The sequence below is a fragment of the Streptodolium elevatio genome (genome assembly GCF_040649515.1).
GTDB classification, from domain to species: Bacteria; Actinomycetota; Actinomycetes; order Streptomycetales; family Streptomycetaceae; genus Yinghuangia; species Yinghuangia elevatio.
Genome location: NZ_JBEZFP010000005.1, coordinates 1 through 115,343, shown reverse-complemented (window position 1 = coordinate 115,343; position 115,343 = coordinate 1). Strand labels below are relative to the sequence as shown.

Below are 115,343 nucleotides of genomic sequence, written 5' to 3'. Positions count from 1 at the left end.
GGGAAACTGGCGCGCGGTCCGACATGCCCGCCGCACTCCAGGCCCTCGAACACGAAACGCCGGGCGCCCGCGCGCAGGAACTGGTCCAAGAGCCCCGGTGAGGGGACGTGCAGGTACGTGTGAATGCCCGCGGCCTCCAACGGCGCCGCCTGGTCGGGCCGTCCGCCGGCGATCAGCGCGAACGGCGGCCGCACCGCGGCCACTGCCGCGAGCTGTTCGTCGCGCAGCTCCGCGGGGGCGAAACCGAGCAGGCCGACGCCCCAGCGGCGCCCGTCCAGGCGCTCGGCGGTCTCCTCCAGGAGCGCCCGGGTGGCGGCGCCGTCCATCAGCGCGAGGGCGAGGAACGGCAGTCCGCCGCCCGCGGAGACCTCGTCGGCGAACGCGGCCCGGTCGCTCACCCGTGTCATCGGGCCTTGCACGACGGGCAGGTCGCCGTCCGAGCCGGGCAGCAGCGGTCGGTGCCGCACGGCGGCGGCGAGGGCGGCGGTGACGGCCGACCGGACGGCCCTAACGGCCCGTCCGGTCGTGCCGTACCGCTCGGCGAAACGTCGGGCCAGCGCTCCGTCCTGTCCCACGGGGAGCAGCTGCCGATCGAGGCCGCGCGCCCCGAACGCCGACCCGACGCCGCCGAACGCCGCCGCCGCGTCCGCAAGCTGACGCAGCGGCAGATCCGGCCGGGTGTACACCCGGTGTCCCTCCAGGACGACGGTCTCCCCGCCGTCCATCGACCGCAGTGCCGCGGCCACCGGGTCCGGCAGGCACGGTGCGGATTCCGCGAGCAGGGCAAGTTGCGTGTCGAGCACGACCCCGGTCGCGCCGCCCGCGATCGCGGCGGCTGCGGTGTGCGTGCCGATGCCGCCCTTCGCCCAGACCGGGAGCCGCAGTTCGGGGTCCGCCAGCAGGTGCTGGAGCAGCACGAAGGTGGTCAGGTCGCCGACCCGGCCGCCTGCCTCGTGGCCGACCGCGACGACGCCGTACGCGCCCTCGGCCGCCGCGGTGCGGGCCTCCGCGGGCGAGGTGACCTCGACGAGGACCCGTCGGTCCGGCCCGGCGTCGGCGACCCGCCACGGGGCTCCGTGGGCGAGGACCACCACGTCGGTGGGATCGGGGAGTTCCGTCGGTGCCACCGGGCAGCCGACGGGCACCCGCACCCCGAACGACCGGTCCGGGCGGCGGACCACCTCGGCGAGCGCGGACAGCGCCGCGGCGCGGTCCCGCCCGAGGTCGACGACGCCGAGCGCGCCGGCCCGGTGGGCGGCGACGGCGAGCGGTCCGTTCGGCTCCTCGAACGGTCCGATCGCGAGGACGAGGTCGCGACGCAGAGTCTCCGACGCCATGGGTGCGGCTCCTTCCCGGGCGTGCACGGCAGCCGTGCGCCGGCATTCGCGAATAGCTCGCGGGCCGGCCACGGCTCATGAGGAAATACGGCGCTCAAGCAAACACCTGGCACACTGAAAAATCACGGCGCGAGCGGTGGTGCGGCATTCCTGTGCGGTACGCCGATTAACCGGAATCGCTTTCGTCGGATCGGCTCGAAGTATCGTGCGGGTGCCGTCCGGGGCTGTCAAGGGTGTCCGCCCGGCCGGTCCGCACGGCGCGCCGCGAGCCGTGACCGCCCGGACTCCCGCCGCACCGGTCGGACCGGATACCCGAGTTCTACCAGGGCGTTCGTACTAGAACACGTTCTGACCAGGGCAAACGCAAGGGTGACCATACGCTGGCGTATGTCGCAAACTTACCGCGGGTACGCCCGCGCGCGGCAGCGGCCCGCGGACCGTCGCGAACCGCCCGGTGATCTATGCATTCCAGGCATGGTTCGTTGCCCAAAATGCTGGGCGCATATCGTCTGCCGACGATTACCCGGGGTCCGCCGCGGGCCACCGTACGGAACCGGGTGACCGGCCCGCAAATATTCGACGAATTCCCGGAAACCTGTTTGTCGCAGGGGTCGACGCGTTAATGTGCGACACGTGACTCTTCAGCAGTTGCGCTACCTCATAGCGGTCGCGGACCACGGCACCATGACGGCGGCGGCCGAAGCCCTCTATGTCGCGCAGTCGGCGCTGTCCCGCGCCCTCAAGGCGCTGGAACACGAGCTCGGCGGGGAACTGCTGGTCCGCGAGGGCCGCAGCGTGGGGCTCACCGCGGAAGGCAAGCGCGTGGTGCGGCTCGCCCGCACCGTCCTCGACACCGTCGGCGCGATCGAGGACGTCGGCCGCGCCGCCGAGGCCGCCCGGGTCAGCGGCCTGCGCATCGCCACCACGCACACCCTCGCCGTCGACCTGACCGGCCGCATCGTCCCGGCGTTCGAGGTGGAGACACCCGGGGTGCCGGTGGACGTCGTACGCTGCCTCAGCCGCGAGGACGTCTTCGAGTCGGTCCGCAGCGGCCTGACCGCGCTCGGGCTGGTCGACGCCCCGGTACCGCAGGACCTGCGCTCGCACCGGCTCGCCGAGCACGAAGTCGTCCTGGTCTCGCCGCCGTCCGAGGACCTGCCCGACCCGATGCCGTGGGCGATGCTCAACGGCCTCCGCATGGCCATGCCGACGCGCGGCAGCGGGCGGCGCTCCGAGATGGAGGCCATGTTCGCGACACTGTGGGTCCGCCCGGTGGCGGTCGTCGAGACCGACGACCGGGTGCACTGGATCGCCTCGGTGCTCAACGGCGAGGGCTCGATGCTCTGGTACCGCGACATCGCCCTCGGGGTGTTCGGCGAGTCGGCGGTCATCCGCTCGTTCGACCCGCCCCTGCTGCGGGCGGTGGCGCTGGTGCACACGCCCGAGGCGACGGGCCGGCAGGCGCGCTCGTTCCTGGAGTTCGCGCAGCGCGGGGGAGTGCGCGAATCCGGCGACATCTGAGCGCACCACGGGCACGGCAAAACGCGTACGGCAAAACGCGTACGGCACCACGCGTACGGCACCCCGCGTACAGCACCACGAGCACGGCACCACGAGCACGACAGTCACGGCCCACACAGAAGACGCCCGGGCGGGAGGCGAAGCAGCCTCCCACCCGGGCGTCTGCGCGCGAACTACTACCGGAACCAGCGCCGCGGGTGCCGGGCGAACAGGAAGCCGCCGACGCCGAGCAGCATCGCCACGACGCCGCCCGCGGACGTCCAGACCCACCGGCCCGTCGTCCCCGACAGCCACGCGTCGTCGCCGTCGTCGAACCCGGCCAGCGTCACCTTGCGCGTCTCGGCGACCTGGCCCGGCTGCAGCGGTCGGCCCGCCTGCGTGACCGGTACGAGCGGCGCCTTCAGCGCGTCGTCCTGCCCCGCGTCCGGACCCGAGTCCCCGCCGCCCTTGGCGGTCAGCTCGAGCTTGACCCCTATCTTGCGGCCGACGTCCTTCTCGTTGAACTCGAGCGCGGAGACCCGCACGTAGTAGGTGCCGGGCAGCGGGTCAGCCGACCACGCCTCGGCCCACGGGCGGATGGTGCGCGGCCCGCAGTCGATCCGCAGCTCGGTGTCGGACGGCAGCGCCGACAACTGCGGACGGCCCGTCGCGCACGGCTGGTGCCTCCTTATGCCGTCGAACACGTCGACGCGCCACGTGGTCGGGGCGCTCAGGCCGTTCGGGAGCGTCAGCGTCACCTTGGCACTGACGTCCTGTTCCGCGAGCGCGGGGAACGACCAGTACATGTACTCGCCCACCGCGCCCGACGTCGTGGTCGACGTCTCGGCCTCCATCTTCCCGGCCGTCAGGAACGACGTGCCGGGCAGCACGTTGGTGGCCGACGTGCTGTTGCCCGGCTTCGAGCCGGAGCCGCCCGAACCGCCGGGCGTGGGGCTGTCGGTCGCGGCCACCGCGGGGCCGCCGACGAGTGCGAACGCCGCCGCGAGGGACGCGAGTCCCAGGGCGCGGGTGCGGCGGGGCGTACCCGGGCGAGTACGCCCGTCCGCCGAAGTGGGGTTGCCGGTCGGGGTACGCATCACACAGCCCTCCGCATGCCCGCGAAGAGGCGGACGATCCAGCCGAACAGAAGCCCGGCCACCAGGCCGACGCCGGCCAGCACACCGAGGAAGATCCAGCCGCGGCCCAGGCCGTGGGTGTCGGCCGCCTGCGCGTCCGAGGCCCGCACCAGGTCGACGAGCAACTCGACCGGCATGCCCGGACTCTGCGCGGCACCGGGGCCGCCGTGGAAGGCCGTGCTGACCATCAGGCAGGTGATCCTCGCGTCCTTCGGCTCCGGCTGGTCGTCGCCCTTCTGCGGCAACGAATAGCGCAGGCCCGCCGATTGCCCGTCCATGCGCCCGCTGCCTGCGTCCGTGTGGCGCGCGAGGTCGCGGCCGTCCTCGGACACCGCCGTGATGGTGACGTCGTAGTCCCGGGCGACGTTGCGGTCGATGCCGACCGTAGCCGACGCGCGCAGCTCCTGGCCCGGCAACTGCGGGACCTTGTACCAGAGATGCTGCTCGAACTCCTCGCGGTCGTTGTAGACGCCCGGGCCCAGCAGCGGCGCGTCCGCGCACCCGTTCGGACTGCCGTGCACGGCCGTGGGGATGGTGACCTCTTCGGCCTTCTCCACCGCCCGGTCGACCAACTGCGTCACACGCTCGGACAGTTCCTGGGCGTTGTTCGCGGAGGTGTACGTCCCGCCGGTCGCGTTGGCGATGCAGGTGAGCTGCTTGCGGGTCTTGTCGTCCGGCACCAGGCCGAGCGTGTCGATCACCAGGTTGAGCCCCTGTGCGGCCAACTGCCGCGCCACCTCGCACGGGTCGGGCGGCGCGCACGAGTCCTCGCCGTCCGTGATCAGGATGATGCGGCGGCTGCCCTGCTCCTTGCCCAGGTCCTCGGCGGCCTTGTTGAGGGCGAGCCCGATCGGTGTCCAGCCGGTGGTCGGACGCTGCGCCGCGACCGCGGTCTTCATCGCGGCCTTGTCCGGCTTGCCCACCGGCGCGAGTTGCGCGGTCTCCTGGCAGCCGGCGGCCTTGTTGTTGCCGGGGTTCCCCTGCCCCAGCACCCGCAGGCCGACCAGCGCCTCGTCCGGCAGCGCGTCCAGGATCTCGTTGAACGCCTTCTTCGCGGCCGCGATCCTGGTCTCGCCGCCCGCGTCGTTCTGGTTCATCGACCCGCTCAGGTCCAGCACCAGGTCCACCTTGGGCGGCGGCGCGGTACCGGGTCCGTTGTCGGGGTCGGCGGCGGCGGGGGTGGCCCCGCCCAGGGCGGCGGCCACGAGCAGGGCCCCCAACCCCGCCGCGATCCTTCGTTTCTTCGATGTCATCACGGGGGAGGATCCTACGGATGATCAGGACCCCGCCGCTGAGCGGGAGAACGCCTTCTGCGCAAGGCATTTCAGGGGGATTTCAGGAGGAAAGCGGACGTGCCGCCGCATCGTGAAGCGAGAACTCCGGCGCCCGGCCCGGGGTCGCTGACGTGGCGCTACTTCGCGCAATGGCCACTGGGCGCGCTGCTCGCGCTGTGGGCCGGATCCATGCAGAACATGCACCCGGGCCTCGGCGCGGGTGTCGAACAGCACTCGGACTTCTTCAACGAGCGCTGGCAGCGCCTGTTCCGCTCGCTCTACCCCATCTACGGAGTCGTGTACGACGGCGACCGCGCCGCCGCCACGGCCCGGGAAGTGCGCGACTACCACGCCGGGATCATGGGCGTGGACGCGCGGGGGCGGCCGTACCACGCGCTGGACCCGGACACCTACTTCTGGGCGCACGCGACGTTCTTCGAGGGCATGATCGTGGCGCAGGGCCTGTTCGGCGACCGGCTGACCGACGCCGAGAAGGAGCAGTTGTACCGCGAAAGCACCGGCTGGTACGCGCTGTACGGCGTCGGCATGCGCCCCGTGCCGCCGGACTACGCCGCGTTCCGCGCGTACTGGGACCGCATGTGCACCGAGGTTCTGGAGGACACCCCCGCGGCCCGGCAGGTGCTGGACGTCGAGGGCCTGGCCAAGCCGCCGGCGGCCGGACTGCCGGACGCAGTATGGCGCGTCGTGCGGCGCCCGATCGGCAGGGCGAACGTGTGGCTGACCGTCGGGATGTACCACCCGGCCGTGCGCGAACGCCTGGGCTACCGCTGGACGGCACGCGATGAGAGGCGCTTCCGCAGGGTGTGCGCGGCGGTGCGCCGGGTGTGGGCGCTCGTTCCGGAGAGCCGCCGCTACCACCCGCGGGCGCGTGCCGCGCTTTCCGGCAGGCCCCCGGTGCCGGCCCCGGCACGCTTCGCCAAGCGGCGGCGCTGACTCGCCCGGGGACACCGCGGCCCGGCCGACCCGGTCGGGACACGTGCGGGCGGGCGGTGCCGTCAGGCGGTCGCGGAGCCGGTGACCATCGGTGCGAGGAACCGCCGGGCGAACTCCCGGGCCTGTGCCTCGTCGTCGACCGGCACGATGCTCTGCGGAGTGAGCAGGAACGACACCGTCAGGCGGACGAAGATCTCCGCCACCTGCACGCCCTCGTCGGCGTCGACCGCGGTGGCGTCCCGCGCGCGCCCGAACGACGCCGCCAGGTAGTCGCGGATGACGCCCAGGATCGGGCCGCCGCGCGTCGTCAGGAACGGCAGCGCGGTCTCCGGCTCCAACTGGATCAGCCGCCCGATCAACGCCGTGCGCGCGTCCCGGAGCGCGACCACGAAGCCCGCGACGATGCGCTCCTCCATCGTCGGCAGCGCCGACACCTCCGCGTCGAATGCGGCGAGGAAGCGCCGGCATTCGCGCACCAGCACCGCTTCGACGAGGGTGTTCTTGCTGTCGAAGCGCCGGTAGACGGTGACCCGGCCGACCCGGGCGCGCCGCGCGACGTCCTCGACGGTGGAGCGCCGCAGGCCGAACGTGGCGAACTGGTCGCGTGCCGCGTCGAGGATGCGCTCGGTCGTCGGATCCGGTGAGTCGCCCGCCGCGAGCGCGTCGGCGAGTACGGCGGTGCGCGAGGTGTTCATCGGATCCCGATGGTACTGCGCCCCTCCGCCCGGCCTCACCCGCGTGGTTCGGGGAGCAGCGCGCAGATCCTCGGGACCAGGATCGCGGGCGCCCGCCGGGCGGGGGCGGGGATGAGGCCGGTGGTCGTGCGGATCCGCCGGGCGAACCGCGCCACCGCGGCGTGTTCCTCCGGCGTCAGGTGCAGGTCGCAGCGCTTGCGCAGGGGCTCGGGGAGGGTGGCCACCGTGGTCAGGTAGGTGATGCGCGCGGTCGGCCCGGTCATCCGCCGCCAGCGTTCGTCCGGGAGGCGGCGCAGTGCCTTCGGCTTGGCCGGGTGGCGGAGGTTGGCCAGGAACTCGCGCAGTGCCCTGGTGTTCTCCAGGGTGTTGTCCACCATGTCGGCGTAGTAGACGAGGAATTCCGGCCACGTCGAGGGCATGTCCTGGGCGCGGACGCCGAGAAGGCGGCCGATGCGGATGCTGTCCGCGTAGTAGGCGTCCAGTTCGGTGCGCCTCATCGGACGGCCGAACATGGCGTGCGCGTCGGCGACCGCCTTGACGAGGGTCAGGTGCACCCAGGCGTACGCCTTCGGGTCCAACGCGTGGTACTTCCGCCCGTGTTCGTCGGTGCCCCGGAAGCGGCGGTGCAGCGTGCGGAGGCGTTCGGCCTCGACGGCGGCGCGGACCGGGCCGCCGTACACGACAGTGGTGATGGAGCGGTACGTGCGGTTGAAGCGGCCGTACGGGTCGCTCTGGTAGTCGGAGTGGTCGACGACCCCGGCGCCGACGACCGGATGCGCGATCTGCATCGCCAACACGTGGGGCGTGAGCCCGAGGCCGCGTACGTCGCCGAAGCGCCGCCACATCTCGGACCCGCGGCCGGCGGCGGCTTCCCGCATGGCCACCAACTCCCTTGGTAGGCGCGCGTCCTGACGGACCTTCGCGTGCACGCTTTCATCGTCGGCGGAGCGATGACACAAGTCAACGACAAATGTATCTTTGTACGGCCGACGGCGAGCAGGGGGCGATCATGACGCGCACGATCACCGGCGAACAACAGGCATTCGTCGACGCCATACGGGACTTCGTCCGACGCGAGTGCGGATCCCGCGAACGCAGGCTCGAACTGACCGACGGGGGAGCGCGCACCCACAGCGACGCGCTGTACCGCAAGATGGCCGGGCTCGGATGGCTCGGGGTCGGGCTGCCGGAGGAACTCGGCGGCGCCGGCGGGGGCATGGTCGACGCCTGCCTGTTCCTGGAGGAGACGGCGTACGGCATGGCGCCGATCGGCGGCCACGGGCCCTCCCGCATCACGGCCGGCGTCTACCAGCGGTTCGGCAGCGAGGCGCAGCGCGAGGCGGTGCTCAAACGCTACTGCGACGGAGCCGTGCTCTCGATCTCGATGTCCGAACCCGGCGCGGGCTCCGACGTGGGCGCAGTGACCTGCCGCGCCGAACGCACCGCCGACGGGTGGCGAATCAACGGGCAGAAGACCTGGTGCTCCAACGCGCACTTCGCGGACTCGATCCTCTTGATCGCCCGGACCGCGAGCGGCGGCGACAAGCACGAGGGCCTGACGATGTTTCACGTCCCGGCGGGCGTACCGGGCTTGGCGATCCACGGCATCGAGACCATGGGCGGCAGCGAGGTCAACGACCTGTTCTTCACCGACGTCGAACTCCCGGCGGACGCCGTTGTCGGCCAGGTCGACCACGCATGGCGCCAGCTCATGGGCGGCCTCAACACCGAACGCCTCATCCTGGCCGCGATGATGCTCGGCACCGCGCGGCGCGCCTTCGACGACACGCTCGGGTACGTACGCCAGCGCGAGCAGTTCGGCCGTCCCATCGGCAGCTTCCAGGCCCTTGCCCATCGCATCGCCGACCTGGCCACCGAACTGGAGTGCTGTGAGCTGCTCGTGTACTCCGTCGCCGCGAAGGTCGACGGCGACCCCGCACGACTGCTCCCGCGCGAGGCGTCCATGGTCAAGCTCAAGGTGACCGAGACGGCCAAGCGCGTCGCCCTGGAGGGCATGCAGATGATGGGCGGCTACGGCTACGCGACCGAGTACGACATGGAGCGGCACGTCCGGGCGACGGTCGTGTCCACCATCTACGGCGGCACGAGCGAGATCCAGCGGGAGATCATCGCGAAGACGTACGGCCTCTGACCGGGAGGGGGGTGCGGGACGGCCCCGCTCCCGAGACCGCCCCGCTCGCAGGGCCGCCCCGTCCCGAGACATCGCTCGTTCGCGAGACCGCCCCGCGCTTGAGACCGCGGGCTGCGTCGGCCGCGCTTTTTCGGCGAAGCTCGCGCTAAGTGGACATCCGCATGCGCGTGTGCCGCTGCCGCGCAGCGCGCGGGTTGCAGAATCGGTCCCGGGCCACCACCCCGGACCGTCCACATCACTCACCCGCTGCGAGGCGCCCGCATGACCGACGACGTCTACTACTGGCAGTCCGCTCGACGGCTGTGGCACCAGCTCGAACCGGTCTTCGCGCCGTTCTTCTACGCTCCCGAGGTGTTCGAGGAGGCGGCCGCGCTGGGGTACGCCACCGAGACCCGCTGGCCGGCGTACTTCCCGTTCCGTGCCGCCCCCCTCGGTGCCGCAGGCCCCCGCCTGGTCACCGCGGCCTTCTACAGCTTCAGCCCCGCGATGGTGGCCGAGCACGTCGAGCCGGCATGGCGGATCGCCGAGCCCGCGCAGGTTCTGGCGGCCCGGCTGCGCGGCGTCGACCGGATGTACCGGACGCTGATGGCCGACCAGTTGGGCACCCCCGGGCTGGCGGAGGCCGCCGCACTGGTACGCCGCGCCGCGGAGTCCGCCGACACGGTCGGCCGTCCCCTCGCCGCCGCGACCGCCGACCTGCCCTGGCCCGACGAGCCGCACCTCGTCCTGTGGCAGGCCATCTCGCTGCTGCGCGAGCACCGGGGCGACGGCCACATCGCCGCCCTCGTCGACAACGACCTGGACGGCTGCGAGGCGCTGGTGTCCTTCGCGGCGATCGGCGCCGCGCCGGTCGAGACGTTCGAAAGCCGCCAGTGGAGTCCCGAGGAGTGGCAGGCCGCGGCCGAGCGGCTGCGGGCGCGGGGACTCGTGGACGCCGACGGCTCGGCCACCGACACGGGCCGGGACCTGCGCGACCGGATCGAGCGCCGCACCGACGAACTCGCCTCCGCGCCTTGGCGGGTCCTGACCCCGGCCGACATCGACCGGCTCGTCGAGCTCAACGTCCCGTTTCTGACCGCCGCGATCCTCTCGGGCCTGCTGCCCGGCACCAACACCCTGGGCATCGCCAACGTGAAGGCGCCGGTCTGGTAGCGGATCGGGCCCGGAGGTGCCGCCCGTCCATTCCCTGACTAGAGTCAGAGAATGGACGGCGAGCAGATCGAGCAGGTGAGGCGGTTCAACCGCACGGTCACCGAGCGCGTGGGCGTATTGCACGACGAATACCTGGGCCGCGGCCGGCCGATCGGCGAGGCCCGGCTGCTGTGGGAGGTCGGCGAGGACGGACAGGACGTACGCAGGCTGCGCGAACGACTCGGCCTCGACTCGGGCTACGTCAGCCGCCTGCTGCGCTCACTGGAGGCGGACGGCCTCGTGACGGTGGCGCCGCAGCCGCAGGACCGGCGCGTACGCACCGTCCGCCTCACCGACGCCGGCCGGGCCGAGCGCGCCGCGCTGGACGACCGCAGCGACGCGCTCGCCGGCTCGCTGCTCCAGCCGCTCAACCCCGCCCAGCGCGCCCGGCTGGTCGCCGCAATGGCCGAGGTCGACCGGCTGCTGACCGCCGCGACCGTGACGCTGGACGACGTCGACCCGGACCACCCGGACGCCCGCTACTGCCTCGGCCGGTACTTCGCCGAACTGGCAGAGCGCTTCGACAGCGGCTTCGACCCGGGGCGGAGCCTGCTCCCCGACGCCGGCGAACTCCGCCCGCCCAAAGGCACCTTCGTGATTGCCCGGCTGCGCGGGGAGGCGGTCGGCTGCGCCGGACTCAAACTGCCCGCGGACGCCCCGGCCGAGATCAAGCGCATGTGGGTCGCCCCGCAGGCACGAGGCCTGGGCGTCGGCCGCAGGTTCCTCGCCGAGTTGGAGACGCGCGCCGCCCGCGAGGGCCGCGACGTACTGCGCCTGGACACCAACAAGACGCTCACCGCCGCGATCGGCCTCTACCGGTCGTTCGGCTTCGCGGAAGTCCCGGCCTTCAACGACGAGCCGTACGCGCACCACTGGTTCGAGAAGACCGTCACGCCACTGCCCCCGTCGACCGCGTGAAGGGCCCACCCCCCGCCCGCTCCAGTACGAGCAAGTCGCAGTCCTCCCCGACTGGTTGCGCGCCCTCGTCGTCAGCCAGATCCGCGTCGAGAGCCGCGAACCCGGCCCGCGTCTCCTCGGCGGTCATGTGCTCGAACGTCGAGTACGGCCGCAGGCGGAGGCGTTCGGCGTACGCCGCGAGGTTCGGCGCGACGCACTGCCGCAGCCGCTCCAGCACCACGCGCCGCAGCCCCGCCGCACCGAACTCCGCCGTCACGTCGCCGAGCGCCGGGAACACCTCCTGCTCGATCGCCCGCGCCCCGGGAAACCAGCCGTGCCAAGGCAGTTCGGGCATACGGTCGCGGAACGCGCCGCGCAGCAGCACGCGGCCACCGGGCCGCAGCACCCGGGCGATCTCCGCCACCGCCGCCACCCGGTCCACCACGTGGTGCCACACCAGATAGAGCAGCACCAGATCGCACGACGCGTCCGGCAGCGGAAGCCCCTCGGCGCTTCCGGCGAGGTACGTGACATCGGGGTGCGTCGCGTCCGCCTCCGCCGCCGCGCGCATCCGATCGTGCGGTTCGACGCCGAACACCGGGCCGCCGAAGCGCTCCGCGAGCACCGGGGAGAAGCGGCCGGTGCCCGAACCGAGGTCGAGGACCGCGAGCGGCCGGGCGGGTGGGGCGTGCCGCGCGAACGCGTCGGCCCACATCGCCACGGTGTCGGTCAGCAGCGCCCTGCCCGCCGCATAGACCGCGTACTGCCGTTGGTCGAAATTCACACGTGGACGCACAAGTGTCCCCTCCACCGACAACCTCGCCGAGTCCACCGACTCCACCGACTCCACCGACTCCACCGACTCCACCGACTCTGCCTACCCGACCGACTCCACCTACCCGTCCGACTCCCGACTCCGGCGCGTGCACCGAGTTCCGCGGGCGCACCGAAGTCCGGCCGACGGCGCCTTGACCTGGAGCGCACTCCAGGTTTTAGCGTCACGTGGATGCACAAGACACAGCAACGGCGGCTCGGCTCGGGATTCGGGCCGCGCAGCACCGCAGACGACGTACTGGACGGAATCGACCTCGCCGGGACGACCGCACTCGTGACAGGCGGCTACTCGGGCCTGGGACTGGCGACGACGCGAGCACTGGTACGCGCCGGGGCCGACGTCATCGTGCCGGCGCGCCGGCCGGAGCAGGCCGCGGAGGCGTTGCGTGACCTGCCGCAGGTGCGCGTGGCCACACTCGAACTGTCCGACCTCGTCTCGGTGCGGGCATTCGCCGAGGACGTGCTCGACACCGGCGTCCGACTGGGCATCGTGGTCTGCGGCGCGGGGGTGATGGCGTGCCCGGAGACCCGGGTCGGCCCCGGCTGGGAGGCCCACTTCGCGGTCAACCACCTCGGGCACTACGCCCTCGTGAACCGCCTGCGCCCGGCGCTGTCGCCGGAGCGCGCGCGGGTGGTCGCGGTCGCGTCGTCCGGGCACTTCCTGTCGGACATCCGCTGGCACGACCCGCACTTCCGCGACGAGCCGTACGACCCATGGCTCGCGTACGCGCAGTCGAAGACCGCCAACGCCCTCTTCGCCCTGCACCTCGACACCCTGGGCGCGGCCGCCGGGATCCACGCGCACGCGGTTCATCCAGGCAGCATCCTCACGCCGCTGCAACGCCACGTCCCACGGGGGGAGCAGGTGGCCCAGGGCTGGATCACCGCCGACGGGACCACGCCGGCCGGCTTCAAGTCGCCGGAGCAGGGCGCCGCGACCGCACTCTGGGCCGCGACGTCGCCGTTGCTGGACGGCTACGGCGGCGCGTACTGCCAGGACTGCGATGTCGCCGAGCCCGCGGAGACCGAGGACATGTTGGTCGGGGGCGTGAAGCCGTGGGCGGTGGACCGCGACGCCGCCGCGCGGCTGTGGACGCTGTCGGCCGAGCTCACGGGCGTGGACTCGTTCGGCTGATCTCCGGGGCCGACAGGGCCGTGTCGCGGCGGTCGGCGCACGTCGGACGCCTAGCGTGCCCCGCATGGGTGTCGACCGACGGAGTCCGATCAACCGGCGGAGTCTGATCAAGGGTGTCGCGGCGGCGGCCGCCGGAGTTGTCGCGTCCGGGTGCGGAGCGGGTGACGACACGGCCCGGGGCGGGAAGGCCCCGGGCGACCCTCTCTCGGCGTCGGGTGCGCCGGAACCCGGGCGCTCGGCGGCGGCCCCGCACCCCGGTGCCGCGTCGGTCCCACCGGGCTCGGCGCCGCCCGCTGCGGGCGCCCTGCCCGCCCCGGTCGCGCTGCCCGCCGAAGTCGCCCGGGCCGGCACCGGGCGGCCGGAGGTGGCGCTCACGTTCCACGGGCAGGGCGAGCCGGCCGGGGTGGAACGCCTGCTCGCGGTCGTCGAACGGGCCCGGGTCGGGGTCACCGTGCTCGCGGTGGGCACGTGGCTCGGCGAGTACCCGGCGATGGCCGGCCGGGTCCTCGCGGGCGGGCACGAGCTGGGCAACCACAGTGAGAACCACCTCGACATGCTGTCGATGGACGCCGAGACCGCGTACCGCGAGATTGCCGCCTGCGCCGCCCGGCTGACCGCCCTGACCGGCTCGCACGGGCGCTGGTTCCGGCCATCGCAGACGCAGTACGCCAACGCCGTCGTGAAGGCGCAGGCCGCCCGCGCCGGGTATCCCACGTGTCTCGCGTACAGCCTCGACTCGCGCGACCACACCGAGCCGGGCTCGGCGGCCGTGGTGCGCAACGTGCTCGACAAGGTGGCCCCGGGCGATGTGGTCAGCCTGCATTTCGGGCACGACGGCACGACCGCCGCACTGCCCGCGATCCTGGACGGACTGCGCGTACGGGGCCTGCGTCCCGTCACAGCGAGCGCGTTGTTCGCCCCCGCGGCGGCCTGAGGCGCGTCACTCCCGTCACTCCCACGGCTGCGTCCCTCCCGTCGCTGCGTCGATCGCACGCCTGCGTCACTCCCACGGCTGCGCAACGCGCGCGCCCAGCGGAACCGGGCCGTTCACTGTAGGTAGTCGTCCGTGAGCCGAGTTGAAGGGACGCATGCCCTCGGCAGGGGGCTGCCGGACTTAGGGCCATTTCGTCACCCTGTCCGTCAAGAGGCACTTTGACAGGAGGATTGAGCGTCAAAGCAACTTGAAACCGAAGAATCTTCGGCTTTATAATTCCTTAACGAGAACTATCGTCCTGCCTACGAGGGGTGTCATGGTCACAGCAACAACCGTCCGGCCCGCCCCGACGGGATCCGCGGCGACACACTCCGCATGGCCGCGTCTGAAGGCGGCGGTCGCCGAACTGCGCCCGATGCAGTCCGCCGACGGCTCGATCGACGGATCCGCGCAGGACCTGGGCCGCGCCCGCGACCTGACGGCGGAGATCACCGGCGCCGTCGCCGAGCTGTCCGCGCTGCTGCCGCACGACGCCGCGTACCTCGACGCGGTCGTGCGCGACTTCGGGCGCTGGGCCGACGGCGGCTTCGCGGTGCCCGACTTCCTCGACGCGCTGCTCGCCTTCCGGCCGGAGCTGGACCGGCACGACGGCCTGGAGCACCTCGTCGTGTTCCCCATGTACACGCAGAACGGCAACCCCGACCGCAACATCGAGGCCGTCCTCGTCCGCGTCGTGTGGCCGGAATGGCTCGCCGAGCTGGAGTCCGCGCAGTACGACAACCCGATGTTCGTGCCGATCGCGTTCGTCGACTTCACCGACGGCTACGACACCGACTCGGCGGTGCTGTTCCCCGAGACCGTCGCCATGCGCGAGGTGCCGCGCTTCACGTGGGGCGGGATCTTCTGCGACCGCGAGGCCGCCCGCTTCCGCCGCGTGACCCGCGCCGCCGCCGACAGCCTCGGTGTCGACCTGCCCGAGGACGCCGCCGAGCTGGTCGCCGACCAGGGGCTCGCGCAGGACGCGTTCGTGCTGTGGGACCTCATCCACGACCGCACGCACAGCCGCGGTCACCTGCCGTTCGACCCCTTCATGATCAAGCAGCGCATGCCGTTCTGGATGTACGCGCTGGAGGAACTGCGCTGCGACCTCACCGCCTTCCGCGAGGCGGTCGCGCTGGAGCGCCACGGCGTCACCGCGGCCCGCCACGTGCAGTACGCGGTGCTGTTCGACCGCCTGTTCCGCTTCCCCGTCACAGGCGGGCGCGTACGCAACTACGACGGCCTCGGCGGGCAACTGCTGTTCGCCTACCTGCACCGCGCCGGCGTCGTCGAATGGCACGACGGCAAGCTGACCATCGACTGGGACGAGGTCACCGCCGCCGTGATCGCCCTCGGCGACGAGGTGGACGAGCTGTACCGGCGCGGCGTGGACCGCTCGCGCGTCGCGCACTGGATGGCCGCGTACGAGCTGGTGACGGCGTACGTGCCGGCGCACCCGGGATCCACCTGGGCCAAGGGGCCCGACGCGCTGCCGCTCGACGGCCCGCCCAAACACCTGGTGGATGCCGTCCTGCCGGACGAGTTCCCGCTCAGCATGTTCTACGAGGGCCTGCGCCGCAGGCTCGCCGACGTCATCGCATCCACTCGGGGCATTGTGGGAGGTACCGACCGATGACCCCCGACGGATTCCGACTGCTGCCCGAGGGCTCCGTCATCGCGGTGGCCGGCGCCGGCGGACCGGCCGGGCAGGCGGTCGTACGCCGGCTCGCGCGGGCCGGCGCGATCGTCGAGGCTGCCGACGCCGCCCAGGACCGCCTGGACGAGACCGTCGCCCTCGCACCGCGCGGCCGCGCGCACGGCACGATCGTCGACCTGACCGACGGCGCCGCGACGCGCGCCTGGGCCGACGAGATCGAGGACCGCCACGGTCGCGTCGACGGCCTGGTGCACCTCGTGGGCGGTTGGCGCGGCGGCAAGGAGTTCGGCGACAACACGATCGAGGACTGGGAGTTCCTGCACAAGCTCCTTGTCCGCACCGTGCAGAACACCTCGCTGGCGTTCCACGACGCCCTCGCGCGCGCACCGCACGGCCGGTTCGTGCTGGTCTCCGCGACCGCCGCCGCCAAGCCCACGGCAGGCAACGCGGGGTACGCCGCCGCGAAGTCCGCCGCCGAGACCTGGACCCTTGCGATGGCCGACTCGTTCCGTAGGCTGCGCAGGGACCGGGCCGCCGAACGGCCCGGGAGCGACAGGGCGACGACAGGCGGGGCGACGGGCGGGGCATCGGGCGGGGCGACGACGGGTGGTGCCGCGGAGGCTGTCGGCGCGGACGTCAGCGGCGCAGGGGCCGGGCGCGTGGCAGTCGGTGCCGAGCCCTTCGACGGCGCCGAGCCCATGGACGGCCCGGCTGCGGCGATCCTGGTCGTGAAGGCCCTCGTGTGGCCCCTGTTGCGGGCCGAACGCCCCGACGCGAAGTTCCCCGGCTACACCGACGTGGCCGACCTTGCCGAAGAAATCGCCGCCCTGTGGGACCGGCCCACCGACGACGTGAACGGACAGCGCTTGTGCCTGACGCAGTAACCCCCGGTCGCCCCGACTCCGACTCCGACCCCGGCGACATGGTCGAGACGGTCGAGAACCAGGCCGTCTCCGGCTCGGCCCGGAACGCGGCCGGGCTCGGGCCCACCGACGCAGAGCGCCGCCACGACCCCGCCGCGCGCGGCTTCGCGAGCGACAACTACGCGGGCGTGCACCCGGAGATCCTCGCCGCCGTCGCCCTCGCCAACGGCGGCCACCAGGTCGCGTACGGCGAGGACGCGTACACCGCCCACCTCCAGGAGGTCTTCCGGGCGCACTTCGGGCCGTCCGCCCAGGCGTACCCGGTCTTCAACGGCACCGGGGCCAACGTTGTCGCGCTGCAGGCGGTCACCACCCGCTGGGAGTCGGTGATCTGCGCCGAGAGCGCGCACATCCACGTCGACGAGTGCGGCGCTCCGGAGAAGCTCGCCGGCCTCAAGCTCCTGACGGTGCCCACCGAGGACGGCCGCCTGACGCCCGAGCTGATCGACCGTCAGGCGTGGGGCTGGGGCGACCAGCACCGGGCGCAGCCGCGCGTGGTGTCCATCGCCGAGAGCACCGAACTGGGCACCGTCTACTCGCCCGAGGAGATCGCGGAGATCTGCCGCCACGCGCACGACCAGGGCATGCTCGTGCACCTCGACGGCGCGCGGCTGGCCAACGCGGCGGCGTCGCTGGGCGTGCCGCTGCGCGCGCTGAGCACCGACGCGGGCGTGGACATCATGTCGTTCGGCGGGACGAAGAACGGCCTGATGTTCGGCGAGGCCGTCGTCGTGCTCAACCCCGACGCGGTCCGCGGCCTCGACTACCTGCGCAAGCTCTCGATGCAGCTCGCGTCGAAGATGCGGTTCGTCTCCGTGCAGTTCGAGGCGCTGCTCGCGGGCGACCTGTGGCTGCGCAACGCCTCGCACGCCAACGCGATGGCCGCGCGCCTCGCCGACGCGGTCCGCGACATCCCGGGCGTGGCGCTCACCCGCCCGGTGCGCTCGAACGCGGTCTTCGCCGTGCTCCCCGCCGAGGCCACCGAGCGCCTGCAGAAGCGCTTCCGCTTCTACACGTGGGACGAGTCCACCGGCGAGGTGCGCTGGATGACCGCGTTCGACACCACCGAGGCCGACATCGACACCTTCGCCGCAGCCGTACGCGAAGAACTGACCGAGTAGCCCGAGCGGGGGAGCGGGGAAGGGACGAACGCGCTACGGCCGAGCGGGAACCAGGGAGCAGGGAAGCGTTCCCGGGGGCGGGAGCCGGTTCGCGGCCGCTCAACATGCGGTCCGAGCGCGTCGGCGAGGGTCGTTGCCGAGCGGCGCGGCCCACCGGCCGCGCCGCTCGCCGGGCCCAGCTCACCACCCACCTGCGCCCACTAAGTAGAGCAAGTCGTGACCTGTCGTGTGGCTGTGCGGTGTGGCTCCTTGTTCCGCCAACGATCGGCGGAACTCGATCGTCACGGGCTCACCCTTGCGGGGCCGGCAGACCGCGGCCCGGTCGAACATGCGCTCGGCCGGGCCGCGGGTGCCGCCTGTCGCACCCTGCCCGCCTCACACCGCCCGCCGCCTCACGTACACGTCGGCGTCGCCCGGCCGCCTCGCCCGGCCCGGCCGCGTCGCCCGGCCGCCTCGCCCGGCCCGGCCGCGTCGCCCGGCCGCGTCGCCCGGCCCGGCCGCGTCGCCCGGCCGCCACGCCCGGCCGCCCGCTCCTCGCCGCCTTATCCCGTCAGTGTCAGTTCGATCCCCAGGGTTCCGGACCGACCGCGCCGCAGGACGCTCGCCTGCACGGTCAGCCAGCCGGTCACGCCGTACTTCTTCTTGATCAGGGCGCGCACCTTGTCGCTCGCCTCCAAGTCGTCCAGAACGCGCCCGGTCCCGGCAATCCCGGGGCCCAGGGGCGCGCCCTTGAACGTGCACTCGGCCAGCTCGACACGCGGGTCCCGGCGCAGCCGTCGCACTTTGGCCGTGGCCCCGGCTGTCCAGACCACCAGGGTCCCCTCGTCCCGTGCCACCCATACGGGTGTGGGCACGGGGCTGCCATCCTTGCGGTAGGTCGTCAGGAGCAGATACTTCGCCGCACCGAGCCGCGCCAACTCGCGCTCGGTCTCCGCAGGGTCGAAAGCCATGGCCGAACCATACGCCGTACGCTCGGTTCATGGACCCTTCGGTGATCTACAAACTGCTGTCCACCCCGGAGTGGGAAAGTGCCGAAGCCGCTGGGGTGTTCGCCGGATCCGACGTCGACCGCCGCGACGGGTACATCCACTTCTCGACGGCCGCCCAGGTCGGCGAGACGGCGCGCCGCCACTTCGCGGGACGCACCGGGCTCACCCTGCTTGCCGTCGACACGAACCGCCTCGGCGACGCGCTGCGCTGGGAACCCTCGCGCGGCGGTGACCTGTTCCCGCACTTGTACGGCGACCTCCCCGCCGACGCCGTCACCAGGGTGGCCGAACTCCCCGACCTGGTGCCGGCGGACGACGCCGAAGCCGCGGACCGCGAGAGCCCCGGCGACGCGGTGGCCCGGGCCGTGGCCGAAGCGCTCTCCCGCCTCTGACGCGCCGTCACCCCTTCTCCGCCTGCCGTCCTTCGCCCGCTTGGCGCCCCCGCGGCGTCCGGCGTTAGGCCGCCCGAGTGTGTCGGCGACGTACGCCGTTTCGGGAGCGCCACTCCGTGGCAGGCCAATGGCCATGAAGCCGGCTACCAGCAACAGCAGCAGAGGGGCTTGACCGTGCCCCGGGGCGACGTCGACTCGCTTGTCACCGAGGCGATGACGCATGTGGGCACGCGGTGTCCGCGCGTCGAGCCGCATCCCGAGGGCGGGACCGTGGCGGACGAGACGCGCGCGTGGGCACAGCGCATGGGCCTGCACGCCTTGGGTGAAGGCGGCGAGGTGGACCGTACGCACCCCGCCGTCCCCGTCGCGGAGGTGATGCGCGACGCGCCCATCGGAGTGCTGCGCGTCGGAGCGCTGTTCGCGACCTGGCTCGCGGTACTCGCCGACCGCGCGGAGACCGTCGGCTGGGACGCGGACTACTGCGCGTCCCTGGTGTCCGTGCTGAAGGACGGCTACACGACCGGGGCAGACGCGCTGCACCTCGCTCTCACCGACATCTACGAGCGCATCGTGGCGGCCGACGGTGCCGGGCTGCTGCCCGAACTCGCCGACGCGCTGGCCCGGCACACCGTGGCAGCCTGCCGTGAGCAGCAGTGGCTGGCCGCCGACACGTCGCCGGGCCTTGCCGAGTTCCTGGACAACCGCGTCGACCGGACCGCCGTCCCGATGCTCACCGTGCTGCACCGCCTCGACCCCGCCCTCGGCGGTCCCGGCGGCCCGATCGCGGAAGGCGTACCGCCGCTCGACGAACTGGCCGGCCTGCTGGTCGGCGTCGACGAGGACCTCGCCGGCTACCCGCGTGCCATCGAGACCGGTGCGCGCCTCTCTCTCGTACCGGTCCTCATGCGCGAGTACGGCCACTCCGTACCCACCGCGTTCCAGAGCGCGACCGTCCTGTTCGGTGCCTGGCGCACCCAACTCGACCACGGCGTACGCGAGTTGCACCGGATTCTCGGCGTGGCCCCGGCCACCCTGCGGCAGGCGGAGGCGGCGGCCGAGTGGGTCGGCGCGCTGCACCGCCGCAACGCCGCCCGCCACGACGCCCTGGCCGCGTCACATATCACGGCACGAACCGTGCCAGTCGGCTGAAGCCAGTACCGCCCCAGGCCCCGCCCCGACAAACCGTCCGCAACCGCACAACCAAGCCCCTTGCCGGAAGCGTCATACGCAGTACGCAGGCGTATGTCCTTCTTTGGGGGCCTTCATGGACGCAAAGCCCGCCGATATATCCGCCGCACGAGCCGTAAGACCTGTAAGAGCCGTCTGGCCCGTAAGGGCCGTAAGACCTGTAAGAGCCGTCCTCACCGTCCTGCTCGCCGCGCTCCTCGCCATACCCCTTGTCGTCCTCAGGGGCGGCGGCACCGCGTCGGCGGCGCCCGCGCTGCCGGTCGGCTTCCAACTGCGCGACATGCCCACCGGGCAATCCGAGCTGCTGACCGACTTCGCGTGGACGCCGGACGGCGGCTACTTCACGACCGGCAAGAACGGCCGGGTCGCCTGGGTGTCCTCGGCGGGCGCCGCCCGCACCGTCGCCCAACTGCCGGTCACCACCGAGCAGGACCTCGGTCTCGTCGGGCTCGCGGTCGCCCACGACTACAACACCTCGCGCACGATCTACACCTCGCGCGTCGTCACCGTCGACGGGGTCTGGCATCTGCGTCTGGAGTCATGGACAGTGACTGGGACTGGGACTGGGACCGGGACCGGGGCCGGGTCCGGAACCGGCGAGCCGAGCGGGCTCACCAACCCGCGCGTCCTCATCGACCTTGTGGCCAACGCGCACACCCACACCATCACCACGATCATCGCCGCCCCCGACGGCACGCTGTGGGTCTCCATCGGCGACAGCGCCGACTACCGCTTCGTCGACCCGCTCGCCTTCCGCGCGCAGGATCTCTCCGGCGGCTACGGCAAGTTGATCCACATGTACCCGGACGGGCGCGGCGTGCCCGACAACCCGTTCTACGACGCGGCGAACCCCACGTCGTGGCGCAGCCGGATCCACGCGTACGGCTTCCGCAGCCCCTTCCGCTTCAGCCTCGATCCCGCCACCGGAGCCCCGGTCCTCGGCGACGTCGGCTTCTTCACCTGGGAGGAGGTCAACCTGATCCGGCCCGGTTCCAATTACGGCTGGCCCTGCCGCGAGGGCAACGCACCTTCGCCCGGGTACGCCGACCTCGACGCCTGCCGCGGCGTGGGCGGCGCCAAGCCGCTGTGGACGTACGTGCACGGCCCGCAGGGCACCGCCGTCACCGGCGGGGTCGTCTACACCGGGAGCTCCTATCCCGCGGCCTACCGGGGCGCGTACTTCTTCGGCGACTACAGCTCCAACCGCCTATACACGCTCAAGTACGACGCCGCCGGCAACCTCACCCGGCCCCCCGAGGCCGGCGGCTTCGGCACCGGCATCGGCGCCCCGGTCAAGTTCGGCACCGCGGTCAACGGCGACATCGTCTACGCCGACATCGTCGGTGCCAAGCTGCGCCGGCTCGTCTACGCCCCGGGCAACCGAGCCCCTACCGCCCAGGCCACCACGACCACCGACGCCGCCACCCGCACGGTGACCTTCGACGGCGGCGGCTCGACCGACCTCGACGGCGATCCGCTCACGTACACCTGGGAGTTCGGCGACGGCACCGGTGCGACGGGGCTCCGGGTGAGCCACACGTACGCGGCTCCGGGCACCAGCCCGCTCACCGCGCGGCTGACCGTGCGCGACCCCTCGGGCGCCGCGAACACCGTGGAGGTCACCGTCGTTCCGGCGAACAACGCGCCGGTGCTGACGCTCACCACACCGCCGCCGGGCACGGTGTTCAAGGTCGGCGACCCGGTGCACCTGACCGCGAGCGCGACCGACGCCGAGAGCGGTCCGCTCGCGATCCGCTGGACCTCGACGATCCTGCACTGCAGCGGCCCGTACTGCCACGACCACGTGGGCACGTCGTTCGACGGGCCCGCATACGCGGTGCCGTTCACCGACCACGGCGACAACACGAGTCTGGTCGTCACCGCGTCCGCGACGGACGGCGACGGCGTGGTGGCCAGTACGACCTACACGGCCAAGCCCAAACTCCGCACCCTCACGATCGCGGGCACCACCCCCGCCGCGGTGACGGTCAACGCCATGGCCGTGCGGAGCGTGCCGCTGACGGTCGGGGCGCGGGTCACGGTGATAGCCCCCGAGGTCGCGGTCGACGGGGTAGCCACCTTCGCGTCGTGGGCGGACGGCGGGTCCAGGTCACGCGAGCTCGTCATGCCCGACGGCGACGTCACGCTGACCACGAACTACCTGACCCCGATCGACCGGCGGTACGCGACGGACGCCGCCTTCCGCACGCTGCTCGGCGCGCCGACGGGGCCGGAGACGGGCGACGCGGCGCTGCGCCACCGGGACTTCGCGGGCGGACGTGCGTACTGGACGCCCGCGACGGGGGTGCACGAGGTGCACGGCATGATCCTCGGCAACTACCTCGCGGGCGGCGGCGCCCCGGTGTTCGGCGCACCACTCACCGACGAGACGCGTACCCCGGACGGGGTCGGGCGCTTCAACCACTTTGCGAACGGCGCGTCGTCGTACTGGACGCCCGGCACCGGGGCGCATCTCGTCTATGGCGCGATCCGCAGCAAGTGGGCGGCGCTCGGCTGGGAGCGCGGGCCGAACGGCTACCCGACCACCGACGAGGCCACGACGCGCAGCGGAGCGGGCCGCTACAACAACTTCCAGAACGGCGCCGTCTACTGGAAGAGCTCGACCGGCGCACGCAGCGTGTACGGCGCGATCTTCACGAAGTACGGCCAGTTCGGCTGGGACGGCGGCATCCTCGGCTTCCCGACCACCGACGAGACGCCCACGGCGGACGGCCGCGGCCGCGCCAACACGTTCGAGGGCGGCGCCGTCTTGTGGTCGCCCGCGACCGGCGCGCACGAGGTGCACGGCCTGATCCGGACCCGGTGGACCGCACGCGGCGCCGAGCGTTCCTATCTCGGCTACCCGACGAGCGACGAGTACGCGGTGCCGGGCGGCCGCAGGTCGGACTTCCAGTTCGGGTACATCGTGTGGACGGCGGCGACCGGGGCGGTGGTGGACCGCCGGTACTGACAACCGCCGCGGCACTCCGGCATCAGGCACCTGACACCTGGCCCCGGCCGGGCGCGTGGCGGCAGCCGAGTGCGCCGTACGCCGCGAGCCTCCCCGCTCGCGACGTACGGCGTCGGCAATCAGCGTCGGCGCAACGACGAACGGCGCACCTGGCGAACCGCGCAAACGGCAAACGCCAAACGCCAAACGCCAAACGCCAAACGGCAAACGGCGCGGCGGCGGACGGCGCTCTGCCCCGACGGCTCAGACGGTCGTGACGACGAGTTCGCCGCTGTCGTCGAAGACCAGGTTGCATGCCTGGTCCAGCCCCAGGACCTGCATGAAGCGGCCCATCGCGAGGTACTTGCCGGCCACCAGGGTCAGGTCCGCGACCCCCGACGCGCCCAGCTGCTCGACCAGGCGTTCGATCAGGTCGTCGGCGATGCGCGCGGAGTCGGTCGCGAAGCGCTCGGCGTACTCGAGGACGAGCTTCTCCTGCGCCGAGAACAGGTCACTGGCGGCGTAGTCGCCGACCGCGGCGAGCTCCTCCTCGGTCACGCCCCAGTCCTTGTTCCGCCAGTTCAGGCACACCACGCACTCGTTGATCAGCGCGATGCGCATGCGCACCAACTCGTGCAGCCGCCGGTCCAGGGGGCTCTTGGCGACCGCCTGCTCGTACGCCCACACCACCTCGGCGAAATGCGGCGCCAGCGTGAGCGCCCGCACCACCTCGGGCGTGTCGCCGTCCGGGATCTCGATCCGTGCCATGCCGCCTCCTCGATTGGCCCCTGCTTCGCGACGGTAAGTGACGGCTCGTCAGGTTGCAAGGACGGCCCTGGGCCGGTCCGGCGGCGGCCGGACCGGCCCAGGGCGTCGAGCGCGCCCGGTGCTACACCGTCCTCGGTGGTGGCAGCCGGTCGAGGAACACTTCGAAGGCCGTCGGATGGATCTTCGTCACCCCGTTGTACGGGAAGTCCATTTCCTTGATCACCACCAGCGACACCACGATCAGCCCGCTCAGCATCAGCACCATGAGGCCGTGCGAGAAGGTGTTCGACAGCCCGAACAGGAACGTGAAGCCGATGGTCAGGGCCGCCCCCGCGATCAGCGCGATCCACAGCAGCGTGGGCACGTCCTCGTCGACCTGGTTGAGCCGCTCGCGCCGTGCGGAGGCCATGTCCTCCAGGTGGTTGACGGCGCGCTCGTACAGGATCTCCTCGCGGGGACCGCCCGGCGTGTACGACATGACGCTCTCGCGCAGGCCGTAGACCAGCTGGGTGGCCTCGGGGCTGCTCTTGTGCTCGGTCATCATCGGCCATTCCTTGTGCATGACCGTTTTTGCATAATCGAGCGTCTGCTTTTCCAGCTCCGCACCGAGTGGCAGCGGGAGTTCCCGCGCGACCCAGTACAGCCCCGCGAGCTCGTCGGCCTCCTTGAAGGTGGTCTCGCGCGCCGTCGCGTGGTTCTCCCACACCGCGATCACCACGAAGGCCAGGAGGACGGCGTACAGGACGCCGACCGCCGCGAAGATGAACCCCGCGACGTCGTTGTGCTGCTCGCGCAGCGGGTGCGGGACGAACCGCTGCACCACGTAGATGCAGCCGGCGACGCCGACCAGCGTCCCGAGGATGATGAAGAATCCGGACCAACTCATGACGGCCCCTTAGTGTGCGTGTCCCCTTGCGGGGGTTCGTGGGGTCGGAAGGGTCAGGGTCGTGCGGGGGTACGGCCGTGCGCGCGGCACGGCCGTACCCCGTCCGTGGCCCCGCGGGATCAGTCGCGCGGGCGGGCGATCTCGACGTTCTCCAGGACGCCGAGCGCGTCCGGCACCAGTACGGCCGCCGAGTAGTAGGCGCTCACCAGGTAGGAGATGACCGCCTTTTCGTTGATCCCCATGAACCGCACCGACAGTCCGGGCTCGAACTCGTCGGGCAGGCCCGTCTGGTGGAGTCCGACGACGCCCTGGTTGTCCTCGCCGAGACGCATCGCGATGATGCTCGACGTGTGGCCGTCCTGGATGGGGATCTTGTTGCACGGCAGGACGGGCACGCCGCGCCAGGCGGGCACGCTGCTCCCCTGCAACTGCACGGTGTCCGGGTAGAGCCCGAGCCGGTTGCACTCGCGCCCGAACGCCGCGATGGTGCGCGGGTGCGCCAGGAACAGCGACGTGTCGCGGCGGCGCGCGAGCAGCTCGTCCAGGTCGTCCGGGGTGGGCGGACCGTGGTGCGTGTGGATGCGCTGCTCGTGGTCCGCGTTGTGCAGCAGGCCGAACTCGGGGTTGTTGACCAGCTCGTGCTCCTGACGTTCGCGCAACGCCTCGATGGTGAGCTTCAACTGGTGCTCGATCTGGTTCATCGGCTGGTTGTAGAGGTCCGCGACGCGGCTGTGCACCCGCAACACCGTCTGGGCGACGCTCAGTTCGTACTCGCGCGGGGACAGCTCGTAGTCCACGAACGTGCCGGGCAGGTCGATCTCGCCCTCGTGGCCGGCCGCCAGCTCGATCGCCGCCTCGCCGTGCCTGTTCGTCGACTGCTGCGCGCTGGCCAGGAACTGCGCGATCTGCACCAGCAGTTCGGGGGACTGGTCGACCAGCGCCTGGAACGCCTGCCGGGGCAGCGTCATCAGCGTGCCCGACGTCGACGCGGTCGCGTTGTACGGCCAGCGCGCGTCCTCTTCGACCAGCGCCTCGTCGCCGAAGTGGTCGCCCCCCGCGAGCACGCCGACCACGGTCTGGTCCCCGTACTTGCCGTCCCCCAACTTGTTGATCTTGCCGTGTGCGACCAGGTGCACCTGGTCCATCGGCTGCCCCGCCTCGGTGATGACCTCGCCCGCCGCGAACTCGCGCTGCTGGAAGCGCGCCGCGATGGCGGCCAGGACCTCGTCGTCCTCGAAGCCGCGCAGCAGCGGGAGTTCGCACAGCGTGGGGGGTACCACCTGCACCGTGTCGGCGGTCTGCGCGAAGCTCACGCGCCCCTTGCCCACCGAGTACGACAGCCGCCGGTTGACCCGGTAGGTGCCGCCCGCGACGTTCACCCACGGCAGCATCCGCAGCAGCCACCGCGAACTGATGCCCTGCATCTGCGGGGCGGACTTGGTGGTCGTGGCGAGGTTGCGTGCCGCGGCCGTTCCGAGGCTCTGTCGCGGGTCTCCGCCGTTCGCCTCGATGTCGTAATCCGCGTCGACCGTCATCAGACATGACCTCCCCTGGAACCGCCCGAGAACCCGGAACTCGGGCTTGCGCCAACCATCCTGGGCGGTGGGAAAGATGGTGATCAATAACACGAAAGTGTGTGGTTGAAAGCGGCAGAACGTGACAATGTCGCGCGGCCGATACACGAACGGGCTATCTTGCGGCGATCTCGTTCCCGGCCGCCCGGTCGTCACCCACCCTGAGACCATGCTTGTGAAGTACGTCCGTCCGGCACCGCGCGCCATGCTCGGCGCGGTGCCCCTCGCGGCCTGTGCCTTGGCCGCCGTCGCCCACCCAGCCGCCGCGTTGCCCGCCCCGTCCGCACCGCCTTTCCAGTCGCTTGCCCAACCACCGTCCGCGGTCCGGGTTCTGACAACTCATCAACCTGGTGATCAGCCCGGCCACCGGTCCAAGCCGCGCGCCGGCGCCTTGCCGCTGCTGCCCTGCGATCCGGTCTCCGCCGTCGTACGCGCCCTCGCCGCGGTGCCGCTGCTCGGCCGCACGCATTGCTCGTGCCCGTGCCCGAACCCGGCGGGGCGCCCGGCCGCACCCCCGCCGGCACCGTCCGCCGCACCCACCCCGGCGGTTCCCCCGCCCGCGAAGCCGCCCGCCCCCGGCAAGCCGTCGCCCGGCATCACGGTCATCCAGCACAACAACGACCCCGGCGGAGGCGTGGTCAACCAGGACAACAATGTCGGCGTCGACTTCAACCCGCCTCCGCCACCGCCTCCGCCGCCACCTCCGCCGCCCCCGCCTCCTCCCGCGCCCAAGCCGACACCTCCGCCCCCGCCGCCGGCCCCCAGGCCCACACCGCCTCCGCCGCCCGCACCGCCGCCCTCGCCTCCGCCCGCCCCACGTACGGTCGTTCCGGTCGCGGTGGACCGGGTGGTCCCGCCGCCCGCGCCCCGGCCCCCCGCGCCGGAGCCGGTGGTCGTTCCGCCCGCACCGCCGGCTCCGCCCGCCGCGGCGCCCTTCCCGACCAGGCGGCCCGCCGCGGCCGCCGAGCCGGAGGAGGAAAGCGGCGTCTGGGACCTCGCGACCTGGCTCGGATTCGCGCTCCTGCTCGCCATCGTTCCCGCGGCGCTCGCCGCCGTCAGCCGAGGCGGCGGCGAAGGCCGCGGCGGAACCGGGAGGCCGTCGTCATGACGCTCACCATCGTGGTCTGGACACTGTGCACCGTCCTGGGCGCCGGCCTCGCGGTCGGCGCCGCCGTGTGGCTCGGCCGCAGCGCGCGCAGCGTGGAAGGCTCGTTCACCCCGCAGGCGCTCACCTTCGCGGGCGGCGTCGTCCTCTCGTCGTTCGTCCTCGTCACCGGCTTCCTCATCGTCGGCGCCTGGCAACTCCAGTCCGTGGCAAGGTCGCACGCGCACGAGGAGGCACGCGTACTCGCCAAGGCGTACGCGCGGGCCGGCGAACTCGCCCCGCAGGACCGCGACGCGATCCGCGACCGCATCACCGTCTACACGCGCTCCGTGGTCGACGACGAGTGGCCCGACCTCGCCAAGCACCGCGCATCGCCGACGTCGTGGGAGCAACTCGACGCCGTGCAGAGCGCGTTGGCCGCGGTCCCGGCGGACCGGCGCGAGGCGGCGTACGACGCGACCTCCGCAGCGCTCGACGAGGTCTACGTCAAGCGGTACGCGCGGCTCGCCGACCTCGACTCGGTCTCGCCGCCCATCCTGTTCGGCGTGATGGTCGCGGCCGGCCTGCTCGTGCTGGTCTATCCGCCGCTGGTCGGCATGACGGCCAACCTTCGCAACATCGCCGTCCTCGGACTCGCGGGCGCCGTCGTCGGATTCGGCATTTTGCTGGTCTTCCAACTCCGCGACCCGTTCACCGCACCCCTGAACGTCGGACCCTCGGCCTTTCAGGCCGCTCTGGACCGCTATGCACAACTGAAGTGACGCCCGGCCGGGGCGAACCGCATGCCCGGAGTGCCGCCCCGGCCCTCATCCGCAGCACCTGCCCTCATCCGCAGCACCCGCCCTCATCCGCGGCACCCGCACTCACCGCAGCACCCGCCCTCACACACCGCCGACGTGCAGCAAGGTGCCCGTCACATAGGTGACCGCCATGGCGACGCCGCCGCCCGCGACGTTCCGCAGCACGGACGCGCGCGGCGGCGATCCGCCCATCCGCGCGCTCGCCCACCCGCACAACGTCAGCGCGATGAGCACCGACACCACGGTCACCGGCACCCGCAGGCCGTCCGGCGGCAGCAGGATCGCCAGCAGTGGCAGCAGCGCCCCGACCGCGAACGACCCGAAGCTCGCGAAGGCCGCCTGCCACGGATCGGTCAGCTCGTCGGGGTCGAGCCGCAGCTCGGTCTCGGCGTGCGCCGCCAGCGCGTCGTGGGCGGTCAGCTCCACCGCGACCTGGCGCGCCAGCTCGGCCGACAGGCCCTTGGCCCGGTACGCCGCCACCAGTTCGGCCAACTCCGCCTCGGGTTCCTCGCGCAACTCGCGCTTCTCCCGCTCGATCGCGGCCCGTTCGGCGTCCCGCTGCGTGCTGACCGACACGTACTCGCCGGCCGCCATCGACAGCGCACCCGCCAGCAGTCCGGCCACACCGGCCGTGAGGATCGCCGCGCGGGAGCCCGCCGCGCCCGCGACGCCCAGCACGATGCCCGCCGTGGACACCACGCCGTCGTTCGCCCCGAGCACGGCCGCGCGCAGCCAGTTGAGGCGCGTCGCGAGGCCCGCGTGGTGATCGGGTGGAAGCTGTTCCTCCATAAGGATTACGCCCGCAACGTGCGGAGCCCGGCCCTCGGCTCGGCTCCCAGCCCCGTCAGGCCGCCGTCGGCCACCCGCCACCTCCCGATATGCGCCCGCGCCCGCGGGCGGGGCGTCCCTGCCGTCACCCCACTTGAGCACGGATATCCAGGGGCGACCACCGGACCGGACTGCCATGATGGCGATCTTGTGCGGCGCCCCGGTGCGGCGCCGGCCCCGGCCGCACGAGTGCCCGGGGACGGCCCGAGGCGCGGGCACGTACCGGGACATAGGGACGGACAGCAGCGGGGAGGACCGGGCGATGACCTTCGCCGGAGCGCGCGACACGGGTGCCCACCACGGCCAGGTGATCGTGCTGACGGGGCCGCCGGGAGCGGGCAAGAGCACGGTCGCGAGGCTGCTGGCCGACGCGTACGAGCCGAGCGTCCACCTGCACACCGACGACTTCTGGCACTACATCAGGCGGGGCGCGATCGCCGCGTACCGCCCGGAGGCGCACCGGCAGAACGAGGTCGTCGTCGGCGTGCTCGCGCGGGCCGCCTTCGGCTACGCGCAGGGCGGCTACACCGTCGTGGTGGACGGCATCGTGGGGCCGTGGTTCCTCGGCAGCTACCACGAGGCGCGCGACGGTACCGGCATCCCCATGCAGTACGTCGTGCTGCGCCCGGACCAGGACACCACCGTGCGCCGCGCCACCGCCCGGACCGGCGAGGGCGCCCTGACCGCTCCCGAACCGGTCCGCTCCTTGCACCGGCAGTTCTCCGGGCTCGCCGAGTTGGAGGCGCACGTCGTGGACTCGACGGGCTGGACCGCCGAGGAGACCGCGACGCGCGTGCTCGCGGGCCTCAGGGCCGGCGCGTACGCGCTGCCGGGCACCTGAGGACCCGGCCGGGACCGCCGAACGCGCCGGGAACTCCGGGCCCTACTCCCACATCTGGGCGTTGATGTGGTCGAGCGCGACCAGGTAGAGGTCGTCGTACATCAACTTGGCGTTCGCGTCGATGGCCCCGCCGCTGCTGAGCGCGACCTCGATCACGATCATGTAGTGGCCGGAGGTCGTGGTGCCCACCCAGGTGGGGGACTGCTCGGAGAACTTCACGCCGGACCCCGAGGGAGGCGTGATGAACGAGACGTACGCGCCGTTGCTCTGACCCGCCGACAGCCGGTTCTGGATGGACTTCGCCGAGGCCTTGTCGGTGAACGAGATGACCGACAACTGCCCGACGTACTTCTTGTTCGGGGTGGTCCACAAGGACCGCAGAATGCCGATGCAGTCGTCGGAGAACAGCGACCGCATGGCGGACTCGGCGGCGGTGCAGTTGCGTTCGTCCTGGGCGAGCTGCACGTACGGCCGCTTCTGGATCGAGAAGTCGCCGACGTCGGGGAACCATTCCTGCGTGGTGAACGGGTCGGTGTCGCCCTCCGCGGTGTCCCAGCCGCCGGACTTCGTCGTCTCCGGAACACCGGTCGTGGGCGTGCCGCCGGTCGGGGCCGCGGGGCCGGTCGGCCGGGCGGTGAACGAGGGCATCGACGGGAAGTCCGTGGGCAGGCCGCTCGGCATCCGCCCGGTGGGCGCGTCGCCGGGAGCGGCGACGGGTGCGGTGCCGCCGTCGTTCCCGCCGCTCATCGAGGTCACCCCGCCGACCAACGCGAGTGCCACTACCGCCGTTGCGGCCGTCACGATCCAGGGTGAGCGGGTGCCCTGCCCAGGAGTGGGGGCGTACTGCTGGGGGCCGTAGGGGTCCTGAGTCGGAAACATGCGCAGAACCGTATTGCCAAGCCTCCGCGGGGCGCGAGCCAACCCCCATTTGTGGGTCAGTCGTTTGGTTCAGCGAGTGATCAGAAGGCCCTGTTCAGCAGCGGGATTCGCGCTGCGGCAAGGCTGATGGCGAAGGACGCGGCGAGGGTCGCGCCGAGCAGCAGCCCGAGACCCGGCAGGGTGGTCGCCCCGTCGGGCATGCCGAACCAGCGCTGCATGCCGTACAGCACCGCCAGATGGCAGCCGAACACCCCCAGCACCCGGTCGCTCGCCGCCCGGCCGACTCGGCCGCCGCGGTCCAGCGTGCCGCGTGCCAGGAGGAAAACCAGCGCGGCCGCCAGCGCCGCCACCGAGCCGAGTGTGTTGGGCGGCAGTGCCACCGCGAAGTCGAGTGGCAGGTCGGCCGCTTGGGTGTGCTGCCAGACCAACTCGGCGAGCGCCAGGAGCAGCACGAGAGCGGCGGCCACCCGCTGACGGGCTGTCAGCACGACGTCGCGCAGGACGTACCCGAGCATGAAGTAGCCGACGTACGGCAGGAAGTACGTCGGCGCGGTCAGCCGCAGCGCCGGCGCGCCGAGCTGCCGCACGTTGATGTACGCGTTGGTGATCTGCACGCCGAGGCCGAACGCGAGGGCGATCCCGGTGACCAGGTAGCGGTCGCGCGCCGACGCGTGCGCGAGAAAGACGCGCAGCACCGGGACGAGCAGGTACAGCCCGAGGATCAGCCAGAAGAAGTACAGGGCGGTGTACGTCCTGGCGAGCAGCATGTCGCCGACGACCTTCTCGACCGCCGGCCGGTAGTCCTTCACCCACATCTTGAAGCCGATGTAGAAGGCGTGCCAGAACACCAGCGGCACCGCGATGCGTGCGAGGCGGCGGCGATAGAACCCGACCGCGTCCTCGCCCTCGCGGGCCGGGCCGAGCAGCAGCGCCCCGCTGATCATCACGAACACCGGGACGGCCCATGTCGATCCGACGTTGACGATCGCCGCGGTCCACCACACGGCGCTGCCGCGCAGGCCCTCGTCGGTCATCGTCATGCCGGTGGTGTGGATGGCGACCACGGCGACGATGGCGATGACGCGCAGCCAGGACAGGTGCGCGTACGACGGCCGCCCGGCGGTGCCACCGGACCCCTGCGCGCCGCCCGGGGGAGCCGCGGCCTTCGCCAGGGGCTCACCCGCGTCACCCCCGTCCGGCCGCGGTTCGGGTACGCCTGTGGCCGGGTTTCTGCCGGTGCCTGTGCTCGCGGGAATGCTCGCCGGAGCGCCGGCGGAGGTGCTCGTGACGGCGCGCGCCGGGGCGGCGGTGTCGCCGTCGTCGGCGGTGGCGGCGCGACGCGGGAGGCGGGGCACGGACGGGCTCCGATCGGGACGGGAGGTCGGAGGGAGCGTACCGGGCCCGTGAGCCGTCAGTCCCCGGGCGTCGTCTCCGACCCGAACGCTTCGTCGAGAAACGCCCGCCACGCCTGGTCCACCCGCCGCTCGGTGGCCCGCGCCGCGGCCGCGGCGCCCTCGCCGGGGACGTCGGCCACCAGGTCGAGCAGGAGCCCGCGCATCACGGCGAGCGCCAGGGTCGCCGGTATGCGGTGGCCTTCCAGCAGACGTTCCAGCGGGGGCAGCCAGTCGTCCAGGGACGCGACCGCGAAGCCGGTCCACGGGCCGGTGGCGGCCTGGGGGCCGCAGCCGCGGACGTACCCCTCGAAGAACAGGCGCAGCACGGTGCGGTGGCCCGGATCGGTGACCCACCGCCACAGGAGTTCGAGGACCGCGCGCGGGCCGTCGGCCTCGGCGGTGGCCCGCTCGACCAGGTCCAACTGCTCCTTGCGGCCATCGGCGAGCACGTCGCGGATCAGGCCCTCCTTCGACCCGAAGAGATAGAGCAGCACCCGCGGACTCGACCCGATGGCGGCGGCGAGCGGGCGCAGCGACAGGTCGCTGAGGTTGTTCTCCGCCACGTACGCGCGGGTCGCGGCGAGGAGTTCCCGCTGCCGCGGAGAGGGTTCCGTATCCAAGGCCATGGGTCTATCCTCCACTGAAACGAGTGTTTCAGTGGAGGATAGACCCATGGCCAACGCCCCGGCGAGCATCCGTGACGGCACCAGGCCCGGCGACCTGGGCGCGGTCGCGGCACTGCACGGCGTGATCTACGCGCACGAGTACGGCATGGACACCACGATGGAGGCGTACGTCGCCTCGGGCCTTGCCGACCTCTGGCTCGCCTGGGACCGCGACGGCACCTACGACGCCGGCCGCCTGTGGGTCGCCGAACTCGACGGCGAGGTCGTCGGCGCCACCGGCCTGACGCGCGGCGACGAGGCCCCCGGCTGGTGCCAACTGCGCTGGGTGGTCCTCGACCCGCGGGCGCGCGGCCGGGGCCTGGGCCGCGCACTCTTCGAAGCCGCCATGGACGAGGCCCGCGCCCGCCGCGCCACCGGCGTCTACCTGTGGACCGTCGCCGGCCTCGAAGCCGCCCACCAGCTCTACAAGTCCGCCGGCTTCCGCCTCACCCACTCCGAACCCGCCCACAAGTGGGGAGTCGACGCCATCGAACAACGCATGGAACTCACGCTGTAGCCGTGGCGCGCCACGCACCGTCCGCGGGGGGCGCCGACCGTCAGCGGACGGTGAAGTCGTCCAGGTTGGGGCGCTTGGTCCATTCCCAGTAGTCGACGAGGCGCCAGGGGCTGACGGTGTGGATGTCGCCGCTCTGGTTCTTGAACCAGGAGTGCTTGATGGTCTCGTGGGACCACACCAGCTTCTTGATCTCGGTCTGGTGGCGGGCGTGGTAGGCCTCGGTGACCTCGGCGCGCGGCTCCAGTGTGCGGTGGCCGTTGCGGACCAACTCGTCGATGCAGCCCGCGATGTACCGCATCTGGCACTCGGAGTGGAAGATCAGGCTGCCGCCGTGGGCGAGGTTGGTCCCAGGGCCGTACATGCAGTAGAAGTTCGGGAAGTTCGGCACCGCTATGCCGAGGTAGGCGTTGGGTTCGTCGCCCCACTGGTCGGCGAGGACGGCTCCGTCGCGGCCGACGATGTGCATGGGGTAGAGGTAGCGGTTGGCCTGGAAGCCGGTCGCGTAGACGATGACGTCGGCCTCGTGGCGCTCGCCGGAGACGGTGACGACGGCGTCCTTCTCGATGCGGGCGATGCCCTCGCGGACCAGGTCCACGTTGTCGCGCTTGAGGGCGCGCAGCCAACTGCCGTTGTCCTGGAGGGTCCTCTTGCCGGTGGCCGGGTAGTCGGGGAGCACCTTCGCCAGCAGGGCCGCGTCGTCACCGACCTGGCTGGTGATCCAGTCGGTGAAGATCTGCCGGGTGAAGTCGTTGCGTTCGCTGACGGACCGGTCCTGGTGCGGCCATTCGGGGTCGATGCGGGCGCTCATCAGGGCGCCGTCGCTGCCCGGCCAGAAGATCAGGAAGCGGTACCAGCGGCCGTAGAAGGGGAGGTGGCGCATGGCCCAGCGGACCCCGGGGCCGACCTTCTCGTGGTAGTTCGGGTTGGGGAACATCCACTGCGCGGTGCGCTGGAAGACGGTCAGGTGCGCGACGTCCGGGGCGATGGTCGGGGCGATCTGGAAGCCGCTCGCACCCGCGCCGATCATGGCGACGCGTTTGCCGCGGTAGTCGACCGAGTGGTCCCACTGCGCGGAGTGGAACGCGGGACCCTCGAAGTCCTCGATGCCGGGGATCTCGGGGAGCCTGGGGCGGTTGAGCAGGCCCACCGCCGAGATGACCGCGCGGGCGGTCAGGACCTCGGTGGCGCCCTCGGGCGTGCGTACCGTGACCCGCCAGGTGGCGGACGGCTCGTCCCAGACCGCGCCCTCGACCTCGGTGTCGAAGCGGATGTGCGACTCGATCGCGTGACGCTTCATCACGTCCTGGAAGTACCGCTGGAGTTCGGGCTGCTGTGAGAAGAACTCGGTCCAGTGGTCGCTGGGTTCGAACGAGTAGCAGTAGAAGTGGTTGCCGACGTCCACCCGGCAGCCGGGGTACGAGTTCTCCCACCACGTGCCGCCCACACCGGGGTTCTTCTCGACGATCGTGAACGGGATCCCGGCCTCCTTGAGTCGGATCCCGGCCAGCAGGCCCGACTGTCCGCAGCCGATCACCACGACGGGGAACGCCTCGCGCGCGTCCGCGTCCGCGTGCACCTCGACGCGGCGTGCGTCGACGCCGTCGAGCTCCATCTCCTCCAGCAGCATCGGGACGTACTCTTCCGGTACGTCCTCGCACGCCACCCAGCTCATCATCTCCCGGATCAGCTCCGGTCCCGGCGGCGGCGGCAGGACGCAACCGCCGTCGCGGTACGCCTTGATCGCCTCCAGCGCCATCCGCCGCGCCTCGGCCTTCTCCTCCTCGGGCAGGAACCCCTGCACCTCGTTCAGCACCAGCATGCGCGGCCGGATCGGTCCGCGGATGTACGACGGGTCGCCCGTCATGTGCACGAGGGACAGGAGGAGCGTCGGGATGCTGACGTCCTCCAGGGCGGCCGCGATCGCCGCGTCGTCGTCGGTGATCGGCAGGCCGGCATGCGGGTTCGTGGCACTCATGGACGAGCGGCTCCGTAAATCGCGACGACGATTGATGAGCGCACATTAGAACCGGAAGGCGACGGCTTCAACACATCGAGCTGTGCAGTTGCCGCGGAGCGGCGCGGTGGCGGCGACGTCGGGGCGCCGTCGCGCCGCGCCCCTCGGGTCAGGGCGCGGCGGGGCGCCCGGGTGCCGTGTCGTTGTGGGCCGCGGCGCCCGGCCCGGCGTCGAGGCCGTGCAGGAAGAAGGAGAGGCATCGCCGCCAGGCGTCCGGTGCCGTGTCGGCCGACTCGCGGATCACCTGGGACATCGCCCAGATCATGACGACCAGGTCGTCGACCTCGAAGTCGGCCCGCAGCCGGCCGCTGCGCCGGGCGCGCTCGATGATCCGGGTGGCGTCCTCCAGGCCGCGCGGGCAGCTCTCGTGGACGTCGCCGACCTGGCGGAACTGCCGGGCCACGGCGTCGTTGAGCGCGCGGTCGGCGGCCTGGAGCGCGAAGAGCCCGTCGAGGTAGGCGACGAACCCGGTCCAGGGGTCGGGGTCGGCGAGCGCCGCCGCGGTGATCCGCTCCAGGGGCTCCAGGTGCCCGGGCAGGATCGCGACCAGGAACGCCTGGCGCGTGGGGAAGTGGTTGTACAGCGTGCCGATGCTGACGCCGGCGCGGCGGGCGACTTCCTCCAGGGGGGCGTCGAGGCCGCGCTCGGCGAAGACCTGGGTGCCCGCGGCGAGCAATTTGTCGCGATTGCGGGCGGCGTCGGCGCGCAGCGGCCTGGTTCTGGCGGGCATGGGCCCATCCTACGAAATTGAGGGACGCCTCAAGTTCCTGCTAGCGTCGCGGACAAGAAGTTGAGGGCTTCCTCAACTTAGCCTCCGCACGCCTGAATCGAGGGTGTCCGCCCATGTCCGCTTCCGGTTCCCCGTCCGCCGCCACTTCCGCTTCCGCCGCTGCTCCCGCTCCCGCTTCCGCCCCGACGCCCGAAGCCGCGTCCGCCGCCACCTCGCACTCGGCGCGCAGGACCGCCGTCGTGATCGGGGTCGGTCCCGGGCTCGGCATGTCCGTCGCACACCGCTTCGCCCGCGAGGGCTACGCGGTGGCCCTCGTCTCGCGCACCGCCACCAGGCACGCCGCCTATCTCGCCGCGCTGGCCGGGACAGGCGCGGAGGCCGCCGCCTACACCGCCGACGTACGCGACCGCGACAAACTCCTCGCCGTGCTCGACGCTGTCACCGAACGCTTCGGGACCATCGACACCGTCTACTACGGCCCGGCCTCCACCGACCCCGAGGGATTCCCGAAGCCGATCACCGAGGCCGACTCGGCGAGCGTCCGGGCGGCCATGAGCTGGATGTACCCGGCAGTGGACGTGGTCGCCAAAGTGCTCCCCGGCATGCTGGAACGCGGCGAAGGATGCCTGCTGTTCGCGACCGGCCTCAGCGCGGTGACACCCATGCCCGCACTCGGCAACCTCGCGGTGCTGTCCGCCGCCCTGCACAACTACGCGCTGACCCTCAACGCCGCGCTCGCCGACAAGGGTGTGTACGCCGGCAGCCTGGTCATCGGCGGCCTCATCGAACGCGGCGACATCCACGCGATGATCGCGTCCGGCCCGCAGGACTTCGGCGACGTCGGAAACTCCACCCTTGATCCCGACGAAATCGCAGACGTGGCATGGCAGTTGCGGACCGACCGCAGCAGCGCGGCGGCCACCTTCAGCGCCTTCGGGTGACCCGCGGGCCGCGGCGGACGGCCCGAGCCCGCGTCACCAGGGCGAGGGGGCGTAGTCCTTGAGGAAGCAGGCGTACAGGTCCTCGCCCTGTTCGCCGCGGACGATGGGGTCGTAGACGCGGGCGGCACCGTCGACCAGGTCCAGCGGGGCGTGGAAGCCCTCGTCGGCGAGGCGCATCTTGGTGGGGTGCGGGCGCTCGTCGGTGATCCACCCGGTGTCGACGGCGGTCATCAGGATGCCGTCGGCCAGCATCTCCTGCGCGCTGGTGCGCGTGAGCATGTTGAGCGCGGCCTTGGCCATGTTGGTGTGCGGGTGCCCCGGACCCTTGTAGCCGCGGCTGAACTGGCCTTCCATCGCCGAGACGTTCACGACGTACTTGCGGCGCGCCGGGGCCGCGGCCATCGCCGGACGCAGCCGGCTCACCAGGATGAACGGCGCCGTCACGTTGCAGAGCTGCACTTCGAGCAACTCGATCGGGTCGACCTCGTGGACGCGCTGCACCCAGCTGTTGGACGCGTCCAGGTCCGGGATCAGGCCGCCCGCGTCGATCGCGGTGCCCGCCTCGATGCGCGCGGGGGTCGCCGAGCCGCTGGTGAGCGCGAGCGCCGTCAGCGCGTGCGGGTCCAGGTCGTTCGTCGGCGCCACCGCGGACGTCGCCGGCGCCGCGCCGACCGGGAGCGCGGACGGCAGGGCCACGTGCCCCGAGCCCGCGATGTGGCCGAAGGTGATCGACTCGGGCAGCTCGCCGGCCGGGAGCGGGCCCTCCTCGGCGGAGATGAGCGCGGCGTACGCCTGCGGAGTCCGGCGTACGGTCTGCGCCGCGTTGTTGACCAGGATGTCGAGCGGGCCGGCCGCCGCGACCGAGTCGGCCAGCGCGATCACCTGCGCCGGATCGCGCAGGTCGATGCCGACGATGCGCAGCCGGTGGATCCACTCGTCGCTGTCCGGCATCGCCTTGAAGCGGCGGATCGCGTCGTTGGGGAAGCGCGTCGTGATCGTCGTGTGCGCGCCGTCCCGCAGCAGGCGCAGCGCGATGTACATGCCGATCTTCGCGCGCCCGCCGGTCAGCAGCGCGCGGCGGCCGGTCAGGTCGGCGCGCGCGTCGCGGCGCTCGCGGTTGAGCTTGGCGCACGGCGGACAGAGCTGGTGGTAGAACGCGTCGACCTCGACGTACTTCTGCTTGCAGATGTAGCAGCCGCGCGCCCGCTGGAGTATCCCGGCGAGTTCGCCGACCGTCGACGAGCTGATCGGGATGCCCTGCGTCTCGTCGTCGATGCGGTCCGGGGAGCCGGTCGCGGTGGCCGCGATGACCGCGTGGTCGGCGGCCTGGACACGGGCCTTGCGGTCCGCGCGGCGGCGCTCCTTGACGCGCTTGAAGATGTGCGCGGTGGCCTCGCGGATGCGTACCGCGTCCGGGTGCTCGGTCGGCAGCCCGTCCAGTTCGGCCAGGACGGTAAGGCAGACGGCCAGGCGCTCGGGGTCGATGCCCGGCGCCTCGTCGTTACTCGTTGTCATGCCCTCTGCCGTCTCCGTGCTCGATCCCGCGACGCCCAACCGCTGAACTCTACGTACGCCCCCCGGCCCCCGCCAAATAGTGGAACGTCGGGGGCTCGTGCATGAGGAAGTCGCGGTGCGAGATGTTCCAGGCGTACGCCCCGGCCATCGCGAACACGAGCCGGTCGCCCGCACGCACCGCACCCGTCACCGGGACGCGCGCGGCGAGCACGTCCTTGGGCGTGCACAACTGCCCGACGACGGTCACCGGCTCGCCGGAGGTGCTCGGGCGCGGCCACGCGTACGGCCACGAATCGCGCGCCAGCACCGCGAACGGCTGCGCATGCCCGCGCGCGACGGGAGTGCGCAGATGGTGTGTGCCGCCTCGGACGACCGCGAAGGCCTGCCCCCGGCTGTGCTTGACGTCGAGCACGTCGGTCACGTACCAGCCGTGGTACGCGGCGACCGCCCGCCCCGGCTCGACGCGCAGCACCGGCCCGCCCGGCCGCACCAGGCCGCCCAACGCCTTGCCGTACGCCGCCCAGTCGAAGCGCGCCTCGGGGGTCGCGTAGTCGACGGCCATCCCACCGCCGACGTTCAACTCCCGCAGGTCGACGCCGTTGCGGGCGGCCCACGCGTCCGCCCAGGCGAGCAGCCTCGCCGCCACCTCCCCCAGATCGTCCGGGCCCAGACCGCTGGCGAGGTGCGCGTGCAGTCCGCGCAGGCGTACGCGCGGCTCGTCGGCGAGCAGCTTCGCGCAGCGGTCCAGCACCTCCGGGTCCATGCCGAACGGCGTCGCAAGCCCGCCCATCGTCAGCGCGGCCGGCCCGGTCCCCGGCAGCTCGATCGGCGGGTTGGCGCGCAGGAGGACGTCGACCGTCCGACCCGTGGCGCGCGCGAGGGCGGCCACCCGGTGTGTCTCCTGCTCGCTCTCGACGTGCAGGCGGTGGACCTTGGAGCCGACCGCCTCGGCCAGCTCCGACGGCGTCTTGCCCGGTCCGCCGAACGCGATCGGCTTCCCGGGGACGGCCTCGCGCACGTGCGCGAACTCGCCGCCCGACGCGACCTCGAATCCGTGCACGTGGGCCGCCACCGCGCGGAGAACCTCGGCATCGGGGTTGGCCTTGGCCGCGTAATACAGCTCGACGCCCGGCGGCAGCGCGGCTGCGACGGCCGCCACGTGCTCGCGGAGTCCGAACAAGTCGTGGACGTACGCCGGGAGCCGGTCGTCCGGCAGCGCGCCCGCGTACGACCGAACGGCGTCAGGGAGGCGAACCGGAACCGGGGCGACTTCCGTTCGATCGTGCCCGGTTCCGTTCCCGGCGTGGTCTACTGCGCCCGTTTTCCCCGTGGCTGCGGTCACGTCTCCCACGGCTGCGCCTCCTCGGCTCCGGCGTCGTGCGCGCCGTCCAGGAACGCCGCGCCCAGCGGGCTCGGCAGCGCCACGTAGCCCGCGTCGCGGTCCGCCGCGCGCTGCCAGCGCGTCATCAAGTTCGCCTTGGCCGGCAGCGGAACCCCGGCGAGCAGCGCGCGCAGCGGCGGCGGACACCCGAACTCCCGGGCGTGGTCGCGCAGTACGCGCCGTACCTCCCCCCACAGCCGCGCCTCGGCGGCCGGGCACAGGTCGGCCAGCGCCGCCACCATCTCGCCGATGTGGTTGACGAGCAGGCAGTAGGCCACCCGGTTCCAGCCGCGTTCGGCGTCGTACGTCATCGCCGCCGCGACCCGCGCCGGCAGCGCGTCCAGGGCCGGGTCGTGCCGGTCGGCGAGCAGCTTCGTGCCCTCCAGATCGCGGAACACCGTGCGTACCGGGCGGCCCTGGCCGTCCACGCAGACCAGCACGTTCTGCAAGTGCGGCTCCAGGACGACGCCTTCCCCGAAGAACATGGTGAGCACCGGCGGCACCAGCAGCGCGAGGTACGCCTGCCACCACGCCGCGACCCGGTCGGCCGTGGGATCGGGGATGAGCCGCGAGACGTGCGCGTCGGACAGCGCGTACTCGTCGGCGATCGCCGCGGCCAGCAGCGGGGTTCCCGGCCCGGCGGCCGCCGTCACGCCGTCCCGCACGATCACGCCCAGCCCTTCGAGCAGAGCCGTGTCCGGCAGATCGACACTGCGGTACGCCGGTTCCGGCAGCACCGCGAACCCCGGGTGCCGCTCGGCGGTCCGCCGCACGGGATCCGCGAGGATCCGGGTCAGGGCGACCGCCCCCGCGAGTTCGTACGCGGCGTTCTTGCGCACGCAGTTGGTGATCCGCAGGTCGAGGCTGAACTTGAGGAAGCAGCCGTCGCCCGCAAGGGTCCGCACCGAAGCCGTCGGGGCGAACTCCGGTCCACCGAAGCCGAGATCCACCATCCGTCCGTCGGCCAGCGCGCCGCGCAGGGCGGCGTGCCCGTCCAGCAGTCCGAACTGCCAGGGGTGTACCGGGAGCAGGCGGTAGCCCTCGGGCGCGGGCGCCAACTCGTCCACAGGCGCGAGCGCGTCGGGGCGGGCCGTGTCCTCGACCACGAGGTCCCGGCGGACCCCGAGCAACCGCAGCGGGAACGACCGGGCGGTCTCGGGTCCGTAGCGCGTACGGTCCCGGCCGACGCCCCCATGGGCCTTGGGTGCGGGGTGGAAGCGGTGTCCAAAGGCCAGGGCCTGTTCGGAGGCGAGATAGGCGTTTGCCGCCGGTGCCCGGCCGGCCCGCCCGTCGAGGATCGCGGCGATGGTGTCACGGCTGGACCGGACCTGGCCCACGAACTCGCCGTTGACGGTTCCTCCGCGTAACTCCAGTTCCGAGGCCACCAGTTCGGCCAACGCCGACCAGTCCAGCTCGCGCCAGCCGCGTGGACCGTGCCGGTACGCGGGGCCGTGGAAGCGGTGCGCGCCGGTGAGCGAGGTGCGGCGCACCCGGATGCGCAGCAGGGCGTCCGCGCGGGGGAGGCGGACCAGCAGGTGGCCGTCGGTGACGGCGGCTTGGTGCTCGGGTCCGGAGACTTCACGGAGAAGGCAGTTCAGCAGCGTGTGGGTGGTCGCCAGATCGGCTGTCGGGACTTCCGGTGGCCGGCTGTCCGGCGCGGGGCCCGGAGGGGTCGACGGGCCTGCGGCGGTTGCGGCATCGGGCATGTAACTCCTTCGCGGAACAGCGGAGCGGAGGTCGGCGACCGCGTACCCCGGCCCCGACACGACCTCGTCGCTCACCGCGCGTCCGTCCGGGGGACACGCCGCACAACCGGCACCGTGACTGCTTGGGGTACAAGGTAGTTGGGTCCGGTCCACGCGTAGTGCTTGTTGATGTCGGACGCCCCGGAGCGCGCCTTGTCGAGCAGCGTACCCGCCGTGACCATGAGCTTGACCGGCATCGACCGCCCCGCGAACAACCGTTCGTGCAGCAGCGCGAGGTCCGGCGAGTCCGGGTGCCGGGCGGCCGCCGCCTCAAGTCGCCTGCGCAGCAAGGCCATCAGCGCGGGCAGCGGGGCGCGTCCGGTCGCGGCGAGCGCGATCAGGGGCGCCGCCGCGCACAGGTGCAGGGTGATCGTGGTGAACAGATCGGCCAGCGGCCCGCCGTCGGCGACGGGGATCCGCGGGTCGTGGAACGGCACGGCCTCGGCCGCGGCGCCCAGCCGGGACCGCACCCGGCCGGGCAGCAAGCGCGGACTGTCGTTGTCCTTGAGCAGCAGGCGCAGCCGGGTGCGGCCGCCGGCGTCGCGGTCGAGCACGAGCGACGTGTTCTGCTGATGGGCTTCCAGCGCGATGCCGTAGCGCAGCCACAGCGTGACGTTCCAGTCGAGGAGCAGGCGCAGGTACCCGTCGTACAGCGCGACCGGGTCGCCGTCGAAGTACTCGTCCGCCAGCGACTCCACGACGGTGCGCCCGCCCGGGCCGGTGGCCGCCAGCGCCGCGACCGCCACCACGCGCGCGGCGTCGAGCCCGGGCGGGTGGCGGCGTACGAGGAACCCCGTCAACTCGTGACCGGCGTGGCCGTAGGTGCGTTCGTCGGCGACCACGACCCGGTGCCGGAACCGCGGTTCGGCGTCCAGGACGAGGCCGAGCAGATGGCTGCCGGCCGCCCCGTCGGCGAGCGAACCCGGCGTGATCGTGCGCCGGTTCCGCAGCCCGAGCGTGCTGGTGGCGAGCGGGAGCTTGAGGTGCTCGTCGGCGTGGTCGAGCGGGACCACGGACCGCATGGACAGCGTCGGGGCGGCCGGCAGGTGGCGTACCGCGGCGTGCCGAACGCCGGGCACCGCGGCCTCCACCGCGCCCGGATCCGTCAACGGGTGCACCGGGAAGGCCGCGTGCGACGCGTCGTACCGCTCGGGGAGGCCCAGGCCGGACGGTGTCGGCCACCACCCCGGGAGTACGCCGCGCACGGTTGCCGCGGAGAGCGGCACGGCGGCCCAGCGCAGTGCGAAGGTCGGCAGGAACTCGGGCGCATGCCCCCGGAGTTGGTCCTCGGTCAGGCCGACCCTGCTGCGTGCGGTCGGATACGCGGGGTGGTCGTGGTAGGCCGCGACCGTGTCGTAGACGAGGCTCCCGGCGATCCCGCGGGCGGGCCGCCCCGCCAGGCGGGCGAAGACGGCGTCGCGGTGGCGGTCGTGGACGCGTACGGTCGCCAGCGCGGCGCGGCACTCGTCGGCGAAGTCGGCGAATCCCTCGGCGTCGTCGGCGAATTCGGGGCCGGTCCCGGCGGCGAGGAAGCCGAGGAGTGCCTCAAGCCCGGTGAGTCGGCGTCCGTCCTCGATCAGGGCGGGTCCGCGGGCGGTGAGGTCGCAGAGGAACGATGCCCGGCGTACCGGGAGTTCCGCGGTCCGCGGGCCGGAGCGCACGGTCAGCCAGGCGCCGTCCGCGCGGTGGTCGAGGGTGCCCCCGGTGCGTAGGCCGTGGATGTCCTCGCGCAGGCACGCATCGAGAACGCGTAAGCAGAGCTCGTCTTCGGGCCGTTGTGCCGGCACGCTCACGGACGGATCTCCCAGGACCGCGCGGCGACGAACCGGGCGACGGCCGCGTCGGTCCGCTCCTGGTCCGGGCCCACCGCCCGCAGCACACCCAGATAGTCGCGGTTGGTCCCGGTGAGCGGGGCCGTGGTGCCGACCGCGCGAAGCGGCCGGTAGGCCAACCGCACACCGTTGTCGGCCAGATCCGCGGCGGCGGGGGCGGCGACCAGCGTGCCGCCGGACCGGGCGCAGATGTATTCGACGCGGGCCCGGCGACCGGCCGGCCCGTCCGCCGGCCTGTCCACCATCCCGACCGACATGCCGCCCGACATGCCGCCCACCGTGCCGCCCACCGTGCCGTCCGCCGACGCGTCCGCCGACGCAGGGGCTGACGCGTCCGCCGAACCGGGAATCGGCCGTACCGGGTCACCCAGCAGCTCCGATGCCGCCGGCAGGGCCTCGCCCAGGTGCACGCGCAGCACGTGCTCGAAGATGGGCACACCCAGCAGATCGCGCAGCAGCAGATCGCACTGGTCGCCGATGATGCGGTAGTTGACCTCGATGATCCGGGCCCGCCCGTCCGCGACCACGTACTCGGTGTGGCACGCGCCGAAGCCCACGCCGAGGGCGTCCAGCGCGCGTTCGACCTGGCCGACGGCCCCGGGGTCGGGCTCGGCGTCGAAGACCATGCTTTCCTCGACGAACGTCGGCGGGGCCGACACCCGGGTGCGGAACCCGCCGAGCACGTGTCTGACCCGGCCGTCCCCCAGCGTCTCCAGGGTGCGCAGGTCCCCGCGCAGGAACTCCTCGACGACGAGCGCGATTCCCGGCGTGTGCTCGCGGATCCCGCGGCAGCGGGCCAACAGTTCGCGTTCGTTGCCGACCAGGTAGACGTCCTCGCTCGCGACCCCCTCGCGAGGCTTGACCACGCACGGGTACGGCACGTCGACGGCGGCCAGGGCGCCGGGGTCCAAGTCGCCCGGGAGTTCGGCGGTCCACACGGAGTCGACGCCGGTCTCAGCGAGATGACGCCGCATCAGTGCCTTGTTCTTGGCCCGCAGCGTGGCACGCCAGTCCTTGCCCGGCAGTCCGAACCAGTCGGCGGCCAGTGCGGTCTGGGGTTGGAGGTGGTCGCTGTTGCCGAACACCGCGTCGGGGGAGGGGCCGTGCGACATGGCGGCGATCAGCGCCCGGAAGTCGCGTACGTCGCACTCGACGAGGCGGGCGGGGGCGGCGTCCGAACCGGCGTACGCCGCCTTGTGCGGATCCGCCCGGTCGGTGAACACCGTGACGTCGAAGCCGAGTTCGGCGGCGGCGGGGAGGAAGCCCTCGGTGACGGAATCGGTGGGGTTGAGGGCCACCAGGTGCAGTTGCAAACGTCCCTCCAGGTATGCGGGTGCGTACCTCCGCCCGGGTGGCGGCGGGGGCCGTGGGTGGACGGTCCACGGCCCCCGCCTCGTGCCGGGCGGGTACGCGCGGCAGGTTCCGGGTGGTGCGCCCGCTCCGGTCGCGGGCGCAGGCTACTTCGCGGCGTCGACCCCGAAGTTCTTGGCCAGGTCGTCCAGGATGACGTGTGCGCCCTGGAGCGACACAGAGGTCATCCACTTCTCGTCGGCCACCTCGTACACATGCTGGTCGGCGACCGCCTTGAGGCGCTGCCACAGCGGGTTGGCGAGGAACCTGGCCTTGCGCTCCTCACCGCCGGAGAACGAGGTCACGAAGATGTAGTCCGCGTCCGCGAGGCCGATCTGCTCCTCGCTGATCTCGATGTTGAACTTCTCCGGGTCGCGCTGGTTCTCCGGCCGTGCGATGCCCATGTCGGCGAGCACGATGCCGCTGAACGTCTTGGGCAGGTAGATGCGCGTCGGGCCGTCGACGAAGCGGACCACCGACACCGTGGGGTTGCCGGCCTTCGCGTTGATCGCGTCGCCGATCTTCTTGGCGCGGGCCTCGTACGCGGTCAGCTTCTCGGTCGCCTTCTGCTCCTCGCCGAGGGCCTGGGCGACCAGCTTGATGTTGTCCTTCCACGTCGGCCCGGTGGTCTTGACGAACACGGTCGGGGCGATCTTGGCCAACTGGTCGTACAGCGGGTCGTGCCGTACGGTCGCCGAGATGATCAGGTCCGGCTTGAGGGCCACGATCTGCTCGAGGTTGGGGTTGTCGAGCGGCCCGACGTCCTTGGTGTCCTTCACGGACTCGCCGAGGTAGTCGGGGAAGCCCTTCTGGTCGCGGTAGGACCCGATGCCGCCGACGAGCGGTCGGTCCAGTGCCGCGACCGCCTCGACCAGGCTGTTGTCGAGCGCGACGATGCGCTTCGGCTTGTCCTTGATCTCGGTGGTGCCCTTGTCGTGCGTGATCGTGCGGGGGAATCCGGCCGAGGCACCCGTCGACGCGGCGTCGTCCTTCGTGTCGTCGCCGCAGGCGGCGAGGCCGACCGTGAGTGCGGCGGCCATGGCTGCCGCCGCGACTCTGGAACGCCAGCGGCGGGGGGCGGTACGCATGGGGGATCTCCATGGGGCAGGAAGCGGTACACCGACCGGAGCATCAGGTAAGGGCTACCTAACATCTCCTTGTGGGAAGAAGGTAAGCCTTGCCCGAATACCGACACCAAGGGGGGGTGTACGTCGGTATAAGGCATGCCTTACCTTCCTAGCCGTGCCCGCAATGCTCAAGGCCGGAGCCGCACCGCCGACTCCCGCCGACCCCCAGCCCCCGCCCCGCCGCAGCCCACGCCGCAATTCGGCGGTGGTGGCGGGGCTGTTCGGCGTGCTGGTCGTCGCGGCGTTCGCGTCCCTCGCGATCGGCACCAAGAACGTCCCTCTCTCGGACGTGTTCGCGGCGCTCGGGGGCAGCCGCGACGGAGACGCCGTCGTCGTCCTGGACCTGCGCATGCCGCGCACGGTGCTCGGCCTCCTCGTCGGCCTGTCCCTCGGCGTCGCGGGCGCGGTCGCGCAGGAGATCACCCGGAACCCGCTGGGCGACCCGGGGCTCATCGGCATCAGCGCGGGTGGCGCGTTCGGCGTGGCGGGCGCGATCGGGCTGTTCGGCTGGACCGCGTCGTACCAGTACATCTGGTTCGCGTTCCTGATGGGCGCGGTGGCGGGCGGGCTCGCGTACATCGTCGGCGGCACCGGCTACGGCGGCGCCACCCCGGCCAAACTGGCCCTCGCGGGCGCCGCGGTGACCGCACTCCTGGAGGCCTTCACCAACGCGCTGGTCCTTCTCGACGTCAACACCCTCGACCAGTACCGCAGTTGGGCGGTCGGCTCGCTCGCCGGACGGGACAGCGACCTGGGCTGGCAGATCGCCCCGTTCATCGCCGTCGGCCTCGGCATCGCCCTCTTCCTGGCCGGCCGCCTCAACGCCCTGGCACTCGGCGACGACCTCGCCAGCAGCCTGGGTACGCCGGTACGCCGCACCCGGGCGCTCGGCGCCCTCGCGGTGATCCTGCTCACCGGCGCCGCGGTTGCCGCCGCCGGACCGATCACCTTCGTGGGCCTGGTCATCCCGCACATCGTCCGCACCCTCATCGGGCCGGACGCCCGCTGGCTGATCCCCTGCTCGGGACTCGCCGGCGGGATCCTGATGCTGACCGCCGACGTCATCGGCCGCCTGGTCGCCCGCCCGGCCGAACTCGAGGTCGGTGTCGTCACCGCGTTCATCGGCGCGCCCTTCCTGGTCGCCCTCATCAAGAGCGGACGCCTGAAGGAGCGCACCAAGTGAAGCTCTCCGTGGGCCCGTTCGGGATCATGCTCCGGCCGCGCGTGCTGGCCGCCAACGGCGGCCTCGTGCTGGTCGGCTTCGCGATGATGGTCCTGTCGCTGTGCCTGGGCACGTACAGCAACCTGTCCGTCGACCAGGTCCTCGGCGCGCTGTTCGGCTACGGCTCCGGCGACAGCAACCTGGTGGTACGCGAACTCCGGCTGCCGCGCGCCCTCACCGCCGTCCTCGTCGGGGTCGCCTTCGGCCTGGCCGGCGCGGTCTTCCAGGCGGTCACCCGCAACCCGCTCGCGAGTCCCGACCTGATCGGCATCTCCGCGGGCGCGGGCACCGGGGCCATCACCGCCATCCTCTTCGGCGGCGTCACGGCGGCCGGGGCCGGGTCGTACGGCGGTGTCCCGTTCGGCGCACTGTGCGGCGCACTCGCCGCCGCGACCGCGATCTACCTGTTCGCCTACCGCGGCGGCGCGATCACCGGCTACCGCTTCGTCCTGGTCGGCCTCGCCATGCAGGGCGCGCTCATCGCCCTCAACCGGTGGATGCTCGCCAAGGCCGACATCGACCAGGCGTCACGCGTGATGGTGTGGCTCACCGGCAGCCTCAACGGCCGCGACTACACGCACGTGAAGTGGGTCGGGCTGGGGCTGTTGGTCTTGGTGCCGCCGGTCCTGGCACTCGGGCGGGCGTACCAGCTCCTCCAGTTCGACGACGACACCGCCCGCGGACTCGGCATCGGCATCGGCCGGGCCCGCATCGTGCTGCTGGTCCTCGCGACCTGCCTCGCGGCGATGGCGTGCGCGTCCGCCGGACTCATCGGCTTCGTCGCGCTCGGGGCGCCGCAGGTGGCCCGGCGACTGACCGGACGCGCGGAAATCCCGCTCGTGGCGAGCGCGCTCACCGGCGCGGTGCTCATCGTCGCCGCCGACCTGCTCGGCCGCACGCTGTTCTCGCCGACCGAACTCCCGGTCGGCATCGTGACCGGCGTGGTCGGCGCCCCGTACCTGATGTGGCTGCTCGCCCGGACTAACCGGGTGGGGAAGGGAGGCTGACATGGCGTCAGAGACCGCAACCGAGCAAGCCGGGAGCGACCGCGTCGGGACGGGCGGTGTCGGAGTGGGTGTCGGGTCCGACAGTGCCGCGACGGATCACGTGGCTGCAAAGGCCGATCGGGCGGTTGCGCGGCCGCTCTCGCTCTCCGCCCACGAACTGACCCTCGCGTACGGCTCCCGCACCGTCTCCGCCGGCCTCGACCTGGAGATCCCGGCCGGGAAGGTCACCGCCCTGGTCGGCCCCAACGCGTGCGGCAAGTCCACGGCCTTGCGGGCGCTCGCCCGACTGCTCAAGCCGCAGGCCGGCGCCGTACACCTGGACGGCGCCGACGTCTCCACCCTCTCCGCACGCGAATTCGCCCTCAAGCTGGGGCTGTTGCCGCAGACGCCCACGGCCCCGGACGGCATCACCGTGCGTGACCTCGCCGCGCGCGGCCGTACCCCGCACCAGCGTTGGTGGCGCCAGTGGTCGCGCGACGACGACGCCGTGGTGGACGCCGCACTCGAAGCCACCGGCACGGCCGCGCTCGCCGACCGCAGGATCGAGGAACTGTCGGGCGGCCAGCGGCAACGCGTGTGGATCGCCATGGCCCTGGCCCAGAACGCGCCGGTATTGCTGCTCGACGAGCCGACCACGTACCTCGACCTCGCCTACCAGGTAGACGTCCTGGAACTGGTCGCCGACCTCGGCCGCACCGACGCACGCACGGTCGTCATGGTCCTCCACGAGCTCAACCACGCCTGCCGGTACGCCGACCACCTGATCGCCATGCGCGACGGCGCCGTCGTCGCCGCGGGCCCGCCCGCCGAGGTCGTCACCGCCGAACTCGTCGAGGAGGTCTTCCGCCTCAAGTCCAAGGTCATCGAATGCCCGGTGGCAGGAGTCCCCTTGGTCGTCCCCCTGGGCGGCCGCCGCCCCGCCACCGCTTGACCGCCTGACCGCTTGACCGCCGCGCGATCACCCGACCGAAGCCCGCCCGCCTGACAACCCGACCGCGGGCAGGCCGCCCGCCCGCCGCCTGACCACCCGACCGAGGCCCGGCCGCCTGACCGCTCGACCGAGGCCCGCCTGCCTCCCGACCGGCGGCGCGCACCGGACAATCCGGCGGCGTCCCCCCGGGGCGTGTGGGACAGTGCGCGTCATGACGGATCAGTGGACCGGGTCGGCGTACGACCTGCACAGCGATGCCCAGCACACCTGGGGCACCGAGGTGCTCGCACGTCTGGAACTGCCCCCGAACGCAACCGTGCTGGACGCCGGATGCGGCAGCGGACGCGTGACCGGGGAGCTGCTGCGCACGTTCCCCTCGGCCTCCGTGGTCGCCGCCGACGTCTCGCGGAGCATGCTGGACCAGGCCCGCGACCGACTCGCCCCGCACGCGGACCGCCTCGTCCTGCGACAGGTGGACCTCGAGGACCAACTGCCCTTCGAGGACAACACCTTCGACGCGGTGTTCTCCACCGGGGCCCTGCACTGGGTGCGCGACCACGGCTCCCTGTTCGCCGACTTCGCCCGGGTGCTGCGTCCGGGCGGGCACTTGGTCGTGCAGTGCGGCGGTCACGGGAGCCTGGCCCGGGTCCGCGCCGTCTTGGCCGAGTTGGGCGTCGACACCGCCGGGCGCAACCACTACGCCACCGCAGAGCAGACGACCGCGCGACTGGCCGGTGCCGGGTTCGCCGGCGGCCGCGCCTGGCTCGCAAACGCCCCCGTGTCCTTCACAGCCACCGCCGACCTGGAGGACTTCCTCGCCCATGCGGCCCTGCAGCCCTACCTGACCGACCTGCCCGAACCCGAGCGCCGCGCGGTCGTCCGCGCCGTCGCCGCGCGCCTGGAACCCCCGGTGCTCGACTTCGTGCGCCTGAACATGACCGCGACGATCCCGGCGTCGGCGCCGACCGGCTGAGAGTCCCCTCGCCGGGGGACCAGGTCGCCGGATCGCCGGGGAGCCGTGCGCCTCAGGCGCGGATTGCGGCGTCGAGTTGGCGGATGAGTTCCCCGACGCGTCCGCCTCCGGGCGGCGCGGCGGGCAGGCGGCGGAGCACCGCGACGACCTCCGGCGGGGCGTGGACGCGGGCCCAGTCCAAGGTCCCGCCCGCCAGCCGCAGGCCGGGCTCGGCCGTCTCCTCCGCCCGCGCCGCGTGCGCCGCGGCGCCCAGGATGTGCTTCACCTGATGAGCGCTCGCCTTGGGGTGCAGGTACGCGGCCGCCGCGGCATGGCTCGCCGACCGTGCCGCGTCGACCACGGCCGGTGCGGTTGCCTCCTGCGCGGCCTTGTACGCGGCCCACGACTTCTGCCGGAGTTCGGCCGTACGCCGACCGCCCCCGGCGAAGTCCCGTGCCGCGGCGACGGATTCGCGGGGCCTTGGATCGCCGGGGACGCCATGTTCGAAGACGGGCAGCACCCGGTCCGCGCAGTCGGCGGCGTAACCCGCGATCACCCGCAGTTCGTCTTCGCTCAGCTCGATGCTGTCCGCTCCCGTTGGCACCGGACCATCCTGCCTCAGCCCGGGGCGGGAGACCGCGGTCACGAAGTCACGCCTTGCCGAAGCAATCGGTGATCTCACTGACGCTGTGCCGGTCGTGCAGCGTCCTGATTGCGAGCACGTCGAGCGAAAGGACCAACACAGCCGCCACACAGGCCATCAGGGCGAGCCCCCACAGGAGCTCATCGGCGACGGAAACCCCGGATCGCACGGCCACGACGCACGCCGCCGCGAACAGCACCACCGCCAAGGCCCCGCCCGCCAGAGCCCCGTACGACAGCAGCCACTCCCGAGCGGGTACGCGTTCGTACGGGCATCGGGCAGCCGCGACACGGTCGAACTCGAAGAACGCCGCCATTCCGCCCGCCGCGCAGGCCACCGAACACCATGCCGTCCACCGCCACAGGCGCACGTCCCCACCCCGTCTCCGCGTCGCCACCGCCGTTGCGGTGTCTCGCGTCGACGCGGGCCCCCCGGATCCGGTTCCGTCACCCGCGCACTCCGGGCGGTGTGCGGGCCTCGGGACGCCGGGAGGCCGCGCCCCGAAGTGCGCTGTCCGTTCGGGGCCGGTCAGCTCCCCGGCTGGTGGGTGGGCTGGTAGGTCTCGAAGATCTCGGCCATCTCGCCGTCGGACGAGTCCGGGAGCCGGTAGTAGTTGCGGATCACCACCGAGCCGTCGGGTTCGAAGCGGTACGTCTCCACGCTCATGCTCATCCGCTCGGTGCCGTGCACCGAGAAGTGGTTCTCCATGACCCAGGCCACCTCGTTGGCGCACACGTAGACCGTGCCCGGGTGGTGGCGCAGGCGTACGGCCGACTGGAACAGGTCCCAGCCCTCCAGCGCGCACGTCTCGAACCCGTGCTTCTCGGGCGTGCCCACCGGGTCGAGCATGCGGAAGTCGCCGGGCGCGACGGCCCGCCAGTTGGCGACCCACGCGTCCTTCTCGCCCGCATTCCAGAGCGCGACGAACTGCTCGGCCCAGTGCAGGAGTTGTTCCTTCGTCGGGGTAGCCATGCCTCGCTCCTCGGAAAGCCCGGCGCAAGGGCGCGCCGAAGGACTCGATCGACGCGGGGTGCAAGTCGATCAATGCGGAACCTCGGGCAGGTAAGCACACACCCCGCGAACCCTCAAGACCGCCCGGACGGCGGGCGCAGCGGCCGGCGGGCAGTCGGGGGAGGACGGGGCGGACGGGGCGGAGGCGGGCGTACGTGAGACACGCGACCCTCCGCCGGTGGAGCGGACGCCGCGGCGGGGGCGTCTCAGGACGCGCTCACGTCACGTCGGCACGGTCGCGGCCGTCGCGGTGGCCAGCAGTTCGGCGAGGGTGCCCGGGAAGTCGTCGGCGAGCACGGCGACGACCAGCAAGGTGTCCAGGGAGAGCGGGCCGTGGCGGACCGTCAGATCGCGGATGGCGGCGTCCACGCGCGCCCGCAGACGTTGGTCGTGGCGGAAGCTGCGCAGGACATGCCGGACCGGTCGTCCGCGCGCCACCCAGTCTTCCGCGGTCAACAGGCCCTTCTCCAGACACGGCCCCAGCCACGCGAATTCGTCCGACGGCCCGGTGCGCCGGTGTGCCACCGGAGCGATGTCGAGGGCGAGGCGGGCCAGTTCGGCCGTCCGGTGCGCGAGGTACGGCGCGCAACGTTCCGGGGCGGTGGTCAGCAGAAGGCGGGCGAGGTCCTCAGGCATGTCCTCGCCGTGCTGGGCCAGGACGGCGAGGACGTCGGCGGACAGCGGGCGCGCGCGCATTTCGGCGGCCACCACAGCCCAGTCGGGGGTGTCCTCGACTTCCAGGTGGCGGGTGAGTTCCTGGAGGTCGGGCGCGGTGAGGTAGTTGCGGAAGAGGCGCTTCGTCAGCGCCCGCAAGGCGGCCAGGGCGGCGTCGCGGTCGGCGGCGGCCAGCGGGCCCCGCAGCGCGTCGGCGAGCGCGGGCAGGGGGAGTACGCCGAGGGCGGGGTCGGTCCGGCCCACGAACGACGCGACCAGGTCGAGGCGCCCCAACTCCACGAGTCGCCGACACCCCGCGACCTGGTACGGGGCATGGAGCGGCCGATGGCTGCGCAGCACTTCGGCGATCGTGGTCGCGTTGCGGGTGAGCACCTGGTACTTGGTGTCGTTGAACCAGGACTGCCGGGAGTTCACGACCGTGACGGAGGCGTGCAGGGCCAGGCTGCCGGGACGTCCGGTGGCGTGGCTCGTACCGGAGAGGATGCGGCGCCGGAGTCTCGCGGGAAGGTGAGGCCGCGTCACCAGCGACGCGTTGACCGCCGGTTCGTCGAGTTCCAGCAGGCGTTCCATGAGGGGGCCGTACCCGTTGAGGCGTTGGGCCAGGGCCACCCGCTGCCGGGCGTCCGCCACCGCGATGAAGCCCTCGACGACCCCCGACGGCATGTTCTGGAGCGCCCACGTGCTCAGCATTTCCCCGGCCAACGTGCCGGGGCTCTTGGCACGGGCGCCGGGAGGGGCCGTCAACTCGGCGACTCCGGGCACGATTTCGGTGGCCTTCTCCGGGGCGGCCAGCGACAGGAGGTAGGTCCAGGGCGAGCCCGCCAGGCCATTCGTCGAGGCGAACTCCACGGTGCCCGGCTCCGGGGCGGACGCCGCTGCGGCGTCCAGCAGTTCGGGGACGGTGCCGGGGAACGCGCCGCGCAGCAGCACCAACAGGGACCACCAGCGCATCGGTTCGTCGCCGAGTCGGGAACGCACCTGCTCGACAAGCCGCTTGCGCGTCCCGGCCGTGCCGTGCGCCGATTCCCGGTCCTCGGTCAGGGGCAGTGCGGACATCACGGCGATCACCGAAGCGGCGGGCACGGCGCGCGTCAGCAGGTCGTCCCAGGTGAGCGTGCCCGCCAGGATCGCGTGGGTCGCGACCTCGTGGAAACCCTCCCGCGCGGTGTGCCGAAGCAGATCGAGGGCGGCGTCCGTCGGACATGCCGCGTGTCCGGCCAGGCGGCTCGTGGTCATCGGGTCGAGGGGCCGCTCGCGGTGCAGGGCGGCCAGCGCCGCCCAGTCCGCCGCCGTCCACTGCTCAAGTGCCAGGGTCGCCAACCGCGCCCGTACCCGGCGGGCGCTGGGGCCGAGCCGGTGCGGCACCCCGCGCTTCTGCTCGGCCTCGGTGCGCTCGGGGACGGGTACGGCCAGCCACGCGTGCACCGCCGCGGGCGTCCGAGGCGGCGGCTGGAACTTGGGCCCGCGCACGAGGGCGGCGGCTCGACGGGCGATCGCCGGGTCGGCGGCGTCGCGGGCGGGGCCGAGCAGGTGTCGGGAGCGGGTGGCCAGAAGCGCCTTGCGCAGGCCGTCCGGGACGGAGCCCGCGTACGGGCCGACGGTGAGCATGCGCCGCCGCAGCACGGGGTCCGCCTCGGGGTGCAGGTAGACGGCGGTGCGTACGTCGGGATCGGCCGCGTCGGCCAGCGCCCTCACGAAGTCGCGGCGGGAGTTCCGGTACCGCGGGACGTCCCCGAGCGCCGCCAGCTGACTGCCCGCGTCGCCGTACGCGACGACCCAACGCACGATCGCCTCGCGCAGCTCGCCCCACTCCGGGAGCCGCCCGGCCAGGGCCCTGCGCCGGAGATCCGCGGGCACCCGCGCGAACAACTCGACGGCGTCGTCGACCGCGAGGCGGGCCAGCAGATCGGGCAGCAGGTCGGGCGGCGCGTCGAGCCGGTTCACGGGGAGTGCTCCGGACCGCCCTTGCGCATCAGCAGGTGCCCGCGGCGGAACCTCTCCTCGTCGCCGGGCTCCCGCAGCATCCGGCCGATCTCGTCGAACCCGGCGTCGGCGGCCAACCGCGCAAGTTCGTCGATCGGCCAGCGGTAGGCCGTCGTCACCTTGTGGTCGAACGCGGTAACCGGCCCGCCCTCCGACTCGAAGAACCCGAGCAGCAGGTGCCCGCCCGGCGCGACAACGCGTCCGAACTCGGCCAAGTAGACGGGTAGTTCCTGCGGTGGTGCGTGAATGACCGAGTACCAGGACACGACTCCGGCCAGCGAACCGTCCGCCAGGTCCAGGGCGTCCATGGACCCGGTCTCGAACCGCAGGCCCGGGTAGTCCGTGCGGGCGATGTCGATCATGGCGGGGGACAGGTCGATGCCGAAGGCGTCCAGCCCGAGCCCCCGCAGATGCGCGGTCAGGTATCCGGGGCCGCAGCCCAGTTCGGCGACGGGCCGGCTGCCGCCGCCGACGCGTACCGAGTCGGCGAAGGCCGCCAGCACGGCGCGGTCCAGGGGGAAGGCGTCGAGGTAGCCGCGGGTGAGCTCGGCGTACAGCGTGGCCACCGCGTCGTAGGCGCTCGCCGTCGCGTCCAGGTGGGAGGAAGATCCGGTCACGGCCCCCGACCCTACGACGAGCGCCGGGGGCCTCGGCGGGTCAGGTCCCCGGGTGCGCGGGCTCGACAGGGTAGTTGCCGAACAGGACCCTCTCGGCGTGCCAGGTGTTCCAGTGCTCGGTGAGGTACTGGATGAGCCCCTCGTCGTTGAAGCGGTACACGAAGCAGTAGACGTTCGTGTACGCCTGACCGCCGATCGTCGTCGAATGCATCGTGTGCTGGCGCATCGCCCAGTCGCCGTCGGCGAGCACCACGACGTCCTCGAAGCGGAACGTGGCCTTGTCGTACGGGTCGACCCCGGTCTCCGCGGTACGCGCCCCGCCCTGCCCGCCGGAGCCGCGCAGGATCGCCCGGATCTCGTCGATGCCCTTGTGCTCGGTCCGCCCGCCGCGACCGACCATGGGCAGGCCGTTCCACCACACCGCGTCGTCGGCGAACAACGTGGCACGGTCGAAGTCGCGCGGTGCCTCGAACATCCTGTTGACGGACGCGATGTTGCGCAGTTCCGTCTCCGAGTAATCGGGCAAAGCCGTGTCCCTCCATAGCGATTGCCGGCCTGAACGGCCGACTACCAGTGGTTCCACCGAATCGCCCGCTCCGCACCCGACCTGTCCGCCGCGCGGAAGTCCGTGCCGAGCGTCCAGGCGACGGGGAACAGCCCGGCCTGGGTGACCCGTTCGTACGGGATGCCGAGCAGATCGGCCATCTCCCGCTCGCGATGCAGGTGGATCGTCGTCCACGCGCTGCCCATGCCCTCGGCCCGCAGCGCGAGCATGAAGTTCCACACCGCGGGCAGCACCGACCCCCACAAGCTGGCCTGTTCGAAGACCGACACCCCGTCCATGCGTCCCGCGATCGTCGGCACCACCAGCACGGGCACCTCGTGCAGGTGGTCGCGCAGGTGCATGACGGACCGTGAGATCCGTTCCTGCTGCGGCGTCTTCGGGTACCGGGACGGCTGCCCGGCCGCCGCCGCCTCCGCGGACATGCGCTGCTGATCCTCGATCGACGCCCGGTAGATCTCCGCCATCCGCGCCCGAACCGCCGGGTCGTCCACGAGAACCCAGTTCCAGAGCTGGAGGTTCGACCCGTTCGGCGCCTGCAACCCGACCCGCAGGCACTCTTCGACGGTCTCCCGGTCCACGGCCCGCTCCAGATCAAGCCTGAGCCGCACGGACCGCGTCGTGGTCAACAACTCCCGTGGTGTGAGCATGGCCGAACGTTAATGGACTCAGTTAACTATTTACACCCCCGAGCCCATCCGGCCCCCGGCGCCGACCCCCCCCGCCTCGGCGCGCCGTGACCCCACCGCCTGCGAACAGATCCGCCATGACCACGCCGAGCAAACCGGGGTTCGACGCCGCGGCCGTCCTCATCTCCGAGCCGTCCATAACGTCCAACAGCCGGCCCGCGGCTCCGCAGAACCGCGGGCCAGGCAGATCTCAAGAACTACTGAGGCGCTTCCTGATCCACCTTCACGTCCGCATCCCCGCCGTCAGGAACCAGCACCGCGTGCGCCGCGATGATCTTCCAATCCCCCGACTCGCCACGGACCCAGGTCCGCGTATAACGCAGGCGGGCGACCATCGGCTGACCGCCGAACACACCCTCCAACACTCCGAGGAACCAGGTGACCCCCAGGTCCGATGTGGCCAGGACCCGCAGCTCCTCCTCATCGACGCGGCTCAACACCTGGTGACCGGATTTGTGTGCATCCAAGTCATCCTGTTTGGTGTAAATATTCCCGTCTGGCCCGGTGAACCAGGCCGCGTCGTCGATCAACTCCGTCAGTTCTTGGACATTCGATGCCAGCTGGGCGGCTTGCAGCCGCCGCTCGGCGTTGCGCAGGCTTTCCGACAAATCAGGGCTCAAGTCATGGTTCGACATGGTCTTACTATGCCTACGAATGACCTCGACGACCTTGTGTTCGCTCAGGGCCAATTCTGAGCCAACCATGCGCACGGGCGACCTGCCTCGTCGAAAGCGCGGCCACCGGCGACGGCCGCGCGCGGGTGCCCCCGGCGGGTGGGCAGTTCGATGAGGACCGCTAGACCAGGGCCGTTCCATGATCGCCGACACGGCGGCCCGCCGCCGTGTCGGCGACAACCCACTACAGCGTCGGATCGGCAGCCTGCGCCGGGGCAAGGGGGTAGTCGTAGAGCCGTACGTCGCGAATCGAACCGTGGAAGAAGGCGTTCGGTCGTCCGTTGACCAGGTCTCGGCCGACGGTGAACGCCCCTGCGGCTTTCCAGACGGACGTGTGCTGTGCGGTGCCCAGCAGGGCCCCGTCGGCGTACAGGGCCATTTGCCCGGAGACGGCGTCGTAGGTTGCGACCAGGTGCGTCCACTTCCCGGCAACGGCGGGGACGGTCGGGATGACCCGGTCCACGTTCCAGCCGTCCGCATCGGCTACCGGCATGCCGAAGCGCCAGGTGGCGCCGTCGGCTTCGTACCACAGGATGAAGCCGCTGATCCGCGATCCGTCCAGCGCCGCGATCGCCCCCGTAGGCGCATTCGCCGCGATCTTCACCCACGCCGTCACCGACAGGCTCAGCCTGCTGTCGACAGGCGGGGTCGGGGTGGCGAGGTGCCCGGTGCCGCCGAAAACGGCCGCGCCTCCGTCCGCGGCAGACCACTCGACCGCGCCCAGCGTCGATCCGTTGTTGTCGTACGCGGAGCAGTCGGCCACGACGCCGTCCACGGACCCGTGCATGTCCCAGGACAGGCGGGGGCCGCCGCAGGTGTAGCCGTACAACGGCGCGTGGTCGGACACGCCGGTCGGGACGGTCGTGGCGCGGTAGTCGGCCTGGTCCGCCTTCTGGGTCCACGAGTCGCACCCGGTGAAGTCGTCGGTCGAGTACAGGTAGTCCAACTTGCTGCTGGTGTACGTGCCGTATGCCGGTCCTGGGGCGGTCACATAGGTGTAGTGGGTCACCTCCTGCGAGGCGTCACCGGGTGCGTAGGAGCGCCCGTCGCATTCGCGGGCGATCTGGGCGATCGGAGCCAGGAGTTCCGGTCGACTGGTGTTGAAGTCGCCGCCCAGGACCACCCCGCGCCCCCCCGGTGCGCAGCGCGGCGACCACATTGCGCACCGCCAGCACCTGCCCCGCGTGGTCGGCGCCCGGACTGTTGTTGAGGTGGGTCGTGCACACCGTGTCGGTCCAGCCCACAACGTCGGCGCACAGAATCGGCGACCTCTCCAACGCCAACTCGCCCGGGATGGGCAGCTCAACGGGTGCAGGAGCCGGGTCCACGAAGTTGCCCTTGACCCCGATGGCGATGCCCAACGTACCGGTCAAGGCGCCGCGACAGTGCGAACCGCCGTCCGGGCGACTGCTCACCGCGGTCACGAACTTCCATTGAGGGCCCAGCTGTTGCTTGAGGAGTTCGAGTGCGCTGTTGGGGGCACCCCAGCAGATCTCCTGGAGTAGCACCGTGTTGAGCGACCGAGCCGCCACGACCTCGGCTATCGCCTCCACTTTGCGTTGCGGCTCGTTGCGATACGGGCAGTATCCGGCGTCCGTAGGACTCGCCACACCGGCCTCTTCGCAGACATTCCACGTCATCGCCCGAACCGACACGCGGTCCATGCCGTCGTGTGCGGCCGCGGTCGGCGCCACGAGTAGGGACAACACCATGCCGAAGACGGCACTCGTCACCGCAACCCATACGCGTCCAACCACCGGTATCCGGCGAAACTTCGTCATCGGCTCCCCAACCCCGTCTCTCGACCCGCGCCATTGTGCCGTCCGCACCGCCAGGGCCTGCGGGCACCTCCTCCCTGCCGCCCACGCGGAACTCCTGGACGGCGCCGATGGGCGGGAACGGCGGGTCGGGGAGGGAACTCGTAAGTCTGCGAGGGGCTTTCCCGTCGTCAGCGAGGGCACGCAGATTCGCCCTTACCGCCAAGGCCGGCCGCGGCGGCCGCGGCGGTCGCGGCATTGCGGCTCGAGTCGGAGAAGACTGGACGAACGTGAGGTGCGGCCACTGGTGGTAGCGGTGGCGTGGTGATGGCGTCAGCGGCGGTGAAAATGGGCTGACATTTCCGTGACCCCCGTTGGACGACTGCTCGCGGACTCTGGCGTTGCGGAAATTGCGGTTTTATGGCTCCTGAGGTGGTCAGTTAGCGTCCGATTCATGGATTGGAACTTTCGGTCCGCCGGAGAGATGGCGGCGGCATTGCGCGTTGGTGAGGTGTCCTCGGTGGAATTGACCGAGGCGGCGATCGCTGGAATCGAGCGGGATGAGGGAGTGGTCAACGCGATCTGTGTGCCTGACTTCGATCGGGCCCGGGTGGCTGCGCGACTTGCGGATGAGGTGTTCGAGCGGGGCGAGGATCGGCCGCTTCTGGGGATTCCGGTGACCGTCAAGGAGTCCTACAACATGGCCGGGCTGCCCACGACCTGGGGCATGCCGCAGTACCGGGACTTCGTACCGGCCGAGGACGCGGTGCAGGTGTCGCGGCTCAAGGCCGCCGGCGCGGTGGTGCTCGGCAAGACCAATGTGCCGTTGGGGCTACAAGACATCCAGAGCTTCAACGACATCTACGGCACCACCAACAACCCGTGGGACCACGCTCGTACCGCGGGCGGGTCCTCCGGTGGATCGGCGGCGGCCCTGGCGTGCGGCTTCGGCGCATTGTCCATCGGCTCCGACCTCGCCGGTTCGCTGCGCACCCCCGCGCACTTCTGCGGTGTCCACGCGCACAAGCCGACACTCGGGCTGGCCGCGAACCGCGGCATGGTTCCGCCGTCCGACCCGGCGCTGCCGGTCGACCTCGATCTCGCCGTCGTCGGTCCGATGGCGCGCACCGCCGGCGACCTCACGCTCTTGCTCGACGTCATGGCCGGACCGGACCCGATGACGTCCGGGGTGGCGTACCGCGTGACGTTGCCGCCCGCGCGCCATGAACGGCTGAGCGATTTCCGGGTGTTGGTCCTCGACGAGCATCCGCTCATTCCGACCGGGGCCGCCGTGCGGGCCGGCGTGAACCGGGTGGCCGACGCGCTGGCCGACGGTGGCGCCCACGTCGAACGGCACAGTCCGCTGCTTCCCGACCTCGCCGAATCCGGAACGCTCTACACGCAGTTGCTGTTCTCGGGCTCCGTCGCACGTTTTCCCGTCGAAGCGTACGAGCAGCTCCGGACCCGCGCCGCCGGACTGAGCGCGGACGACCGGAGCCTTGATGCGGCGCGGCTGCGCGGGATGGTGTTGACCCACCGCGACTGGATCGCGGTGAACACCCGTCGCGAACTCCACCGTCACGGCTGGCGGGAGCTGTTCGCCGAGTTCGACGCCGTTGTTTGTCCGATCACACCTACTCCGGCGTTCCCGCACGACCACAACCCTGATCTGCTGGAACGCCGGCTCGACATCGACGGCGTCGAGTACCCGTACTTCGACCAGCTCGTCTGGGCCGGTCTGCCCACCATGTCGGGCCTGCCCGCCACCGCGATACCCGCGGGTCGGTCCCCCGAGGGTCTGCCGGTGGGAGTACAGCTCATAGGACCGATGTACGAGGACCGCACCACACTGAGGTTGGCCGAACTGCTCGAACCGCGGATCGGCGGCTTCCAGCCACCGATGTAGCGCGTCGTGCGGGGTACCCGGCGAGGACGAAGGGCGGGGCCCCGTTGCGCAAGCGCACCAGGCGTCATGGCCTCGTACGTCTAGCCGTACACGCGTTCGTGCGGAGGCACTCCCGTGTCGTCGTAGAGGCGCTCGACAGCCTGTCGGGAGAAGATCTCGTGGTGCTCGACGCCGCCGGCGAACAGGCCGAACAGCTTCGTCGTCCACTCCGGGCTTCGGCGGATTGCACCGAACACCGCGCGGAGGCGCGGGGAGAGCTCGCCGAATGCGCTGAGCTTGGTGGTGAACTCGTAGTTGCTCGCGCTCGTTTCGTCGCGGAGCTTGTGGTACTCGGCGAGCGCGCTGTCCATCGGGCGTTCTCCGGACAGGGCTTGGTGCAGACGCTCCGCCAGGATCTCGCTGTGCATGAAGGCGTCGGTGATGCCGAACCCCGGGTACGGGTCCTTGTGGTAGCCGGCGTCGCCGACGAGGGCCCAGCCCGGCCCCCAGGGGTGGCGGTAGTAGTTGTCCGCGTGCGGCATCGCCACGAAGTCGCCCTCGCGCTTGCCCTGGTCCCGCAGTTGCGCGCCGAGTTCCGGATGGATCTCGTCGAACGTCGCCTGGAAGTTCGCCTCGACATCCTGGCGGAACTCCTTGAAGCGGTTTTTGCCGCAAATGACCGCGAGCACGGTGAGCCCGTCGTTCGTGGGCCAACCCCCGCACCAGATCTCGTTGAAGCCGACCCGGTGTTCCAGCGCCCAGTCCAAACCGCTGTGGTAGGCGTAGTAGTTGACCCCGGTCGCGGGCACCACCTTGTACGGCTCGGCCCGGGTCCGCTTCGCGACGATTGAACGGCAGCCGTCCGCCCCGATGACGATGTCGGCGCGGAACTCCCGTTCCGGACCACCGCGTTCGCGGCCGCGTACGCCGACCACGCGCCCTTCGGAGAAGACCAGGTCGGAGACGCCGAACCCTTCGACGACCTCGGCACCGGCGCGTCGCGCGGCGTTCACCAGGATCTGGTCGAGCACCGCGCGACGCGGGGCGTACCCGGTGTCGATTCCGTCGACGGGATCCGCGAACCCGCTCAACTCGATGTCGCGGTAGGCGAAGTTGGCCCGGCGGATGGCGGGTGCGTTCGTGGCCGCCAACTCGCCCAGGAGCCCCCAGTCGCGGAGGCGGGTGAGTCCGGATTGGTGGATGTAGTGGGTCGAGACGGTGTCGCTGGGGAACGACGCGCGGTCGAGCACGAGGACTCGGTGGCCCCGCCGGGCGAGGAGCATGGCGGTCGGCGACCCCGCGCAGCGGGCACCGACGACGATGACGTCGTACATGCGGCATCCTTCGCGTTTTCGGTTGGCGCGAAAGCAACTGAAGGTCTGGCCCCGGGTAGAGCCAATCCCACCGCACTCACGAACGTTTTCCCACGTCCGTTCCTGTGTCTCGGCTGTGCCTAGAGCGTCACCGGGCCCCGTCGCCGCGTTGCCGGTACGCCTGGAGGTCGTGGTTGTCGACGCAGACCCGCGACCCCGCGTCGGTGCCGTTCCACTGGAAGCCGATGTAGTAGTACGTGGCCTTGATGAGTTCTCCCCGCGCGGACACCCGCGTCCAGTCGTAGCCGTTCGGGCCGAGCCGCTTGCGCCCCAGCCAGAAGATGCAACGGTGCCCCCAAAACTGAGCGCACGCCTGCCCGCACCCGTCGGACGTGCGCCTGTTCAGCCGGGCCCGTCCGTTTCACATGAGCGCTTGTGAAACGCTCTTCAAGTCTGCCTCGCTGAGACCGTGCGGCTGGCCAGGATTCCGTGGACTGTATTGGGAATCACACGTCATGACACCGTCCTCCCGACTCCACATTTCCTTGGAGGAAGGCAGTGAAACGCTCGATGCACCGTAGCGTGCGCGACGAGCACGGCGCGTTGGCGGACAGCGAGCCGTACGCCGTGCGAGTGGTGGACGACGGCCCGACGAGGACACGGTCGAGTCGTACCAGTGTGAATATGACAATGTCCCGATGAATGAACCGCCTGCTTGTGGGGACCTTCCCGTCGCCTTTGGGTGCCGACTCCGGTGCGCTGGGTGGGTGCGGATCACGGGGAGCGGTCACATGCGGGGGGCAATGGCGGTTGCGGGCTTTGGGGTGGCGGCTGCGTTGCCGCGCCGCCTTGTCCGTGCATCGACTCGCCCGAACTTGGCGCCGTACGCGCTGAGGTGGGGTAGCAGGTTTTTTCAGGCGGGGATGGCGAGTTCGCACCAGACCGACTTGATGCTGTTGGCGCGGTTGAAGCCCCAGTGGGCGGCCATGCGGTCGACGAGCCAGAGCCCGCGGCCGTCGGTGTCCCCGTCTTCGGCGGTACGGGGGCTCGGGAAGCCCGGTCCACCGTCCACCACTTCGAGGCGGAGTACGTCCGAGGAGAGTGAGATGCGGAGTTCGGGCTTGCCGCATGCGTGACGGAGCGCGTTGCTGACGAGTTCGGACGCGAGGAGCGTCGCGTCGTCCGCCAGGTCGGCGAGGCCGTGACAGGTGAGGAACTGGCGTACGTGAGAACGGGCTTCGCGTGCGGCGATCGGCTCCGCCGGGAGCGTGTGGGCGAGGCGGCAGTAGATCGCCGTCTGGCGCGGGTGCATGAGCGCCCCTTTCGCGAAAACCTCGGACTGTAGTTGTTTGCTCACGCTAGGGTGGCATCGCTTCGAGCCAAACGGCAACACGAATCGGCAAATGCCATCTGGAGGCGCGATGAGCACCGAGCCCGGACCCACCCTGCGAAAGAAGCGCCTGGCGGCGGAGTTTCGGCGCATGCGCGAAGCCGCGGGTCTGACCTGCGAGGAGGTGGCGGAACGTCTGCTCGTCTCCGCATCGAAGATCAGTCGGATTGAAACCGGCCATCGAGGAGTGAGCCTGCGCGATGCGCGCGACTTGATGGACATCTACGGGGTGACCGACAAACGGCAGCGTGAGGCAACCATGGAACTTGCGCGTGAGGCCCGGCGTCGTGGTTGGTGGAGTGCCTACAGCGACTTGCTGCCCGGGCCCTACATCGGGCTGGAGTCCGAGGCGTCATCCATCTGCAACTACCAGACGCTGACGGTTCCAGGGCTCCTGCAGATCGAGGAGTACGCCCAGGCCGTCATCGGAACCGGTCTCGTGGTCGAGGAGGCGGAGGTTGCCCGGCGCACGGCCGCACGCATGCGGCGGCAGGAGCGGCTCGGGGCGCCCGGACTCGCGTTCTGGGCTGTGCTGGACGAGGCGGCAGTCCGGCGACCGGTCGGCGGTAGCGATGTCATGGTGCGCCAGTTGGATCACCTGATCGCCATGGCGCGGCTCCCTGCAGTGACCATCCAGGTCCTGCCGTTCGCGGCAGGAGCCTATCCGTCCATGGGCTGGCCGTTCGTGATCCTGTCATTCCCGGATCAGCTGGATCACGATGTGGTGATGGTGGAAAACAGCGTCGGGGAGCTGTATCTGGAGAAGTCGTCCGAGGTTGAGCGGTTTCGGACTGGCTTCGAGCATTTTCGCGCGGCAGCATTGAGCCCGGCCGACACGTTGACGTTGCTGCGCGAAGCGGCTCGGGATGTTCTGGAGTGTTGATGGCGGCAGATAGGCGACGGTGGACGCGGAGCAGCCACTCTGACACCGGCGCGGCGACGTGTGTCGAGGCTGCGGAGGCTGCTGGACAGGTGCTGGTACGCGACTCCAAGCGCGTGTCGGGGCCGCAGCTTGCCCTCGGGCCTGATGCGTGGCGGCAGTTCCTCAGGCTCGGCGGGCGGTGACCAGCCAGGCCCTGGAGTCGAACCACACTCCGCTGCCGGTGTCGTGGGCGGCCAGGGTCGCGTCGAGGTGGTCGAGTGCCCGGTCGGTGGAGGCGGCGTCTCGGCCGGCCAGTAGCTCTTGTGCGACCAGTAGTTGGAGTACTGCGACACGTGCCTCCGCGGCGTCCTCGCCGTAGTACACGGGCTCGCGTACGTCGACGACGTTCACCGCGGTGAACCCCGCCGCGGTCAAGGTACCGGCGACCGACTCCGGATCGGCGAGGGTGAAGGCCGTGTCGGCCGACGGTGAGGGCGTGTGACTGCCGCAGAGCGCCGTACGGATTGCCGTGCTCCACTCCTGGTGCTCGCGGGCCTGCCAGACCAGCTGGACGAACGTCGCACCCGGGCGCAGGGCTTGCGCGATGTTGGCGAAGGCCGCGATGGGGTCGGCGAAGAACATCGTGCCGAACCGGCTTACAGCGGCGGTGAATTGCTCGGCAGGGAAGGCATGGGTCTGGGCGTCACCCTGGAGGAAGTCGACGTTGCCGAGCCCTTCGGCGACCGCCAGTCGGCGGGCCTGCTCCAGCATCGGCGCCGAGACGTCGATGCCGAGTGCGGACCCCCGTACCGCGGCCCGGGCCGCCGCTCGCGTGGTCTGTCCGGCGCCGCAGCCGATGTCGAGGACGTGGTCGTCCGGGCGGATGTCCGCGGCCGCCCACAGCCGTTCCTGGTAGCGAACGAGTTCCGCGTCGTAGTCGAAGGTCATCGCCCTATCCCCTCACGCCGCAGGGCCGTCGCGCAGCACGCCGCGCACGGTGTCGATCCGCACACCGGGGTCGAACTCCGCCAGCCGCCACGTCGCTCCGGCCTTCGCGTACGGCCCGGGGTCGACGCCGGGCGCCAACCCGACGGCGATGTCGTACGAGGACATGTCACCCGCCCGCAAGTCCGCCAGCGTGCCGACGACTCCCGCGAGTTGGCCCGGGTGTTCCAAATTCGCCGGGAAGAACCCGTCGAGCCGGGCCGCCCGGCGGATCGGCTTGGCGTTGCCCGGGAATCCGGCCGCCCACACCGGTACGCCCGGACGCTGGATCGGCCGAGGGAGGAACGTGACGTCGTCAACCGTGTAGTGCTCGCCGCGGTGCCGCACCGGCTCGCCGGACCACGCGGCGCGCAGGACCTCCAACGACTCGTCGAGCATCCGCCCGCGCCGCCGGTCGTCCAACTCCTCACCCGTCTTCGACAGTTCACTACCAAACCGGTCACCGCCCAGACCGACCCCCAGAGTGAGGCGCCCACCGCTCAGGTGGTCCAGCGTCGCCGTCTCCCGCGCCACCTTGGCCGGCCGCCGCCGGGCGAGTGTCGTCACCATGGGTCCGAGGCGCAGCCGTTCCGTCGCGGTGGCGACAGCCGCCAGCGTGATCCACGGGTCGGAGACAAGTCGCACCGGCTCCCGCCAGCGCAGGTGGTCCCAGACGAAGCAGCCGTGCCAGCCCGCCTCCTCCGCCTCCGCGGCGAGGCGGGCGACCACCAGCGGGTCGGCGAGGTCGTCGAAGAGCGGCAGCCACAGCGCGGATCGCAGTCGGCTCACGGGCGTTCCCCTTCCACGGCCGGTCGTACGCAGGGCCTGGTACAGGACCCGACTTCCACGCTCCCGAGCCCTTGCTCACCGTGCAGTTGACGTGAGGTCATGACCGGAACGTTAGAGCCCCCATGCCCATCACGAAAAACGATGATTTCCGATCGGCTCAATCGCTTCTTCCAATGGACACCACTATGTTGAAGCTCGTGACCGACGTGGACCTGCGCCACCTGGCGGCAATGGTCGCCATAGCCGAAGAAGGCTCGTTCGGCCGGGCCGCCGCCCGACTGGGCTACACGCAGTCGACGGTGAGCCAGCAGATCGCCGCGCTGGAGCGGGTGGTCGGCGGGCTGGTGTTCGACCGGCCGGGCGGCCCCAAGCCGGTACGCCTCACCCCGCTCGGCCGCGTGGTCCTCGACCACGGGCGCGAACTCCTCGCCAAGGCAGTCGCGTTCGGCGAGGCCGTGGACCGGTTCAACGCCGGACGCGGCCGGATCGACATCGGCACGTTCCAGAGCGTGTCCAACGTGATCCTGCCGTCGCTCGTACGCCGACTGCGCGACGAACACCCGGGCTGCGACATCCGGCTCTCCGAAGAGGAGCCGGACCAGCCGCAGATCGGCGACCTCGACCTGCTGTTCTACGACGGCCGCATCGACCCCCGCATCAGCGGCGGCCTCGAACACCTGAAGCTGCTCGACGACCCGTACCTGCTCGTGGCCGCCCCGGGTGCCTTCCCGGAAGGCCCGGTCTCGCTGGAGCGACTGGACGGCGCGCCCATGCTGGCCTGGCCGCTCAACTGCGACCAACCCCGCGTGGAACAGGCGATCGCCCGCAGCGGCGCCCGTCCGCAGATGGTGTTCCGCACCGCGGTCAACGACACCCTCTTGTCGATGGTGCGGGTCGGCATGGGATCGGCGATCCTGCCGTGGCTGGTCATCCTCGGCGGCGACGTGCTCTCCGACACCCGGCTCCGCGTCCACGAGTTGCGCCCGCGCATCCCGCCCCGGGAGATCTACCTGCACTGGCGCGCCGGACGCACCCACTCGCCACTCGCCTGCCGCGCCCTGGAAATCGCCGTCGAGGTCGCCTCCGAGGTCGCCTCCGAAGTCGCGTACGAGGTCGCCTAGGCAGAAGCACTTACGCCCGCACGAACCGGCATCGGTCGGGTCGTGTCAGTCGAACTGGGCTTTGTACGCGGCAGCCCGGGTGACGGAGTCGATGGCGAAGTTGACCGTGCCGACGGGGATCCGTCCAGCCACGATCGCGACGATTCGGGCGGCATCGGCCACACCGAAAGCTGACCAGCACCGTGCGCTCCTCTACTTGTCCATGTCGGAGCCGGTACGGTGGCGTACCGACGGTGTGGCCTGCGCCTGTCACCGATCGGTCCCGTGATCGCTCGTGGGCAGCGCGGCGTGCCCGTCGAATGCCGGGGCGTAACGGTGTAGCGGGTGGGGCGTCGCTGAGCCGGCTCACCGTCCACTGGACGCACCCAGGACGAAGCCGGGGATCAGATGACGACGGATGAGAACAAGTAGCTTGCGGGCTATGTATCAGGGCGGGACGCAGTATTGGCCGAGCGCCGGGTCCCAGGCGTTCAACTCGGCGCTGGTCACCCTCATGCTGGCGCTGACCGCGTTCTTGACGCTCCAGTCACTTTGAACCGGCGCCGCGTTGTTCGAGGAGTTGGCGACGGGCCGTCCACGGAGGGGATTCGCGTGGACGGCCCGTGCTTGGTTCAACAAGTGGGGTGGGTGGGCGTGTTCCCCGGGGAGGGGCCGAATGCCCCCAGAGTGGGGCTGCACGGGGCGGCCGGGTTTCAGCGGCCCTTGAACTCGGGGGTCTTCTTCTCGGCGAAGGCGCGGGGGCCGATGCGGGAGTCCTCGGAGAGGAAGACGCGCATGCCGATCTCGGACTCGATCTTGAAGGCCTCGTCCTCGGGGAGTTCGTCGGTTTCGCGGAGGACGCGGAGGACCGCTTGCACGGCCAACGGACCGTTGGCGGCGATGGTGTTGGCGATCTCCTTGGCCGTCTCGAGGGCGGTGCCGTCGGGAACGAGGTGGGAGATCAGGCCGAGTTCCTTCGCCTCCGGGGCGTAGAAGTGACGGCCGGTCAGGAGGATGTCGGCGGCTGCGGTGTACGGGATCTGGCGGCGGAGGCGTACCGCCGAACCGCCCAGCGGGAACAGGCCCCACTTGACTTCGGAGACGCCGAAGCGGGCGGACTCGCCGGCGACGCGGATGTCGGTGGACTGGAGGATCTCGGTGCCGCCCGCGATGGCCGGGCCCTCGACGGCGGCGATCAGCGGCTTCTTGAGGGTGAAGCCCTTCAGGATCCACTTCATCACCGACATGTCGAGCGCGAGCTTCGTACCGTCTCCGTCGCCCTTGAACGCGTCTCCGGGAGCGCTCTTGCTCATGTTCTTGAGGTCGGCCCCGGCGCAGAACGCCCCGCCGGCCCCGGTGAGGATCGCGACGCGGATGTCGGGGTCCTCGTTGACCAGTTCCCACGTGTCTTCGAGGATCGCCATCATCTCGCTCGTCAGCGCGTTGCGCGCGTGCGGGCGGTTGAGGGTGATGACGAGGATGTGGCCGTCGCGCTCTACGAGGACGGGGGGAGCGGACTGTTCGTCGGTCATGGTGCGGAACTCCATGCGCTAGAGAGGCGGAGAGGGGGTCAGCGGGGCGGGCGGGGCATGCCTAGGCCGAGCATGGCGATCATGTCGCGCTGGATCTCGTTGGTGCCGCCGCCGAAGGTGAGCATCAGGCAGATGCGGTACATGCGTTCGACGCGCGAGCGGATCTGGCCGCCGAGGTCGTCCTCCGCCGCCGCGCCGGTGAGGTAAGCCTCCTCGCCGAGGATGTCCATGAGCATCCGGTACGCCTCGACGTACAGCTCCGTGCCGAACACCTTCGTCGTCGACGCCTGCGCCGGACCGAACTTCGCCCCGTGGTCGGCCCCCCACGCCGCCTTCCAGTTGAGCAGCTTCAGGTACTCGGTCCGCGCGTGCAGCCGCCCGAGGTTGAGCCGCACCACGTCGCGGTCGATCAGCCGCGTCCCGTCCGGCAGCACCACCTGGCGCGCCCACCGGTGCGTCTGGTTCACGAGCAGTTGCAGGCCGTACGCCGAACACAGCGCGACCCGCTCGTGGTTGAGCTGTCCGGTGATCAGCTTCCAGCCGTCGCCAGGCTCGCCGACCAGCGCGGAGTGCGGCACGCGGACGTTGTCGTACATCGTCGCAGTGGTCGTCTGACCGGTAAGCGTCGGCACCGGGCTCCACGAGAAGCCGGGGGTGTCCGTCGGCACGCAGAACACCGACAGGCCCTTGTGGCGCGGCTGTTCGGGGTCGGTACGGACCGCCAGCCAGATGTAGTCGGCCACGCTGGCGAGCGAAGTCCACATCTTCTGCCCGTTGATGACCCACTCGTCGCCCTCGCGTACCGCGCTGGTACGCAGCGCCGCGAGGTCCGTCCCGGCACCCGGCTCGCTGTAGCCGATCGCGAAGTGCAGCTCACCGGCGAGGATTTTGGGCAGGAAGAAGGACTTCTGCTCGTCCGACCCGAACTCCATGATGGCCGGGCCCACACTGTTGAGGGTGAGCAGCGGGATCGACGCCCCGGCGCCCATCGCCTCGTCGTGGAAGATGAGTTGCTCGATGTTGGTGAGCGCCTGGCCGCCGTACTCCTTCGGCCACCCGATGCCGAGCCAGCCGTCCTGGCCCATTTGCCGGATCACCTTGCAGTAGGCGCTGTCCCGGTCCATGGCCTCGCCCTCGGACGCGGCCTCGGCGCGCAACTCGGGCGTCATGATCCCGGCGAAGTACGCGCGCAGTTCGCGACGGAGCTGCTCCTGCTCCGGGGTGTAGGCGATGTGCATACGACCTCCGACCTCCGATTCACGTCTCGCCGCGCGCGTCGCGCAGCCGTTGGTACGAGTCCCGGAACCGCGTCAGCAGCGCTCCCAGTTGCTCGCGGTCGCCCGGGTCCCAGTCGGCCCAGACGGTGGCGATGTCACGCAGCCACACCTGGCGGATCAACTCGCGTGTCTCGAGCCCCTCGTCGGTCAGGTGCAGCAGTACGGCCCGGCCGTCGCGCGGATCGCCCTCGCGGCGTACCAGGCCCTGGTCCTCCAGCGGCCGGATCTGCCGGCTCGCGGTGGACTGCTCGACCCCCAGCCGGTCCGCGATCTCCTTCACCCCGAGGGGCCCGTGCCGATACAGCACGAACAGGATCGAGATCGCCGAGCGCGGCAGCGGCCGCCCGGCCGAGCCCTCCATCCGGGCGCGGTACGCCGGCGTCCGGTCGACGTCGGTGACCAGCGTGATGAACGCACTGACCATCGCCTCCGCGGAGTCCTCCGGAAAGTTCTCCGGCGCGCTCTCCGGGAAGCGGCCTGGCAGCGCCTCGAACGGCCGATCGGCGGGCATGCGCCGGATGCTTGCATGTATGCATCCAACAGACAAGGGTCACCGCGCCGAGGAGACCGGCCGAGGCGAGCAGTGAATCAGTCGACTGTTTGAATAGTGCCCCTCGTGGCCTTGAAACGCGCGGTCCGGGCGCGCTAGAACCGTGGGCACGGCAGAGCACGGCAGAGCACGGCAGGACGCGGCAGAGCACGGCGGGACACAGCAGGACACAGCAGGACACGAACCCGAGCACGACGGAACACGGACGGCGAGGTACCGCTCGATGGCGACGACCGGGACGACGACGGCGACGACGCACGGCACGGCGGAGCCGCCGCGCGAGTTCGGCAATCTGATCGACGGCAAGATCCTCCCGGCCGCGGGAGGGGGTCGTCTGGACTCGGTCGCCCCGTCCACCGGCCGGGTCTGGGCGCGAGTCCCGCGCTCGACCGGAGAGGACGCCGAGGCAGCCGTCGCGGCCGCGCGGCGGGCGTACCCCGCCTGGTCCGCGCTGCCGCCGGTGCGCCGCGCGATGTACCTGCGCGAGGTCTCCCGCGTCGTCGCCGAGAACTCCGCCGAACTCGCCGAGATCGAGGCGCGCGACAACGGCCGCATCATCCGCGACGTGCGCGGCGGCGACGTGCCGGGTGTGGCGTACATGTGGAACGCGTTCGCCGGCGAGTGCGATGCGGCCGTACGCGGCATGAGCACGCAGATCGGCCCGACCACCGTGGGGCTCACCCGCCGTGAGCCGTACGGCGTCGTGCTCGGCATCATCCCGTGGAACGCCCCGCTCCCGACCCTCACCGCCAAGGCCGGCGCGGCCCTGGCCGCCGGGAACACCGCGATCGTCAAGCCTGCCGAGCAGGCGTCGGCATCCTCGCTGCGGCTGGCCGAGCTGATCGCCGACGTGCTGCCGCCGGGCGTCCTCAACATCGTCTCCGGCCTGGGCGAAGAGGTCGGCGACCCGCTCGTGCGGCACGCGGGGGTCGACCGCATCAGCCTGACCGGGTCGACCGAGACCGGTCAGGTCATCACGCGTGCGTCCGCCGACAACCTCAAGCCTCTTGCGCTCGAACTCGGCGGCAAGTCACCCAACATCGTGTTCGCGGACGCGGACCTCGACGCCGCGGCGGTCGGCGTCACCACCACCGCGGTCTACACCGGCAACGCGGGCCAGGTCTGCTACGCGGGCACCCGCGTCCTCGTCCAGGCGAGCATCCTCGACGACTTCCTCGACAGGATGCGCGCGGCTGTCGCCGACGTCGTGCTCGGTGACGCCCTCGACCCCGCCACCACCATGGGCCCGATCGTGTCCGCCGAGCAGTACGCCCGCGTCACGGGCTATCTCGATCTCGCCCTCGCCGAGGGCGCGACCCCCGTCTTTGGCGGACGCCACGGCGCGGCCCTGTTCGACGACGGATCCCCGTTCGCCGATGGCTACTTCGTCGAGCCGACGCTGTTCCGAGCGGCCGACAACAGCCTGCGCATCTGCCGCGAGGAGATCTTCGGCCCGGTCGCCGTCGTCATCCCCTTCGAGGACGAGGCGGAGGCCGTCAGGATCGCCAACGACACCCCCTACGGCCTCGCCGCGGGCGTCTGGACGCAGGACCTCGCCCGCGCCCACCGCCTGACCGCCGCGCTGCACGCGGGCTTCATCTGGGTCAACACCTACCGCCGCCTGGGCGGGGGTCTCCCGTTCGCGGGCATGGGCGACAGCGGCTACGGCCACGACTCGGTGCTGGAGAACACGCGCGAGAAGTCCGTGATGATCGAACTGCTGGGCTGATCGAAGTGCTGGGCTGATCGAACTATGGGCTGATCGAGCCGCGGGGGCGGGTGGACTGCGCTTCGTCGTCCACGGACCAGGAACGTAGATTCGGGGGATGAAGGAACAGCCCTCGGACCTGCACGACGCCTGCCTGCGCGAGACCCTGGCGCTGTGGGGGATCGAACCCGCGGCAATGGCGTACGCCGCCGTCGGCTTCGGCGACCACCATTGGTCCGTCGAAGGCGCCGACGGGCGGCGGTGGTTCGCCACGGTCGCCGACCTCACCGCGAAGGCGCACTGCGGTCCGGATCCCGGCACGGCGTTCGACGGCCTGCGGCGCGCGATGGACACCGCCGCTGTACTCGCCGATCAGCACGGCGGAGCACTGGAGTTCGTCGTCGCGCCGCTGCGTGTGCCCGGCTCTGAAGACACCGTCGCGCGCATCGGGCACCGCTACGCCCTCAGCGTCTTCCCGCACATGACGGCGAAGTCCGGCCATTTCGGCGACGAACTCGACGCGGAGCAGCGTGGCTCGGTCATCGACCTTCTAGCGCGCCTGCACCGCGTCGAGGGGCCGGGAGACGTGCCCGTTGCCGACGTCCGGCTGCCCCATCGCCGGCAGTTGGAGGCCGCGCTTGCCGATGCGAGTGCCGAGGGAGCGCGTTGGGGAGGCGGCGGCCCCTACGCCGAATCCGCCCGCGCGCTGCTTGCCGAGTACGCCGGGGTGATGCGCCGCCGCCTCGCCGAATTCGACGCGGCCGCGGAACGGGTGGATCGGGACAACCGGCGGCCCGGTACAGGGTTTGTCGTCACGCACGGGGAACCGCATCCGGGCAATCTGCTGCGCGACGACGCCGACCGGCTGCTCCTGGTGGACTGGGACACCGTGGGCCTCGCCGCCCCCGAGCGCGACCTGTGGCACGTCGTGCGCGATTCCGGCGATTCGGAGCGGTACGCGGAGGCGTCCGGGCGCGCGCCCGACGCCGAGGCATTGGCCTTCTACCGCCTGCGTTGGTCCCTCGTCGACACCATGGAGTTCGTGGAGATCTTCCGCGGCCCTCACCAGCGCACCCGCGACACCGACGACGCGTGGCGGCATCTGGGCGCCACGCTCGCGGACCTGGCCGAATCCGGCGGGTGAAGGGGGTTTTGGCCGGAGAACCCGGGGACGATGCCGCGCCTTCGCGGCGAGTCGGTGGACGGCTGATGGTGGATGGCCATCGCAAAAAGGATATTCGTTGCCATGTCGTCGGTGTATCCCAATAGGCGGGTACCGCGCCGTCGGACGTGCGGGCTGCCGTGAAAACTGCTCTGGAGGCCCTGTGCTGCCGTCTGCGACTCTCGCCACCAACGAGCAACTCGAGGCCCTTCGCGCTCGGGGAGATCGCGTCGTACCGATGGCGCTCGGCGAAGTGGGGCTTCCCGTGCATCCGTTGCTGCGTGAGGCTCTTGCCGACGCCGCCGGAAGCAACGCGTACGGGCCGATCGCCGGACTCCCCGCACTTCGCGCCGCGGCGGCCGGGTACTGGAGCCGCCGCGGGATGCCGACAGCGCCCGGCCAGGTGCTCGTCGGGCCCGGCAGCAAGGCGCTCCTGTTCGCGCTCCGCCTGGCGATCGGCGGCGATGTCGTGCTGCCCAGGCCGAGTTGGGTGTCCTATGCCGCCCAGGCGTCCATCCTGGGCGGTCGGTCGTGGCCCGTGGCCATCCGCCCGGGCGAAGGCGGCGTCCCGGATCCGGCCGCGCTCGCCCGTACCGTGGCCCTCGCGCGGGCAGCCGGACACGAGGTGCGGCAGATCCTGGTCACCCTGCCGGACAATCCGACCGGCACCTACGCCTCGGCGGAGACGATACGCGAACTGTGCCAAGTAGCCCGGGAACAGGACCTGGTCATCGTCTCGGACGAGATCTACCGAGACCTCGTCCACGTGCCCGGCGCCCACCTGCCCAGCCCCGCGGAGTACGCGCCCGAACGAACCATCGTCACGACCGGCCTGAGCAAGAGCCATGCGCTGGGCGGCTGGCGTCTCGGCGTCGCGCGATTCCCCGACTCCTGTACCGGTCGGAGGCTCCGTGACCGGATCATCGGGATCGGCAGCGAGATCTGGTCGGCGCCGGTCCATCCGGTACAGCACGCCGCCGTGCTCGCGTTCGACGAACCCCGCGAACTGGTGGCACACGTACAGCAATGCAACGTCCTGCACGCGAGCGTCGCGAACGCGGTCGCCGACATTTGCGCCGGTCACGGTGTCCTGCCGCACCGCCCCGCGGCGGCGTTCTACGTCTATGCCGACTTCGGAACCCACCGCCGGCGGCTCGAACGAGACGCGGGGATCACGTCGGGCGAGGCACTGGCGCACACGCTGACGGCCGGGCACGGTTGCGGGGTCCTGCCCGGGGCCGTCTTCGGCGACCGCGCATCCGCATTGCGGGTACGCCTCGCCACGTCACTCCTGTACGGCGTCGACGACGAACAGCGGCAGGCCGCACTGGAATCCGAAAAGCCGACCGAACTGGCGTGGATCTCAGCGGCGTTGGAGCAGTGGGACGCCGCTCTCGCCGCCACGACCGCGACGCGGCGCCCGCCGGACCCCAAGGCCCTGCAAAGCGGAGCGAGCGCCGAGCCGGCGGCCGGCGGCGTCAAGGGCGCCGGGGGCCGCTGACCACCGGTGTCCCGGCCCCGGCCAGCCCTGCGCCGGGGTCCGCGGACCCCGGCTTCCCGGTCCCCGTGTCTCGGCGGTGCGACCAGGCATCCGCCGGAGGCCGCCTCCGGCGGCGCGGCACGATGGTCGTCGCGACGGCGTGCGCCTTGGCCCGTCGGCGCATCGCGCGGTCTCGCCGCCGCTCCGCGCGAACCTCCGCCTCGACCTCGCGGCAGCACCGCCACGCCAGGGAGGCGGCCGAGGTCTGTGCCATCGGGGCCGGGTCGGCTGCGAAGGCGAGTTCGTTGCAGATCCGCGCGAGGACTCCCGCGGCTTCGCCGGCCCGGTCGCCGACCCGGGCCCGCGCATACTCTGCCACCTCGGTGGCGGTCAACGCGCCGGTTGCCGGCATGCCGAGTTCGAGGAGGCGTACCTGCAACTGCTCCCAGGCACCGAGAATTCGCCGTTCCGGCGGGCCGCGCATGCGCCGCCGCCGCACCACCGTCGGGCGTAGCGCGAGCCCGAGGGCGACGAGGACCGCGAGCACCACAACGGCGCCGACGACCAACGCCCACAAGGGAATTCCGTCTCGCGAGCTTCCGGAGCCGTCCGCCTGGTCCTGCTTCTGCTTCTCGGCTTCGGACGGGTCCTGGCCCTGGGCGGGTGCGGGAGCCGGCGCCGGAGCGGGCTCGACGACCGGCTCCGGGGGCGGCGGAGGCACCACGGCGGCCGGTCCGGGTTCGGGCGTGGGAAAGAACGAGATCCAACCCACGTCGGCGAAGTGCACCTCTGCCCACGCCAGCGCGTCCCCCGCCCGCACCTGCAACCGGCCCTCGGTCGGCATGGGCGACCGGAAGCCCACCACCACCCGGCTGGGCAGGTTCAGTGTCCTGGCCAAGACCGCGAAGGCCGCCGCGAACTGCTCCGAGGTCCCCCTCCTGCTGCTCCCCAGGAAGAACTCGAGGTGGCGGTAGCCGTGCCCCGGCACTGCGTCCTCGTCGAACACGCAGCGGGCACGCAGCCATTCGGCAAGCCGAACGGCCTGCTCGTAGGGGAAGCTCGTCCCCGCCGTCGCCTCCTGCGCGAGCGCGCGCAGCGCGTCGACGGTTTCGATCGGCGCGCCGGTCGCGTCGTGATAGGGCAGCGCCGTCCCCTCGGGGTCGTCGGCCGGAACGGCGTACTGGGTGCGCTCCGGTGAATGTACGGCCACCTTGGAGACGACCGAGTAGGTGCTGCCCGGGGGGAGCCGGCGGTCGCCGGCCAGAACGCCGCCTTCCGGATCCACGGCTATGCGCATCCCCGCCGGACTGGACACGTCCACGCTCTCGGGCCGATCGGCGGACGGCAGCCAGGGGCCCGGCAGTTGGTCGACGACGATGTGCTGGCTCAGAGACCGTGCGGCCGTCTCGGCGTCCGGCCCAGGCGGGACACGCCCACCGGACGCGACCAGGCTGTGCACGGGACGCCAGCGGATGCCGTCGTACTCGTCGAAGACCGTCAGCCGCCACAACTGGTCGGCGGGTGCGTCCGGCGCCGAAACGGTGAACATCGGGCGCTCCGGGTCGCGCAGCCACGATGACAGCCGTTCCAGGGGGTTGACGCCCTGCACCGTCAGCGGCTCGGCCTGGCGCGCGTGCGGACGCAGGTCCACCGCCCGGCGCGAACCCCCAGGCATTGCCGGTGTGATCAGGCCCGCGATCAGTGCCAGTACGCCAACCAGTACGCCTCCCGTCACCAGCTGCTCGGTGCGCACGGCCGAGTCCGGCGTACGAATGAGCGCCATGGCCCCGGCGATCACGATCGCCGGCATCGCAAGCGGCAGCCCGCCCTGGGGCGCGCCGACCGCGAGCAGCGGCACCACGGCAAGCGCCACCGCGGCGGGCAGGGCGGGAACCAGAACACCGCGCCCCCGCAAGGCGAGTTCCGCGCCGCTCCAGGCAACGAGCCACACAATCGCGAAGACGAGCACCAGCAGTCGGCTGTCGGCAGGTGCGGGCAGGACCATCCCCAGTAGCGTTTGCGGCGCGTCTGCCAGAGATGTACCCAACTCGCGGGCCAAGGCCGGGGTGGGTACGAATCCCCCGGGGGCGCGGTCGCCGAACAGGGTCGCGCAGCCGGCCACCAGGGCGCACAACATCGTCAAGGCGGCGGCGGAAGCCAGGGGGAAACGCAAGCGCGCGGAAACCAGGTACGTCAGCGCCACCGGCAGCAGCGCCGCGACCGTCACCGTGCCGGCGATCGCGGGCCAGCCGAACACGGGTCGGAACGCGGCGCCCGCGCACAGGGCCAGCAAGGAGACCGGGACGAGCGACAATTGCGCCTGCCGTGTCGGGCCGTCGGCAGGACGTCGCGTGCCGGGCCGGGTCGGAGCGCGGCCGACGCCGGGAGCGGAGGCAGCGGTCACCCGACGGACATCCGTTTCCAGGCAAGGGGCAGTTCGTCGAGCGTGTCCAGGGTGAATACCCCGACTCCTCCGCGTGGGGAGGGAGTTCCCGGCGCCGGTGCGGCGGGTGCGGTGCGTCCGGTCTGCCCGGCGAGGGGTGAACCGGCCTGGATCACCAGGACGCGATCGAAGTTGCCGTGAACGGCGGACACCATCCGTGCGGGCGCCGCGCCGGCGAGCACCGAGGTGACCACGACCAGCGATCCGCCGCCTCGGGAGCCGGTGAGAGCGGAGATGGCCCGCCCCAGCCCCCCGCCGCCTCCCGGGCTCACCTCGGCCAGAGCGTCCAACACGCCGCCCGCGTCGGTGGAATCGCCCTTGACCAACACCTCGGCCCCCGCGTGGAGCCGTACCGGAAACGCCGTCAAAGCCGCGGAGCCCGCGACCGACGCACTGACGTCGACCGCGAGTTCGAAGCTCTCCTCGCTGTACGTGCCCTGTGGGGTCGTGTAGTTCATCGGATCGGTGTCGAGAAGCACTGTTGTGTGCGGACGGCTCACGTCGGCCATCTGGCGCACCATCAGCACTCCGGTGCGGGCACTGGAGCGCCAGTGCACCAGCCTGCGGTCGTCGCCCGCGACATACGCGCGAAGCGCGTGGAACGCCGAAGTGGCGCCGTTCACCGCGTTGGACGTCGTCCCGTCGAGATGCGGGTCACGCCCCGAGGCGGGGACCGGAAGCCGCACCATGCGGGGGCGCACCACCAACTCGGCCATGGCCCCGAACCGGTGTGCACGCTGAAACAGGCCGAAAGGGTCCCGCACGACCAACTCCAGGGGACCGACGGAGATGATGCCCCGGCGCGGCGTGGGGATTTCGTAGTCGGCGACGATCCGCGTCCCGGCCTTCGCGACCGGCACCCGGACCACCACGCGCTGGTCGTCCGTGCCGTCCGACAACTGCAGGCCGCGGCGCGCCCGCTTGCCGGTGCGCACCACTTGGACCGTGGCAACCGCCCTGCCACCCCGCTCGGTTCGCGGCGGCACCAAAGTGCGGGAGGCGGTCACCCCGGGGGAGGGCAGCACCCACGCCAACGCCGCGCCCGCCGCCAGCAGGCAGCCGAGTCCGAGGAGCAACGAGTCGCGGTAGCCCGTGGCCCAACCGGCCGGTCCGAACACCAATCCGGCGCCGATCACGCCGAGTCCGGTCCGGGTGAGCGACAGCCGCCCCGGGCCGCCACCCGGGGCGGCCTCGCCGACGACCCGGGGACCTGGTACTGCCTGGCGCATCAGCCGCTCCTCGAACGGGCCGTCGACCCGCCTGCGACGGGTGCCGCGGCGGCCCGCGTCCGGCGGTGATCTCCCACCTCGAACCCTAGACGCGGGGTGGTCCGGCGCGACATACACAAAACGACTGTCCAATTCGCGCGGGTCTTGCTTGGCCGTGCAACGTGTTACCCGGTGGAAACGGGTTGTTCCTAGCGTTAAGCCGGTGGTGTGCGGACCGCCGGGCACACTGTCCGCATATCGCTGGCAGACTCCGACGTAGCTGGAGGCAATTGCCGTGTTGGGCACCGATTCCCTCCCGACCCCGCGTGGGCGGTCGTCTGCCCGCGTCGCGGGCGCGGCCTTACCCCAGACGGCTTCGGACGCGGGACAGGCTGCTGCTTTCGACCCGCTCGGCGCCGCGATGAGCGCCACCACCCACCGTGCGTCGCTCGGTGCCTTGATGAACCACATGACCGAGGCGACCGGTTGTGTGTTCGCGCTGGTGGAGATGCGGGGTGCGTTTCGCGCCGCTCGCCCGTTCGTGCTCGCCGGGGAGTTCGACGGACCGGAAGCGGTCTTCGCCCGCGGCGACGTCAGGGACGTGCGTTTGGCGGAGCGCCGTTCCGCGACATTCGTGCTCGACGGCCGCGCCCACCACGTCGTCGGCGTGGGGACGGGGCCCACGGCGACGATGCTGGTGGCCAGCCGCCCCGTCCCCCTGCCGGCGGACCTGCCGACCGTCGCGGCGCGTACGGCGTGGCTGGCCGGTGTCCAACTCCGCGCCCACCGAACGGAGATGGCCGAGTCCAGACTCGCCGACACTCGCACCCGCCTGCGCGAGGCCGCGTTCCGGCTGCTCTGCGCCGGACACGCCTCGGCCGCGCAGCAGGTGGTCGGGAGCCTGCGTCGCGAACTCCCGGATCCGGTCCGGGTATGTGTCCTCGAAGGAATCCCCCAGCAGCTGCGGGAACGCCACCGGGGCAGGCCCGAGATCCTCGACGAGGGCATTTGGGCGTTCCGCGCCACCGTGCGACGGGACGCGGTCGTTCTGCTGGCTCCCGCCGCGGACAAGGGGGCACTCGCCGACCTGGTCTCTCGGCTTGCCGCGTCCACCGGCTGCCTCGTCGGCATGAGCGAGGTCGTGCCTCTCCGGGCGACCGGCACGGGCTACGAGCAGGCCCTGCACGCGCTCTACGCCGCCCGCGACCAGGCGGCGGGCCACCTCCAGTTCGAGTCGCGCAGCCAGATCGCCCAACTGCTGGGCCCCGCGGCGGACTCGTGGGCGCACACTCTGCTGGAGCCCCTGCTCACGTACGAGCCGCCACGACGAACCGCCGCGGACACCACCGAACTGCTGCGTACGGCAAGGGTGTGGCTGCGGCTGGCCCAACACGCCCCGCGCAATCTCGGCGTGCACCGCAACACCGTGCGCGAACGCCTGCGTCTGGTGGCGGAGCTGCTGGGCGCGGACCTCAACCGTGTGGCCGATCAGGCGATCGTCTCGCTCGCCTTGCGCGTGCACGAACGCGGCAACGGCGAGGTACGGGCCCGGCGCGCCGGTACGCACACGCCGCTGGAATCGCTCCTGGACTCGCCGCAGGCGCTGCAGTGGGCGCTCAGCCAGTTGCGCCCCTTCCTCGGCAGCCATTCGGACGTCGGTATGGACACCGTGCGCACGTGGCTCGCCCACGACGCCTGTGTGGTGCCCACGGCCGCGGAACTCGGGCTGTCGGTGTCCGCGGCGCGGAAGAGACTGCTGCGGGTCAGTCGCGACCTGGGCCGCTCCTTGCTGGAACTTCCGGGTACGCGCCACGACTTGTGGTTCGCGTTGCTCATTCACGACCGTGCCGAGGCCCGCATCAACGGCACTCCGGATGCCATGCCTCCGGTGCCGGGCCTGACCGGAAGGTCCGCGGCCGCGGCCCCCGACGACTTGGCGGGTTCGCGATCCGGATAGACACGAACACCTTCCGGACTGTGCGCTGAAGCCTGCCGGGGCCGCCGCCGAGAACCCGGTCCGATGCCGGGCACGGCTCCGACGCCGCGAGGTATGGAGACAGGTTGACAGCGACGGCACGCGACTGGAACGCGGAAAATCCCTACGCCGGTGAGGAGTTGCCCTCCTCACCCGAATGGCTTCCGCATGCGTCGGATCTGGTGGCGCTGGGGAAGGCCGCGGCGGCCGCGGGGAAGTCGCCCCCGCGCCGGCGCTCCGGAGTCATGCCCGAGCCCGCCGCAAGCGCACCGCAGCCTGCGGCACCTGTCCAGCCCGCCTGGACACCTCGCCCCGAGTCGTCTCGCCCCGAAACACCTCGCCCCGAGTCGTCTCGCCTCGAAACGCCCAGCCCCGAGTCGTCTCGCCCCGAAACGCCCAGCCCAGAGACGTCTCGCCTCGAAACGCCCCGCCCAGAATCGGAGCCTCGCCGGGCCGCGCCGATCCGTGCGACGCCGACGTCCCCCTGGGGTCAGCCGTCCGGGCCGCACGTAGGGGACGCAACCACGCACTCCGGACCGCTCGTTCACCCGGTCGAGGCCGGAACGGCCCGGCCCGGGACGACGGCATCCACGCGGACCCTCGCACCGGACCGCGAAGGCGGGGAACCCGTCTGGGAGTACGTCCCTCTCGGCATCGAGGATCCCGAAGCCGCGCACACGGAGGCGGACCCGCGCCACGGCGTCGGCCCCGGCGGGGGCCATGGCGGCCCACCCCGTCCCGCGGACCCGTACGCCCCGACGACCGACCCCGAGGGGGATCCGCCCCCCGACCTGCGCGACGACCCCGACGTACCGCCGGGCCTTCCGCCCACCGCAGGCGGCGCCGGCCTGCCGGGGCAGAACTGGTTCGAGGACGACGCGCGGCGACCGCCATGGCTGCTCATCGGCGTGGGCGGCGGTCTTGTCGTCCTGCTCTTCGCCATCCTCGCGGCGTTCGTCTTCCTGGGCGGAGACGGCACCGGAGGGGAGGAGGCCGCACCTCCGCAGGACCCGAAGCAGGAGACGCCCTCTTCGCCCCCGCCGCCTACCGGACCGGTGGGCGCCCGGCCGGTGCCGCCGGAGAAACTCCCGGACCTGGCACCGCAGTCCGTGGCGGTGGGAGTTTTCGAGGACCAGCTCCAGGTCAGCTGGAGCCCACCCCGGGACGCCGCTTCGGTCAGCGGCTACTTCGTCATCGTCCAGACGTCGGACGGCCGGGTCGAGGAGCAGAGACTGGTCGAACGGGACGCGGACCTCACGGTGGTGTTCGACGACGCGTCGTTGTGCGCGGTGGTCACCACGATTGTCGGCACCCCCGCCGGACTCCAGTTGGCCCGTGGGGAGTTGGTGTGTCCGCGTCCCACCCCCACGCCGACCGCACCGGTCTGACGAGACCTATGGTGCCGGTGTCCGAAACGCGTCATCCGTGCGGTTGGCGGTCGCCGGATAGTTCACCGGATCTTGCCTGCCTAGCCTGAGGTCACGGCGGACCGGCCGTCGCGAACGATCACGCCACCGGTCGAAGGGAACGGTGCGCAAGAGGAGATGAGGCGGTGTGGACGACGGCAGCACGGATTACATGGCGCCCTTGCTCACGCTCGTCAACTACGTCGCCTGGATCGTTCTGTGCCTTTGCTTCGTGGGACTTCTGATATGCGCGGCCCGGCTCGCGATGAGCTACCGCAGCGGCGACCCCGGAAACGAGGTCGTCGGCCTGCTCTGGGTGATGGCGGCCTGCGTGCTCGTCGGGAGCGCCGGGGGCATCGTGTCGGCGCTCCGGTGACGCCGTCGGGTCACGGGCGCGCGGAACGGGGGTCGGCCACGGACACCACCACGGCACACGGGGGCCGGACGACGGCGCGCGGACGGGTCCCGGCGCGTCACCGGGGCGACAGGGCGGCGGCCATGCAGACGGAACCGAACGAGACGAATCCGTGGGTGCCCGAGGCGCCGCGCGTGGAGCGGCGGGCCGCCGTGGACACCCGGCCGTCGTATCTGCGCCTGGGACCCTCGCAGCCGGGCCGGGGCCGTGTCCCCCCGCCCGTTTCGGGCGGCCTGCCCCTGTGGACCCCTCGGCACGGTCCGGTCGGGGGATGGTGGTGGGTGGCCTGCCACGGCGGGGCGGGCACCACGACGCTGGCACTCGCGGCCGGCGGTTCGGACGCGGAGCGCCGCGGCTGGCCGAACGCCGAACGCCCGCCGCGCGTCCCGGCCGTGCTCGTGGCACGTACCCACGCCCGTGGTCTGACCGCGGCCCAGGAGGCCGCCCAGCAGTGGGCCTCCGGCGCGGTCCCCGGCGTGGAACTGCTCGGTCTGGTCGCGATCGCGGACGCGCCGGGCAAGTTGCCGAAGGTCCTCCGGGACGCGCTCCGGTTCGTCGCCGGAGGCGTACCGCGAGTTTGGCAGGTGCCGTGGGTCGAGGAGTGGCGGACGGGCACGCCCCCGCCGCGGGGGCCCGCCGTCACGGCCACGGTGAGGTTGGCGGCCGATCTCGGCCGACTGGTTGCCAGGCAAAGGGAGTACCCATGATCTCCACGTACCTCCGCGATATCCCCAACCCGAAGCCGAAGGCGCCCACCAAGGGCATCAGCGACGACTTCACGACCCTGCTGAGCTGGGGCTCGTGGATCGTCATGGCGATCTGCGGCATAGCCATCCTCGCGTGCGCGGGCCGCATGGCGATGGCGCACAAAAGCGGTGCCGACGGAGGGCAGCACCTGATGGGGCTGGTCTGGATCGTGGTCGCCGCGATCCTGGTCGGCAGCGGCGCGGCGGCCATCAACGCGATCGCCTGACGGCCGGCGGTGGCGTTGTTCGGCCGCGGTCGGGACCGTCGGCAGGCCGGCGGCGGGGAAAGCCCGTTCACCGAGCGGGGGTTCGTGCTGGCGGCGGGGGTGGTGTTCCTGATCGTCCTTGCCGCGGGCTTCGTGATGCTGAGCGGCCCTCCGACACCTCCCTCCGAGGGGGAGTCGGCGTCGGCCATGCCCACGAGCGTACGCCTGGGCTCTGGGCAGGCGACGGTGTCGACCCCGCCCTCGACCGCCCCCGTGGCCCGCGACGGGAGCTGTCCGGCGTTGCCGGCGGACGACGTCGAGTCCCCGATCGCCCAGCCCCGCGACACCGAGTGGCGGATCACGCTCGACGTGCCGCTGCCCTACTCGCCCACGGCAGGTCCCGCCGTGGTCACCGACAGCACCGCCCGGTGCTACGCGCGGACGCCCACCGGGGCGGTGTTCGCGGCGGTGCAGGCGAGTTGGCGCTACCGGTGGGACGAGGACTGGGGCGAAGTGGCCCAGCACCTGCTGGCCCCCGGTCCGGGACGGGACGCGTTCATCCGGCAGCGGACCGAGCACACCGGGCCAAACGCGAGCGCCGCGGTTCCGGGTGACCCCGAGGACCGGGAGTTCGCCGCCGGGTTCCGCGTCCTGGACTACACGCCGGACCGGGTGCGGGTGGACGTCGTCAACCGTGCCCTCGCCGGAAGCCTGGGCACGCACACCATCTGGACGCTGGTCTGGATCGACGGCGACTGGAAGCTCGAACTCCCGCCGGACGCCGCTCCCCCGCCCCCGACGCCCGTCCGCGAGGAGGACGCGTTCGTGGCGTGGGACCTGGACTCCGGCAGCCAGACGGTCGGCTGAGCCCGGGTCCCGCAGACAACCACGGACAGACCACGGCGGAAGGACCACCGGTGTACACCGAGAACCGAGGAGCGGCGGCGCATGGAGCAGATCGTCCGAACGCGGCCGCGTACGTACGGCAATTGGCGCAAACCCACGTCACCGGGGATCCTCGGGCTCGGCCTGATCCCGACGGTCGTGCTGCTCGCGGGCCTGATCGCGATCATCTTCGCCCTGCTGGTGTCGCTGTACGCCGCGGTGTTCCTGGCCGTCATGCTGTGCGTCGTCCTTGTCCCGCTGATGATCCGGGACCGGCACGGCCGCAACGGCATGCAGTGGATCGCGGCAAGGGCGGCATGGGGCATGGCTAAGGCCCAGGGCAAGCACCTGTACCGTGCCGGGCCGGTCGGCCGGACCCCGCCCGGGACCTGCCAGTTGCCGGGGATCGGGGCGGCCACCCGGATGTACGAGGCGGTCGACGCGTACCAGCGCCCCTTCGGCCTGCTGCACATCCGCTCGGTCGACGACTACACGATCGTCCTGCAATGCGACGCCGACGGCGCGGCACTCGTCGACGACGAACAGATCGACACGTGGGTGGCCTATTGGGGCCAGTGGCTCAGCACCCTCGGGAACGAGCCCGGCCTGGTGGCCGCGTCGGTCACCGTGGAAACCGCGCCCGACACCGGTGAGCGCCTGCGCAACGAGATCGGCGGCAACCTCACCGCCGATTCCCCCGAGCTGTCCAAGCGGGTGCTCGCCAAGGTCCTGGACGCCTACCCGGTGGGCGCCGCACGCATATCGACGCGGATCTCGCTCACGTTCGAGGCACGCGGCCGAGGCGGCGGCAAGTCGCGCGACGCCGCGGAGATGGCCACCGAGATCGGCGCCCGCCTGCCCGCGTTGACCGCGGGGCTGTCGATGACCGGGGCGGGCGCGGCGTTCCCCATGTCGGGCGCGCAGATCGCGGCCGCCGTGCGCGTCGCCTACGACCCCTCGGTGGCCGTGCTGATCGACCGGGCACGCATCGAGAACGAGGCCGGGCTGCGGTGGAGCGACGCCGGTCCCTTCGCGACGCAGGAGTCCTGGGACCACTACCGGCACGACGGGGCGTTCTCCATCACCTGGGCGATGTCCGACGCACCGCGCGGAGAGGTCTTCGCCAGCGTTCTGCAGCGCCTGCTGTCGCCGCACGACGACATCCTGCGCAAGCGCGTCACCATCATCTACCGGCCGCACGACGCCGGCACGGCGGCGCGCATCGTGGAACGCGACATCAAGGACGCCCGGTTCAAGGCCCAGCAGGGGACCAAGGTGTCCGCCCGCGACACGGTGGCACTGAGCGCCGCCGAGCAGAGCGCCATGGAGGAGGCCACCGGCGCCGGGCTGATGCGCTTCGGGATGCTCGTGACCGCGACCGTGGACCAGCACGCGAAACTGCCGCTCGCCGCCGCCGCCGTGGACAACCTCTCGGCGTCGGCCCGGCTGGTGCTGAGGCGGGCGTACGGCGCGCAGGCGTCGTCGTTCGCCGCGGCCCTGCCGCTGGGCTTCGTGCTCCCACGGCACCTGCGCATCCCGCAGACGCTTCGGGAGACGATGTGACCCGCCCGCCCGCGCACGGTCCGGGCGAAGGTGCCGCGGGGCTCTGGGAAGGGGGCCCGCCGGGCGGCGCCCCGGCCTTCGGCAACCCGGCGATCGCCCGGCAACGCCGGGGCCTGGCACGGCTGTTCCTCGGCCCGATTCCGCAGGAGCAGCTCGAAGGGAAACCGGTCGTCCGCAAACCCGGCCTGCGCGGCTGGCCGGGCTGGGGCGGAGGATCGGTCGGGTACGTCGAAGCGCCCCCGGAGTGGCGCGGCACGTCCGTCCAAGTCTGCGGGCTCTGGCCGTTCGCCGCGGGTTCCGGCACACCCACGATCGGAGTGCCGCTGGGCCGCGCCCTGGTCGGCGGCGCGACGCTGTGCTGCGACCCGGTCAGCTGGTTCCAACGCGCCAAACTGATCCTGAACCCCAGCGAGTTCGTGCTTGGCAAACCGGGCCTCGGCAAGTCGACCATCGTGCGCCGCCAGGCTCTCGGGCTGGCCGGCTACGGCGTGCACCCCGTCGTCTTCGGGGACCTGAAGCCCGACTACGTCGACCTCATCCGGGCGCTCGGCGGCCAGGTCATCACACTCGGCGGCGGCCGCGGCTTCCTCAACGTGCTCGACCCGGGGGAGGTGACCACCGAGGCCGCTCGCCTGCCGCTCGCCCAGCGCCAGGCCCTCCTTGCGGACGCGCACAGCCGCCGACTCAATACCGTCGCCTCGCTCATCACGGTGCTGCGCCGAAGGCCGCCGACGGACCGCGAGGAGACGATCCTCAACGCGGCGCTGGCTATTCTCGACGAACGCTTCCACGGCGTACCGGTGTTGTCCGATCTGCTGGCGGTGGTCCAACAGGCCCCCGAGGACCTGCGCAACGTCGCGCTGGACCGCGGCGACCTGGACCGCTACCGGCAGATCACCGAGCACTTGGAATCGTCCCTGATAGGTCTGCTGGGACGCGGCAGGCTCGGTGAGACGTTCTCGCGGCACACCTCCGAGCCGATGCAGCGCGACCGGCCGGTCTGCTTCGACGTCAGCAGCATCGACGACGCCGAGGGGCAGTTGCAGGCGGCGGCCCTGCTCGCCTGCTGGAGCTACGGCTTCGGCACCATCGCCGCCGCGCAGGCGCTCGCCGACGCCGGACTGGAGCCGCAGCGGCGCTACTTCGTCATCCTCGACGAACTGTGGCGGGTGCTGCGTGCCGGCCGAGGCCTCGTCGACCGCGTCGACGCCCTCACACGTCTCAACCGGCAGCGGGGCGTCGGCATGGCCATGATCACGCACACCATGTCGGACCTCCTGGCCCTCGCCGAGGAAGAAGACCGCATGAAGGCCCGGGGCTTCGTCGAGCGCGCCGGGATGGTGATCTGCGGAGGCCTGCCCGCGGCGGAGATGCCCATGCTCACCAAGGTCGTCGCGATGACCGACGCCGAGCAGCACATGATCGAGGACTGGTCCACACCGCCGAGCTGGGACTCCGAGCGCGGTGAGGAGGCGCCGCCCCCCGGCCTCGGCAACTTCATGATCAAAGTCGGCGGGCGCCCCGGCGTACCGGTCCATGTCGAGCTCACCGAAGACGAGTTGGACGTCAACGACACCAACCGAAGGTGGGCCACGTGAGCAAGTGCGATCCCATCGAGACGAAGGTCACCGCGCCCCCGTTCCAGCCGTTCATCGAGGGCGTCTACCACAACGTGCCGTGGACCGGCATGGAGATCGCGCCCGTCGACGGCAAGAAGAACGTCGAGCTCATCTTTCTCAAGGCGTGCACCGGCCACAACACCTACTGGGAGAAGGAGGGCGGCAAGTCGCTGGACCAGGACCACGGGATCTCGGCGTGGTCCTGGGTCTACTGCCGACTGCCCAGAAACGGCACCGAGGAGAAGCCCGGCTGGTTCGACACCTGGGACAAGGTCAAGCACCAGGCCGAGATCGGGAACCCGCACAACTTCCTGAGCTCGCCCATCAACTGGATCCGCTACGAACTGAACAACCTCGCCACCAACGCGATGCACTGGTGGCTGGAGGTCGACGACCCGTTCACGGGCGACTACGGCAAAGGCGGGGACAACGACTCCAAGGGCGTCTACGACTTCCTCGTCGCCAACACGCTGTCCATATCGCTGGTGGTCGCGGTCATCTCGCTGCTCGTCGTGGCGGCCCGGATGGCCCTGCAACGCAACGCCCAGCCGGCCGCGGACGCCGCCCGCTCGCTGTTCACCCTCGTCGTGGTGGCCGCGGCCGGACTCACGATTTTGAAACTGCTGCTGCTCGCCGGCGACCGGTTCAGCAGAGCGATCCTGATCAACGGTTTGGGCACGTCCAAAGCCGGTGGCAAAGCGCACTGCGACGCGGTCGAGCAACGCATCAAGATCCTGCCGCAGAACTTCGACAAGCTGAACTTCTTCCTGTTCCTGCTCTGCGTCCTGTTCCTGGTCATCGGTTCGCTGGTGCTCTACATCTACATGCTGGGCCGGATCCTCGTCGTGACGATGCTCGCCGGCCTGCTGCCGCTCGCGGCGGCCGGAACCGCGACCGAGTCGGGCCGCTCGTGGTTCGGCAGGCAACTGACTTACCTGTTCGCCTTCGTCATGGTGAAACCCGCCTGCACGGTCGTGCTCGTGGTGTCGCTGCGCATGTCGAAGCTGCCCGCCGAGAACCCCAGCGCCGCCCAGCAACTCGGCGCCACCATGATGCTCTTCCTCGGCACCGTGATGCTCCCGGCCATGACCAGACTGGCCTTCCCCTTCACCTCCCCGGCGGCCCGCGGCGAGAAGGGCGCGCAGGCGGCGGTCGTCGGCACCGCGGCCGTGGGGGCGAAGGCGGTCAAGGGCGGTATGAGCATCTTCCGGCGATAGCCGCGCCGTGGTCGCGACGAACACAGGAGGAGGACGGGACAGATGAGCGCCACGACACGGCATCGCGGACCGAGTGCCTACGCCGAAGCCATCATGGTCCTGGTGATCCTCGGCACACTGCTGCTGGCCTGCTGCCTGGTCACGGCGGCCGCGGCGATCGGTGCCGAGCGTTCGGACCGCCCCGGCCCCTCGGCATTCCCGCCCACCGCCGTCGTCCTGCTCATGTTCGGCGAGTACGAGTGGCCGGGGCTCGCGGCGTCCCTGGCCCTCGCGGGCATGTGCTGTGCGCTCCTCCTGGTCGGCGTCGTGTTCATGCTCGCCTACCGCCAAGCGCTGCGCGGACGCGTACGCATCGACCGCGCGTGCCGCTATCTCGCCACGACCCGGGAACTCCGGGCCATGAGCACGGCGGGCGTCACCGCCACGGCCCGCAAGCTGAAGATCGTGCCGGGGGCGCCGCCCGGCATCTACATCGGCCGGGCGGTGCGCGGCGGTTCGGACCTGTGGGGCTCGTGGGAGGACATGCACGTCGACATCTGGGGTCCGCGTACCGGCAAGACCGCCACGCGCGCCATCCCCAACATCGTCGCGGCCCCGGGGGCCGTCGTGGTGACGTCCAACAAGCGCGACGTGGTGGACCACACGCGCGGTGTACGCGAACGCGTGGGCAAGGTCTGGATCTTCGACCCGCAGAACCAGGCGGGCGGAACCCCCGTTTTCTGGTGGGACCCGCTCTCGTACGTCGGCAACAGCATCGTCAAGGCAGTCAAGCTCGCCGGACGCTTCAGCATGGTCGTCCGCCAGGCGCACGCCCGCAGTGACGCGTACTTCGAGCCCGCCGCCCAGGATCTGTTCGCGAACCTCATGCTCGCGGCCTCCGTCGACGGACAGCCCATCACGATCGTGTACGAGTGGCTGACCCGGCCGAGCGACGACACCCCCGCGCGCATCCTGCGCGAGGCGGGCCACCGACTCCCCGCCAAGTCGGTCATGTCGGTGATCACCGCGCCCGACCGCCAGCGCGCCGGCGTCTACGGAACGGCCATTCAGATGGCGGCATTTCTCATCGCCGACAACATCAACGAGTGGATCACCCCGGGAAGCGACCCGGGCAGGCCGAGCCTGGACCTGCGGGAGTTCCTGCTCGGCACCGACACCCTCTACCTGCTGTCGGAGGAAACCAACAAGGTCGCGGCGCCGCTCGTGCTTGCGCTGACCGCGGCGCTCGCCGAGGAGTCGGAGAACGTCGCCCGCGATTCTCCCGGGGGACGCATGCCTGTACCCGTGTTGTTCGTCTTGGACGAGGCGGCCAACGTCTGCCCGTGGAAGCAACTCGCGGACAAGTACACCCACTTCGGCTCTCGCGGCGTGATCGTCATGCTGATCCTGCAATCCTGGGCGCAGGGGGTTGCGGTGTGGGGTGACACGGGCATGGCCAAGCTGTGGGGATCGGCGAACGTCCGCGTGTACGGGGGAGGGGTTTCCGACGTGAAATTCCTCGACGACCTCTCCAAATCCAGCGGCCTGTTCGAGCCCAGGACCGGAACGATGACCCTCAAGTGGGGCGACCACCGCGGATTCGGCATCGGATCGCGGCCGGAGCCCGTCCTCGACGCGGCGGACCTGCTGTCCATGCCTCGGGGGAGGGCCTTCGTCCAGATGAGCGGGTCGCGCCCCACGCTGGTCCGCACCGTTCCGTGGTGGGAGGGACCATACGCGGACGCCATCCGCGACTCGCTCGCCCGCTACGAACCCAGGGAGCCCCTCGCCGCGGCGGGTGCCGCGGTCGCGAACGTGTCCGGCGCGCCGCCCGCGGGTGTGAGCCTGGCCAAGGGAGTGTCGTGAGCTCGCCCTACGCGGACGACCCGGACCCCTGGGGACAGGGCCTGTACGCGCGCCCGCGCGATCCGACCCGAGCCGCACGCGCGGGCCCGCCCGTGCCCGGCCCGCCGCCCCCCGCCAGCGCCCGGCCGGAGCGGCGGGACGACGTCGAAGGGCCGCGCCATTTCCGCAGCGTCGAGGAGTTCGTGAACGCCTACCTCGCCGCGATCGTGGCCCGCCGCCTGGGGCAGGGCACCTCGTTGTGGTGCCCGGAATGGTGGCGGCACACCGAGGCTGTCGTGCGATTCACCGCGCTGTGGCGGGCGTTCGAATCGCTCGCCCTCGAACCGGAGGAGGGCATCTCGACCTGGTGGATCCATCACGCCGACCCGCACCTGCGCGCTCTCATGGACCCCGACTTCGGTCCCTTCGCGCTTTGCGATCCGTACGACGGGCACGCGTCCCGGCCGCTCGACGTGCTACCGGTACGGGGCGCCCCGCGCGGTGTCTGGGCCAATCCGCTCTTCCGTGTCGCCTTGGCGCCGGACGGGGGTGAGACCACGTCATGAGCGACGGTGAAGGCGTCGTCGACGGACTGATCGACGGAACCCTGGGCAATGCCGTCGCCGGCACCCATGGGCTCATGGACATCGGGGGAGCTGCGGGCGGCGCGGCCAAGGGCGCGCTCACCACGGTCACCGAGATCGCGATGATCCCGCCCAAGGCGTTCGCGAACATGCTCGGACTCAAACCGGGGCCGACGGTGGCGGCCGTGCTCGCGGGTGCCGGACTCGCCTGGAAGCAGGGCGCGTTCCAGGGCGCGATCGCGCAGTGGAATGCCGTGGTGGCGGCGGGCGCCGGAACCGGTGCCGCCGGTGCCGCGACGTCGAGCGGCGTGGTCGCGGCATCGGCCGGTGCCGCGGTGCCCGCGGCACCGGTGATCGCCGTGGCGGGAGTGGCGGTGGCGAGCGTTGCCGCGTTCGCCGCCCTTCGCAAGTACGGGCCGCTGATCGGGGCCAAGGGCCGGGCGAAGTTCGGTTCGGCCAGGGAGGGTTCGACACCGGCGCCGACGGGGGAGCGGGGCGCCGAGCGCCGTCGTCGGCGGCGCAGGGGGCCACAGGGCCAAGGGCCGGGGGACGCACGGCCGTTCGGAGCCCGTGGGCCGAAGGCCGCGCGCAAGGCACGGCGTGCCGCTCGGTCGAAGCGGTTCGCGACGGCGGCGGCACCCGAGTCGACCGGCCGACCGACGCTGATCCGGCGCGCGGCACCGGGACACAGGGCGGGGCTGATCGGGCGCCTTGGCACCGGCCGAGGCCGAAGCCGGGGCAAGGGCCTCGGCAAGTCGCTCGGGCTGCGGCGGTGACCTGCGGTGTCGGACGGAGAGGGCGTCGTCGACGGCCTGTTCGACATGTCGGCCAAAGTCGCCTTCGACGGCGTGCAGGGCGCGGCGGACCTGGTCACCGACGTCGCAGGCGCCGTGACCGACCTGGCCGCGACGCTCACCGAGGTCGGACTCGCCGCGGTCAAGGGGGTGTGGAACGCTCCGAAGGCCGTGGGGCTCAAGCCCGTACCCACCATCCTGGCCGCCGGGGCGGGCGCCGTTGCCGCGGGCTCGGCGGGCGCGGGAGCGGCGGCCACCGGGGTGGGGATCAGCCTGCCGAATGCGGGGCCGGCCCTGGTCGGTTTCGGTGTGGCCGCGGCCGGCGGGGTCGCCGTGTACGCGGCGGCCCGCAAGTACCGGGCCGTGCACAAGGAACTCAAGCTGGTCGAAGCCGACCCTGAACTCCGCAAACTACGCGCGGGAGTCAGCTCCTTGCGCCGGACGGCCGTGCGCGCCCGCTTCCGGCAGACCGCGGCGGACTTCAACGACCGCCTCGCCCGCCGGCAGCAGCGCAAGCTGATGCGCCGCGCCCACCGACTCGGCGAGCCTGCGACGGTGCGGTCCCCCGCGAACATCTCACGCAAGAGTCGCGCGCTGCTGTCCACCGACCGGCGCGCGCGTAAGGCGACACGGAGGATGCACGCACGTCGGGCCAAGGCGAATGCGCACGCGAGGTCCGCCCGTTCCACACGTCGGGCCCGCACCGCCGTCCTGCGCGACACGGCCGCCCGGCGGCACGTCGTGCGTCGACGGGACCCGGCGACGTTGCCCGGCGGTCGGCGGGTTCAGCGCATGCTCGGATTCGGGTTGGGGCGGTCGAAGGGACTGCCTTGATGCGGCAGTCCGGTGGAGTACGGCGGCGGCCGCGGCGGGGTGCCACAGCGCGTGCGGGCACCGCCTTTCGTGATCGGTGGGCGCATGGTCACAGTGCGGCCAGTCGGCCGACGGCGGCTTCAAGAGCGGACGCGGGGCCCGTGGCCTCGCGCACCGTGACCACCAGCGCCCCGAGTTCGCGAGCGGATGGTGACGCCCCTGCCTTCAGCCAGCAGAAGTGTGCGTTGTCCGCGAGGAGTTCGCGGCGCAGGCGGGCCGCTTCGGGAGCGGTCGGGTGGGCGAGGGCAAGTTCCGCATAGAGACGGCCGGCGCGGACGTGGTAGCCCGCGACGAAGGTGACGTACGCGAGGACTTCCTGGGCGGCGACGGTCGTCGGGGCGGCCGGTCCGTGCGCCGCGGCCAGGCGTTCGACGAGTTCGCGTGCCGCCTGTCGCGCGAGGATCGGGTGGCCCTCGCGCAAAGCCCCGGATATTTCGGCGAGTGCGGCTTGGGCCTGCGGGTCCGGGCGCGCGGAGATCTCCGGTGGAGGCGGACCCTCGGTCGGCTTCGGCTTCGGCTTCGACGCCGGTGTCGGCGGTGCCGGTGCCGGTGTCGGTGTCGGCGGTGTCGGCGGTGCTGGTGCCGGTGCCGGTGCCGGTGTCGGCGGTGCCGGTGGGGCCGCCGGCTGCTGCTCGGGCTCGACCCGGGGCCGGGGTTGCCGCGTCGGCGGCGCAGGCGGGGACTGGGGGTGGACGAGGAGCGGCCCCTGCTCAGGCAGTGGCCGGGGTCGCAACCCGGGTCCCGCGGCGGGGCGGGGTTGCGCCGGTCCCGGCCGTGGCTCCGCGGGGGCGGGTGGAGAACTGCGCCGGATCATCCCGACCCTGCGTCCACGGCGTTTGGGCGCGCCCGGGCTACGCGCGGGACCCGCCGCCACCGCCCGGCCCTCGGCAGTGATGATCAACGGCCATACCGTGCCGTCTGCTTCGTGCGCCTCCGCGCGCACCGGGCGGCCGATAAGGGCGGCGGTTCCGGACACCGCCAAGACGGCCGCCGTACGCGGATCCGTGCCCGGGGGGACCTCCACGTTCTCTCCGTCGACGCGCACGTGCCCGGTGGAGCGCAGTTCGATGGACACCACCGGCCATGCGGGGATGTCCGACAGGTCGGGTTCATCGGTCATGCGGTCGGCGGTCCTTTCACACGTGGTGTCGGGTGGCGCGGGGCCGTGAAGGGCGTCGGCGGGGCAGGTCAACTGACCATGGGGCTCACGTACTCGATGATGTCCGAGGCCGTGGCAGGGTAGTTCCGGGTCCAGCGCACCGCGTCGCTGTCGTTGCCGGAAATGTAGGTGAACGACTTGGCGTCGGCCGCCACGGTGATCACGAGCCCGACATGCCCCCAGTAGTCGCCCGGTCTCGTGAAGAGGACCGCATCCCCGGGTTTCACCCGGTTCAGGTCCTGCTTCTTGATGATCGAGCCCTTGTGGGTCGCGCCCCACCGGTTGTGGAACTCGATCACTCCGGCGGTACGGAACTTCACGCCCGCTTGTGTCCACACCCAGCTCGCGAACATGGCGCACCAGTAGGCGCACCAGCCCGGCCTGGTCGTGTACCTGGGGACGCAGTTCTCGCGCGACGTCGTCGGGGGGTTCTTGTCGTCCTCCTCGACCTGGCCGACCTGGGACTTGGCGATCTCGACGATTTTCGCGCGCACCGGCCCGGCGGGCAGTTGCCCGGGGCCGGCGCCCTTGTCGCCGCCGGGGTTCTTGATCCCGGACTTTCGGGTGGCGAACTCGGAGAGGTGGGTCTCGGCCTTCGACCCGTCCTTGCCGGTCGGCATGCCCTTCGCGTCGAACTTCATCGCGCCGGCATCGCCCTTCTTGGCCTTGTCCCAGATGTCCGGACCCATGAAGTAGCCGACGACGACGAGGTTCAGGACCTCCGCGTCCGTCAGGTTCTTGGGGACGGGGTCGCCGTCCTCGGCCATGAGGCTGCGCACGCGTGCGTCGATGTCGCACATGCGGTAGCCCGTCGCGAGCACGGAGTCGGCGCCGTTGAAAATCTCCAGCTTGCCGTTGCCGTCGCCGTCACGTCCCTGGCCGGCGTCCCAGCCCTTCTGGGTGAAGCCGCCGAGGCCGAGGTTGTCGCCCTTCCGGATCTTCGGGTCCCAGGCCGAGAAGTAGTCGATCACGGCCGCGACGTCCTCGATGCCGACGCCCTCGCAGCGCGCGCCCGCTTTGACGAGGTATTGCACGTACGGCTGCGCACCGGGCGGCAGACGGCTCGCGTCGAACTCCGGGTCCTGTTCGGCGTTGATCGCCTCCTGCACCGCGGCGACCCGGGCAAGCACGCTGCCGGTGCACGCGGTCGTGGCGAGCAGCGCGAACGCCGTTGCCACGGCCGCGAGTCGGCGTCGCGTCGTCGACCGGAGCCGTACGCGCCGCCGAACCGCTCGAGGCCCCGTCACCAGCCGGAGCACCCGCGACGACATCGTGGACATACGGGCGCTCACCCCTGCGTCGGAGGCTCGCTGCGCGCAGTCTGCGAGGGCAGCATCCCGAACTCGGCGCGATAGGTGCCGCTGAAGCGCCCGAGATGGGTGAACCCCCACCGCAACGCCGCGTCGGTGACGGTCTCCTTTGTCGTGCCCTCCGCGATCCTCTTGAGGTCCTGGTGAACGCCGTCGAGCCGCAGTTGGCGCACGTACTCGATCGGGCTCATGCCGACGTGCGTGCGGAAGGCTGCCTGGAGCCGCCGGACGCTGACGCCCGCGATGTCGGCGATGTCGGCGACGACCAGTGGCTCACGGGCGTGCGCCCGGCAGAACTCCATCGCTCGTCGGACGGGCGCGGGAACCGGGGGGACGTCGTTGTCCGTCCCGGTTCCCGCGCGCTCCGGGGCCGAACCCGCCAGGGAGTCGGGCGCGAGTCGCGGCCGGTCGTACTGCTGGAGGTTGAGGAGGGTCTGCGCCAGCAGCAGGCCGAAACGCGCGTTTGTCGACGCCGAGGCCGACAGCACACCCGAGTCGCGCGCCGCGACGAACGCCGAGGCCAGCGACTCCCATACGTGCGAGCGCTTCGCGACGGGGCTCAGCGGCACGGCGAAGCGCAGGGGTGCGGACATCGTGCGTCCGCCTTGGTCGCGCCAGGCCCGTTCGACCAGGCGGCGCGCCAACCGGACCACCACGATCCGGCGGCCGGCGGGCCAACGTGCCCGCACTTGCTGTCCGGGGCAGAGCACGTACGGACCGATCTCGGCGGGGCCGCCGTCGACGCGCACGGCCAGCCCGCCGCCGTCCGAGAAGGTGATGTGGTACGCGTTGTCCGGCATCGCGCCGACCTCGGCCTGCACCGGCACACCGAGCGCCATGACCGCCACGGACACGTCGCCGGACCGGGTGACGACCAGCTCGCCGCGGAACGGATCGGCGGAGAGCGTGCGGAGCCGGTAGGGGGCGACGTGGTCGGCGAGCCCCTGCTGCAGTCCGGAAATCGTGGTGCCGGAGTACACGCGGTTGCTCATCGGATTAGGTGAATGCCAACCGGAATTCTGGGGGCGGCGTGCGCGCGCATTGTCGAACCGCGGCTCAGGGGCGTCGGGCGGAGAAAATCGGAACCGGATTCCCGGGCGTCCCCTGGGGAGGTGGTCGGGGCCGGCGGTCACGGCTTTCAGGTCACTGCTCGCTGCATTGTGCATATCGCGCTCTCCAAGTCGGAACCTGGTTGGGCGATCCCGTGACATATGGGATACGGGAGTTAATCCCGCCAGGTAGGCCGGTCCAGGCGGGGATCGATGCGGCACGGTCGACAGTTGGCAGCACCGGACTGTACCCACGGCCCCGGTGGCGCGGGAGGGTGATATTCGCACGCCGAATTCCGCCGTGCGGTATCGCCATGCACGGTCATGCGTCCGCCCGGCGCGACGTCGCCTGGATATCCGAAATGCGCGTCGCAGTATGTATATTGACGACCCGTCGGTTGTTTCCTAGCCTCCCGAACAGCCGCGCCGTGTGGATCGCGAAATGCCGGGGGCAGGACATGACGAAGAGCCCGATCGAATTCCTGGCCTCCCGGCTTCGGCGGTCGAGACCGGCCCGCGGGCCGGGGGACGCGCCCGCACGGGCCGTCGGATGGTCGTCCGCGATCGTGGTGCTGGCGCTGGTCTCCACCGCCGTGGTGGTGGGCGTCGGTTCGGCCGACTCGAACTCCCGTACCGCCGAGGCGGATGCCTGGCTGCCGACGTCGAAGCGCAACACGATCGTGCACGTCAACGGAACCACTGGTCAGGTGGACGGCCGGATCCCCCTGGGCGCCCCCACCAAGGGGCCCTTGCAGGTGGTGCAGGAGGGCGACAACGTCCTCGTCCTGGACCAGAGCACCGGTGTGCTCACCCGAGTCGACCCGGCGCAGTTGACGGTGGCACGCACCACGACGGTCGAGGGCGGGGCGGGGCAGTACCTCGCTTCCGCGGGTGACGACGTGTGGGTGGTCGACCAGGTGAAGGGCTCGGTGCAGCCGGTCGATCCGCTCACCCTCGCCAATGAGGCCCCCCCGATCGACCTCGGGACCCGTCCCCTCGGTGCGGCCCGGGCGGACGAGGACGGCGTGTTGTGGGTGCTGCTTCCGCAGAACGGCGAGGCGGTGCCGATCGTCGACAACGCCCCGGGTGAACGCGTCAAGGTCGGCGAGCCGGGATCGGTGCTGAAGCTGACCGTCGCGGCCGGCCGCGTCGCGGTGGTGGACAGCCGGGCCGGCACGCTCGTCGTGCTCTCCGCCGACGGCGAGGGCATGACGCTGAGGCTGCCGAGCGGCCTCACCCGTGCCGACCCCGCCAAGGTGCTCGTACCCGCTTCGCAGGTGGGAGCCCTTGTCCCGATACTCGCCACGGACACGGGGGCAATGGTCATCGCCCACGTGGAGAGCGGCGTGGTGCAGGCGGTCGACCTGGACATCGCCAAGACCGCCAAGTACGGCGAACCCCAGGCGCACAACTCCCGCGTCTACATCCCCGACCACGCCACCGGCGAACTTGTCGTCTACGACACGTCGACCGCGAAGTTCGAAGAGCAGATTCGGGTCACGGGCGCGCCCGGGGAACTCAACCTGCATTCGAAGGGGGACCGCGTCTGGGTCAACGACCAGGAGAACTACACCGCGGCGGTCATCGACGAGGAGGGGGTGTGCCATCTCATCGACAAGGACAAGACCCAGGTCCCGACACCTTCTCCGACGGTGACCCCGAGCATCACGCCGTCACCCAGCGGCCCGCCCTCCGAGGGAACGGACACCACGACTCCCGGACCGGTGGACACCGACACGGTCGATCCCGATCCCGATCCGCCGTCGGACCCGCCGTCGGACCCGCCCTCGGACCCGCCCTCGGACCCGCCCTCGGACCCGCCCTCGGACCCGTCCGGAGACCCGCCGTCGGATCCGGAACCGAGCGCGTCGCCCCCCTCCGACACGGGCGAACCCTCCGACCCCCCGGCGCCGACGGTCACCGTGACGGTCACCGCGCCGCCGGCGGATCCGCCGACGACGGCTCCGCCGGAGAGTACGCCGCCGCCGACGACGCAGGCACCGGAACCGAGCGACGGCCCGAGCGCGACCGACACGGAGAAGCCGTCCGGCGATCCCAGTGACGATCCCAGTGGCGATCCGTCGGACGACCCGAGCGACGATCCTTCGGACAACCCCAGCGACGATCCGTCGGACGACCCCAGCGACGACCCGAGCGACGACCCGTCGGACGACCCGAGCGAGACGCCCACGTCCGCGACGCCGACCAAGACGCCGACCAAGACCTCGGCCAAGCCCGGCTCGACGAAACCGAGCACCACGTCCGCCAAGCCGACGGACCCGCCGGACGACGAGCAGAATCCTCCCGGCAAGCCCAAGGCCGAGACCGGCACCAACAAGATCACCGTGGAGTTCGCCAAGGCCCCCAGGTCGAATCCGGACCACTACGAACTCGAAGGCGCACCCGCGGGATCCACCGTGGTCCCCGACGAGGCCCCGGCGAAGGGCCCGTACCGTTTCGAGGTGCGCAACCTCAAGTGCGACAAGGACGACGAGTACAGCTTCAAGGTGGTTGCCGTGTACGGGAGCAAGCGCGTGCCGTCGGCCGCGTCGCCCGCGGTGCGGCCGTGCATCACGCCCACCACGCCCAAGAACGTCAAGCAGGTCCGCGACAACCACCAGGTGAAGCTGTCCTGGACCGCCTCGCCGGGGGCCACGAAGTACCAGGTGACCTGGAAGGGCGAGGGCAGCGCGCCGGACGGCAGCGAGGAGGTCACCGGCACGACCGTCACCGTGAAGAAGCTCAAGAACGGTGCCGAGTACGCGTTCACGATCAGCGCCGTCAACCCGTCCGGCAAGAGCCCCGCGGCCAAGGTCACCGTCGACATGACGCCGCCCAAGAAGACCCTCAACGTGCACCACAATCGCAACAACGGCGTGGACGTCGGGATCCGCAACGACCCGACCTCCGACAGCGGCGGCCGCGCCGGGGCCATCCCGGACGGCTACAAGGGCAACATCACCGTGCACTGCCAGACGAAGGGCTCGACCGAGCGCCGCGCCGACGGCACCGGCGGTTCCAGCGCGATCTGGGACAAGGTGACGTTCAAGGGCACCAACGGCTGGGTCAGCGACGTCTACATCGCGACGTCGAACTCCGGGACCAACAAGTTCTCCTCCGAGCTTTGGGAATGCGAATAGGCGCCGGTGGAACGGTGCTGCCCCGCGGTGCCGCCCCGCGGCATCGCGGGGCGCCCCGGCACCTCCGCATAATTCACCCAGTCGTTTGACTTGATTGTGGCGGTGGCCTGCGGTTGGCTGCCGAACCATGACGCGCCACGGCAGCGGGCTGCGCGACCGTACGGCGATAGCCGGGGTCGGGTGGACCGAGTACTCCAGGAACTCCGGCGTCAGCACGCTGACGCTGGCACTGCGCGCGGTCACCGCGGCCCTGGACGACGCAGGGCTCCGCCTCTCCGACGTCGACGGGGTCGCCTGCCACCGCGTGGGGGACTCTGTGCAGGCGGTGCTGGTCGCCCAGGCGCTCGGGGTCGAGGATCTGCGCTACCACCTCGACATGTTCGGTGGCGGCGGTACGTCGCACCAGGTCGTCGCGCACGCCGCGATGGCCGTCGCGTCCGGCATGGCCGAGACGGTGGTCTGCTGGCGCGCGGTGAACGCGCGCTCGGAGTTCCGCATGGGCGGGACCGGCCGCCCGGCCCCCGACGCGCTGGAGTTCCAGTACCAGTTGCCCTACGGGTACGCCACGCCGCCGCAGCAGTACGCGATGCTCGCCCGCGCCTGGATGCACGCGCGCGGGGCGACGTCCGAGGACCTCGGGCGGGTCGCGGTCACCCAGCGCGAGCACGCCCTGCTGAGCCCGCGCGCCATGATGCGCCGCTCGCTCACGATGGACGACTACCTGGCGGCCCGCTTCATCGCCGAGCCGCTGCGGCTCAACGACTGCTGCCTGGAGACGGACGCCGCGGTGGCGGTCGTGGTCACCAGCGCCGAGCGGGCCCGTGCGCTCGCGAAGCCGCCGGTGCTGATCGCGGGCGCCGCGACCGGCGGCGGGCACACGCTCTTCTCCAACGGCCGGGCCGACCCGACCGTCAGCGCGGCGGCCGACCTGGCGCCGCGGCTCTACGCGGCGGCCGGGATCGGCCCCGACGACATCGACATCGCCGAGCTGTACGACGCGTTCACGTTCCTGGTGCCCCTTCAGCTGGAGGACTACGGCCTCGTCACGCGCGGCGAGACCGGCGGCTTCTACGCCGACGGCCACGCCGGCCTCAAGGGGCGCCTGCCGGTCAACACCCACGGCGGACACCTGTCCGAGGGGTACGTGCACGGGCTCAACCATGTCGCGGAGGCCGCCAGTCAGCTGCGCGGCGAGGCCGGGGACCGGCAAGTCCCGGGCGCGACCGTGGCCCTGACGACCGGTCAGCCAGGCTACGTGGGCGGTACCAGCTCGGCGCTCATTCTGCGGCGAGAGGAGTCCGCGTGACAGAGTCCTCCGGACCACAACACCCGGCGGTCGACCGGGACTCGGCGGCGTGGTGGGCCGCCTTGGCCCGGCACGAGCTGGTGTTCCAGCGCTGCGGCCAGTGCGCGACGTGGCGGTGGCCGGCGCGCGCGATGTGCAACGGCTGCGGCTCGTTCGGCTGGGGCTGGTTCCCGGCCTCCGGGCGCGGCGTGATCACCAGCTGGATCGTCAACCACCACAGCTTCCTGCCCGGCGTGCCCGCGCCGTACGTCGTGCTCAGCGTACGCATGGACGAGCAGGCCGACTTGGTCCTGCCGGGAGCCTACGACGGACCACCCGACGACCCCGCGCTGGAGATCGGCGCGCCGGTCCGCGTGGGGTTCTCCGACCTGCTGGGGGAGCCGCCCGCGGCACTCCTGCGCTGGAGCATTATTCAGTCAACCGCTTGATTAATTTGCAGGCGCTGGGCAGGATGCGGGCGTACCTCGCGGCACACCCCACCGGCCCAGCCCGCACCCTCCCGGCCCCAGCCCCAGGCCACACCCCCACCACAAGGCAGGTCTCGCGATGCGCAACGGATACAAGGTCTTCGACGCGGACGCCCACGTGATCTATCCGCGGGACCTGTGGACGCGGTTCCTCGACAAGAAGCACGGCCAACGGTTCGGACGGCGGCAGCCGTTCCCGGAGTTCGACTCGTACAACCCGGTGACCGTCGACGGGCGCTGGACGCAGCACGACACGATCGTCTACGGCCGCTTCCAGGAAGCGATCAACTGGACGACGGAGGACATGCGCCGGATCTACGGCGACGACCTGCTGGCCAACGGCTTCACCGGCGACCGGGTCGCGGCCGCCCTCGCCCGCGACGGCATCGACGTCGCGGTCGTCTACGGCCCCGAATACGACATGTGGTTCGACGGCGTCGACCCCGAACTCCAGGCGGCGATGGCCCGGGCGTACAACCGCTGGGGTCAGGAGATGCGGGAGTCCTCCGGCAACCGCGTGCACGTCTCCGGGCCGGTGCCGCTCGTCGACATCGGCCGCGCGGTCGAGGAAGTCTCCTACGCGCACGAGCACTTGGGGACGCGCTGTTTCTGGGCGCGGCCGAACCTGTTCGACGGGCGTACGCTCGGCGACCGCTACTACGACCCCCTGTGGGAGCTGCTCCAGGACCTCGGAGTCGCCTTCGGCACCCACGAGTTCATGGGTCTCAAGGGCCGGTCGTTCGGGCACGACCGCTACAAGACGTTCACCGAATGGCACACCGTCGTGCACCCCTTCGAGACCATGGGCGTCATCACGTCGATGATCGCGCACGGCGTGTTCGAGCGCTTTCCGCGGCTGCGCGTCGCGTACCTGGAAGCCGGGTGCGGATGGCTGCCGAGCTGGCTGCACCGCATCGACGAGCAGCTGGAGATGGCCGGCGAACGGGAGTTCCCGGAGCTGACCATGAGCGCCACCGACTACTTCCGGCGCAACGGGTGGATCTCGACCGAGTGCGAGGACCCGTTCGTCTCGGACGTCGTGCGGTGGATGGGCGACGACCGGATCCTCTTCGAGAGCGACTTCCCGCACCCGGACTCCAAGTTCCCGCACACGACGACCGAGTTCCTGGGCCAGGGGCCCGAGATCCTCTCGGATGACAGCAAGCGCAAGATCCTCTGGGACAACCCCGTCGAGTTCTACCGGTTCCCGGACAGCTACCTGCCCACCGCGTTCACCGAGGCGAGTGACCACTGATGGCCCAGTCGACGACCCCGCGCAACACCGCGCAGACCACGGCTCAGACCACGGCTCAGACCACGGTGCCGACCGCCGCGCAGACCGCGGCACCGATCGCCGCGCCGACCAAGGCACGCATCATCTCCGCCGACTGCCACGTCAACGAGCCTCCGCACGTCTTCGACCGCGTGCCGGCCGAATTCCGCGACCGCACCCCGCGCCTGATGCGCGGCGAGGACGGCGGCGACGGCTGGAGCTTCGACGGGAAGCCGCCCAAGCGGACCTACGGCGTCGAGGCCATGGCGGGCCGCGCCAAGGACGAACACGTCGCCTCCGGACTGCGGTTCGAGGACATCCTGCCCGGCAACTACGACGGCGCCGCACACGTCGCCGACATGGAGCTGGACGGTGTGGACGTCTCGGTGGTCTACCCGGCCAACGCGATCTTCACCTACCAGGCGGCGGACCGCGCCCTCGCGCAGGCCTGCATGCTGGCGTACAACGACTGGATCCTCGACGAGTTCCAGGCCGCCGATCCGTCCCGCATCGTCGGCCTGCCGATGCTGCCTGTGGACGACGGCATGCGGGCGGCGACCGCCGAACTGGAGCGCGTGCTCGCGGCCGGTGCCAAGGCGGCGTTCCTGCCCGGGAATCCGGTACGGCCCTACCACGACCCCTACTACGAGGAGTTGTGGACCGCGGCCGAGCGCAACGGGCTGCCGCTGACGTACCACCGCACCTTCGGCGGCAAGCCGCAGGAGACGGACTGGGACAACGTCGCGAACAACAACTTCAGTGCGGCCGGGACGGTGCACCGGTTCTTCTCGTCGACGCGGCAACTCACGTACATGACGCTGGCGGGGGTCTTCGAACGGCACCCGGGACTGCGGATGGTCGTGGGCGAAGTGAACTTCGGCTGGCTGCCGTTCTGGGCGCAGACCATGGACGAGCAGTTCGAGAACCAGCACTCGATGGGCACCTTGCAGGTGAACAGCCCGCCCAGCAAGGTCCTGGGGGAGCAGGTGTTCGTCACGGTGCTCGACGACCGCGTCGGCTTCGACCTGGTGAAGTCGGGCCGGTACCCGTACCTGGCGGCGGCCGCGATGTTCTCCACGGACTACCCGCACAGCGTGTGCCTGTGGCCCAACACCCGCAAGATCGCCGACGAACTGACCCGCGGCCTCGACGAGACCGACGCCGAGCGCATCCTGTCCGGGAACGCGGCCCGAGTGTACGGAGTCTGACGGTGTCCCAGGGGATCCGGCGGCCGCACCAGGCGGTCGACTTCGAGGAGGCGGCACGGCGGTACCCGCCGCCGCCCGAGTACTTCGAAGGCGCGTACCTCGCTTCCGCCGAGGAGATCGAGCGCGTGCAGCTCGCCCGGCTGCGGCACCGCGCGGACCAGGCCTACCGGATCCCCTTCCACCGCAGGCGCTGGGACGCCGCCGGGTTCGCGCCGGGTGACCTGCGGACGCTGGACGACCTGTGGCGGGCGCCGGCGTACACCGTCGACGACATCCGGCGCAGCATCGAGGCGGCGCCGCCGTACGGCGACTACCAGGGCGTCCTACCCGGCGACGCGGCGCGCGAGCCCATGCGGCTTTACATGTCGGGCGGGACCACAGGGGCGTCCCGGCCGACCTTCTACACCGCATGGGACCGCGCCGTCGGCGGCATCCTGGAGGCCCGCCAGCTCTACATGCAGGGCGTGCGCCCCGGCGACGTGGTGGTGAACTCGTGGTCGTACGGCACCCACAACGGGGCCTTCTCGTTCGACGAGGCCGCGTACCAGTGGCTCAACTGCGTGGTCATCACCGCATCGACCGGCAATGTGACGTCGAGCCGCAAGCAGGTGGAACTCGCCCTGGAATACGGCGCGACGGCCATCCTGACGACCGGGGACTACGTGCTGCGGCTCGCCGAGGTCGTGCGGGAGATGGGGCTCGACCCGCGGAAGGACCTTGCGCTCAAGGCGATTCCCAACATCGGCGACACGGCGCTGCTGGAAGAGACGTTCGGGCTGCCGTGCTTCGCGACGTACGGCTTCCACGAGGTGCAGACGGTGGCCGTCGAATGCGAGGCGCGGGACGGACTGCACGTGTTCGAGGACGCGTTCGTCGTGCACGTCGTCGACCCGGAGACGGGGGAGCGGCTGCCGGACGGCGAGACCGGCGCGCTGGTGGTCACCGAGCTGTACAAGACCGGCAGCGCGCAGTTCCGCTACAACATCATGGACCTGTCGTACCTGATGCCACGTCACCAGTGCGCGTGCGGATCGTGGTTGCGCAAGATCGGCCCCTTCGCGGGACGCGGCGACAACATGGTGAAGCTGCGCGGCGTCAACCTGTGGCCTGAGGTGGTCGGCGAGGTCGCCACGGCCGTGCCGGGCGTGGCCCCCGACTACTTCGTGCGTGCGGTACGCGAGGGCAACCGGGACGAGATGGTCGTGCACGTGGTGGCCGAGGGGGACCCGGCAGGGTATGCGGATCTTGCCGATAGCGTCGAACACGCCCTGCGCGAGCGCTTCGGCGTCCGCATCCGCGCCGAGATCGCGGCTCCCGGCGCACTGGACGGGTGGACCGGGGTCGATGTCTCGCCCAAGCTCAAGAGGTTCCGTGATGAGCGCTGACCGGCAGCCCGCGACCGACGCCCAGCCCGTAAGCGGCGCACAGCCCGCGACCGGCGCCCAGCCTGCAAGCGGCGCACAGCCCGCGGGCGCACAGCGCGCAGTCGACCCGAGGCCCGTGGTCGTCGACTACCTGTGCAACGCCTTCTTCCCCGACCGTCAGGCGCTGTGGGACGACGCGATCGCGTCGACGGGCATCAACGTGCGCGTACGGCGCGGCCCCGACGAGGCGTTCTGCGACGCGGACACAATGGTCGCCCGGATGGACGCGCACGGGGTCGGGACCGTCCTGCTGCCGACCGGGGACCTGTCCGCACACGCGGCGGTGGACCCGCGCGACTACGACCACTACGCGATGCGCTGGACCGAGTACGCGGAGCTGACCAAGCGTCACCCCGGGCGCTTCGCCGCGCTGTTGGTGGTCGACCCGACGCGCGGCATGGCCGGGGTCGCCGACGCACGGGCGCGGATCGCCGACGACCCGACGGTGGCCGGGCTGTACCTGCACACGCACAGTTGGGACCGGCGCTTCGACCACGCCGACTACTACCCCTGGTACGCGATGTGCGCCGACCTGGACGTCCCCGTGGCGATGCAGGCCGGCACCTCCGGCGGGCTGATGGCGAGCGAGTGCGGCCACCCCATCGGGATCGACCGGCCCGCGCTGTACTTCCCCGGCGTGCGGTTCGTGCTGTCGCACACCGGCTGGCCGTGGGTCGACGAGGCGGTGTCAATGGCCATGAAGTTCCCCAACGTGTACCTGGGGACGGGTGCGTACCCGCCGCGCCACTGGCACGCGTCGGTGCACCAGTTCCTCGCCGGGCCCGGGCGGCGCAAGGTCATGTTCGGCACCAACTTCCCGACGGTCGCGCACGGCAAGGCACTTGCCCAGATCGCGGAACTCGACCTGCGCGCGGAGACGCGGGAACGGCTGCTGGGCGGCACGGCGCTCGAGGTGTTCACCCGGCTCGGCAGGTCGGGGCCTCTCGCGACGGGCACGCCGGAGGCACAGGGAACGCCGGAGACATGGGACACGCGGGACACGCCGGAGACACCGGATACGCCGGGAGGCACATCGTGAGCGCTGCGTTCGAGACCGGCCCGACCGTCGGTGCGGTGTACGGCATTCCGCCGCAGCCGCCGATCGCCGAGAACACGCGCGTGCTGGACGCGGGTGCGGTGCGCATCGGCGTCGAGTACCGCGACGTCCGGCCGGACGATTTGCGAGCCGCGTACGCGGGCAACGCCGACCAACTGGCCGAGTTGGCGGAGAAGTCGCCGGCCGGGGGCTTCTCCGACGAAGGCGTGTCCGTGCACGTCTTCGACGCGGAGGACGGCCACGAGTACCTGCGCTTCGACCTGTTCGACGGCGAGCCGCACTACCACTACAACCACCGGACCGGACCGGACGGCGAAGTGGTCAACAACGTCGTGCCGTTCGACGTGACGGCGGGCGGCGACATGCTGGAGTGGGCGTTCGAGCGGCTGCGTACGCGCCTGCCGGAGATGCTGACCAAGGCGGGCGGCGGCGAGTTGGCGGCGAAGGTCGACGCGGCGTTGCTGGAACCGGTCCTGACGGAGGCTCAGGCCATGGCGCTGGCGGCCCGGGCGGCGTACCGGCGGGTGGCAGGGGCGTGAGCGGAGCCGCAGGGAGAGCCGTAGCCGGAGCAAGAGTCGGCGTCGGAGTCGGCGGGCGTGTGCCGGGGAACGCTCTGAGAGGCGCGGGCGCGGAGGACTCGCGCATCCTGGTCCCCGAGCACGAGGTCAAGCGGTTGCTCGCGGAGCTGGGCGTACGGGTGCCGCGTGGGACGGCGATTCCGTACGCCGACGGCCCCGACGCGGTCGCGAAGGCCGCGGAGCAGCTGGGCGCCACGCTGGTCCTCAAGGCGTACGGGCCGGGGCTGGTGCACAAGACCGACGTGGGCGCGGTGCGCCTGGGCCTCGACTCCGCGTCGGTCGCGGCGGAAGCACGCACGATGGCGGTGCGGCTGGCCGGGCACGGTGTGGTGCCGGACGGCTGGCTGGTCGAGGATCAGCAGGCCGCCGGCGTCGAGGTGATCGTCGGCCGGGTGCGAGGCCCCTTTGGAGACGCCATGCTGCTCGGGCTCGGGGGAACGCTGGCGGAGACGCTGGACCAGGCGGTGGTGCGGCTCGCCCGGTCGGGCGCAGTGCCCGCCGGATGGTTCCCGGGCGGATCGCTCGGTGCGGAGATGATCGCCGCCATGCCGGGACTCGACGCGCTGCGCGCGGCCCGGGGCGCCGAGCCGGTGGACCTGGACGCGCTGGCGTTGCTGGTCGACGCGTTGGACGGGCTGCCGGCCGCGGTCGCCGCGGCGTACCCGGGCTTCGAGCCCGACGAGTTCGAGTGCAACCCGGTGATCGCGACGGCCGAGGGGGCCGTCGCGGTCGACGCCCGGCTGATCCTGCGGCGTCGGTCGGAAGAGGTTGGCGCTCGCGACGTGTTCGCTGGATTCGGTGATTCCGTCAAACCCGGCGAATCAGGCAAATCCGGTGAAGATGGCAAATCATGTGAAGCCGGTGAAGCCGGTGAACATCACGCATCCGGTGATGGCTCCCTGCGGCCCGAGTCCGACGCGCCGGGCCGTACCGACTTCGCGCCGTTGTTCGCGCCGCGCACGGTCGCGGTCGCGGGCGCGTCCACCGGCAAGACCACGTTCGGCAATCGCTTCCTCGCCGCGTATCGCGCGTTCGGCTGGACCGACGGGCTGTACGCCGTGCACCCCTCGGCCGAGTCGATCGACGGTGTCCCGGCCGTCGCCTCGGTCGCGGACATCCCCGGTGGCGCCGACTACCTTCTCGTCGCCGTTCCGGCGGCCGCGACCCCCGCATTGGTGGCGGCCGCGGCCGGGCACGCACGGTTCGTGCACGTCGTCAGCGGCGGCTTCCGGGAGGCGGGCGCCGCCGACCTGGAGGACGAGCTGCTGGTGGCCGCGCGGCGCGCGGGCGTACGCCTCCTCGGCCCCAACTGCCTTGGCGTGTACGCCCCCTCCGGCCGCCAGACGTTCCAGCTCGGGGTGTCGGCGGAGCCCGGCGGCGTGGGCGTCGTGTCGCAGAGCGGAGGCCTGGCCGGCGACATCGTCGCCGCGGGCACGCGCCGCGGCCTGCGGTTCTCGGGCCTGGTGACGATCGGCAACGCGATCGACGTCGGTGCCGCCGAACTGGTCGAACACTTCGTCGACGACCCGGCGACCGAGGTGATCGGCATGTACCTCGAGGGCACCCGGGGTGGTGAGCGGTTGGCGCGCGCCGTCCTGCGCGCGGGCGCGCACCGCAAGCCGGTCGTCGTCCTGGCGGGCGGCCTCAGTCGGCAGGGCGCGCGGGCTGTTGCCTCGCACACCGGCGCACTCGCGGGTGAGGAGCGCATGTGGCAGGCGCTGAGCGCCGCTTCGGGGCTCAGCGTGGTGCACACGCTGGAGGACTTCCTTGCGGTACTCGCGATGCTGCAGCGGTATCCGCGGGCGGAGGCATGGTCGGCGTCGGAGCGGCGCTCGGATTCGGGCTCGGAAGCGGGTTCGGGCTCGGGCTCACGATCGCGCACGGGCGTGCTGGTCATCGGCCCCGGCGGCGGTGCGTCCGTCCTCGCGACCGACGCCTGCGACCGGGCGGGGCTTGCCGTACGCCCGCTCCCCGCCGACGTCGTGGCCGCCTTGCGCGAGCGCGGCTACGGCGCCGGGACGTCGCTGCTCAACCCGATCGAGATCCCGCTCGGCCCGGCGACCGGACCCGACTCGTTCGCCCGCGTCCTCGACCCGGTGCTCGCGGCCACGGAGTTCGCCGACGTGCTCCTGCACGTGAACGTGCAGTCCTACTACGGGTACGCGGACACCGGAGTCGCGCCGCTGCTCGCCCTCGTCGAGAGCCTGGCCGGCCCGACCCGGCACGGCGTACGCCTGAGCCTGGTGCCGCGGAACCTGGACTGCGCGCCGAGTGCGGACGCCGAGGGGGTGCTCGCCGCGTGCGCGCGGTCGGGCGTACCGGCGTTCCGCGACCTGGACCAGGCCGCGGTGGCGATTGCCGCGGCGCAGCGCCTGCGCGAGCCGCGGGCATGAGGCTGTTCGGACCGAACCACCCGAACCACCCGTCACACCCGAGGAGTTGCGCATGCGCGCCGCCGTCCTGACCGAGTTCCACGCGCCGCTCGCCGTCCGCGACGACGTCGAGATCGACGAGCCGGGGCCTGGCGAGGTGCTGGTACGGGTCGCCGCGTCCGGCATCTGCGGCTCGGACCTCAAGGCCATCGACGGCAAGAGCCCGGTGGCGCGGCGGCTGCCGGCGATCCTCGGGCACGAGAGCGCGGGGGTCGTCGAACGGGTGGGCGCCGGGGTCACGATGGCGTCGCCGGGCGACCGGGTGATCATCGCGATGACCGGCAACTGCGGGCGGTGCGAGCCGTGCCGCCGCGGGGCGTACGGCGGCTGCCGCAGCCCGATCCGGCTCAGCCAGCTCGGGCAGATGCGGGACGGGACGACACGGCTGCGGGTGGACGGGCAGGACGCGTACCCGTTCATCGGCATCGGGTCGTTCGCGGAGTACGCGGTGGTCAACGAGGAGGTGCTGATCCGGGTGCCGGACGCGTTGCCGCTGGCGCAGGCGTGCCTGCTGGCCTGCGGGGTGATCACGGGTGTCGGCGCGGTGCTCAACACCGCGCAGGTGCAGCCCGGGTCGAGCGTGCTGGTCGTGGGTGCGGGTGGGGTGGGCCTCAACGTGCTCCAGGGCGCCGTGCTGGCGGGGGCGGCGCGTATCGTGATCGCCGACGTAAATCCGGACAAACTCCCCCTGGCGGAGGCCTTCGGCGCGACCGACACGCTGCTGTCCGGCGAAGACCTTCCCGACCAGGTGGGCAAGATCGTGGACGGCGGCGTCGACTACGCCTTCGACGCGACCGGGGTGCCGGGCGTACTGGCCAAGGCCTTCGCGGCCACTCGGGACGGCGGTACGACGGTGATGGTCGGCAGCCCGCCCAACGAGCCGATCAGCCTCATGCCGCAGCAGCTCTTCTTCAACCGCACCCTCAAGGGCTGCGCGGGCGGCGGCGGGCTCCCGGCCCGCGACCTGCCGCGGTTGATCGACCTGGTGGCGTCCGGACGGCTCGACCTCGCGCGGCTGATCAGCGCCACCGTGCCGCTCGACGGCATCAACGGCGCGATCGACGAGGTACGGGCCGGGCGGCTCGCGCGGGCGGTGGTCACCTTCTAGATCCGGGGCGCCGCGCCGATCGGTGCGGGGAGCGGCCGAGGCGGCACGGCCGGCGGCGGCATGGCGGCAGGCTGGAGGCCGCGAGGCCAGAGACGGCAGGCTGGAGGCGGCACGTCCGGCGGCGGCACGGGCTGAGACGACACGGCTGGAGATGGCACGGCCGCGGTTTGGCAAAAGGTCGGTCGGGTTTCCCGCCCGGGCGGAAAACGACGGGACTTCGTCGGCTGCATGGTGATTACATGTAAGCCGCCCGCGTGAGGGCGCGCGTCAGCGTGCCGCTTTTCCCCGCGGGGCCGCGGATAGCCTGGACCGTCCAGGCCGGGTGACCGCCGAGATCCGCTGTGTGTGAGAGAGACCGCGTGCTGATCAAACTCGTCAGGGCCCATCTGAAGCCCTACACCGGGGCCATAGGACTGCTGGTCCTGCTCCAGCTCATCCAGACCTCGGCGACCCTGTATCTGCCGACCCTCAACGCCGACATCATCGACAAAGGTGTGGTCCCCGGGGACAACGGCTACATCTGGCGGACCGGCGGCGTCATGCTCGGCGTATCGGTGCTGCAGATCATCTGCTCGATCGGCGCGGTGTACTTCGGCGCGCGGACCGCGATGGCCCTCGGCCGCGACGTACGAGCCGCCGTGTTCGACCGCGTGCAGTCCTTCTCGGCGCGCGAGGTGGGGCAGTTCGGTGCGGCGTCCCTGATCACGCGTACGACGAACGACATCCAGCAGGTCCAGATGCTGGTCCTCATGACGTTCACGCTCATGGTCTCCGCGCCCATCATGTGCGTGGGCGGCATCATCCTGGCGCTCAACCAGGACGTGCCGATGTCGCTGCTGCTGGTCGCCATCGTGCCGGCCCTCGGCATCATCGTCGGCGTCATCGTGAGCCGGCTGCGCCCGCTGTTCCGCAAGATGCAGGGCGACCTCGACACCGTCAACCGCGTCCTGCGCGAGCAGATCACCGGCCTGCGGGTGATCCGCGCGTTCGTCAAGGACGACCACGAGCGGCGGCGGTTCGAGGCGGCCAACGAGGAACTGACCGACGTGTCCTGGCGGGTCGGCCGCATCATGGCCCTCATGTTCCCGCTGGTCATGACCGTGGTGAACCTGTCGTCCGTGGCCGTGATGTGGTTCGGCGCACACCGGATCGACAGCGGCGACATGCAGATCGGCGCGCTCACCGCGTTCCTCAGCTACCTGATGCAGATCCTCATGTCCGTGATGATGGCCACCTTCATGTTCATGATGGTGCCGCGCGCCGAGGTGTGCGCCGAGCGCATCCAGGAAGTCCTCGAGACCGAGACCACCGTGGTCCCGCCGGTGGCGCCGGTGCGCTCCGTCGAACGGCACGGGTACGTCGAACTCCGCGACGTCGGGTTCCGCTACCCGGGCGCGGAGGCGGCGGTGCTGCGCGGCATCGGGTTCTCGGCGCGGCCGGGGGAGACCACCGCGGTCATCGGCTCGACGGGCAGCGGCAAGACCACACTGCTCAGCCTGCTGCCGCGGCTTATGGACGCCACCGAAGGCGCGGTCCTCGTCGACGGCGTGGACGTGCGTACCCTCGACCCCGCGCTGCTGGCGCGGATCGTGGCGCTGGTGCCGCAGAAGCCGTACCTCTTCTCCGGCACGATCGCCGGCAACCTGCGGTACGGCAACCCTGACGCGACCGACGAAGACCTGTGGCACGCGCTCGACGTGGCGCAGGCGCGGTCCTTCGTCGAGGAGATGCCCGAGAGGCTGGACGCGCCGATCTCGCAGGGCGGCACCAACGTGTCGGGCGGCCAGCGGCAGCGTCTCGCGATCGCGCGGGCCCTCGTACGCAAGCCCGAGGTCTACCTCTTCGACGACTCCTTCTCGGCGCTCGACTACGCGACGGACGCACGGCTGCGCGCGGCGCTCGGCCGGGAGATCGCGCACGCCACCGTGATCATCGTGGCGCAGCGGGTCAACACCATCCGCGACGCGGACCGGATCATCGTGCTCGACGAGGGCGAGGTCGTGGGGGACGGGACGCACACCGAACTGATGGCGTCGAACGCGACGTACCGCGAGATCGTGCTGTCGCAGCTCACCGAGGAGGAGGCGGCGTGACGACGTCGGAACACAACGGCGCGGCGCCTGCCCCCGGAAGCGCGGCGGCGGAGGCGGAGGTGGAGGCCGCGGGGGCCACGCCGGAAGCCGCAGAGACGGTGGACACCGCGAAAGCCGTGGAGAGCCCGGACACCGCGGACACCCCGGACACCGCGGACACCGCGGACACCGCGGACACCGCGGCGCAGAACGGCGCGGCCACGGACGCGGACGGCGCGCCGCGTCGGGGCCCGCAGCCCATGGCCGGCCCCGGCCGCTTCATGGGCGGGCAGCCGGCCGAGAAGTCGCTCAACTTCAAGGCGTCCGGGCTGCGGCTGCTGAAGCTGCTGGAGCCGGAGAAGCGCTGGGCGTACGCCGTCGTCGTCCTCGCCGTGCTCGCCGTCGGGCTCTCCGTGGTCAGCCCGAAGATCCTGGGCGAGGCGACCGACAAGATCTTCACCGGCGCGTTCGGACCGAACGGCGTCGACTTCGGCGCGGTCGGGGTCATCCTCGGCTGGGCGGCCCTGGTCTCCCTGGGGTCGGGCGTGTTCAGCATCATCCAGTCGCGTATCGCGAACCGGGTGCTGCAGCGCGCGATCAAGCGGCTGCGTACCCAGGTGGAGGAGAAGTTGGCGCGGCTGCCGCTCGCGTACTTCGACCGCCAGCCGCGCGGCGAGGTGCTGAGCCGGGTCACCAACGACATCGACAACCTGGGCCAGACACTGCAGCAGACCATGAGCCAGCTGCTCTTCTCGCTGCTCACCATCGCCGGTGTGCTCGGGATGATGTTCTGGATCTCCTGGCTGCTCGCGCTCGTCGCGCTGGTCACCGTGCCGGTCTCGATCATCGTGGCCGCGCGCATCGGCAAGAAGGCCCAGCCGCAGTTCATCCAGCAGTGGAAGACCACCGGCAAGCTGAACGCGCACATCGAGGAGATGTACACCGGCCACGCGCTGGTCAAGGTCTTCGGTCGGCAGGACGAGTCGGCGGAGATCTTCCGGGCGGAGAACGAGAAGCTCTACAACGCCTCGTACCGCGCCCAGTTCGTCTCCGGGCTCATGCAGCCCGCGATGATGTTCATCGGCAACCTCAACTACGTCCTGGTCGCCGTCATCGGCGGCCTCCGCGTCTCATCCGGTGCGCTCTCGATCGGCGACGTGCAGGCCTTTGTCCAGTACAGCCGCCAGTTCAGCCAGCCGCTCACACAGGCCGCCAGCATGGCCAACCTCATCCAGTCCGGCGTGGCCTCCGCCGAGCGCGTCTTCGAACTCCTCGACGCGCCCGAGCAGACCCCCGACCCCGCCGAGCCCGCCCGCCCCGCCGAACTGCGCGGCCGGGTGGCCTTCGAGAAGGTCTCCTTCTCGTACAGCCCCGCCAAGCCCCTCATCACCGACCTGTCGCTGGCCGTCGCCCCCGGGCAGACCGTCGCGATCGTCGGCCCGACCGGCGCCGGCAAGACCACCCTCGTCAACCTCCTGATGCGCTTCTACGAGGTCACCGCGGGCCGCATCACCCTCGACGGGGTGGACACCGCCACCATGTCCCGCGACGAACTGCGTTCGTCGGTGGGCATGGTCCTCCAGGACACCTGGCTGTTCGGCGGCACCATCGCGGACAACATCGCGTACGGCACCTCGGGCGCCACCCGCGAGCAGATCTGCGACGCCGCCAAGGCCGCCCACGCAGACCGCTTCATCCGCACCCTCCCCGAGGGCTACGACACCGTCGTCGACGACGAGGGCACGGGCATCAGCGCGGGTGAGAAGCAGCTGATCACCATCGCCCGCGCCTTCCTCTCGCAGCCCACCATCCTTGTCCTGGACGAGGCCACGAGCTCGGTCGACACCCGCACCGAAGTCCTCATCCAGCGCGCCATGGCCCGCCTCCGGCACGGCCGTACCGCATTCGTCATCGCCCACCGCCTGTCCACCATCCGCGACGCGGACACGATCCTCGTCATGGAGTCCGGCCGCATCGTCGAGCAGGGCAACCACGACACCCTCCTGTCGGCGCGCGGCGCCTATGCCCGCCTCTACGAATCCCAGTTCGCGGAGGCCCCCGCCGAGGTCGACTGACGGCCCGGACACGACTCGGCCCCGGCACATGAGCCACGTGCCGGGACCGAGCCGTCGTCCGCCTCCTCCGCCTGGCCAGGGCACCTGGCCTGGCTACCTGGCGCGGTAACCTGCCGTGCTCACCGGCCGTGCTCACCGGGCGTGCTCACCATGTGCGCTCACCTGGCCGACCCGCCGCAACGGGCCGACCGACCCCGGCTGAGCGCTACTTGTCGAGCCGCTGCCGCAACGGCAGGTCGGCGACGTCCAGGGGCGCCTTGTCGCCCGCACCGCGCGGGGCGTTCGGGGCAGCGACGGCGGACCGCTTGGCGCCCACCTGCGCAGCGCCCACCGCACTGCGCGTGTCGGTAAGGATCTGCTCCGACAGCACAACCGGGCCCCCAAAGACGTCGACCTACGCCCCAGGCCTTCCAGGCGCCCCCAACAACCCGCCCACACAAGCGAACTCGCGTCCAGGCCCTGCGGTTAGCCGACGCCCCGACCCCGCCGACACCCCCCGCGCACTCACCCCACGACACCGCCGCGCCCCTCGGCCAGGTCAGTGCGGTGTCCGCCCACAGCCGGAACCCGACCGCGACCCCGCCCATCCCGACGCGGATCGGCCGCAGGTCCCCACATCCGCCCCCATCGGCCGCCCGGCTCACCAACCACCCCAGCACGTACGATTTCCCGCCGCGAACAGTCCGCAACGCGACCACCGCGACCACCGCCCCGGAGGCTCCCACTTCGTACCACCCCACCGACTGGGGCGCCACGCACCAACCAAAAGCCGGCGCCAACCGACCCGTGTCACCCCCGCCTATCCAGTGGCGAACCCACCCCCAAAGTGCGGTATGGTTTCCGTGCTCGGCCAGCTGAGCACCGGGACGTGGCGCAGCTTGGTAGCGCACTTGACTGGGGGTCAAGGGGTCGCAGGTTCAAATCCTGTCGTCCCGACGGTGTTTGTGCAGGTCAGGGGCATGATCGCGATTCGCGATCATGC

100 protein-coding genes and 1 tRNA gene (1 of these 101 running past the window's edge) are annotated in these 115,343 nt (G+C 71.6%); 55 read left to right on the top strand and 46 right to left on the bottom strand.

The genetic code is table 11. The features are described from left to right. On the bottom strand, positions 1-1,337 hold the beginning of the coding sequence (locus AB0C36_RS03475) for an SDR family NAD(P)-dependent oxidoreductase (RefSeq protein ID WP_358348534.1). Its footprint begins 6,115 nt before the window's first position; 1,337 of the gene's 7,452 nt are visible here — the first part of the coding sequence; it begins with the start codon at positions 1,335-1,337; the stop codon falls past the left edge of the window. 633 nt (positions 1,338-1,970) lie between these two features. On the opposite strand from AB0C36_RS03475, the gene AB0C36_RS03470 reads away from it, so the two are divergent. Continuing rightward, the gene (locus AB0C36_RS03470; protein WP_358348532.1) at positions 1,971-2,858 is read left to right on the top strand and encodes a LysR family transcriptional regulator; all 888 of its coding nucleotides are present in this window, start codon (positions 1,971-1,973) and stop codon (positions 2,856-2,858) included. 176 nt (positions 2,859-3,034) lie between these two features. On the opposite strand, the gene AB0C36_RS03465 is transcribed toward AB0C36_RS03470, so the two are convergent. Both AB0C36_RS03465 and AB0C36_RS03460 read right to left on the bottom strand, forming a co-directional pair. Further along, positions 3,035-3,934: a peptidase gene (locus AB0C36_RS03465; RefSeq protein WP_358348529.1), complete on the bottom strand. Its 900-nt coding sequence runs from the start codon at positions 3,932-3,934 to the stop codon at positions 3,035-3,037. Then, entirely contained in the window at positions 3,934-5,226 is a 1,293-nt protein-coding gene (locus AB0C36_RS03460) for a VWA domain-containing protein (RefSeq protein ID WP_358348527.1), read from the bottom strand. The genes AB0C36_RS03465 and AB0C36_RS03460 overlap by 1 nt, the downstream gene beginning before the upstream one ends. Positions 5,227-5,325: 99 nt before the next feature. Between AB0C36_RS03460 and AB0C36_RS03455 the strand changes: the two genes are divergently transcribed. Then, the gene (locus AB0C36_RS03455; RefSeq protein ID WP_358348526.1) at positions 5,326-6,201 is read left to right on the top strand and encodes an oxygenase MpaB family protein; all 876 of its coding nucleotides are present in this window, start codon (positions 5,326-5,328) and stop codon (positions 6,199-6,201) included. 62 nt (positions 6,202-6,263) lie between these two features. Here the strand turns inward: AB0C36_RS03455 and AB0C36_RS03450 are convergent, their stop codons facing one another. Together AB0C36_RS03450 and AB0C36_RS03445 are read right to left on the bottom strand one after the other, a co-directional pair. Further along, complete coding sequence (locus tag AB0C36_RS03450) at positions 6,264-6,896, bottom strand: TetR/AcrR family transcriptional regulator (protein ID WP_358348524.1); 633 nt, start codon at positions 6,894-6,896, stop codon at positions 6,264-6,266. 35 nt (positions 6,897-6,931) lie between these two features. Further along, entirely contained in the window at positions 6,932-7,774 is an 843-nt protein-coding gene (locus AB0C36_RS03445; RefSeq protein WP_358348522.1) for an oxygenase MpaB family protein, read from the bottom strand. 131 nt (positions 7,775-7,905) lie between these two features. Here AB0C36_RS03445 and AB0C36_RS03440 point away from each other — a divergent pair, with 131 nt between their 5' ends. The 3 genes from AB0C36_RS03440 to AB0C36_RS03430 all read left to right on the top strand — a co-directional run bounded on the left by AB0C36_RS03440 (position 7,906) and on the right by AB0C36_RS03430 (position 11,157). After that, positions 7,906-9,048, top strand: a complete 1,143-nt coding sequence (locus AB0C36_RS03440) for an acyl-CoA dehydrogenase family protein (protein WP_358348519.1) — start codon at positions 7,906-7,908, stop codon at positions 9,046-9,048. A 261-nt stretch (positions 9,049-9,309) separates the two neighbouring features. After that, the gene (locus tag AB0C36_RS03435; RefSeq protein WP_358348518.1) at positions 9,310-10,200 is read left to right on the top strand and encodes an SCO6745 family protein; all 891 of its coding nucleotides are present in this window, start codon (positions 9,310-9,312) and stop codon (positions 10,198-10,200) included. A 51-nt stretch (positions 10,201-10,251) separates the two neighbouring features. After that, positions 10,252-11,157: a GNAT family N-acetyltransferase gene (locus AB0C36_RS03430; RefSeq protein WP_358348515.1), complete on the top strand. Its 906-nt coding sequence runs from the start codon at positions 10,252-10,254 to the stop codon at positions 11,155-11,157. Here AB0C36_RS03430 and AB0C36_RS03425 read toward each other — a convergent pair. Beyond that, on the bottom strand, positions 11,129-11,920 hold the full coding sequence (locus AB0C36_RS03425) for a class I SAM-dependent methyltransferase (RefSeq protein WP_358348512.1): 792 nt from the start codon (positions 11,918-11,920) through the stop codon (positions 11,129-11,131). The genes AB0C36_RS03430 and AB0C36_RS03425 overlap by 29 nt on opposite strands. Positions 11,921-12,142: 222 nt before the next feature. Between AB0C36_RS03425 and AB0C36_RS03420 the strand changes: the two genes are divergently transcribed. The 5 genes from AB0C36_RS03420 (at position 12,143) to AB0C36_RS03400 (ending at position 17,779) form a co-directional block, all read left to right on the top strand. Further along, positions 12,143-13,105, top strand: a complete 963-nt coding sequence (locus AB0C36_RS03420) for an oxidoreductase (RefSeq protein ID WP_358348509.1) — start codon at positions 12,143-12,145, stop codon at positions 13,103-13,105. Between the two features lie 64 nt (positions 13,106-13,169). After that, positions 13,170-14,039: a polysaccharide deacetylase family protein gene (locus tag AB0C36_RS03415; RefSeq protein ID WP_358348506.1), complete on the top strand. Its 870-nt coding sequence runs from the start codon at positions 13,170-13,172 to the stop codon at positions 14,037-14,039. Between the two features lie 316 nt (positions 14,040-14,355). Then, positions 14,356-15,714, top strand: a complete 1,359-nt coding sequence (locus tag AB0C36_RS03410; RefSeq protein ID WP_358348503.1) for a DUF6421 family protein — start codon at positions 14,356-14,358, stop codon at positions 15,712-15,714. Continuing rightward, positions 15,711-16,619 (top strand): SDR family NAD(P)-dependent oxidoreductase, encoded by a 909-nt coding sequence (locus tag AB0C36_RS03405; protein ID WP_358348501.1) that lies wholly within the window; start codon positions 15,711-15,713, stop codon positions 16,617-16,619. Before AB0C36_RS03410 ends, AB0C36_RS03405 begins: the two co-directional genes overlap by 4 nt. A gap of 38 nt (positions 16,620-16,657) precedes the next feature. After that, positions 16,658-17,779 (top strand): threonine aldolase family protein, encoded by a 1,122-nt coding sequence (locus AB0C36_RS03400; RefSeq protein WP_358348559.1) that lies wholly within the window; start codon positions 16,658-16,660, stop codon positions 17,777-17,779. Positions 17,780-18,321: 542 nt separating this feature from the next. Here the strand turns inward: AB0C36_RS03400 and AB0C36_RS03395 are convergent. Next, the gene (locus AB0C36_RS03395) at positions 18,322-18,729 is read right to left on the bottom strand and encodes a PPOX class F420-dependent oxidoreductase (RefSeq protein ID WP_358348499.1); all 408 of its coding nucleotides are present in this window, start codon (positions 18,727-18,729) and stop codon (positions 18,322-18,324) included. A 29-nt stretch (positions 18,730-18,758) separates the two neighbouring features. Between AB0C36_RS03395 and AB0C36_RS03390 the strand changes: the two genes are divergently transcribed. The 3 genes from AB0C36_RS03390 (at position 18,759) to AB0C36_RS03380 (ending at position 23,319) form a co-directional block, all read left to right on the top strand. Continuing rightward, positions 18,759-19,160, top strand: a complete 402-nt coding sequence (locus AB0C36_RS03390) for a DUF952 domain-containing protein (RefSeq protein WP_358348497.1) — start codon at positions 18,759-18,761, stop codon at positions 19,158-19,160. 174 nt (positions 19,161-19,334) lie between these two features. Then, the gene (locus tag AB0C36_RS03385) at positions 19,335-20,309 is read left to right on the top strand and encodes a terpene synthase family protein (protein WP_358348557.1); all 975 of its coding nucleotides are present in this window, start codon (positions 19,335-19,337) and stop codon (positions 20,307-20,309) included. Between the two features lie 115 nt (positions 20,310-20,424). Continuing rightward, a complete protein-coding gene (locus AB0C36_RS03380) occupies positions 20,425-23,319 on the top strand; it encodes a PQQ-dependent sugar dehydrogenase (RefSeq protein ID WP_358348495.1) in 2,895 nt (964 codons plus the stop codon). 243 nt (positions 23,320-23,562) lie between these two features. Here AB0C36_RS03380 and AB0C36_RS03375 read toward each other — a convergent pair whose 3' ends face one another. The 3 genes from AB0C36_RS03375 to AB0C36_RS03365 form a co-directional block, all read right to left on the bottom strand. Further along, positions 23,563-24,066, bottom strand: a complete 504-nt coding sequence (locus tag AB0C36_RS03375) for a carboxymuconolactone decarboxylase family protein (RefSeq protein WP_358348492.1) — start codon at positions 24,064-24,066, stop codon at positions 23,563-23,565. Between the two features lie 121 nt (positions 24,067-24,187). Continuing rightward, positions 24,188-24,952 (bottom strand): bestrophin-like domain, encoded by a 765-nt coding sequence (locus tag AB0C36_RS03370; RefSeq protein ID WP_358348491.1) that lies wholly within the window; start codon positions 24,950-24,952, stop codon positions 24,188-24,190. Positions 24,953-25,071: 119 nt separating this feature from the next. After that, complete coding sequence (locus tag AB0C36_RS03365) at positions 25,072-26,487, bottom strand: family 2B encapsulin nanocompartment shell protein (protein ID WP_358348489.1); 1,416 nt, start codon at positions 26,485-26,487, stop codon at positions 25,072-25,074. Positions 26,488-26,695: 208 nt separating this feature from the next. Here AB0C36_RS03365 and AB0C36_RS03360 point away from each other — a divergent pair, with 208 nt between their 5' ends. After that, positions 26,696-27,634, top strand: coding sequence for a hypothetical protein (locus tag AB0C36_RS03360; protein WP_358348486.1), 939 nt, complete (start codon positions 26,696-26,698; stop codon positions 27,632-27,634). Further along, positions 27,631-28,392, top strand: a complete 762-nt coding sequence (locus tag AB0C36_RS03355; RefSeq protein WP_358348483.1) for a bestrophin-like domain — start codon at positions 27,631-27,633, stop codon at positions 28,390-28,392. The genes AB0C36_RS03360 and AB0C36_RS03355 overlap by 4 nt, the downstream gene beginning before the upstream one ends. Before the next feature lie 120 nt (positions 28,393-28,512). On the opposite strand, the gene AB0C36_RS03350 is transcribed toward AB0C36_RS03355, so the two are convergent. Beyond that, positions 28,513-29,220: a VIT1/CCC1 transporter family protein gene (locus tag AB0C36_RS03350; RefSeq protein ID WP_358348481.1), complete on the bottom strand. Its 708-nt coding sequence runs from the start codon at positions 29,218-29,220 to the stop codon at positions 28,513-28,515. 301 nt (positions 29,221-29,521) lie between these two features. Here AB0C36_RS03350 and AB0C36_RS03345 point away from each other — a divergent pair, with 301 nt between their 5' ends. Then, complete coding sequence (locus tag AB0C36_RS03345; protein ID WP_358348478.1) at positions 29,522-30,100, top strand: AAA family ATPase; 579 nt, start codon at positions 29,522-29,524, stop codon at positions 30,098-30,100. 42 nt (positions 30,101-30,142) lie between these two features. On the opposite strand, the gene AB0C36_RS03340 is transcribed toward AB0C36_RS03345, so the two are convergent. From AB0C36_RS03340 to AB0C36_RS03330, 3 genes are all read right to left on the bottom strand, one after another. Next, positions 30,143-30,979, bottom strand: a complete 837-nt coding sequence (locus AB0C36_RS03340) for a hypothetical protein (protein ID WP_358348476.1) — start codon at positions 30,977-30,979, stop codon at positions 30,143-30,145. Between the two features lie 80 nt (positions 30,980-31,059). After that, a complete protein-coding gene (locus AB0C36_RS03335; RefSeq protein WP_358348473.1) occupies positions 31,060-32,334 on the bottom strand; it encodes an acyltransferase in 1,275 nt (424 codons plus the stop codon). Between the two features lie 56 nt (positions 32,335-32,390). Continuing rightward, the gene (locus AB0C36_RS03330; RefSeq protein ID WP_358348470.1) at positions 32,391-32,999 is read right to left on the bottom strand and encodes a TetR/AcrR family transcriptional regulator; all 609 of its coding nucleotides are present in this window, start codon (positions 32,997-32,999) and stop codon (positions 32,391-32,393) included. A 46-nt stretch (positions 33,000-33,045) separates the two neighbouring features. On the opposite strand from AB0C36_RS03330, the gene AB0C36_RS03325 reads away from it, so the two are divergent. Continuing rightward, positions 33,046-33,555: a GNAT family N-acetyltransferase gene (locus tag AB0C36_RS03325; RefSeq protein ID WP_358348467.1), complete on the top strand. Its 510-nt coding sequence runs from the start codon at positions 33,046-33,048 to the stop codon at positions 33,553-33,555. Positions 33,556-33,595: 40 nt separating this feature from the next. Here the strand turns inward: AB0C36_RS03325 and AB0C36_RS03320 are convergent, their stop codons facing one another. Both AB0C36_RS03320 and AB0C36_RS03315 read right to left on the bottom strand, forming a co-directional pair. Then, on the bottom strand, positions 33,596-35,530 hold the full coding sequence (locus AB0C36_RS03320; RefSeq protein ID WP_358348465.1) for a flavin-containing monooxygenase: 1,935 nt from the start codon (positions 35,528-35,530) through the stop codon (positions 33,596-33,598). Positions 35,531-35,678: 148 nt separating this feature from the next. Continuing rightward, complete coding sequence (locus tag AB0C36_RS03315; RefSeq protein WP_358348462.1) at positions 35,679-36,299, bottom strand: TetR/AcrR family transcriptional regulator; 621 nt, start codon at positions 36,297-36,299, stop codon at positions 35,679-35,681. A gap of 113 nt (positions 36,300-36,412) precedes the next feature. Between AB0C36_RS03315 and AB0C36_RS03310 the strand changes: the two genes are divergently transcribed. Then, positions 36,413-37,240, top strand: coding sequence for an SDR family NAD(P)-dependent oxidoreductase (locus tag AB0C36_RS03310; protein ID WP_358348459.1), 828 nt, complete (start codon positions 36,413-36,415; stop codon positions 37,238-37,240). Positions 37,241-37,273: 33 nt separating this feature from the next. On the opposite strand, the gene AB0C36_RS03305 is transcribed toward AB0C36_RS03310, so the two are convergent. From AB0C36_RS03305 to AB0C36_RS03280, 6 genes are all read right to left on the bottom strand, one after another. Then, complete coding sequence (locus tag AB0C36_RS03305) at positions 37,274-38,755, bottom strand: SDR family NAD(P)-dependent oxidoreductase (RefSeq protein ID WP_358348456.1); 1,482 nt, start codon at positions 38,753-38,755, stop codon at positions 37,274-37,276. A gap of 49 nt (positions 38,756-38,804) precedes the next feature. After that, the gene (locus AB0C36_RS03300; RefSeq protein WP_358348453.1) at positions 38,805-39,935 is read right to left on the bottom strand and encodes an alanine racemase; all 1,131 of its coding nucleotides are present in this window, start codon (positions 39,933-39,935) and stop codon (positions 38,805-38,807) included. 158 nt (positions 39,936-40,093) lie between these two features. Next, positions 40,094-41,842 carry an IucA/IucC family protein gene (locus tag AB0C36_RS03295; RefSeq protein WP_358348450.1) on the bottom strand — a complete coding sequence of 583 codons (1,749 nt, stop codon included), beginning with the start codon at positions 41,840-41,842 and terminating at the stop codon, positions 40,094-40,096. A 71-nt stretch (positions 41,843-41,913) separates the two neighbouring features. Continuing rightward, on the bottom strand, positions 41,914-43,674 hold the full coding sequence (locus AB0C36_RS03290; RefSeq protein WP_358348447.1) for an IucA/IucC family protein: 1,761 nt from the start codon (positions 43,672-43,674) through the stop codon (positions 41,914-41,916). Further along, the gene (locus AB0C36_RS03285) at positions 43,671-45,026 is read right to left on the bottom strand and encodes an ATP-grasp domain-containing protein (protein WP_358348444.1); all 1,356 of its coding nucleotides are present in this window, start codon (positions 45,024-45,026) and stop codon (positions 43,671-43,673) included. Before AB0C36_RS03285 ends, AB0C36_RS03290 begins: the two co-directional genes overlap by 4 nt. 144 nt (positions 45,027-45,170) lie before the next feature. Then, the gene (locus AB0C36_RS03280; RefSeq protein ID WP_358348441.1) at positions 45,171-46,151 is read right to left on the bottom strand and encodes an ABC transporter substrate-binding protein; all 981 of its coding nucleotides are present in this window, start codon (positions 46,149-46,151) and stop codon (positions 45,171-45,173) included. Between the two features lie 163 nt (positions 46,152-46,314). Here AB0C36_RS03280 and AB0C36_RS03275 point away from each other — a divergent pair, with 163 nt between their 5' ends. From AB0C36_RS03275 to AB0C36_RS03260, 4 genes are all read left to right on the top strand, one after another. Then, entirely contained in the window at positions 46,315-47,373 is a 1,059-nt protein-coding gene (locus AB0C36_RS03275; RefSeq protein WP_358348554.1) for a FecCD family ABC transporter permease, read from the top strand. Beyond that, the gene (locus AB0C36_RS03270) at positions 47,370-48,419 is read left to right on the top strand and encodes a FecCD family ABC transporter permease (RefSeq protein WP_358348438.1); all 1,050 of its coding nucleotides are present in this window, start codon (positions 47,370-47,372) and stop codon (positions 48,417-48,419) included. The genes AB0C36_RS03275 and AB0C36_RS03270 overlap by 4 nt, the downstream gene beginning before the upstream one ends. A gap of 1 nt (position 48,420) precedes the next feature. After that, positions 48,421-49,350 (top strand): ABC transporter ATP-binding protein, encoded by a 930-nt coding sequence (locus AB0C36_RS03265; RefSeq protein WP_358348436.1) that lies wholly within the window; start codon positions 48,421-48,423, stop codon positions 49,348-49,350. Between the two features lie 211 nt (positions 49,351-49,561). Further along, positions 49,562-50,323 (top strand): class I SAM-dependent methyltransferase, encoded by a 762-nt coding sequence (locus AB0C36_RS03260; protein ID WP_358348433.1) that lies wholly within the window; start codon positions 49,562-49,564, stop codon positions 50,321-50,323. A gap of 52 nt (positions 50,324-50,375) precedes the next feature. Here AB0C36_RS03260 and AB0C36_RS03255 read toward each other — a convergent pair whose 3' ends face one another. The 10 genes from AB0C36_RS03255 to AB0C36_RS03210 all read right to left on the bottom strand — a co-directional run bounded on the left by AB0C36_RS03255 (position 50,376) and on the right by AB0C36_RS03210 (position 58,868). Further along, on the bottom strand, positions 50,376-50,906 hold the full coding sequence (locus AB0C36_RS03255) for a putative immunity protein (RefSeq protein ID WP_358348431.1): 531 nt from the start codon (positions 50,904-50,906) through the stop codon (positions 50,376-50,378). Between the two features lie 46 nt (positions 50,907-50,952). Beyond that, positions 50,953-51,315: a hypothetical protein gene (locus AB0C36_RS03250; RefSeq protein WP_358348429.1), complete on the bottom strand. Its 363-nt coding sequence runs from the start codon at positions 51,313-51,315 to the stop codon at positions 50,953-50,955. A gap of 158 nt (positions 51,316-51,473) precedes the next feature. Further along, positions 51,474-51,917: a nuclear transport factor 2 family protein gene (locus tag AB0C36_RS03245; protein ID WP_358348426.1), complete on the bottom strand. Its 444-nt coding sequence runs from the start codon at positions 51,915-51,917 to the stop codon at positions 51,474-51,476. A gap of 261 nt (positions 51,918-52,178) precedes the next feature. Further along, complete coding sequence (locus AB0C36_RS03240) at positions 52,179-54,575, bottom strand: hypothetical protein (RefSeq protein WP_358348423.1); 2,397 nt, start codon at positions 54,573-54,575, stop codon at positions 52,179-52,181. Beyond that, complete coding sequence (locus AB0C36_RS03235; protein ID WP_358348420.1) at positions 54,572-55,231, bottom strand: class I SAM-dependent methyltransferase; 660 nt, start codon at positions 55,229-55,231, stop codon at positions 54,572-54,574. Before AB0C36_RS03235 ends, AB0C36_RS03240 begins: the two co-directional genes overlap by 4 nt. Before the next feature lie 40 nt (positions 55,232-55,271). Then, positions 55,272-55,757, bottom strand: a complete 486-nt coding sequence (locus AB0C36_RS03230; RefSeq protein ID WP_358348417.1) for a nuclear transport factor 2 family protein — start codon at positions 55,755-55,757, stop codon at positions 55,272-55,274. 41 nt (positions 55,758-55,798) lie between these two features. Further along, entirely contained in the window at positions 55,799-56,443 is a 645-nt protein-coding gene (locus AB0C36_RS03225; protein WP_358348415.1) for a nitroreductase family protein, read from the bottom strand. 236 nt (positions 56,444-56,679) lie between these two features. After that, positions 56,680-57,117, bottom strand: a complete 438-nt coding sequence (locus AB0C36_RS03220) for a nuclear transport factor 2 family protein (RefSeq protein ID WP_358348413.1) — start codon at positions 57,115-57,117, stop codon at positions 56,680-56,682. Between the two features lie 223 nt (positions 57,118-57,340). After that, positions 57,341-58,279 carry a LamG domain-containing protein gene (locus AB0C36_RS03215; RefSeq protein WP_358348410.1) on the bottom strand — a complete coding sequence of 313 codons (939 nt, stop codon included), beginning with the start codon at positions 58,277-58,279 and terminating at the stop codon, positions 57,341-57,343. Next, positions 58,179-58,868, bottom strand: coding sequence for a hypothetical protein (locus tag AB0C36_RS03210; RefSeq protein WP_358348407.1), 690 nt, complete (start codon positions 58,866-58,868; stop codon positions 58,179-58,181). Before AB0C36_RS03210 ends, AB0C36_RS03215 begins: the two co-directional genes overlap by 101 nt. A gap of 499 nt (positions 58,869-59,367) precedes the next feature. On the opposite strand from AB0C36_RS03210, the gene AB0C36_RS03205 reads away from it, so the two are divergent. Further along, complete coding sequence (locus AB0C36_RS03205) at positions 59,368-60,819, top strand: amidase (protein ID WP_358348405.1); 1,452 nt, start codon at positions 59,368-59,370, stop codon at positions 60,817-60,819. Positions 60,820-60,899: 80 nt separating this feature from the next. Here the strand turns inward: AB0C36_RS03205 and AB0C36_RS03200 are convergent, their stop codons facing one another. The 3 genes from AB0C36_RS03200 to AB0C36_RS03190 form a co-directional block, all read right to left on the bottom strand. Continuing rightward, positions 60,900-62,132, bottom strand: coding sequence for an NAD(P)/FAD-dependent oxidoreductase (locus tag AB0C36_RS03200; protein WP_358348402.1), 1,233 nt, complete (start codon positions 62,130-62,132; stop codon positions 60,900-60,902). A 127-nt stretch (positions 62,133-62,259) separates the two neighbouring features. Further along, the gene (locus AB0C36_RS03195; RefSeq protein ID WP_358348399.1) at positions 62,260-62,400 is read right to left on the bottom strand and encodes a hypothetical protein; all 141 of its coding nucleotides are present in this window, start codon (positions 62,398-62,400) and stop codon (positions 62,260-62,262) included. Positions 62,401-63,024: 624 nt separating this feature from the next. Then, complete coding sequence (locus AB0C36_RS03190; RefSeq protein WP_358348396.1) at positions 63,025-63,423, bottom strand: ATP-binding protein; 399 nt, start codon at positions 63,421-63,423, stop codon at positions 63,025-63,027. 109 nt (positions 63,424-63,532) lie between these two features. Between AB0C36_RS03190 and AB0C36_RS03185 the strand changes: the two genes are divergently transcribed. Both AB0C36_RS03185 and AB0C36_RS03180 read left to right on the top strand, forming a co-directional pair. Continuing rightward, positions 63,533-64,384, top strand: a complete 852-nt coding sequence (locus AB0C36_RS03185) for a helix-turn-helix domain-containing protein (RefSeq protein ID WP_358348394.1) — start codon at positions 63,533-63,535, stop codon at positions 64,382-64,384. After that, positions 64,384-64,566, top strand: a complete 183-nt coding sequence (locus AB0C36_RS03180) for a DUF397 domain-containing protein (protein WP_358348392.1) — start codon at positions 64,384-64,386, stop codon at positions 64,564-64,566. Before AB0C36_RS03185 ends, AB0C36_RS03180 begins: the two co-directional genes overlap by 1 nt. On the opposite strand, the gene AB0C36_RS03175 is transcribed toward AB0C36_RS03180, so the two are convergent. Beyond that, positions 64,547-65,311 (bottom strand): class I SAM-dependent methyltransferase, encoded by a 765-nt coding sequence (locus AB0C36_RS03175; RefSeq protein WP_358348390.1) that lies wholly within the window; start codon positions 65,309-65,311, stop codon positions 64,547-64,549. The two genes, AB0C36_RS03180 and AB0C36_RS03175, sit on opposite strands and share 20 nt — an antisense overlap. 12 nt (positions 65,312-65,323) lie before the next feature. Then, positions 65,324-66,136, bottom strand: a complete 813-nt coding sequence (locus AB0C36_RS03170; protein WP_358348387.1) for an LLM class flavin-dependent oxidoreductase — start codon at positions 66,134-66,136, stop codon at positions 65,324-65,326. 197 nt (positions 66,137-66,333) lie between these two features. On the opposite strand from AB0C36_RS03170, the gene AB0C36_RS03165 reads away from it, so the two are divergent. After that, the gene (locus AB0C36_RS03165; protein WP_358348385.1) at positions 66,334-67,257 is read left to right on the top strand and encodes a LysR family transcriptional regulator; all 924 of its coding nucleotides are present in this window, start codon (positions 66,334-66,336) and stop codon (positions 67,255-67,257) included. A gap of 692 nt (positions 67,258-67,949) precedes the next feature. On the opposite strand, the gene AB0C36_RS03160 is transcribed toward AB0C36_RS03165, so the two are convergent. From AB0C36_RS03160 to AB0C36_RS03150, 3 genes are read right to left on the bottom strand one after another with little or no spacing between them, the layout of a single operon-like run. Continuing rightward, on the bottom strand, positions 67,950-68,768 hold the full coding sequence (locus AB0C36_RS03160; RefSeq protein WP_358348382.1) for a crotonase/enoyl-CoA hydratase family protein: 819 nt from the start codon (positions 68,766-68,768) through the stop codon (positions 67,950-67,952). A gap of 38 nt (positions 68,769-68,806) precedes the next feature. Further along, entirely contained in the window at positions 68,807-70,006 is a 1,200-nt protein-coding gene (locus AB0C36_RS03155) for an acyl-CoA dehydrogenase family protein (protein ID WP_358348379.1), read from the bottom strand. A gap of 19 nt (positions 70,007-70,025) precedes the next feature. Next, positions 70,026-70,556 (bottom strand): MarR family winged helix-turn-helix transcriptional regulator, encoded by a 531-nt coding sequence (locus AB0C36_RS03150; protein ID WP_358348376.1) that lies wholly within the window; start codon positions 70,554-70,556, stop codon positions 70,026-70,028. A gap of 262 nt (positions 70,557-70,818) precedes the next feature. Here AB0C36_RS03150 and AB0C36_RS03145 point away from each other — a divergent pair, with 262 nt between their 5' ends. The 3 genes from AB0C36_RS03145 (at position 70,819) to AB0C36_RS03135 (ending at position 74,966) form a co-directional block, all read left to right on the top strand. Further along, positions 70,819-72,324 (top strand): aldehyde dehydrogenase family protein, encoded by a 1,506-nt coding sequence (locus AB0C36_RS03145; protein WP_358348373.1) that lies wholly within the window; start codon positions 70,819-70,821, stop codon positions 72,322-72,324. Between the two features lie 97 nt (positions 72,325-72,421). Beyond that, on the top strand, positions 72,422-73,447 hold the full coding sequence (locus AB0C36_RS03140) for a phosphotransferase (protein ID WP_358348370.1): 1,026 nt from the start codon (positions 72,422-72,424) through the stop codon (positions 73,445-73,447). Between the two features lie 256 nt (positions 73,448-73,703). Continuing rightward, positions 73,704-74,966, top strand: coding sequence for a pyridoxal phosphate-dependent aminotransferase (locus tag AB0C36_RS03135; RefSeq protein ID WP_358348369.1), 1,263 nt, complete (start codon positions 73,704-73,706; stop codon positions 74,964-74,966). On the opposite strand, the gene AB0C36_RS03130 is transcribed toward AB0C36_RS03135, so the two are convergent. Together AB0C36_RS03130 and AB0C36_RS03125 are read right to left on the bottom strand one after the other, a co-directional pair. Further along, positions 74,944-77,349 carry a transglutaminase TgpA family protein gene (locus tag AB0C36_RS03130; RefSeq protein WP_358348367.1) on the bottom strand — a complete coding sequence of 802 codons (2,406 nt, stop codon included), beginning with the start codon at positions 77,347-77,349 and terminating at the stop codon, positions 74,944-74,946. The two genes, AB0C36_RS03135 and AB0C36_RS03130, sit on opposite strands and share 23 nt — an antisense overlap. After that, positions 77,346-78,617 carry a DUF58 domain-containing protein gene (locus tag AB0C36_RS03125; protein ID WP_358348364.1) on the bottom strand — a complete coding sequence of 424 codons (1,272 nt, stop codon included), beginning with the start codon at positions 78,615-78,617 and terminating at the stop codon, positions 77,346-77,348. Before AB0C36_RS03125 ends, AB0C36_RS03130 begins: the two co-directional genes overlap by 4 nt. A gap of 400 nt (positions 78,618-79,017) precedes the next feature. Between AB0C36_RS03125 and AB0C36_RS03120 the strand changes: the two genes are divergently transcribed. The 13 genes from AB0C36_RS03120 (at position 79,018) to AB0C36_RS03060 (ending at position 92,664) form a co-directional block, all read left to right on the top strand. Next, complete coding sequence (locus tag AB0C36_RS03120; RefSeq protein ID WP_358348362.1) at positions 79,018-80,553, top strand: helix-turn-helix domain-containing protein; 1,536 nt, start codon at positions 79,018-79,020, stop codon at positions 80,551-80,553. A gap of 926 nt (positions 80,554-81,479) precedes the next feature. Then, on the top strand, positions 81,480-81,959 hold the full coding sequence (locus tag AB0C36_RS03115) for a hypothetical protein (protein WP_358348360.1): 480 nt from the start codon (positions 81,480-81,482) through the stop codon (positions 81,957-81,959). A gap of 166 nt (positions 81,960-82,125) precedes the next feature. Then, positions 82,126-82,353, top strand: coding sequence for a hypothetical protein (locus AB0C36_RS03110; RefSeq protein WP_358348357.1), 228 nt, complete (start codon positions 82,126-82,128; stop codon positions 82,351-82,353). A 122-nt stretch (positions 82,354-82,475) separates the two neighbouring features. Continuing rightward, positions 82,476-83,099 carry a DUF6668 family protein gene (locus tag AB0C36_RS03105; RefSeq protein ID WP_358348354.1) on the top strand — a complete coding sequence of 208 codons (624 nt, stop codon included), beginning with the start codon at positions 82,476-82,478 and terminating at the stop codon, positions 83,097-83,099. After that, positions 83,096-83,365 carry a hypothetical protein gene (locus tag AB0C36_RS03100; RefSeq protein WP_358348351.1) on the top strand — a complete coding sequence of 90 codons (270 nt, stop codon included), beginning with the start codon at positions 83,096-83,098 and terminating at the stop codon, positions 83,363-83,365. The genes AB0C36_RS03105 and AB0C36_RS03100 overlap by 4 nt, the downstream gene beginning before the upstream one ends. 9 nt (positions 83,366-83,374) lie before the next feature. Further along, positions 83,375-84,211, top strand: a complete 837-nt coding sequence (locus AB0C36_RS03095) for a DUF8175 domain-containg protein (protein ID WP_358348349.1) — start codon at positions 83,375-83,377, stop codon at positions 84,209-84,211. A gap of 81 nt (positions 84,212-84,292) precedes the next feature. After that, positions 84,293-85,792 (top strand): SCO6880 family protein, encoded by a 1,500-nt coding sequence (locus AB0C36_RS03090; RefSeq protein WP_358348346.1) that lies wholly within the window; start codon positions 84,293-84,295, stop codon positions 85,790-85,792. Next, positions 85,789-87,390: a putative type IV secretion/conjugal transfer ATPase gene (locus AB0C36_RS03085; RefSeq protein ID WP_358348343.1), complete on the top strand. Its 1,602-nt coding sequence runs from the start codon at positions 85,789-85,791 to the stop codon at positions 87,388-87,390. The genes AB0C36_RS03090 and AB0C36_RS03085 overlap by 4 nt, the downstream gene beginning before the upstream one ends. Next, entirely contained in the window at positions 87,387-88,628 is a 1,242-nt protein-coding gene (locus tag AB0C36_RS03080) for a hypothetical protein (RefSeq protein WP_358348341.1), read from the top strand. Before AB0C36_RS03085 ends, AB0C36_RS03080 begins: the two co-directional genes overlap by 4 nt. A gap of 42 nt (positions 88,629-88,670) precedes the next feature. After that, positions 88,671-90,473: a type IV secretory system conjugative DNA transfer family protein gene (locus AB0C36_RS03075; protein WP_358348338.1), complete on the top strand. Its 1,803-nt coding sequence runs from the start codon at positions 88,671-88,673 to the stop codon at positions 90,471-90,473. Beyond that, entirely contained in the window at positions 90,470-91,018 is a 549-nt protein-coding gene (locus tag AB0C36_RS03070; RefSeq protein ID WP_358348336.1) for a DUF4913 domain-containing protein, read from the top strand. The genes AB0C36_RS03075 and AB0C36_RS03070 overlap by 4 nt, the downstream gene beginning before the upstream one ends. After that, positions 91,015-91,812 carry a hypothetical protein gene (locus AB0C36_RS03065; protein ID WP_358348334.1) on the top strand — a complete coding sequence of 266 codons (798 nt, stop codon included), beginning with the start codon at positions 91,015-91,017 and terminating at the stop codon, positions 91,810-91,812. Before AB0C36_RS03070 ends, AB0C36_RS03065 begins: the two co-directional genes overlap by 4 nt. Positions 91,813-91,818: 6 nt before the next feature. Then, the gene (locus AB0C36_RS03060; protein ID WP_358348331.1) at positions 91,819-92,664 is read left to right on the top strand and encodes a hypothetical protein; all 846 of its coding nucleotides are present in this window, start codon (positions 91,819-91,821) and stop codon (positions 92,662-92,664) included. Between the two features lie 88 nt (positions 92,665-92,752). Here the strand turns inward: AB0C36_RS03060 and AB0C36_RS03055 are convergent, their stop codons facing one another. The 3 genes from AB0C36_RS03055 to AB0C36_RS03045 all read right to left on the bottom strand — a co-directional run bounded on the left by AB0C36_RS03055 (position 92,753) and on the right by AB0C36_RS03045 (position 96,164). Beyond that, positions 92,753-93,124: a hypothetical protein gene (locus tag AB0C36_RS03055; RefSeq protein ID WP_358348328.1), complete on the bottom strand. Its 372-nt coding sequence runs from the start codon at positions 93,122-93,124 to the stop codon at positions 92,753-92,755. A gap of 767 nt (positions 93,125-93,891) precedes the next feature. Next, positions 93,892-95,040, bottom strand: coding sequence for a CHAP domain-containing protein (locus tag AB0C36_RS03050; protein ID WP_358348325.1), 1,149 nt, complete (start codon positions 95,038-95,040; stop codon positions 93,892-93,894). A 110-nt stretch (positions 95,041-95,150) separates the two neighbouring features. Further along, complete coding sequence (locus AB0C36_RS03045; RefSeq protein ID WP_358348322.1) at positions 95,151-96,164, bottom strand: AraC family transcriptional regulator; 1,014 nt, start codon at positions 96,162-96,164, stop codon at positions 95,151-95,153. A 515-nt stretch (positions 96,165-96,679) separates the two neighbouring features. Here AB0C36_RS03045 and AB0C36_RS03040 point away from each other — a divergent pair. From AB0C36_RS03040 to AB0C36_RS02985, 12 genes are all read left to right on the top strand, one after another. Further along, positions 96,680-99,361 carry a fibronectin type III domain-containing protein gene (locus AB0C36_RS03040; RefSeq protein WP_358348320.1) on the top strand — a complete coding sequence of 894 codons (2,682 nt, stop codon included), beginning with the start codon at positions 96,680-96,682 and terminating at the stop codon, positions 99,359-99,361. 127 nt (positions 99,362-99,488) lie between these two features. Then, entirely contained in the window at positions 99,489-100,667 is a 1,179-nt protein-coding gene (locus tag AB0C36_RS03035; RefSeq protein WP_358348317.1) for a thiolase C-terminal domain-containing protein, read from the top strand. After that, the gene (locus AB0C36_RS03030; RefSeq protein WP_358348314.1) at positions 100,664-101,095 is read left to right on the top strand and encodes a Zn-ribbon domain-containing OB-fold protein; all 432 of its coding nucleotides are present in this window, start codon (positions 100,664-100,666) and stop codon (positions 101,093-101,095) included. The genes AB0C36_RS03035 and AB0C36_RS03030 overlap by 4 nt, the downstream gene beginning before the upstream one ends. Before the next feature lie 118 nt (positions 101,096-101,213). Then, positions 101,214-102,389: an amidohydrolase family protein gene (locus tag AB0C36_RS03025; protein ID WP_358348312.1), complete on the top strand. Its 1,176-nt coding sequence runs from the start codon at positions 101,214-101,216 to the stop codon at positions 102,387-102,389. After that, positions 102,389-103,615, top strand: a complete 1,227-nt coding sequence (locus AB0C36_RS03020; RefSeq protein WP_358348310.1) for an amidohydrolase family protein — start codon at positions 102,389-102,391, stop codon at positions 103,613-103,615. The genes AB0C36_RS03025 and AB0C36_RS03020 overlap by 1 nt, the downstream gene beginning before the upstream one ends. 2 nt (positions 103,616-103,617) lie before the next feature. Continuing rightward, positions 103,618-105,000: a phenylacetate--CoA ligase family protein gene (locus AB0C36_RS03015; protein ID WP_358348307.1), complete on the top strand. Its 1,383-nt coding sequence runs from the start codon at positions 103,618-103,620 to the stop codon at positions 104,998-105,000. Then, positions 104,990-106,078: an amidohydrolase family protein gene (locus tag AB0C36_RS03010; RefSeq protein WP_358348305.1), complete on the top strand. Its 1,089-nt coding sequence runs from the start codon at positions 104,990-104,992 to the stop codon at positions 106,076-106,078. The genes AB0C36_RS03015 and AB0C36_RS03010 overlap by 11 nt, the downstream gene beginning before the upstream one ends. Further along, a complete protein-coding gene (locus AB0C36_RS03005; protein WP_358348303.1) occupies positions 106,075-106,635 on the top strand; it encodes a DUF7700 domain-containing protein in 561 nt (186 codons plus the stop codon). Before AB0C36_RS03010 ends, AB0C36_RS03005 begins: the two co-directional genes overlap by 4 nt. A gap of 59 nt (positions 106,636-106,694) precedes the next feature. Further along, positions 106,695-109,067 carry an acetate--CoA ligase family protein gene (locus AB0C36_RS03000; RefSeq protein WP_358348301.1) on the top strand — a complete coding sequence of 791 codons (2,373 nt, stop codon included), beginning with the start codon at positions 106,695-106,697 and terminating at the stop codon, positions 109,065-109,067. A 52-nt stretch (positions 109,068-109,119) separates the two neighbouring features. Next, on the top strand, positions 109,120-110,214 hold the full coding sequence (locus AB0C36_RS02995) for an alcohol dehydrogenase catalytic domain-containing protein (protein ID WP_358348299.1): 1,095 nt from the start codon (positions 109,120-109,122) through the stop codon (positions 110,212-110,214). A gap of 359 nt (positions 110,215-110,573) precedes the next feature. Then, positions 110,574-112,307, top strand: a complete 1,734-nt coding sequence (locus AB0C36_RS02990; protein ID WP_358348297.1) for an ABC transporter ATP-binding protein — start codon at positions 110,574-110,576, stop codon at positions 112,305-112,307. Between the two features lie 239 nt (positions 112,308-112,546). Then, entirely contained in the window at positions 112,547-114,361 is a 1,815-nt protein-coding gene (locus tag AB0C36_RS02985) for an ABC transporter ATP-binding protein (RefSeq protein ID WP_435838975.1), read from the top strand. Positions 114,362-114,566: 205 nt separating this feature from the next. On the opposite strand, the gene AB0C36_RS02980 is transcribed toward AB0C36_RS02985, so the two are convergent. After that, a complete protein-coding gene (locus tag AB0C36_RS02980) occupies positions 114,567-114,692 on the bottom strand; it encodes a hypothetical protein (protein ID WP_358348294.1) in 126 nt (41 codons plus the stop codon). 531 nt (positions 114,693-115,223) lie between these two features. On the opposite strand from AB0C36_RS02980, the gene AB0C36_RS02975 reads away from it, so the two are divergent. Further along, positions 115,224-115,297, top strand: a tRNA-Pro gene (locus tag AB0C36_RS02975). Positions 115,298-115,343: the final 46 nt, after the last annotated feature.

Bases quoted from the DNA above. Each gene is read 5' to 3' on its own strand.
- AB0C36_RS03465 (WP_358348529.1), bottom strand. From the start codon at position 3,934: ATGCGTACCCCGACCGGCAACCCCACTTCGGCGGACGGGCGTACTCGC.
- AB0C36_RS03460 (WP_358348527.1), bottom strand. From the start codon at position 5,226: ATGACATCGAAGAAACGAAGGATCGCGGCGGGGTTGGGGGCCCTGCTC.
- AB0C36_RS03450 (WP_358348524.1), bottom strand. From the start codon at position 6,896: ATGAACACCTCGCGCACCGCCGTACTCGCCGACGCGCTCGCGGCGGGC.
- AB0C36_RS03445 (WP_358348522.1), bottom strand. From the start codon at position 7,774: ATGCGGGAAGCCGCCGCCGGCCGCGGGTCCGAGATGTGGCGGCGCTTC.
- AB0C36_RS03440 (WP_358348519.1), top strand. From the start codon at position 7,906: ATGACGCGCACGATCACCGGCGAACAACAGGCATTCGTCGACGCCATA.
- AB0C36_RS03435 (WP_358348518.1), top strand. From the start codon at position 9,310: ATGACCGACGACGTCTACTACTGGCAGTCCGCTCGACGGCTGTGGCAC.
- AB0C36_RS03430 (WP_358348515.1), top strand. From the start codon at position 10,252: ATGGACGGCGAGCAGATCGAGCAGGTGAGGCGGTTCAACCGCACGGTC.
- AB0C36_RS03420 (WP_358348509.1), top strand. From the start codon at position 12,143: ATGCACAAGACACAGCAACGGCGGCTCGGCTCGGGATTCGGGCCGCGC.
- AB0C36_RS03415 (WP_358348506.1), top strand. From the start codon at position 13,170: ATGGGTGTCGACCGACGGAGTCCGATCAACCGGCGGAGTCTGATCAAG.
- AB0C36_RS03410 (WP_358348503.1), top strand. From the start codon at position 14,356: ATGGTCACAGCAACAACCGTCCGGCCCGCCCCGACGGGATCCGCGGCG.
- AB0C36_RS03405 (WP_358348501.1), top strand. From the start codon at position 15,711: ATGACCCCCGACGGATTCCGACTGCTGCCCGAGGGCTCCGTCATCGCG.
- AB0C36_RS03400 (WP_358348559.1), top strand. From the start codon at position 16,658: ATGGTCGAGACGGTCGAGAACCAGGCCGTCTCCGGCTCGGCCCGGAAC.
- AB0C36_RS03395 (WP_358348499.1), bottom strand. From the start codon at position 18,729: ATGGCTTTCGACCCTGCGGAGACCGAGCGCGAGTTGGCGCGGCTCGGT.
- AB0C36_RS03390 (WP_358348497.1), top strand. From the start codon at position 18,759: ATGGACCCTTCGGTGATCTACAAACTGCTGTCCACCCCGGAGTGGGAA.
- AB0C36_RS03380 (WP_358348495.1), top strand. From the start codon at position 20,425: ATGGACGCAAAGCCCGCCGATATATCCGCCGCACGAGCCGTAAGACCT.
- AB0C36_RS03375 (WP_358348492.1), bottom strand. From the start codon at position 24,066: ATGGCACGGATCGAGATCCCGGACGGCGACACGCCCGAGGTGGTGCGG.
- AB0C36_RS03370 (WP_358348491.1), bottom strand. From the start codon at position 24,952: ATGAGTTGGTCCGGATTCTTCATCATCCTCGGGACGCTGGTCGGCGTC.
- AB0C36_RS03365 (WP_358348489.1), bottom strand. From the start codon at position 26,487: ATGACGGTCGACGCGGATTACGACATCGAGGCGAACGGCGGAGACCCG.
- AB0C36_RS03360 (WP_358348486.1), top strand. From the start codon at position 26,696: ATGCTTGTGAAGTACGTCCGTCCGGCACCGCGCGCCATGCTCGGCGCG.
- AB0C36_RS03355 (WP_358348483.1), top strand. From the start codon at position 27,631: ATGACGCTCACCATCGTGGTCTGGACACTGTGCACCGTCCTGGGCGCC.
- AB0C36_RS03350 (WP_358348481.1), bottom strand. From the start codon at position 29,220: ATGGAGGAACAGCTTCCACCCGATCACCACGCGGGCCTCGCGACGCGC.
- AB0C36_RS03345 (WP_358348478.1), top strand. From the start codon at position 29,522: ATGACCTTCGCCGGAGCGCGCGACACGGGTGCCCACCACGGCCAGGTG.
- AB0C36_RS03340 (WP_358348476.1), bottom strand. From the start codon at position 30,979: ATGTTTCCGACTCAGGACCCCTACGGCCCCCAGCAGTACGCCCCCACT.
- AB0C36_RS03330 (WP_358348470.1), bottom strand. From the start codon at position 32,999: ATGGCCTTGGATACGGAACCCTCTCCGCGGCAGCGGGAACTCCTCGCC.
- AB0C36_RS03325 (WP_358348467.1), top strand. From the start codon at position 33,046: ATGGCCAACGCCCCGGCGAGCATCCGTGACGGCACCAGGCCCGGCGAC.
- AB0C36_RS03320 (WP_358348465.1), bottom strand. From the start codon at position 35,530: ATGAGTGCCACGAACCCGCATGCCGGCCTGCCGATCACCGACGACGAC.
- AB0C36_RS03315 (WP_358348462.1), bottom strand. From the start codon at position 36,299: ATGCCCGCCAGAACCAGGCCGCTGCGCGCCGACGCCGCCCGCAATCGC.
- AB0C36_RS03310 (WP_358348459.1), top strand. From the start codon at position 36,413: ATGTCCGCTTCCGGTTCCCCGTCCGCCGCCACTTCCGCTTCCGCCGCT.
- AB0C36_RS03305 (WP_358348456.1), bottom strand. From the start codon at position 38,755: ATGACAACGAGTAACGACGAGGCGCCGGGCATCGACCCCGAGCGCCTG.
- AB0C36_RS03295 (WP_358348450.1), bottom strand. From the start codon at position 41,842: ATGCCCGATGCCGCAACCGCCGCAGGCCCGTCGACCCCTCCGGGCCCC.
- AB0C36_RS03280 (WP_358348441.1), bottom strand. From the start codon at position 46,151: ATGCGTACCGCCCCCCGCCGCTGGCGTTCCAGAGTCGCGGCGGCAGCC.
- AB0C36_RS03275 (WP_358348554.1), top strand. From the start codon at position 46,315: ATGCTCAAGGCCGGAGCCGCACCGCCGACTCCCGCCGACCCCCAGCCC.
- AB0C36_RS03265 (WP_358348436.1), top strand. From the start codon at position 48,421: ATGGCGTCAGAGACCGCAACCGAGCAAGCCGGGAGCGACCGCGTCGGG.
- AB0C36_RS03260 (WP_358348433.1), top strand. From the start codon at position 49,562: ATGACGGATCAGTGGACCGGGTCGGCGTACGACCTGCACAGCGATGCC.
- AB0C36_RS03245 (WP_358348426.1), bottom strand. From the start codon at position 51,917: ATGGCTACCCCGACGAAGGAACAACTCCTGCACTGGGCCGAGCAGTTC.
- AB0C36_RS03225 (WP_358348415.1), bottom strand. From the start codon at position 56,443: ATGCTCACACCACGGGAGTTGTTGACCACGACGCGGTCCGTGCGGCTC.
- AB0C36_RS03220 (WP_358348413.1), bottom strand. From the start codon at position 57,117: ATGTCGAACCATGACTTGAGCCCTGATTTGTCGGAAAGCCTGCGCAAC.
- AB0C36_RS03210 (WP_358348407.1), bottom strand. From the start codon at position 58,868: ATGGTGTTGTCCCTACTCGTGGCGCCGACCGCGGCCGCACACGACGGC.
- AB0C36_RS03205 (WP_358348405.1), top strand. From the start codon at position 59,368: ATGGATTGGAACTTTCGGTCCGCCGGAGAGATGGCGGCGGCATTGCGC.
- AB0C36_RS03200 (WP_358348402.1), bottom strand. From the start codon at position 62,132: ATGTACGACGTCATCGTCGTCGGTGCCCGCTGCGCGGGGTCGCCGACC.
- AB0C36_RS03190 (WP_358348396.1), bottom strand. From the start codon at position 63,423: ATGCACCCGCGCCAGACGGCGATCTACTGCCGCCTCGCCCACACGCTC.
- AB0C36_RS03185 (WP_358348394.1), top strand. From the start codon at position 63,533: ATGAGCACCGAGCCCGGACCCACCCTGCGAAAGAAGCGCCTGGCGGCG.
- AB0C36_RS03180 (WP_358348392.1), top strand. From the start codon at position 64,384: ATGGCGGCAGATAGGCGACGGTGGACGCGGAGCAGCCACTCTGACACC.
- AB0C36_RS03175 (WP_358348390.1), bottom strand. From the start codon at position 65,311: ATGACCTTCGACTACGACGCGGAACTCGTTCGCTACCAGGAACGGCTG.
- AB0C36_RS03160 (WP_358348382.1), bottom strand. From the start codon at position 68,768: ATGACCGACGAACAGTCCGCTCCCCCCGTCCTCGTAGAGCGCGACGGC.
- AB0C36_RS03155 (WP_358348379.1), bottom strand. From the start codon at position 70,006: ATGCACATCGCCTACACCCCGGAGCAGGAGCAGCTCCGTCGCGAACTG.
- AB0C36_RS03150 (WP_358348376.1), bottom strand. From the start codon at position 70,556: ATGCCCGCCGATCGGCCGTTCGAGGCGCTGCCAGGCCGCTTCCCGGAG.
- AB0C36_RS03145 (WP_358348373.1), top strand. From the start codon at position 70,819: ATGGCGACGACCGGGACGACGACGGCGACGACGCACGGCACGGCGGAG.
- AB0C36_RS03140 (WP_358348370.1), top strand. From the start codon at position 72,422: ATGAAGGAACAGCCCTCGGACCTGCACGACGCCTGCCTGCGCGAGACC.
- AB0C36_RS03135 (WP_358348369.1), top strand. From the start codon at position 73,704: ATGGCGCTCGGCGAAGTGGGGCTTCCCGTGCATCCGTTGCTGCGTGAG.
- AB0C36_RS03125 (WP_358348364.1), bottom strand. From the start codon at position 78,617: ATGCGCCAGGCAGTACCAGGTCCCCGGGTCGTCGGCGAGGCCGCCCCG.
- AB0C36_RS03120 (WP_358348362.1), top strand. From the start codon at position 79,018: ATGAGCGCCACCACCCACCGTGCGTCGCTCGGTGCCTTGATGAACCAC.
- AB0C36_RS03105 (WP_358348354.1), top strand. From the start codon at position 82,476: ATGCAGACGGAACCGAACGAGACGAATCCGTGGGTGCCCGAGGCGCCG.
- AB0C36_RS03100 (WP_358348351.1), top strand. From the start codon at position 83,096: ATGATCTCCACGTACCTCCGCGATATCCCCAACCCGAAGCCGAAGGCG.
- AB0C36_RS03090 (WP_358348346.1), top strand. From the start codon at position 84,293: ATGGAGCAGATCGTCCGAACGCGGCCGCGTACGTACGGCAATTGGCGC.
- AB0C36_RS03075 (WP_358348338.1), top strand. From the start codon at position 88,671: ATGAGCGCCACGACACGGCATCGCGGACCGAGTGCCTACGCCGAAGCC.
- AB0C36_RS03065 (WP_358348334.1), top strand. From the start codon at position 91,015: ATGAGCGACGGTGAAGGCGTCGTCGACGGACTGATCGACGGAACCCTG.
- AB0C36_RS03045 (WP_358348322.1), bottom strand. From the start codon at position 96,164: ATGAGCAACCGCGTGTACTCCGGCACCACGATTTCCGGACTGCAGCAG.
- AB0C36_RS03040 (WP_358348320.1), top strand. From the start codon at position 96,680: ATGACGAAGAGCCCGATCGAATTCCTGGCCTCCCGGCTTCGGCGGTCG.
- AB0C36_RS03035 (WP_358348317.1), top strand. From the start codon at position 99,489: ATGACGCGCCACGGCAGCGGGCTGCGCGACCGTACGGCGATAGCCGGG.
- AB0C36_RS03025 (WP_358348312.1), top strand. From the start codon at position 101,214: ATGCGCAACGGATACAAGGTCTTCGACGCGGACGCCCACGTGATCTAT.
- AB0C36_RS03020 (WP_358348310.1), top strand. From the start codon at position 102,389: ATGGCCCAGTCGACGACCCCGCGCAACACCGCGCAGACCACGGCTCAG.
- AB0C36_RS03010 (WP_358348305.1), top strand. From the start codon at position 104,990: ATGAGCGCTGACCGGCAGCCCGCGACCGACGCCCAGCCCGTAAGCGGC.
- AB0C36_RS02995 (WP_358348299.1), top strand. From the start codon at position 109,120: ATGCGCGCCGCCGTCCTGACCGAGTTCCACGCGCCGCTCGCCGTCCGC.
- AB0C36_RS02985 (WP_435838975.1), top strand. From the start codon at position 112,547: ATGGCCGGCCCCGGCCGCTTCATGGGCGGGCAGCCGGCCGAGAAGTCG.